A 112,132-nucleotide genomic window follows, 5' to 3' on the forward strand; every position below is an offset into this window, starting at 1 on the left:
CTCGAGGCGATGGCACGCGGCTGCGTCGTCGTCGTCGACCCCGCCCTGCGTCCACTGCTCGGCGAGGCCGCGCTCTACCTCGACGATCCCGACGTGGCCGCGACGATCGAGCGGCTGACGGCCGACCCCGCCCTCTACGCCGCGCAGCAGGGCCGCTCGCTGGGCTTCTGCGAGACTGAGCTGGCACCCGCGACCTTCGCCGCGTCCGTCGCGGCCCTCACCACCCCGACCGACACAGGAGTCCGATGAGCACCTGGCAGCGCACGGCACGATCGCTCGTGCGACGACTGATCGCCGAACGCACCCTCGTCCTGGTCGGGGCGACCGCCGTGCTCGTCGTGATCGGCGTGATCGGCACGGTCTTCGACGGGTACGACCTCACGCTGCTGTGCGTCCTGGCGCTGCAGGCCGTCATCGTCGGCTACCTGCTGACCTCGCCCGGCGAGGAGGCCGGCGGCGCAGGCGCAGCCGGTGGACCGGACGACCTGCGCGAGGCCGTCGACCGCTCGTCGGCCCGCACCCTGACCGATCTCGCGCACGCGCGGCAGTCCATCCTCGACGCGATCGCCGAGATCGAGGCCAAGGGCAGGTGAGCGTCGAGCCCGTCCGCCTGATCGCGGCCAGCCTGCACGGGCTCGACGTCGTCGACGGCGGACGCACCCTGCGCCTGACCGGCACGTGCCGGCGTCCCGGCACGGACGGCGACGCGCCGGCCGACCAGACCCTGCTGCTGCACTGGCTGCGTCCCGACGGCACCCGCGAGCTCACCGTCGTGACCGAGCCGCGCCTGCGCCACGAGGACGGCGCCGACCGCTGGACGGGGTTCGTCGCCGACGTGCCGATCGACGAGGTACCGCTCGGCACGACGGGCCTGGAGGTCTCGCTCGACTCGTCCGTCGTGCCCGTCGGCGCCGCACCCGGGTCGCTCGCGTCGTCGCGTCCGCTCGTGACCCACGAGCGTCGCCTGCAGCTGTTCCCGTCGCCCACGGAGCACGCCGAGTTCGTCGCGCAGCCCGGTGCGACGCCGCTCGCGGGGCTGCGCTGGCGGGCCGGCCTCGTGCTCCGCACGCTCAAGGACGTCGTCAGGCGCCGTCCGTTCGCCTTCGTCCAGCCCCTGCGGGTGCTGACGTGGCCGCTGTTCCGCGGGCGCGAGATCTGGCTCGTCGGCGAACGGGCCGACACCGCACGCGACAACGGCTACCACCTGTTCACGCACCTGCGCCGCGAGCGCCCCGACGTCCGCGCGTACTACGTCCTCGACCCCTCGAGCGACCGGTTCGACGAGCTCAGCCGGCTCGGGAACGTCGTGGCGCACTCGTCGCTGCGGCACCGGCTGCTGATGGTGCACGCGACGGTGCTCGCCAACGCCTACTCGATCAAGCACATGGTGCCGTCGCAGTGGCCCAAGCAGCACTACATGCGCCAGCTCGGCTGGCGCACGGGCGCGTACCGCGTCTACCTCAAGCACGGCATCAACGACAAGACCACCGACGTCCGGCGACGCACGGGCGGGTACGACCTCTACCTGACCGCCAGCGCTGCCGAGACCGCCGCCATCCGTCACACGTCGGGCTACGACCGACAGGTCGTCGAGACGGGCCTGCCGCGCTACGACGCCCTCGTGCCGACGCCACCCAGCCGCACGATCCTGTTCATGCCGACGTGGCGGCGCTACCTGGCACCCGAGCTCTACACGACCGAGCTGCTGACCAAGGGCGCCACGGGCGAGGTGCCGTTCGAGGGCTCGAACTACCAGCGGTTCGTCGACGACCTGCTGCGCAGCCCCCGCCTGCACGACCTGCTCGAGCAGCACGACCACCGCTTCGAGCTCATGCCGCACTACAACCTGATGGCGCAGTACGCGGGCGCCGCACCCGTCGGCGACCGGGTCGAGATCCTCGACGGCGGGGCGTCCGACATCCAGGACGTCATGCGCCGGTGCGACCTGTTCCTGACCGACTACTCGTCGGTGCACTTCGACCTGGCCTACCTCGGCACCCCGCTGGTCTACACGCACTTCGACCGCGAGGAGTTCGGCGCGGGCCACGCCGAGCCGTCGTGGTTCGACCACGAGCGCGACGGCTTCGGGCCCGTGACGCACGACGTCGAGTCGACGATCGACGCGATCGAGGCCTACCTGCTGGGCGACCGTCGACGTCCCGACGTCTACGAGCAGCGTGCCCGGGAGGCCTTCACGTTCCACGACCGCGACAACTCGCGGCGGGCCGTCGCGGCGATCGAGGCGCTGGTCGGGAGCCGCGGCATCTCGTAGCAGCGGCCGACGGCTACGGCGTCTCGATCGTCCGGCCGAAGGCCCCCTCGGACGCGTCGTACAGCGCCGCGGCCAGCTGGGGCTCGGCCGAGTCGATGAACGTCTTCGTCAGGTGCGTGCCCTGGCGGTACACCAGGACGTTGCCGATGACCGCCGCGCACCGGTCGTCGTCGGGGCAGATCGTCGACGTCATGTCGATGATGCCGACGCCCGGCACCTCGGCCGCGGCCATCCGCTGCGCCTCGGCGCCCGACGCCTGCACGGCTCCCGCGAGCTCGAACGAGCAGCTCGAGAGGTCCTTCGGCGCCGCCGCGACGCACTCGTACACCGGCGCGTTGGGCGGCGCGGGGTTGTCGAGCAGCGTCACCAGCGGGATGCCGGCGTCGGTGATCCGGCGCCAGTAGCTCGTCAGCCCGTCGACCAGGGCCTCCTGCGTCGAGTCGGCGTCGTCGGTGCGCCCCGGCGGCAGCGCGTCGGTGAAGCGGTGCGACTCGATCACGAGATCGGGCTTGAGGTCGAGGACGTCCTGCAGCACCGCGCGCCCCCAGGCACGGCAGTCGTCGCGGTTGTCGCGGGCGAACTCGACGTCGGCGAACGTGCACGCCGACTTGGTCAGCTGCACGAGCCGCCAGCCCTCGCGCTCGGCCATCGCGGCGAACGTGGGCTGCCACTGCGCCATCTTGGAGTCGCCCACGATCACGACGGTGCGCCGGGCCGAGGCGTCGCCGTAGATGCAGGGCTTGGGGGTCGCGTCGCCGTCCGAGACCTGGCAGCCCGAGCCGTCGTCGTAGAACGCGGGACGGTCGTCGACCGCCTCGGTCGCGAGCGGGCGCATGCGCTCGACCTCGCGGATCGCCGACCAGTCGACGTCCTTGTTCGCGGGGTCGAGCAGCGCCGCGGCACCCGGGCTCGCGGCGCGGTCGGCCTCCGTCACGCCGCCGGCGGTCGCCGAGACACCCAGCCCCCAGCCGACGCCCACGCCGACGGCCGTCAGCGCCAGGCCCATGCCGATGGCCCGGCCGTTCGGGCGGAAGAACGTGCCGAACCGGATCGGGTTCTCGATGAACCGGAAGCTCAGGTAGGCCGGGACGATCGACAGCACCGCGAGCAGGACCGTCCAGCGCAGCTGCAGATCGGGGAACCGCGCCTCGGCGGCGACCAGGATCGGCCAGTGCCACAGGTAGATCGAGTACGAGAGCCCGCCGATGAACACCATGGGGCGCAGGCTCAGCAGGCGCTGCGGCGACCCGGGGGTCTCGCGCAGGCCGCTCGCGATCATGAGCGCGGCACCGATCGTCGGCACCAGCGCGACGGCCCCCGGGAACGCGGGGGTCGTCTTCTCGAAGACCAGCACGCCGTAGGCGATCAGCCCGATGCCGACCCACCCGCCGGCGGCGCGCACGGTGCCCGGGACCCGGGCGACCCGCTCGGCCGACAGCGCGAGCAGGGCCCCGATGCCGAGCTCCCAGATGCGCGTCGTCGAGATGAAGTACGCCGTCTGGGGGCTGCTGGCGGTGTGCGCGACCGACCACGCGAACGAGACCGTCGTGACGAGCCCGAGGACGACGAACGAGACGTTCTTCCAACGCCGTGCCGCGAGCACCGCGACGATCAGCATCAGGATCGGCCAGATGACGTAGAACTGCTCCTCGACCGCCAGCGACCAGTAGTGCTGCACGGGCGACTCGCCGATGTCCTCGGCCTGGTAGTCGACGCCGCGGGCCGCCAGTCGCCAGTTCACGACGTACAGGGCCGCCGAGACGATGTCGCCACCGAAGTCCTTGCGCTGCGTGATCGGCAGGTACAGGTACGTGACGAGGGCCGAGAAGACCAGCACCGTCGCGCTGGCCGGCAGCAGCCGCTTGACCCGCCGGGCCCAGAACGTGCTGAGGCTGACCCGTCCCGACCGGGTGATCTCGCGGGCCAGCAGGCCCGTGATCAGGAAGCCCGACAGCACGAAGAAGATGTCGACGCCGATGAAGCCGCCGGCCAGGAACGGCACGCCCGCGTGGGCCAGCAGCACCGAGCCGACCGCGATCGTGCGCATGCCCTCGATGTCGAGGCGGATCGTGCGACCGTGGTCGGGCCGGGTCAGGGTCGTCCCGCCGGTACCGGCGGACGAGCCGCGGTGCTGTGCGGTCGACATGACGTTCCTCCCATCGGCGCTCACGGTGGCGGCGGGGCCCGACAGGCCCACGACAGGCTATCCGATGGGTCGAAGGCCGCCGACGACGTCCGCGAACGCCGCGGGGTCGAGTGCGTCACGCACGAAGGCGTCACCGCGGTCGCGCTGCGCGGCGTACGCGGCAGGGTCGGCGACGAGCGCGTCGAGCACCGCCCGCGCCTCGTCCGGACGCGCGTAGAGAGCGGCGTCGCCGAGCGCCGGCCGGTGGCGCGGGTCGACCAGCAGCACGGCTCCCGCGCCGAGCGCGCCGACCATGGGCCACGTGACGCCGTCGCCCCACGCGTCGGGCGCGAAGGCCACCATCACGTCGACGTCCGCGGCGAAGGAACCGATCGACCGGCCCTCGACGATCGTCCACGTCGACGGCACCGGGTTCTTGCGGAACAGCTTGGGGACGACCTCGTCGTCGTCCAGCACGCGCACCGACCACGCCCCGTCGGTCGGCAGGTACTGCACGAGCTGGGCGCCCGGCAGGCGGTTCTTGCCGATCTTCTCGAGCCGCGCGGCACCGACGACGGGGGGACGCGACACGACGGCGGGGCGGTCGGTCGCGGCGTCGACGACGGCGATCGGGCGGGACGGCAGGATCGTCGCGGTCGCGCCGGCGGCCCTCAGGTCGGCGGCGACCCCGTCGTGGGCGGGCAGCCACTCGACGTCGACGCCGAACAGCTCGCGGCCGTTGCGCTCGACGGTCGCCGGGTCGTACAGCGTCCAGCCGCGCTCGCGCTGGTGCGGCGAGCTGCCGGCCGCCACCACGAGGCGGTCGGTCGTGACCCGCACGTCGGCGGCGCTGCGGGGGAACATCAGCAGCTCGGCGGAGTCGACGAGCGTCACGCGGGCGTGCACCGGCTCGCTCCAGACGAGCCAACCCAGCCCGCGATCGGCCCGCAGGTCGCGGATCTCGGGCACCGACTCGCGCCGCGTGCGGTAGGCGTGCCGCAGGTGGACGGCCTGCCCCGCGTGCACCGTCAGGCCGACGTCGAGCAGCGCGCGGACGCGGCGGGGGGCCGCGTCGTAGCGGTTGATGCCGACACGCCAGTCGGAGACGTACGCGACGTCGCACGTCACCGGCGCAGGCACGCGGTCGACGAAGCTCGCGGGGGCCGGGAAGGTCCGCGGTGCCGATGCGTCGATCATCGGCGGGGCCTCGCCCCGGCGGATGCGGTCGTGCCAGTGCGAGGCGGCGGCGCCGTAGGCCTCGCGGGTCGGGGCCCACCAGCCGAAGGCGAAGTCGTCGCGCGACAGCGAGTCGGCGGTCAGCTGGGCGACGGCCAGCACGTCGGGCAGGACGACGAGGGCGTCCTCGCCGTACGTCGCGGCGAGGCGGTCGCGGAACTCCGAGTCGGCGTCCTTGCGCACGGTGTCGAAGCCGCCGAGCCGCTCGACCACGGGCTCGCGACGGAACATCATCGACGAGGCGTTGACGCGGGTCGCGGCGTAGCCCACGCGGTTGAGCACCAGGTCGGGGGTCATGCGCACCCACGAGCTCAGCGAGGCGATCGCGTCGGGCTGCCGCTGCAGGGCCTCGACCTGGCGGGCCAGACGCTCGGGGTGCGACCAGTCGTCGGAGTCCTGGAACGTCACGAGCTCGCCGCGGGCGTGCGCCAGCGCGTGGTTGCGGACCCGGTAGGTGCCGCCGTTCTCGGGCATCCGCAGCACCGTGACCCGCTCGTCCCAGTCGGCGACGGCGGCGATCTCGGCGGTGTGCTCGGCCGGCGAGCAGTCGTCGACCACGAGCAGCTCGAGGTGCGTCCACGTCTGCGCCAGCACCGAGCGCACGGCGGTGCGGAAGCTCTCGTCGGCCCCGAACACCGACATCACCACGGTGACGAGGAGGGGGTCGTCGCCCTGCGAGGAGGGGGTTGCGGCCCCCGGCGCGGCCTCGAGCCGGTCGAACGGACGGGCGTCGCCGTCGCCGAGGCGCACCGGAGCCTGCCCCTCGGCGAAGATCTCGCCGAACGACGCGCTCCACTTCTCGGGGTCGTGCCGCAGGCGGTCGGTGCGCACGATCCAGGCGAGGTGCTCGTCGACCAGGTCGGGCTCGGCGGCCAGCAGCGCGTCGAGGGCCGCGAGGTCGCCCGGACCGCCGGCGGCGAGCTGCGTCTGCACCAGCAGCTTGGCGAACCCCGTCGGCTGGTCGTCGGCCGTGCCGATCGCGTGGGCCAGCCGGTGCATCCGCGCCGAGGCGGCGTACGAGCCGTCGGGGCGCTGGTGCCGGCCGATCAGCGCCTGGGCCAGGGCGCCGACGGCCCGCGGCGCGAGACCCGTCGGCAGGGAGCCGTCGGCGTCGAAGCGGTCGGCCGCCGCCTGCACGACGTCGTACCCGTCACGGCCGTCCGACGCCATGAGCGCCAGCAGGTCGAGCAGGCCGGGCGTCCCGTAGCGCAGGGCGTGCGCCGCGACGGCGTACGGGTCGACGTCGATGTAGTCGATCTGGTCGCGCAGGACGTCGAGATGGTCGGTCACGCATGCTCCCCGGTCGGACTCGGCGGACGTCCCGAGCGTATCCGCGCCGGGTGCGGCCGCGGCCCCGCGGGTGACCGCGGGGCCGGACGGCGAGGGCTCAGCTGCCCCAGGTGGGGCGCAGCGGCCAGCTCGCGTCGCCACGCGCGTCGGCCTTGACCGCCAGCACGTGGTGGAGCTCGATCTCGTTGCGCTCGAACGCCAGGCGCGATCCGGCCATGTAGATGCCCCACACCTTGGCGCGGCCGATCGTGACCTCCCCGAGGGCCTCGTCCCAGTGCTCGACGAGGTTGTCGCACCAGCCCGTGAGCGTCATGGCGTAGTGCTCGCGCAGGTTCTCGACGTGCCGGACCTCGAGGCCCGCGTCCTGCGCGGCGACCTGGATGCGGCCGACGCCCGTCAGCTCGCCGTCGGGGAAGACGTAGCGGTCGATGAACGCACCGGTCGTCGTGGTCTTGTTGTTCGGCCGGGTGATGCAGTGGTTGAGCAGGCGTCCGCCGTCGCGCAGCTTGGAGTGCAGGAAGCCGAAGTAGTCGCAGTACTGCTTGACGCCGATGTGCTCGGTCAGGCCGATCGAGCTGATCGCGTCGAACTCGCCCTCGGGGACGTCGCGGTAGTCGGAGAAGCGCACCTCGGCGAGGTGGTCGAGGCCCTCGCGCTTGATCGCGTCCTGGGCCCACGAGGCCTGCTCGCGCGACAGGGTCACGCCGAGGACCTTCACGCCGTAGTGCCGCGCGGCGTGGCGCACCATGCCGCCCCATCCGCAGCCGATGTCGAGCAGACGGTCACCGGGCTTGAGGTCGAGCTTGCGGCAGATGAGGTCGTACTTCTCGTGCTGCGCCTCCTCGAGCGTCGAGTCGAGCGTCGGGTAGACGGCACACGTGTACGTCATCGACGGGCCGAGCACGAGCTCGTAGAAGCGGTTCGAGACGTCGTAGTGGTGGTGGATCGCCTCGGCGTCGCGCTTCTTGTTGTGGCGCATGCCCTCGAGGGCGCGGCGCCACTTGGGCAGGTGCTCCTCGGCCGGCGGCGGCGGGGGCTTGAGGTTGCCGAAGCCGAGGCTGCGGACGATCTGCACCATCTCGGCGGCCGACGGCACCTTGAAGCGCAGCTGGCTCATGATGAGCACCATCGCGTCGTAGGGGTTGCCGGGGTGGATGCCGTCGAGCTCGAGGTCGCCCGCGACGTACGCCCGCGCGAAGCCGAGGTCGCCCGGTGCCGTCATGAGGTACGACAGGCCGCGCTCGTTGAGCAGGCGCAGCGTGAAGGGAGCGTCGGCGGGACCCGCCGAGCTGCCGTCGAACGCCTCGAAGCGGAACGGCAGACCCTCCTTCATGAGCTTGCCGAGAGCGTCGGCGATCGTGAGCCGGACGGCGGCTTCTGTGGTCATGAGTTCCTCACTGCCTTGTCGTAGAGCGTGCTCAGCCTGTTGTCGGGGTCGTACCGGGCTCGGACGGAGGCGAGCACCTCTCCGCCGTACATCCGGTCGAACGTCGTCTGGTCGTAGAACGCTTCCGAGTACAGCGACTTGTGGCCGCCCATCGCGTGCACGGCGTCCTCGATGCGCCGGTTGACCAGGCCGGGCGGCGAGTCGGCGGGCACCTCGACGGTGCCCCAGAAGCCGGCGTTGACGTAGATCTCGCCGGGCTCGAGCGGGTAGACGGGCCACGGCCGCGTGGTCTGCAGCGGGCACAGCCACACGGGGCGCATGCCGACCTCGGCGTCGAACCACTCGAGGAACTCGGGCACCTTCGCGAGCGGCACCTCGACGTCCTGGATGACGCGCTCGCGACCGGGGATCTTCTTGATGCGGTCGAGCGTGCGGATGATGCCGAAGCGCTCGTCGAGGCCCACGATCTTGTGGAAGACGTCGCTGCGGCGGTACCGCGCGGGCCACAGGCGGCGGATCCACGGCGTCTGCGCACCGAAGGCGCCCGAGCACCAGAACCAGTCGGTGTCCCAGCGCCAGATGTAGTCGTTCATCGTCAGGACGTCGGTCTCGCGCTGCTGGATCGAGCGGTAGTAGACGCCCATGCCGGTGTAGTCGCTGATCGCGGCGGTGCCGCCCGAGGGCAGCGTGTCGGTGAACGTCGCGAGCGTCAGGTAGATCTCGTCGGGCGTGAAGGCCGTCCCGTCGAGCCCGTCGACGCGCTCGCCGTGCCAGGCGCCCGTGCGGGTGATCGACTCGATGGCCTCGACGGCCTGGGCCGCGTCGGCCATCAGGACGTGCCGCAGGGCGACGTAGCGCGGGACCCGCTCGAGCTTGATCCTCAACCGGGTCGCGTAGCCGAGGCTGCCGTACGAGTTGGGGAACGCGTCGAACAGGTCGGCGTGCTCGTTGTCGGGCGTCGCGGTCACGAGCTCGCCGGAGCCGGTCAGGATGTCCATCTCGAGCACCGACTCGTGCGGCAGCCCGTTGCGGAACGACGTCGACTCGATGCCGAGGCCCGTCACCGCGCCACCGAGCGTGATGGTGCGCAGCTGGGGGATGACGTACGGGATCAGGCCGAGTGACAGGGTCGCCTCGACGAGGTGCTCGTAGGTGCAGACGCCCTGCACGTCGGCCGTGCCGGCGATCGCGTCGACCGCGATGACGCCGTCGAGCCCGCTGACGTCGAGCCCCGGCGCGTCGCTGGACGATCGCGGACGGAACAGGTTGGACGTCTTCTTCGCGAGCCGCACCCGTGACCCTCGGGGGATCTGCGCGTAGGACGTCAGGAGCTGTTCGACTGCCTCGGTGTGCGCATTCCAACCCTTCACCTGCCCAGCCTATGACCCGACGATGACGGGACGGTGTCCGGGGCTCGTTGCATAACGCAACGAACTGTGACGGGGGTCTCAGCCGTCGAGCCGCCAGACCAGGGCCGCGGCCCCGTGGGGGGCGACGAGCTCGATCTCCCGACCGTCCGCGGACCGCAGCTCGTCCCCCTGCGCGGCCTCCAGCTCCCCGCAGACGACGAGCCCCGACGTCACGACGACGAGGACCCGTGCGGCCGCCGGCACCACGACCTGCTGGCCCGGGTCGAGCCGCAGCGAGAACAGCTCGGCAGGGGCGTGGACGTCGACGGTCGGCACCAGGACGCCCGTGTCGCCCGGCACCTCGACCTGCGCGTACTCCGGCACGTCGTCGCGGCTCGACCGCAGCATCGTCTGCACGAACACGAGCGGCTCGGTGTCCGAGCCGTTGCGCTCGGAGTGCCGCACCCCCGTGCCGGCACTCAACCGCTGGGCCGTGCCGGGTCGGACGTCGCCGGCCTGCCCCGTGGAGTCCTCGTGCCGCAGGACGCCCTCGAGCACCCACGTGACGATCTCGACGTCGGCGTGCTCGTGCACGTCGTACCCGCGGCCCGGGGCGACGTGCTCGGTGTTGATCGCCATGATCGGGCCGAAGCCGATCTGCTCGGGGTCGTAGTGCACCCCGTAAGAGAAGCTGTGCCACGTCTCGACGCCGTCGCCCACGGTGCGGAAGCGTCGGCCGGCGCGCCGCAGCTCAGGCATAGCCGAGCTCGTGCAGCCGGTCGTCCTCGATGCCGAAGTGGTGGGCGATCTCGTGCACGACCGTGATGCCGACCTCCTCGACGACGTCCTCCTCGGTGTCGCAGATCTCGAGCGTCGGGTTGCGGTAGACGAAGATCCGGTCGGGCATCGCACCGGCGTACGTGCTGTCGCGCTCGGTCAGCGGGATGCCGTCGTAGAGGCCCAGCAGCGTGGGGTCGTCGGGCGGCGCGTCGTCCTCGATGAACAGCACGACGTTGTCGAGCAGCGCCGCGAGCTCGGCGGGCACCGCGGCGAAGGCGGCCTCGACCAGCTCGGCGAACCGGTCCTCGCTCACCTCGATCATGAGCCCATCCTGCCCGATGCGGTGCAGCGCCGATCCGTCTCACCCTCTATGCTGAACGGGTTTCTGGCCCCCATCGTCTAGCGGCCTAGGACGCCGCCCTTTCACGGCGGTAGCACGGGTTCGAATCCCGTTGGGGGTGCCACGCACGTCACAGCCGCCACGATCGGAGGAGCCGTGCTCGAGCTGGGCGCGATCTTCGCCGCCGGCATCTGGGCGGGGATGATCAACACGGTCGTCGGATCGGGCACCCTCGTGACGTTCCCGGTGCTCCTGCTGTTCGGCTACGCCCCGCTGACGGCCAACGTCTCGAACAACATCGGCCTGCTGGCCGGCAGCGCCTCCGGCATCTACGGCTACCGGGCCGAGGCCCGTCAGCACCTGGGCCTGCTGCTGAGGCTGCTGCCCGCGTCCGTCGCCGGCGGCCTCGTCGGCGCGCTGCTGCTGTTCGCCCTGCCCGCCGAGGCGTTCGGGGCGATCGTGCCGGTGCTGATCGCGGTCGGGCTGCTGATGGTCGTCGTCGGGCCGGCGCTGCAGCGTCGGACGGCCGCGCGACGCGAGGCTGCCGGCGTCACCGACCCGGACGACCGTCCGCGGGTCCTACTCGTCGTGCTGGTCTTCCTGCTGGGCGTCTACGGCGGCTACTTCGGCGCCGCGCAGGGCATCCTGCTCGTCGGGGTCATGGGCGTGATGCTGACGATCGGCATGCAGGGCATCAACGGCCTCAAGAACGTGCTGGCAGGGGCCGTCAACGGCGTCGCCGCCATCGCGTTCGTGGTGGTGGCGCGCGACCACATCGACTGGAAGGTCGTCGGCCTGATCGCGGGCGGCAGCCTGATCGGCGGCTACCTCGGCGCCCGCATCGGTCGGCGCCTGCCCCCGAACGTCCTGCGCGCCGTGATCCTCGTGGTCGGCGTCGCCGCCCTCGCCCGCCTCGTGCTCTTCGACTGAGGGGCGCCCGGGCGTCATAGGGTGACGACGTGGCCAGCATCTTCGACTCCATCGACGACTCCCTCCGCGCGTGGATCGACGAGCAGCCCCTGTGGTTCGTCGCGACGGCGCCCCTCGGCGCCGACGGGCACGTCAACGTCTCGCCCCGCGGGCACGACTCGTTCTCGGTGCTGGGCCCCCACCGCGTGGCGTGGGTCGACTACACCGGCAGCGGGGTCGAGACGATCGCGCACATCCGCGAGAACCGTCGCGTGTGCCTGATGTTCAGCTCGTTCGGCGCCCGTCCCCGCATCGTCCGGCTGCACGGCCGCGGGTCGGTGCACCTGCCCGGCGAGCCCGAGTTCGACGAGGTCGTCGCCCTGCACCCCGAGCACCCCAGCACGCGGGCCGTCATCGCGGTCGACGTGACACGGGTCAGCGACGCCTGCGGCTGGGGCGTCCCCGTCATGGAGATGACCGACGAGCGCGACCTGCTGCGCCTGCGGGCCGAGCAGCGCGGCCCCGACGGCATGGCGGCATACCGCGCCGACGAGAACGCCACCAGCATCGACGGGCTGCCGGGCTTCCCCTGACGCGCCCCGGCCGGGAAGCGCGGCGAAGCGACCGTGCCCACACCCTCGTTCGCCAGGGAGCGAAGCGACCGTGAGGGCGGAGCCCGAGGCGAACCCCAGCGATCAGGCTTGCGTCACGTCGCCTCGCTCCGCTCACGGTCGGCCGCAAGCGGCCTCCCTGGCGACCGGTGCCCTCGTTCGCCAGGGAGCGGAGCGACCGTGAGGGCGAAGCCGGAGGCGAATCCGAGCGATCAGGCTTGCGTTCCGTCGCCGCCCCCACTCGCTAGCGCTCGCGGGAGGTACCCCCAGCTCCGCTCACGGTCGGCCGCGGGCGGCCTCTCTGGCGACCGTGAGGGCGGGGGCGCCCGGACGACGTACGATGTGCCGACCCTCCCTCCGAACCAGAGGCACCTCATGCTCCGCGCCCTCGCCCTGTCCGTCGCCGCCCTCCTGACGTCGACCCTCGCGCTCGCCGCACCCGCCTCGGCGGACGACACCGTCCCGGCCCCCGCCCCCGCCGCCGCGCCGACCATCACGGTGGTCGGCGACTCGATCACGTCGTGGTTCCGCGACGAGCCCGGCAGCGTCTCGCAGGGCTGGTGGTCGATGCTGGCCCGCGAGATGGGCGCCAGCGTCACGACCCTCGCCGAGGGCGGATCCGGCATGAACGTGCGCGGCAACAACTGCCACGGGACGACGTTCGGGCAACGCCTGGGCGCCCTGCAGAAGGTCGACTACCTGATCATCCAGGGCGGCCGCAACGACATGTACACGTGCACCAGCAAGGGCGTGAAGAAGTCGCTGCCGCAGCTGCAGCGCAAGAAGGGCATCGCGAGCTACCTGTCCCGCCTCGGCCGCCGCGTCGACGCGCTGGGCATCCCTCGCGAGCGGGTGCTGGTCATGTCGCCGTGGGGCAAGGCCGACCGCCGTCGCGGCTACCAGATCCAGTCGTACCTGCGCCTGTACTCCAACCGCAAGCACGAGGGCTTCACCTACGTCGAGACCAAGACGCTCCCGAACAGCCTGACGCTCGACGGCAAGCACCCCAACCGTGCCGGGAGCACCTACCTCTCGGACACGGTGCGTCGCGTCATCGCCTCGCTGCCCTGACGACCGTGGCAGTTCGTGGGAGGCTGGCGGGGTGACCGTCATCCGCGCAGAGCTCGCCGACGTCCTCGAGGCGGGCCAGCTGTTCGCCCTGTACCGGGAGTTCTACGGCGCCCCCTACGACGCGTCGGCCGCCGCGAGCTTCCTCGCCTCGCGCATCGTGCGCGACGAGTCGATCGTGCTGCTGGGCCTGGACGACGACGAGGTCGTGGGGTTCGCCCAGATCTACCCCTCGTTCTCGTCGACGCGCCTGTCGCGCATCTGGGTGCTCAACGACCTGTTCGTCGTCGAGCACGCCCGCGGCACGGGTGTCGTGGACGAGCTGCTCAACACCGTCGCGAGCATGGCCGCGGCCGCCGGTGCCGACGCGGTCGAGCTCAGCACCGCCCACACCAACACGCGGGCCCAGGCCGTCTACGAGCGCCACGGGTACCAGCTCGACGAGACCTACCGGTCGTACGAGAAGTCGACCCAGACCCTGCGGTTCGTGTGGGAGGGCCAGGTCGACGAGAGCTCCCGCCGCAGCCTCGGGTGACGCGGTGAGCGCGGGCCGGTTCGCGCCCTCGCCGTCCGGCGACCTGCACGTCGGCAACCTGCGGACGGCCCTGCTCGCGTGGCTGTGCGCCCGCTCGTCGGAGCGCGATCTTCTGATGAGGATCGACGACCTCGACCGCGTCCGGCCCGGCGCCGAGCAGCGCCAGCTCGACGACCTCGCCGCGCTGGGCCTCGACTGGGACGGTCCGGTCGTCCGCCAGTCGCAGCGCGCCCGCTACTACGATGCCGCGCTGGCCTCGCTGGGCGGCCGAGGGCTGCTGTACGAGTGCTTCTGCACCCGCCGCGAGATCCAGGAGGCCCCCTCGGCCCCGCACGCGCCGCCCGGGGCGTACCCCGGCACGTGCCGGGACCTCACGGCGGCCGAGCGCGACGAACGACGGCGCGAGCGTCCGGCCGCGCTGCGGCTGCGGGCCGACGTCGCCGAGTTCACGGTCGAGGACGTCCTCCACGGCACCGTGACGGGCGTCGTCGACGACGTCGTCCTGCGCCGCGGCGACGGTGTCGTCGCCTACAACCTGGCCACGGTCGTGGACGACGCGCAGCAGGGCGTCGACCAGGTCGTCCGCGGCGACGACCTGCTCAGCTCGGCCCCCCGCCAGGCCCACCTGGCCACGGTGCTGGGGGTTGCTCCCCCGACCTACGTGCACGTGCCGCTGGCCCTCAACCCCGCCGGCGCCCGGCTCGCCAAGCGCGACGGACCCGTCACGCGTGCCGAGCTGGCCGAGCGGGGCGTCGACGTGCTGGCGATGATCGCCGACTCGCTGGGCCTGTCCGGCGCGACCCCGGCCGAGATGCTGCGCGGCTTCGACGTCACCCGCATCCCCCGTGAGCCGTGGGTCGTCAGGCCTGCAGGTACGTGATCACGGCCATGACGCGCCGGTTGCTGCCGTCGTCGTCGGGGTCGAGGTCGAGCTTCATGAAGATGTTGCTGGTGTGCTTGCTGATGGCCTTCTCGGTCACGAAGAGGGCCGCCGCGATGGCGGCGTTCGACCGGCCCTCCGCCATCAGGCCGAGCACCTCGCGCTCGCGGGGCGTCAGCCGGGCGACGGGCCCGTCGCCGGGCGCCCTGGCGATCAGCGCCGACACGACCTCGGGGTCGAGCACCGTCCCGCCGGCCGCGACCGACCGCACCGCCTCGACGAACGTCACGACGTCGGCGACCCGGTCCTTCAGCAGGTACCCGACCGCACCGTCGCCGCTGCCTAGCAGCTCGCGGGCGTAGAGCTGCTCGACGTACTGCGAGAGCACCAGCACCGGCAGGCCCGGCCGCTCCTCCCTCGCCGTGATCGCGGCCCGCAGCCCCTCGTCGGTGAACGTCGGCGGCATGCGGACGTCGACGACCGCGACGTCGGGCTCGTGCGCGCGAAGCGACGAGGCGAGCGCGTCGGCGTCGGCGACCGCCGCGACGACGTCGAAGCCGTACGCCTCGAGCAGGCGGGTCAGTCCGTCGCGGAGGAGGGCGAGGTCCTCGGCGATGACAACGCGCACGGCACCTCCAGGCTGACGGTCGTCGGCCCCCCGGCGGGGCTGACGACGTCCATCGTGCCGTCGAAGGCGCCCAGCCGGCGCGCCACCCCCGTCAGGCCCGACCCGGCCCCCACGGCCGCACCACCCACGCCGTCGTCCGTGACGACGACGCGGAGCGCCCGGCCGTCGTGCCCGACGTCGATCGCGACCCGGCGGGCCGAGGCGTGCCTGACCGCGTTGGCCAGCAGCTCGCTGGTCGCGAAGTAGACCGCCGACTCGACCGGCGCGGGCGGGCGGCCGGGCAGCACGATCGTGACCGAGACCGGCAGCGACATGTCGAGCGCGAGCGCCTGGATCGCACCGGCCAGGCCCCGGTCGGCCAGCACCGGCGGGTGGATGCCGCGCACGACCGACCTGAGGTCGCCCAGGGCGGACGTCGTGACGGTGCGCGCCTCGGCGAGCAGTCGCGCCGCGGCGTCGGGGTCGTTCTCGAGCAGCTCGGCCGCCAGGCCCAAATTCATGCCCAGCGCCACCAACCGGGCCTGTGCCCCGTCGTGCAGGTCGCGCTCGATGCGCCGCAGCTCGGCGGCCGAGTGGTCGATCGACTCGGCACGCGACTGCGACACCTCGGCGACGCGACGCTCCAACGAGGCCCGCGACGGGGCGAGCACGGCCCGGTCGAGCTGCGCGATCCACCGGACGAGCAGGGGCTCGAGCCACCACCAGGCGGCGAGGGCGACGGGGACCAGGACCCACTGGAGGAACGACTCGGACTGCGTGTCGAGGGTGGCGAACCCGTAGTCGTTGGCGAGCGTGCCATCGGGCGTGAGCGCGAAGACGGCCGGGAAGGCCGCGTACCAGACGACCGCCAGGCCGAGCCCCAGCCCCAGCCACGCGAGCGTCCAGCCGAGCGTCACCGACACGTACGTCCAGGCCAGGTCGCGCCACCGGGCCGGGTCGGCCGCCCACCCGCGCAGCCGCGACCACCGCGAGCCCCGGCGGGCCGGGGCGTACGGCGTCGGCACCGTGACGCCGAGCAGCCGGCCCGCGATCCGCCGGTGCAGACCGGCCAGCTGCGCCGTCAGCGGCACGAGCGCCAGCAGGAGCACGAGACCCACGCCGACGGGCACCAGGCTCACGGACGTCGTGACCAGGCACAGCACGACCAGCGCGAGGGGGGCCAGGAGCACGTACCCCAGCGAGACGCCGGTCAGCGCGACGCGACGACGGAGGCCGGCGGTCAGACGCTCCTTCCGCGGCACGGCGAGGGCGGGGGTGGCGGTCATGGGAGGAGCCTTCCAGACGGGGACGGTGACCTCGATCCTCGCCGCCCGACCGGGTCCGGCGCAGTGGGGCTGGACCCACCCCGTGGACGGGTCGTGGCCCCCTCGCCCCGGGGGTCGCTGATCACGAGGCTGGAGCCACCTCCTCCCGAAAGGCCACATCATGTCCCGCACCTCCCTCACCGTCGGGGTCGCCCGCTGGAGCGCGACCCACCCCTGGCGGGCGATCGGCCTGTGGGCCGCGCTCGTCACCACCGCGGTCGTCCTGATGGGCACCGTGCCGACGCAGCAGACGACCGACGCCGACTTCCGCGTCGGCGAGTCGGGCGCGGCCGCGGCGATGCTGGACGACGCGGGGCTCGCCCCGACGCCCGCCGAGTCGGTGCTGGTCACGGCACGCTCGGGAGCCCTCGACGTGCCCGCAGCGACCGCCGTCGCGACGCAGATCGGCGACCGCGCGGCCGACGTCGCGGGCGTCGCCGACGTCGGCGCGCCCGTCGTGTCGGGCTCGCGCGACGTCGTCCTCGTGCCGATCTCGATGACGGGCGGCCTCGACGACGCGCTCGCCCACGTCGCGGACCTCGAGGCCGTGACCGCTGCGGCGCAGGCCGACCACCCCGGGCTCCGCGTGCAGCAGGCCGGTGACGCGTCGCTGCAGTCGGCGCTCGACGAGAAGGTCGCGGGCGACCTCGCGGCGGCCGAGGCGCTGAGCCTGCCCATCACGTTCCTGATCCTGCTCGTCGCGTTCGGCGCCTTCGTCGCGGCCGGCATCCCGGTGCTGCTGGCCGTCACGTCGGTCGTCACGGCCCTGGGCCTGTACGCCCCGCTCTCGCACCTCGTGCCCGACTCCGGGTCGGTCGCCAACGTCGTGCTGCTGATCGGCATGGCCGTGGGCGTCGACTACTCGCTGTTCTACCTGCGCCGCGAGCGCGAGGAGCGAGCGCGCGGACGGTCGACGATCGACGCGATCGAGATCGCCGCCGCCACGGCCGGCCGGGCCGTCGTGGTGTCGGGGCTCGCCGTGACGGTCGCGATGTCGGGCCTGTTCCTGTCGGGCGAGCCGGTGTTCGACGCGCTGGCCGTCGGCTCGATCCTCGTCGTGCTGGTCGCCGTGATCGGCTCGCTCACGGTGCTGCCCGCGATGCTCGCGACGCTCGGCCGCTGGGTCGACCGTCCCCGCATCCCCCTGCTGTGGCGGCTCAACCGCCGCATCGGGACCGGCGGCATCAGCGGACGTCTGGTGCGGCCGGTCGTCCGCCGCCCCGTCGTGTCGGCCCTCCTCGCCGGTGGCGCACTCGTCGCCCTGGCCGTCCCGGCACTGGGCATGTCGACGCACCAGTCGACGATCGCCTCGCTGCCGCAGGACATCCCCGCGGTGCAGACGTACCTGCGGGCGCAGGAGAGCTTCCCGTCGCAGCGACCGGTCGTCGGCGTCGTGCTCCACACCTCGGTCGACGGATCGGACGCAGCGCGGGGCGCCGCGACCGCGATCGGTCGCGACGCCGCTCGGGCCGGCCTCGTCGAGGCGGACGGGCAGGACGTCCGGGTGTCCCCGGACGGTCGCACGGTGGCCGTCTCGCTGGCCGCGCTGCACCCCGAGGGCGACAGCCGCAACGGCGCCGCGGTCGACGCGCTGCGCGACTCGATCGTGCCGTCCGCGACCCGTGACCTCGCGGGCACGACGTCCGCGGTCGGCGGCCCCGTCGCCGAGGCGCTCGACGTCGACCGGCAGACGTCCCGCCTGCCCCTCGTGATCGCGTTCGTCCTGCTGCTGACGATGCTGATGATCGTGTGGACGTTCCGCAGCGTGACGCTGGCGCTGCTGACGACGGTGCTCAACCTGCTGTCCGTCGGCGCGGCGTTCGGCGTGCTCACGATGGTCTTCCAGGGCGGCTCGGGCTTCGTCATCGACTGGATCCCGCTGTTCTGCTTCGTGGTGCTCGTCGGGCTGTCGATGGACTACCACGTGTTCGTGCTGAGCCGCGTGCGCGAGGGGCTCCGTCGCGGGCTGCCGTACCCCCTCGCGGTCGAGGCGGGCATCCGCGAGACTGCCGGTGTCGTCACGAGTGCCGCGGCCGTCATGGTGTCGGTGTTCGCGGTCTTCGGGACGCTCGACCTGATGGAGATGCGGCAGATGGGCCTGGGCCTGTCGGTCGCGATCCTGGTCGACGCGACGCTCGTGCGACTCGTGCTGCTGCCCGCGCTGCTGCTGGTCCTCGAGCGCCCCCTGCGCCACCTGGGCCGCGTGCGCACCTCGGCGGAGGCTCCCGAGGCCGAGCTCGTCCCCGCCTAGGGCCTGGGTCGAGCAAGAATCGGGGTCTGTCCGCGCCGGCGCGGACAGACCCCGATTCTCTCGTTCACGGGAGGGACGTGGAGCCTAGATCAGGCCCTTGTCCATCAGCCACTGCTTGGCCAGGACGTCCGGGGCGGTCTTGTCGTCGCCCTGGTTCTTGCCGTTGAGGTCGAGCAGGTCCTGCGTCGTCAGCTGTGCCGAGATCGCGTCGAGCGCCTCCTCGACCTTGTCGGACGACTTCTTGTCGCTGATGAGCGGCAGGACGTTCTGCGCCGCGATCATGCTCTCGGGGTCCTCGAGCGTCACGAGGTCGTTCTCGACGATCGACGGCGTCGTCGAGTAGATGTCGGCGACGTCGACCTTGCCGTCGAGCAGCGCCTTCAGCGTCGCGGGTCCGCCGCCGTCGCTGAGCGACGTGAACTCGACGCCCGTGATGCCGTAGACCTTCTCGAGACCGGGGATGCCGTACGAGCGGGTCTTGAACTCGGGGTTGGCGCCCAGCTTGAGGTTGTCGACGTTCTTCAGGTCGGCGATCGTCTTCAGGTTGTTGGCCTGCGCGAACTCGGACGTCACGTTGAGCGAGTCCTTGTCCTCGGCGGCGGACGCGTCGAGCACCTCGAGGCCCTCGGGCAGCGCGTCGTCGAGGGCGTCGTCGACGTCCTCGGACGACGTGGCGGTCGCCTCGGGGTCGAAGTACGTCAGCAGGTTGCCGGAGTACTCGGGGACGAGGTCGATCTCGCCGTTCTGCAGGGCCTTGATGTAGACCTCGCGGGCGCCGATGTTGAGCTTCTTCTCGACCTTGACGCCCTTGGCCTCGAGACCCTGGGCGTAGATCTCGGCGAGGATCTCGTTCTCGGGGAACGCCGCCGAGCCGATCGTGATGGTGTCGGACGCCGAGCTGCTGTCGGAGCCGCCCGACGACGACGAGGAGTCGGTGGGGTCGCCGCTGCCGCACGCGGCGAGCGAGAGCCCCAGGGTCGTGGCCGCGGCGAGGGCGGCGATCTTGCGGATGGTCATGATTCGTCCTTCGGTGGGTGGGGCTGTGTCGTGCGGGGTGGGAAGTCTGGGGCCCTGGCCGGGGTGGTCAGGCGGTCGAGGGCTGCTTCTTCGGACGTCGTCCGGTCGCGGCGCCCTGCAGGCCGGCGAACAGGCCGTCGAGCACGAGCGCCAGCAGGATCACGAGCACCGACCCGCCGGCCATCTGGGCGTAGTCGCTGATGGCCTGGCCGTCGATCAGGTAGCGGCCGAGGCCGCCGAGGCCGACGTAGGCGGCGACCGTGGCGGTCGCGACGACCTGCAGGACCGCCGAGCGGAACCCTCCGACGATGATCGGCAGCGCGAGGGGCACCTCGACCTTGCGCAGGATCTGCATCTCGGTCATGCCCATGGCGCGGGCGGCGTCGATCGTCTGGCGGTCGACCGACTCGAGGCCCGAGTAGGCCCCGGCCAGCAGCGGCGGGATCGCGAGCACGGTCAGGGCGATCAGGGTCGGGGTCAGGCCGATGCCGAGGAACAGGACGATCAGGATCAGCAGGCCGAGCGTCGGAAGGGCGCGGAACGCGCCCGTGATCGCGACGGCCGCGCTGCGGAACCGGCCGGTGTGGCCGATCCACAACCCGATCGGGATCGCGATGACGGCGGCGATCGCGATCGTCTCGGCTGTGTAGCCCAGGTGCTCGACCGTGCGGTTCACGAAGCCGTCGGGGCCCGTGCGGTTGATCGGGTCGGTCAGCCAGTCGATCGTGTCGGAGACGACGCTCATGCGCGCGCACCCCCCGGGAACCTGGCGAAGAATTCCTGCCACCCGGTCGTCCTGCGCGCCGGCGTCTGCTGGGCCGAGGCCCACGGCATCAGCAGGCGTCCGACCAGGTTGATCAGCAGGTCGAGGGCGACCGCGAGCACCACGATCGCGACGATGCCGACGACGATCTCGGTCAGGAAGTCACGCCGGAAGCCGTCGGTGAACAGCGACCCCAGGTTGCTGACGCCGATCAGGCTGGCGACGCTCAGCATGCTGACGGTGCTGACCGACACGACCCGCAACCCGGCGAGCAGCACGGGCCCGGCGAGCGGCAGCTCGACGCGGAAGACGCGCTGCGCCCTCGAGAACCCGGCGGCCGATGCTGCGTCGAGCACCGCCGGCGAGACCGAGCCGAACGCGTCGGTCACCGAGCGCACCATGACCGCGGCGGCGTAGATCGCGAGGGCGACGACGACGTTCGAGACGCTCAGGATGGGCGTGCCCAGCAGGCCCGGCAGCAGGATGAACATCGCGATCGACGGGATCGTGTAGAGGATCGCGACGATGAACACCGAGGCGCCGCGCAGCCGCGGGTGCTCGTTGGCGAACCACCCCACGGGCAGCGCGAACGCGAAGCCGATCAGCGTCGAGAGCACGCTGATCCACGCGTGCCGCACGAACAGCTCGCGCACGTAGTCGAAGTTGTCGAGGAACCAGCTCATCGCGCCTCGAGCACCCCGGTGGCCTTTCCCGTGCCGTCGACGACGACGTCGACGCCGTCGCGCTGCTCGACGTGCAGCGTGCGGCTGCCCTTGTCGATGCCGACGAAGCTGCGGACGAAGTCGTCGGCGGGCGCGGCCAGGATGTCGGCGGGCGAGCCCACCTGCGCGACCTCGCCGCCCTTCTTGAGGATCACGACCTGGTCGCCGAGCAGGAAGGCCTCGTCGATGTCGTGCGTCACGAAGACGATGGTCTTGTCGAGGTCGCGCTGCAGGCGCAGCAGCTCGGCCTGCAGCTCCTCGCGGACGATCGGGTCGACGGCACCGAACGGCTCGTCCATCAGCAGGATGTTGGGGTCGGAGACGAGCCCGCGCGCCACGCCGACGCGCTGCTGCTGCCCGCCCGACAGCTGGCTGGGGTACTTGGTCGCCAGCGAGCTGTCGAGGCCGACGGTCTCGAGGACGGCGTACGACCGGTCGCGCGCCTCCTTCTTGTCGACGCCGTTGAGGCGCAGCACGGTCGCGACGTTGTCGATGACCTTGCGGTGGGGCAGCAGGCCCGCGTGCTGCATGACGTAGCCGATGCTGCGCCGCAGCTCGACCTTGTTGCGCGTCGCGATGTCGACGTCGTCGATCAGCACCTGGCCCTTGGACGGGTCGACCATCCGGTTGACCATGCGCAGCAGCGTCGTCTTGCCGCAGCCGGAGGAGCCGACGAAGACCGTCGTGGTGCGGGACGGCAGGACGAGGCTGAAGTCGCCCACGGCCTCCGTCCCGTCGGCGAAGGTCTTGCCGATGGAGCGGTACTCGATCATGCGGTCCTCCGCGCTCGACGCCATCGCGTCGGGACAGTAGGTAGGCAAGGAAGGGTCGTGCCGTGACGGCAGTCGGACCAGTCTTGCGTGCTCACCGGCTTGCGGCAATCGGAACGGTGCGGCCTGTCACGTGCGTCACGACGGCTCGGGCACCCGGTGCTCGACCGGCGTGGGCCCCGCGACGACCGGCAGCCCCTCGGCGCGCCACGCGTGGATGCCCCCGACGATGTCGCGCGCGGGCAGTCCCAGCGAGACCAGCGCGGCGGCCGCCAGCGACGAGGTGTAGCCCTCGGTGCAGACGACGATCCACTCCTGGCCCTCGGTCGCGACGGCGAGGTTCGCCCCCGAGCGCGGGTGCAGGCGCCACTCGAGGTGGTTGCGCTCGACGACGACCGAGCCGGGGATCTCGCCGTCCAGCTCGCGCTGCCAGGCCGGGCGGATGTCGACGATGATCGCCCCGGCCGCGACGCGCGCGTGGGCGGCGCGTGGCGAGATGCGGTCGAGGCCACCGCGCGCCGACTGCAGCAGCTCGTCGACCGAGGCGTAGGTGACGGTCATGACGCGGCCTCCAGGTCGGGAGCGGGCGCCTCGGGGTCGTCGGTCCACACCGACGCGAGGCGGGTGAGCTGGTGGCCGTCGACGTCGTAGTAGTTCATCTGCGACAGCGGGGGCGAGTAGGCGTGGACGCTGACGGCGGTCTCGGCGTGCACGTTGCGGACGTCGTGGACGTAGTGCTCGCCGAACAGCACCGAGTCGCCCTCGACCCGCTCGGTCTCGGTCAGCACCTCGGCACCCGGCGTCCACACGGCCTCGCTCAACGCGCCGCTGACGACCGTGAAGGCACCCGACGAGCCGCCGTGGTCGTGCAGCTGCGTCCCCTGCTCCTGCGTCCAGCTGATGAGCCAGACGTCGACCTCGTCGTCACACCGCAGTCGCACGTGCCAGCGGCTCTCCGAGTCGGCGTGAACCTCGTGGAGGCCCGCGCGGACGTCGTCGGCGACCGAGCTCGTCAAGGATCCGAGCTCGGCCAGCGACAGGGGCGCGACGGTGGTGGGACGGGCGGTCATGGCTCCATGCAAGCCGAGATCGCAGCACTTCCCCACGGTGCTCACCAGTCGGACGCCGTCCACCAGCGTGTCGGGATGCGGTAGGGGGCGGTCGAACTATCGTGACGAGGACACTCCCGGAAGGTCTGTCGCATGAAGTGGATCCTGCTCGTCGTCGTCATCGTCGTGGTGGTCGCCGTCGTCGTCGCCCGTTCCTCCCGCACCGGGTCCGGTGCCGCGGCGGGTCGGTCGCACCGGCTCGACGACTCCTCGTCGCCGTCCGCACGGCCTGCCGGGAACCGGTCCGAGCCCCGTGATCCCGGGGACGACGACCCCCTCACGCCCGGCGGGACGACGTAGGGCCCGACCCGTTTTGGAGACCACGCGGACCATGCGATAGAGTCACGTTCGCGGTTCGCCGCACAGCATGGCCCCGTGGCGCAGTTGGTTAGCGCGCCGCCCTGTCACGGCGGAGGTCGCCGGTTCGAGTCCGGTCGGGGTCGCCATGTGAGAGAGCCCACGTCCCTCCTCGGAGGGACGTGGGATTTTTCTTGTCCGCCAAGTGGTTGAATGTTCTATGACTTCTTCGACGGAAACCAGCCCCTTCGTCCTCGGCGACGACACCCTCGACGTCCTGTTCCGCGAGGCCCGCTCGGTCAACGCGTTCAGCGACGAGCCGGTCTCGGCCGCGCAGGTCCGCGAGGTGTTCGAGCTCGTCAAGCTCGGCCCCACGATGATGAACATCCAGCCGATGCGCCTGCTGCTGGTCGAGCAGGGCGAGGGCCGCGACCGCCTCGTGCCGCACATGGCCGAGGGCAACCGCACGAAGGCGCAGACGGCGCCGCTCGTCGCGGTCGTCGCCGCCGACACCGACTTCCACACCTCGATGGACGTGCACTTTCCGCACAAGCCCGGCATCGGCGACATGTTCGCGGGCGACGACGCCAACCGCTACGAGGTCGCCCGGTACAACACGGCCCTGCAGACGGGCTACTTCATCATCGGCATCCGCGCCGCCGGCCTGCACGCCGGTCCCGTCGGCGGCTTCGACGCCGCGGGCATCGACGGCGAGTTCTTCGGCGGCACGACGTGGCGCACGCAGCTCGTGATCAACATCGGCCACCCCGGTGAGAACCCGTGGTTCGACCGCCTGCCCCGCATCTCGGCCGACGACGCGGTGCGCACGGTCTGACGGACGGGGTTCTGACAGGCTGAGGTCATGGCCGACCTCACCGCGCGCGTCCACGACGTGCTCCCCTCCGTCCTCGACGACCTCGAGACGCTCGTCCGCATCCCGTCGATCTGGGCCCAGCCCGAGCACCACGACGACGTCCACCGCAGCGCGGCAGAGGTGCAGCGCCTGCTGACCGAGGCGGGCTTCGCGGATGCGCGCGTCGTCGAGGCCGGAGGGGCGCCGGCGGTCATCGCGCACCACCCCGCCCCGCCGGGCGCCCCCACCGTCCTGCTGTACGCCCACCACGACGTGCAGCCGACCGGCGACCCCGACCGGTGGACGTCACCGCCGTTCGAGCCCACGCGCCGTGGCGACCGGCTCTACGCCCGCGGCGCGGCCGACGACAAGGCCGGCCTCGCGGCGCACCTCGCGGCCTTCCGCGCGCACGGCGGCAACCCGCCGGTCGGCGTCACGGTCTTCGTCGAGGGCGAGGAGGAGTCGGGGTCGCCGAGCCTCGTCGCCCTGCTCGAGCAGCACCGGGACGAGCTGACCGCCGATGCCATCGTGATCGCCGACTCGGCCAACTGGGCCATCGGCGTGCCGGCCCTGACGGTCTCGCTGCGCGGGATGGTCGACTGCGTCGTGACGGTCGAGACGCTCGGCCACGCGGTGCACTCCGGCATCTGGGGCGGCGTCGTGCCCGATGCGCTGACGACGCTCAGCCGCCTGCTCGCGACGCTGCACGACGACGAGGGCTCCGTCGCGATCGAGGGGCTGCACCACGGGGTCGCCGCCGAGCTGGAGTACCCCGAGGACCGCTTCCGCGAGGAGTCGTCGGTGCTGCCCGGCGTCGGGCAGATCGGTCGCGGGTCGATCGTGCAGCGGCTGTGGGCCGAGCCCGCCGTCAGCGTCCTCGGCATCGACGCGACCCCCGTCGCGACGGCGTCGAACACGCTCTCGCCGAGCGCCCGCGCCAAGATCGGCATGCGCGTCGCTCCGGGCGGCGACGCCGCGGCACACCTCGACGCCCTGGTGGCCCACCTCGAGCAGCACGCGCCGTTCGGGGCCCGCGTGACGGTCGAGCGGGGCGATCTCGGCGAGCCGTTCACGGTCGATGCGAACGGTCCCGCGTACGACGCCGCGCGATCGGCGTTCCGCGACGCGTGGGACGGCACCGAGCCCGTCGACATGGGCATGGGCGGGTCGATCCCGTTCATCGCCGAGTTCGCGCGGCTCTTCCCCGACGCCGCCGTGCTGGTCACGGGCGTCGAGGACCCCGACACGCGGGCCCACGGCATCGACGAGGGCCTGCACCTGGGCGAGTTCGCGCGCGTGTGCGTCGCCGAGGCGCTGCTCCTGCAGCGGCTGGCCGACCCCGCTGAGTGAGTGCATTCGCGGACGTCCGACGCCGTGCGATATGGTGATCGTCGCTCGTTCGCGAGCGGTGGCCAGGTAGCTCAGTTGGTACGAGCATCCGCCTGAAAAGCGGAGGGTCGCCGGTTCGACCCCGGCCCTGGCCACAGATGACGATGGAGCCCCGCACGATTTTCGCGGGGCTCCATCGTCATTCTCGGCCAGGGTGACGCGGGCTCGTACGACGTGGCGAGGTCGCGTGGGCCGACGTCGCTGTAGGTTCTGCCCATGGACCTGACGGGCGTGACCGACGCCGTGTTCGTCGTCGGCGTGCTGGTCGCCCCCCTGGTGGTCGTGCTGGTGTTCACGGGGGTCGTCGCGACGCGCCGGTCCGCTCGAGCCGTCGCCCTGACCTCGGTCCTGTCGGCCGCCGTCGTCGGTTCCCTCTTCGTGTACTGGTGGCTGTGGGGCGCGGCGTTCGACGCGGTCGACGCGGGGCGCGAGGTCTCGTCGGCGGTCGACCGGACCATGAGCATCGCCGTCGGGGTCAGCGCGGTGTCGACGGTCCTGCTGGCCACGCCGGGCGTCGCCGTGGCGACGACGTCGCGGAGACGTCGCCGGTCGTCCCCGCCGTGGGGGTCAGCGCTCTGAACCGGGTCGCTCGTCGCGGATCGACCGTTCGCTGGCTCGGGCCGCGACGAGGTCGGCGATCCGCCGCCGCACGACGAGCCGACGCCGATTCGCCGCCTTGCGCCGTGCCGCGCTCCTCTGGACGAACTGCAAGGGACTCACGCTCCTCGTGAACTCGCGGGCACCCCTGGCACGACGCGCCCCGTACCTGTTCATCGCACGAGGGGCCCCGATGTCACCGGTCGGAGCGGGGAATCTTCTACGCGGGTCGCGGGGCGTACATGATGAGGCCGACGCCGACCAGGCAGACCAGCGCACCGCTGACGTCCCAGCGGTCGGGCTCGAACCCGTCGACGACCATGCCCCACAGCAGCGAACCCGCCACGAAGACGCCGCCGTAGGCCGCCAGGATGCGGCCGAAGCTCGCATCGGGCTGCAGCGTGGCGACGAAGCCGTAGGCGCCGAGCGCGACCACCCCGCCACCGATCCACAGCAGGCCCCGGTGCTCACGCACGCCCTGCCAGATCAGCCACGCGCCGCCGATCTCGGCGAACGCCGCGGCGACGAACAGGGCGATCGAGCGGAGCGTGTCCATCGCTGCATCCTCGCAGGCCCGCTGCCGCTCGGGTGTCTTCGAGGTCGCGGACGGCGTACGTGGAGCCGGTGCGCGACCGAGCACGGTCGGCACCGTTCACCCCGTCCGCCTAGCATGGCTCGGATGGGGACACTGCTGAACGGACGCTACGAGCTCGGCGACACCATCGGTTCCGGGGGCATGGGCCGCGTGCACCGCGCCACCGACACGCGCCTGGGCCGATCCGTCGCGATCAAGATCCTGCGCGTGGGCGGCGGCGAGGACGACGCCACGGCGCGGGCCCGCTTCAAGGCCGAGGCGACCCTGGCCGGCTCGCTGCACCACCCGGGCATCGCCCAGGTCTACGACGTCGGCGAGGACGAGGCGTCGCCCGAGCGCGAGCCCTTCATCGTCATGCAGCTCATCGAGGGCACCCCGCTGAGCACCCTGCTCGCCGAGCGCGGTGCGATCCGCCCCGACGGTGTCGCCAAGATCGTCGCGCAGGTCGCCGACGCCCTCGACACCGCGCACGGCGCCGGCATCGTGCACCGCGACCTCAAGCCGTCCAACATCGTCGTCACCCCGCAGGGCCGGGCCGTGCTGGTCGACTTCGGCATCGCCTGGTCGGCCGGCAGCGAGCCGCTGACCCAGACCGGCTCGATCATCGGCACCGCCGAGTACTTCAGCCCCGAGCAGGCCGCCGGACGGCCCGCGACCGCGCGCTCCGACCTGTACTCGCTGGGCATCGTGGCCTACCACTGCGTGACCGGCACGTCGCCGTTCCGGCGCGAGACGCCCGTCGCGACCGCGATGGCGCAGCTGACGGGCGATCTGCCGCCGATGGACGACTCCGTGCCGCCGGCGCTGCGCACGCTCATCACGTCGCTGACGCAGAAGGACCCCGAGGACCGTCCGTCGAGTGCCGCCGCCGTCGCCGCGCTCGCGAACAGCGAGACGTCGCCGGCCACCGAGATCATCGCCCCGGCCACGTCGGGGATGCCGGCGACGGCGCCGGTCTCGCAGCCCACCTCGGTGCAGCCGGCCGCCGCTGCAGCACCGCCCCCGCCGCCGGTGCTCCCACCGCCGACGTTGCCGCCGCCGTCGCGGTCGGACGAGCGCGAGCGTCGCTCGTCACGCTGGCTGGTCGTCGCGGTCGTCGCGATCCTCCTGCTGCTGGCCGGCGTGCTGGGCGTGCAGGCCCTCGGCGGCGGCGGCGACGACGGCTCCCCCGCCGCCGACGCGACGACGCAGACCAGCGACGCGCCGACCGAGGACGAGCCGACCTCCGAGACCCCGTCGGAGCCCGCCGAGACGGAGCCCGAGTCGAATGACGTCACGGTCGACCGCGACGCCCTGATCGGGCTGGACTACGACGACGCGGCCGACGAGCTCGACGACCTCGGCCTCTCGGCGCGTCGCGTCGACGAGACGTCGTCGGCCCCCGAGGGGACCGTCACGGGCGTCTCGCCGTCGGGCACCGTGGGACGCGGCAGCACGATCACGCTGACCGTCGCCAAGGAGGCGCCGGAGCAGACCGAGCCGACCGCCGAGACCCCGTCCGCGCCGACCGGCCCGGCGGGCGACGCCACCGACAAGGGCCCCGCCGGCGGCGGGGGCCCCGGCGGCGGCAAGAAGCCCTAGCCGGCAGACGCGGCGGTCAGCGCGGCGGCAGGTCGTCCTGCCGCTTGATCGCGGCGTTGCGCTGGCCCTGCGCGACGAACGACAGCACGATGCCGACGAGGCCGGCCGCCATCAGGATGTAGCCGACCGTCACGAGGTCGACCTCGTTGATGTTGTCACGGACGGCGAACGACAGGATCGCGCCGATCGCGATGAGGGCGATGGATCCACCGAAGTACATGACAGAACCCCTTTCGAAGGTGTGCCCCGAAGGTAGTGGGCCGAGGGGTCGACCGCACGTCCGCCGCGCCCGGTGGCCTGCACCTAGGCTGGAGCCATGGACCTCGGCCTGACAGACCGCACCTACCTCCTCACCGGCGCCTCGGGCGGGCTCGGCCTCGCGACGGCTCAGCAGCTCGTCGCCGACGGCGCCAACGTCGTGATCTCCTCGCGCAGCCAGGAGTCGGTCGACCGGGCCGTCGCCGGGCTCGGCCCCCGCGCGATCGGCGTCGCGGTCGACAACGCCGACGCCACGGCACCGGCGCAGCTCGTCGCGGCCGCGCAGGAGGCGTTCGGCCGGGTCGACGGCGTCCTGATCAGCGTCGGCGGCCCTCCCGCGGGCTCGATCCTCGACCGCACCGAGGACGAGTGGCGGACGTCGTTCGAGTCGGTGTTCCTCGGTGCGCTGCGGCTCGCGACCGAGGTCGCCGAGGTGCTCGGCGACGGCGGCTCGATCGCATTCGTCCTCTCGACGTCGGTCAAGGCGCCGATCCCGGGCCTCGGCATCTCCAACGCCCTGCGTCCCGGCCTCGCGATGGCCGCCAAGAACCTCGCGGACGAGCTCGGTCCCCGCGGCATCCGGGTCAACGCGCTGATGCCGGGTCGCATCTCGACCGACCGCGTCCACTCCCTCGACGCCGCGACGGGCGACGCCGACGCGGCCCGGGCGGCCAACGAGCGCTCGATCCCGCTCGGACGCTACGGCGACCCCGCGGAGTTCGGACGCGCGGCAGCGTTCCTGCTGTCGCCCGCCGCGAGCTTCCTGACGGGCGTCATGCTGCCGGTCGACGGAGGGCTCACCCGCGCGCTGTGACCTCGCGCGGCTGCTCGGCGTCCGCGCGCGACTCCCCCGGGTGCCAGCCGGGGGGCATCACGACGTAGCCGATCTTGTCGCGCCACCGCTCGGCCGCGCGCACGTCGCGGGCCAGCGCCACGAACGGCCCGTACTGCAGCGTCAGGACGTTGAACGTGCCGACGGGCACCGTCAGGCCGTACGTCGGACGGTGCAGCTCCTCCTGGAACGTGCCGAACATGCGGTCCCAGACGATGAAGATGCCGGCGTAGTTCTTGTCGAGGTACTCCGGGTCGCTGCCGTGGTGCACCCGGTGGTGCGACGGCGTGTTGAACACCAGCTCGATCGGCCACCACATCGTCCCGACGCGCTCGGTGTGCTGGAAGAACTGGAACACGAGGTTGAAGCCGAACGCGACGTAGAGCATCCACGGCTCGAAGCCCAGCAGCGGGAACGGCGCCCAGAAGATCGCCTCGGCCCACGGGTTCCACTTCTGCCGCAGGGCCGTCGAGAAGTTGAAGTACTCGCTCGAGTGGTGGGCCTGGTGGGCCGCCCAGCCGATGCGGACGCGGTGGACGAAGCGGTGCTGCAGGTAGAACGCGAGGTCGAGCCCGACGATCAGCAGGGCCCACGACCACCACGTGTCGTCCGGCAGGTGCCAGGGCGCGAGGTAGACGCTCATCGCGACGAACACCACGAGCGTCCCGGCCTTGAACACGGCGCTCGACACGATCGAGCCGACGCCCATGACCAGGCTGGTGCGCGCGTCCTTCTTCTCGTACCCGCGCATCTCGTGCGTGTCGCTCTCGAGCCACTTGAACGCCGCGATCTCGAGCAGCAGCGTCAGGACGAAGAACGGTGCCGCCGCCAGCGTGGGGTTCTTCAGCGGGTCGAGCAGCTCCATGGCGCCTCCTGCGGCGGGTTCAGTGATATGACTCTCGGGTAAGTTACCACCGGATCACATGCCCTGACTAGACTTCGGGCATGGCTCGACCCAACGCCGGCACCAAGGGCGTCCCCCGCCTCGACCGCGAGACCCAGATCCTCGACGTCGCGTCCGAGCACTTCGGCACCGGCGGGTTCGCGACCACCTCCGTCGCGACCATCGCCGCACGCGCCGGCATCTCCAAGCCCCTGATCTACAGCTACTTCGGCTCCAAGGAGGGCCTCTACGAGGCGTGCCTCGACCGGGGCGGCGCCCTGCTCGCCGACGAGATGGAGCGCATCGCGCGGGGCGACGCGGTCGGCATCGAGCGCGGCATGCAGACGCTGGCCGGCCTCTTCGCCCTGCTGGAGGACCGCCGCCACCTGTGGCGGCTGTTCTTCGACACCACGGCCCCCACGAGCGGCCCCATCCGCGACGCGATCACGGGCTACGCCGACCGCATCGGCAGGCTGGCCGACGAGGGCGTCACCGAGCTGATGGCCCTGTCGGGCAACGACGACGCCCTCGACGTCTCGGCGATGACCTCGGTGTGGCTCGGCATCGTCGACTCGCTCATGAACTGGTGGGTCGAGCACCCCGACCAGACCGCCGACCAGATGATGCAGCGCTGCCTGCGCCTGCTCGCCGCCCTGTTCGGGCAGGACGACGCGTGAGCCGGCGGCTCGACGGCCACACCGTCGTGGTGACGGGTGCCTCCGGCGGCATCGGCGCCGCGGCGGCCCGCCGGCTCGCCGGACTCGGCGCCACCGTCTGCCTGCTGGCGCGGCGCGACGACGAGCTCGAGTCGGTCGCCGACGACATCCGTCGCGCGGGGGGCGTCGCGCACGCGTACGTCGTCGACCTCAGCGACCCGGACGACACCGATGCCGTCGCGGCACGCCTGCTGGCCGACCACCCGCGCATCGACACCCTGGTCAACAACGCGGCGCGATCGATCCGGCGCCCCATCACCGCCTCGCTCGACCGCATGCACGACTACGAGCGCACCATGGCGATCAACTACTTCGGTGCGGTGCGCCTGACCCTCGCGCTCGTGCCGCGCTTCCTCGAGCAGGGCCGTGGTCACGTCGTGATCTCGTCGAGCATGTCGACACAGCTGCCGATCCCCCTGTTCTCGGCCTACCTCGCGAGCAAGAGCGCCCTCGAGTCGTTCACGCGATCGCTCGTCGCCGAGCTCGGCTCGGACGGCGTCTCGGCCACGACGGTCTACTTCCCCATGGTGCGCACCGAGATGTCGGGCCGCACCGACATCTACCAGGCGATGCCGATGCTGAGCGCCGAGAAGGCGGCCGGCTGGCTCGTGCGGGCCGTGGTCGCCCGACCCTCGCGGGTCACGAGCCTGCAGGGTGCCGCCGCCGAGATCGGCATGGCGACGCTGCCCGGCACGGTCACGGCGGGGCTGCGACCGGTCTTCCGCCACATGGACCGGGTGCTGGCCCGTCGCTCGGGCGTCCGGCCGGACGCCCCGTGAGGGCCTTCGTGCTGACCGGGCCCGGCCGGTGGACCGTCGACGACGTCGAGCCACCGCGCGCCGCACCCGGCCACGTCGTGGTCGACATCGCGCGGGTCGGCGTGTGCGGCACCGACACCGAGCTGTTCTCGGGCGAGATGGAGTACCTGCGCGACGGGCTGGCCGCCTACCCGCTGCGTCCCGGGCACGAGTGGTGCGGCACGGTCAGCGCCGTCGGCGAGGGCGTCGACGCCTCGTGGCTCGGGCGCCGCACGACGGGCGACACCCAGATCGGCTGCGGCGCCTGCCACCGCTGCCTGGCCGGCCGGCAGCACGTGTGCGAGCACCGGCACGAGATCGGGCTGAGACGCGGCTTCGACGGCGCCCTGGCCGAGCAGATGGCGGTGCCCGTCTCGGCGCTGCTGCGCCTGCCCGACTCCGTCGACGACACCGCGGGCGCGATGGTCGAGCCGGGTGGCAACGCCCTGCGCGCCGTCCTGGCGGCCGACCTGGCCCCCCGCGAGCGGCTGCTCGTGATCGGCCCCGGCACGATCGGCCTGCTGGCGACGATGTTCGCCCTCGCCCGCGGGTGCGAGGTGCACGTGCTGGGGGCGACCCGGGCGTCGCTCGACGTCGCCCGCACCCACGGTGCGCACGGGGCGTGGACGTCGGACGACCTCCCCGACCTGCGGTGGGACGCCGTCATCGACGCGTCGAACGGCCCCGGCTCGCCCGCCCTCGCCGCCGGGCTGGTCGACGCCGGACGTCGCATCGTCCTGATCGGGCTGTCCGACGCAGCGAGCCTGCTCGACACCCGCGTGCTCGTCATGAAGGACGCCCACGCCGTCGGCATCCTCAGCGCGTCACCCGGTTTCGCCGGCGCGATCGAGCTGTACGCCTCGGGCGCCGTCGACCCCCGCGGGCTCGTGGGCGCGACCCTGACGCTCGACGACGTCGGCGAGGTGCTGGGCGGCGTCCGCCCGGTCGACGCGGGCCCCGGGCCCAAGATCCACGTCGACCCGGCGGCTCACTCGAAGTGACGGCGCGGGTTGCCCACCAGGATCGTGTCGATGTCGCCCTCCGACAGGCCACCCTTCAGCAACGCCGGGATGACGTCCTCGCTGATGTGGCGGAAGTGCCAGTTCGGCGCGGCCTGGTGCTTGGCCTCGGGGCTGAAGTAGTCGATGTAGCAGTTGGCGTCGTGGGCCAGCGTGATGTTCTCGACGTACCCGCGGCGCACGAGCTCGATGATCGTGCCGATGCGCTCCTCGAGCGGGTTGAACAGGTCGAGCCCGAAGCGGTCCATGCCGAGCATCGAGCCCGCGTCGGCGACCTTGCACAGGTAGTCGATGTCGTTGGTGTCGCCGGAGTGGCCGATGATCACCTTCGACAGGTCGACGCCCTCCTCCTTCAGCACCTTCTGCGCGACGAGTCCCGACCCGGTCGCGGGGTTGGTGTGCACCGTGATGGGCGTCCCGGTCTGCACGTGGGCCTGTCCGACGGCCCGCATGACCCGCTCGACACCGGGCGTCAGCCCCTGGTGCTCGATCGCGCACTTGAGCAGACCGGCCTTGACGCCGGTGTCGGCGATGCCCTCGGTGATGTCCTTGACGAACATCGCGGTGAGCGGCTCGGGGATGTCGACCAGCAGGCCGGGGCCCTGGTGCTCGAACTGGTGGGGCACCTCGTCGTACGTGTAGAGCCCCGTGCCGACGACGATGTTGACGTCGACGCGGGCCGCGATCTTCTGGATGCGCGGGATGTAGCGGCCGAGGCCGAGCACCGTCGGGTCCATGATCGAGTCGATGCCGACCTCCTTGAGGTCGGTCAGCTTCTGCACGGCGTCGTCGATGCGCTCCTGCTCGTCCCACTCCGTCAGGTAGTTCTCCTTGTACTCGGTGTTGAGCACGAACACGTGCTCGTGCACCAGGGTGCGGCCGAGCTCGCTGGAGTCGATCGCGCCGGTGACGGTCTGGACGGAGGCCATCAGGACCACCCTTCTCTCACGGTGATGAATGTTGAGGTCGGATTCAGATTCGGGTTTAGTGTGTCCGAGGTCACAGGGCCGGTCAAGAGCCTTCCCGCCCCTCGGACAGGAACGCGACGACACGGTCGACGACCTCGTCGGGACGCTCGAGGATCACGCTGTGCCCCGTCGTCGGCAGGCTCCACAGCTCGGCACCGGGGATCCCCCGCACGAGCTCGTCCGACCACTCCGGCGGACGGGCGTGGTCCTCGCCACCGCTGACCACGAGCGTCGTCGCGGTGATGCGCGGCAGCAGCGCCACGGCGCTCGGCCTCTCGACGACGCCGCGGACCGCGTGCGAGAGCCCCGGCGACAGCGCCGCGATGTGATCTCGCCAGGGCGCCAGCAGCGCGGCGCGGGACGGGTCGGACCGGACGGTCTCGCCGAACATGATCTGCATCGTCGTCTCGAGCAGCTCGCCCGCGAAGCCGTGGCGGGCCACCTCGTCGACGATCGGCCGGAACGCCTCCAGGTGCTCGGCGGGCTCCTCGCGCGCGGACGACCCCAGCAGCACCATGCGGTCGACGGCCTCGGGCCGTCGCGCGGCGACACGCACCGCGACGTCGCCGCCCATCGACTGGGCCACGACGTGCACCCGGTCGAGTCCCAGGCGGTCGAGCAGCGCCAGCACGTCGTCGGCGCAGTCGTCCATCGTCACGGTCGCCGACGCGTCACCGCTCGCACCCTGCCCCCTGAAGTCGGGGCGGACGACGCGGAACCGGCCGGCGAGGGCGCTGACCAGGCCGTCGAACATCGTGTGGTCGAGGAACAGCGAGTGCAGGCACAGCACCGCCGGCAGGTCCGCCTCGCCGGTGTCGGCGACGAACAGGCTCATGCCGGGGCCCCGAGGTCGAGACCGGCGAGGTGGCGCTCGAGGACGTCGATCACGGCGTCGGGGTTCTCCATGGCGTGCACGTGGCCGGTGCGCTCCATGACCTCGAGCACCGCGCCCGGTGTCGCGTCGACGATCTGCTGCGACTTCGGCGGCGGATAGGTGTGGTCCTCGGTGCCGGCCACCACGAGGACCGGCACCGAGATCGAGGCCAGCTCGTCGAGCACGGGCAGGCGGTGGGCGATGTTCCAGGCGGCGTCGGCGTACTCCGGCGTGCGGCTGCGCAGCAGGGCCGTGACCTCGGCGAGCACCTCGGCGCGCGACGGGTCCGTCAGCGTCGTGTCGCCCATCATGAAGTGCAGCACCCCGTCGAGCACCGGCTCGATGCCCTGCTCGGCCAGCACCTCGACGAGCCCGTCCATCGCCTCGGCCTGCTCCTCGACGTCGGCCGACGTCCCCATCAGCACCGCCGACGCCAGCAGGTCCGGACGTCGGGCCGCGAGGCGCAGACCGACGAAGCCGCCCATCGAGTTGCCGACGAACGTGCACGGTGCGAGGTCGAGCGCCTCGATGAGCGCCGCGGCGTCCTCGGCCAGCGTGTCCATGTCGAGCCGCTCACGGACGTCACGGGCGCTCTCGCCCTGCCCCCTGTGGTCGTAGCGGACGACCCGGAACCGGTCGGACAGCGCCGCTGCCTGCGCCTCGAACATGCGGACGTCGAAGAACATCGACGGGCTCATGACGACGGCATGGCCGTCGCGCGGCCCCTCGTCCTCGTACCTCAGGGTCGTGCCGTTGACGTCGATGACTGCCATGCGGGGGCCTCCTCGGGCGGACAGGTGTGAGGCAGGTCACGCTACTTGAACTCGGGTTCAGGTTCAAGTAGCGTCCGATCACGCTCTCGAACCGGAGGAACCATGCCCGACACCCACGCCCCGATCCGCCCGACCTCGATCCAGGACCTCAAGGACCTCGTCGGGACGACGCTGGGACCGACCGAGTGGCACGACATCACGCAGGAGCGCATCGACGCCTTCGCCGAGCTGACCGGCGACCACCAGTGGATCCACGTCGACCCCGAGCGCGCCGCCGCCAGCGACTTCGGGTCGACGATCGCCCACGGCCTCTACAGCCTCTCGATCGGTCCGCGCTTCATGGAGGACCTCATGGCCTTCGACGGCTTCGCCCACAGCCTCAACTACGGCTACGAGAAGGTGCGGTTCCCGTCGCCCAACCCCGTCGGCTCGCGCATCCGCATGCACGCCGAGATCGTCTCGGTCGACGACGTCGGGGGCGGCGCGGCCCGCATCGTCACGAAGCAGGTCTTCGAGCGCGAGGGCGCCGACAAGCCGATCTGCGTCGCGGAGTCCGTCGGCCAGTTCACCGAGTACCCCGCGCAGGCCTGACGGTGGTGACGACCGCCCGCCGCGTGCACCTGGCCGCACGCCCCGTCGGCCTGCCGGACGCCTCGACGTGGGACGTCCGCGAGACCCGGCTGCCGGAGCCCGCCGAGGGCGAGGTGCTCGTCCGCACGACGCACCTGTCGCTCGACCCGGCCATGCGGGGCTGGCTGAACGACGTCCGCTCGTACGTGCCGCCCGTGCAGATCGGCGAGGTGATGCGGGCATTCGGCGTCGCCACGGTGCTCTCGTCGCGCCACCCCGACCTCGCCGAGGGCGACACCGTCACCGGCACGATCGGCGCGGCGACGCACGCCGTCGTCGACGGCTCGGAGCTGACCCGCATCGACCTGTCGGTCGCCCCGGCCACGACGTGGCTCGGCGCGCTCGGCATGCCGGGCATGACGGCCTGGTTCGGCCTGTTCGACGTGGCCCGTGCGCGTCCCGGCGACACCGTCGTCGTCTCCGGTGCCGCCGGCGCGGTCGGCAGCGTCGTCGGCCAGCTCGCCAGGGCCCACGGGTGCCGGGTCGTCGGCATCGCGGGCGGCCCCGAGAAGTGCGCCTGGCTGACCGACGAGCTCGGGTTCGACGCCGCGATCGACCACCGCGAGGGGCCCGTCCACCGCGCCCTGCGCGCCGTGGCCCCCGACGGCGTCGACGTCTACTTCGACAACGTCGGCGGCGAGGTGCTCGACTCGGTCCTGCGCACGCTGCGCCTCGGCGCCCGCGTCGCGATCTGCGGCGCGATCTCGACGTACAACGCGACCGAGCCGCCCCCCGGACCGGCGCACTACATGTCGCTGCTGGTCAACCGGGCGTCGATGGCCGGCTTCCTGGTGTTCGACTTCGAGGACCGCTACCCCGAGGCCGTCGCGGACATCTCGGCACGCATCGCGGACGGGTCGTTGATCGCCCGGGAGCACGAGGTCGCCGGTGGCATCGACGCCTTCCCCGACGCGCTGCTGATGCTGTTCTCCGGCGCCAACACCGGCAAGCTCGTGCTGACCCTCTAGCGCCGTCGGTGCGTCAGGCGACGCGGTTGCCGAGGCCGAGGGCGTTGGCCCAGAGCAGGGTCGTGGTCTCGACGAGGTCGTCGACGGGCCAGTTCTCGCCCAGCGCGAAGCTGGAGTAGGCCAGGCGCGAGACCATGCCCGAGAGGGCGCGCGACGTCATGATCGGGTCGAGGTCGGCGTCGACCAGGCCGGCGTCCTGCATCTTCTGGATGCTCTTGGCGTTGCGGTGGGCGAACGCCTCGCCGCGCTGCAGCCGCTGGGCGCGGAAGTCGGCGTCGATCGTGGCGACCTGCTCCTGCAGCATCATGAGACGGCCGTTGCGCTTGTAGGTCTCGAAGTAGGCACGGTTGCTGGCCTCGATGACGGCCATGGGGTCCTCGGCCTCGGCGACGTGCGGCATGCCGGGGTGCATCATCTCGTCCTTGGCGGCCTCCATGACCGCCATGAAGATCTCTTCCTTGCTCACGAAGTACGTGTAGAACGTGCCGGTCGAGCACTGCGCCTCGGCAGTGATGTCGGTCAGCCGCGAGGCGAGGAACCCGTCACGCTCGAAGACCGTGCGGGCGGCCGAGACCAGCGCCGCACGGGTGCGCACGCCGCGCGCGGTCGTCGGCGGGCCCTTGGGCAGGGGGACGTCGCTCAGTGCCACATCGGCCTCCTCGCGCCCGCTGGTCATCCATTCTTTCTACTGAACTAGGTTTCAGGTTGCAAACCGAGAGGCCGGCTCGAGCACCCGCACGACCGGCGCGGCCGCCAGCTCGGGGGCGAGCTCGGCCGACATCTCCCGGAAGTGCGGCGCCTCGCCGTGGGCCCTCAGCGCGTCCTTCGACGCCCACTGCTCGACCATCACCAGGGTGTCGTCGTCGCGCCGGACGCGGTACAGGTCGTAGCGCAGGCACCCGTCCTCGGCCCGGATCGTGTCGAGGTGCGCGGTCACGATCTCGACGACGGCATCGGCCCGCCCGGGTCGCACCGCGATCGTCGCGACGACGTCCAGCGGCGCGCTCATCGCACGACCACCGGGTTGACCGGCGCACCCGTCCCGCCGACGACCTTGAGCGGCGCGGCGGTGTAGAGGAACGTCCACCGCCGGTCGGCGGCGCAGGCCTCCGCGAGCTCCTCGAGCCAGGCGATCTCGGTGAACGTCACCCCCAGGTTGCGCATCAGGGCGCTGTGCAGCGGCAGCGTCACGCCGGTGCCGGGCTCGAACGTCACCTCGTTGGCGATCGTGTCGGTCACGAGGTTCGGGATCTCCATGTCCCGGAACCAGCGCACGAGCTCGGGGCTGTACGTCAGGCCGGGCTCGAGGAAGCCGTCGTAGAACTCCTCCGGGGTCGTGTCGTAGTACGAGCCGATGAAGCCCGTGCGGACGATCAGCACGTCGTGCTTCTCGATCGTCAGCCCCTGCGCCTCGGCGACCTCCAGCAGGTCCTCGTGGGTGAACGTCTCGCCCTTGTCGAGCACCTTCTTGCCGCGGTGGCGGGCGACGTCGAGCAGGACGCCCCGGCCCACGACGCCGCGCTCGGCGATCGGCAGCACCGACGCCCTCGCCATGCCGCCGGCGGTCGTCGACGCGTCGTAGCCGTTCCAGATCTGCCCGTCGAACCAGACGTGGCCCAGCGAGTCGTACTGCGTCGAGGCCTGCAGGAACAGGGTCGCGACGTCGTCGGAGTAGTGCGCGCCGCCCGGGGTCTCGTCCCCCTCGCCGCGCTCGAAGAACGACTCGTCCATGACGTTGCGGCGCTGGATGCTCTCGCGGCCCGGCCAGACCGGGTCGCCGCCCGGGTTGCCCATCGGCACCTGCAGCGTGAAGACCTCTCCCGACCTGACGCTCGCGACGCCGCGGAGCACCTCGGCGGACGTCAGGTAGTTGAGCGAGCCGACCTCGTCGTCCGGGCCCCACTTGCCCCAGTTCTTCGGCGAGTCCTTCAGGAAGTCGCCCACGTAGGGGGTGTCGGTCATGGTGTTCTCCTCGGTCGGGATCGGTCGGACGGGTCGGTGGGGGCGGGTCAGGTGTCGAGGCCGGCGGCGCGCGCCGTGGCCCAGGCACGGTCGACGAGGCTGTCGACGAAGCCCGGCTCGGGCGGGCCGCCGTCGGCCGCGTTGCGCGGGTCGTCGAGGGCGCGCCGCAGGACGCCCTCGGAAATCACGGCGATCTTCCACAGGCCCAGCACGTGCCAGTAGTCGAGGTCCGCGGCGTCGCGCCCGGACGCCGCGAGGTACGTGTCGGCCATCGCGCGGCGGTCCGCGAACCCCGGCAGGGTCGACGCGGCGAACAGGCCCGTGGGCGGGTCGCCGGCCTCCGGCCAGTACGCCAGCAGGCTGCCGATGTCGGCCAGCGGGTCGCCCAAGGTGCTGAGCTCCCAGTCGAGGACGGCCCGCAGGTCGCCCGTCGCAGGATCCGCGATGACGTTGCGGATGTGGAAGTCGCCGTGCACGAGGGTCAGCTCGTGCTGCTCGGGCATCCTGCGGCGCAGCAGCTCGGTCAGCCGCTCCAGCGCCGGCAGCTCGCGCGTGCGACTCGCGTCCCACTGCCGCGACCAGCGCTTGAGCTGGCGGGCGGCGTACGGCGCGTGGCTGGCGAGGTCGGCCAGGCCGACGGCCTCGACGTCGACCTCGTGCACCGCCGCCAGCGTGCGGGCCAGCGACGGGCCCAGCGCCGCGCGCAGGGCCGTGTCGGTGGCCGCCGCCACCTCGGGACGGTCGACGACCAGGCCGTCGACGTGCTCCATCACGACGACGGGCGTCTCGGCGAGGCCGTCATCGACGTACCGTCCGACGACGGCCGGCACCGGCACCCCGGTGCCCTGGAGCGCCGAGAGGATGCGGTGCTCGCGCAGCACGTCGTGCGCCGAGTCGAGCAGGTGCCCCCGGGGCGGACGACGGACGATCCACCGGGACCCCGCGGCGTCCTCGACGAGGTACGTCAGGTTCGACTGCCCCCGCCCGACGCGGACGGCGGAGAAGGGTGCGACCGCCCCGACGCCGTCGGCGCGCAGCAGCGCGCCGAGGACGTCGAGGTCGACCGCCACGTCGGAGGCGGTTCCGGCGACGGCCACGGGTCAGCCGACCCCGACGGCGATCGTCGCGGCATCGGCCGCGGCGGTCGCGCCGATCATCTGCCCGCCGTCGATCACGATGGTCTCCCCCGTGATCCACGACGAGTCGTCCGAGGCCAGGAAGGCGATCGCCGAGCCGACGTCGGCGGGCTCGCCGATGCGTCCCAGCGGCGTCCGCCGGGCGACGGCGTCCTCGTGCTCCTTCCACAGCGCCTCGGCGAGCCGGGTGCGGACGACGCCCGGGGCCACGGCGTTGACGCGGATGCCCGGCCCCACCTCGACCGCGAGCTGCTTGGTCAGGTGGATCAGCGCCGCCTTCGAGACGTGGTAGATCCCGAGGTCGGGCGCCACGACGATGCCGCCCAGCGACGCGGTGTTGACGATCGAGCCCCCGTGCTCGCCCATCCAGGCGTCGTGCACGAGCTGCGACCACAGGATCGGCGCCCACAGGTTGACGTCCATCGTCTTGGCGAACCGCCCGTGGTCCTGCGACAGCAGCGGCCCGTACGCCGGGTTGGTGCCGGCGTTGTTGACCAGGACGTCGATGCTGCCGAAGACCTCCATCGTGCGCTCGACGCAGGCACGGGCCGCGGCCTCGTCGGTCGCGTGCGCCTGCACCCCGAGGGCGCGGTCGCCCACCGAGGCGGCGGCCGCCACGGCCGCCTCCTCGGTGCGGGACGTCAGCACGACGTTGGCGCCGGCCTCGTGCAGCGCCACCGCGGCCGCGAGCCCGATGCCGCGGGACGCGCCCGTGACGATCGCGGTGCGGCCCGCGAGCCGTCCCTCGCGACTCACTTCTTCTTGTTCCACTCGGGCGAGATGCGCCGCAGCTCGACCTGGGCGATCGTGCGCTTGTGCACCTCGTCGGGGCCGTCGGCCAGCCGCAGGGTGCGCTGGTGGGCGTAGAAGCTCGCGAGCGGGAAGTCGTCCGTGATGCCGCCGCCGCCGTGCACCTGGATCGCGCGGTCGATGATCTTCAGGGCGACGGCGGGGGCCGCGACCTTGATCGCCGCGATCTCGATGCGGGCCTTCTGGTTGCCGACGGTGTCCATCAGCCAGGCGGTCTTGAACGTCAGCAGGCGGATCATCTCGATCTCGATGCGCGCCTCGGCGATCCAGTCCTGGATGTTCGAGCGGTTGGCGACGGGCTCGCCGAACGTCACGCGGTTCTGCGCGCGACCGATCATGAGGTCGAGCGCGCGCTCGGCCATGCCGATCGAGCGCATGCAGTGGTGGATGCGACCGGGGCCCAGGCGGGCCTGGCTGATCATGAAGCCGTCACCCTCCTCGGCGAGCAGCGCCGTCTTGGGCACGCGGACGTCCTCGAACAGGATCTCGGCGTGACCCTCGCGGTCCATGTATCCGAAGACCGGCAGGCCGCGGACGATCGTGACGCCCGGGGTGTCGATCGGCACGACCATCATCGACTGCTGGCGGTGCTTCGCGGCGTCGACGTTGGTCTTGCCCATCACGATGAGCACCTTGCAGTTGGCGTGCAGCGCGTTCGAGGCGAACCACTTGCGGCCGTTCAGCACGTACTCGTCGCCGTCGGCGTCCATGCGGAGCTGGACGTTGGTCGCGTCGGAGCTGGCGACCTCGGGCTCGGTCATGCAGAACGCCGAGTTGATCTCGCCGGCGAGCAGCGGCTTGAGCCACTTCTCCTTGTGCTCGTCGGTGCCGAACAGCTGCAGCACCTCCATGTTGCCGGTGTCGGGGGCGTTGCAGTTCATGGCCTCGGGGGCGATGTAGGGGCTGCGGCCCATGATCTCGGCGAGCGGGGCGTAGTCGAGGTTGCTCAGGCCCGGCGACCCCCAGGCCTCGTCCTCGTGCGGGTGGAAGAGGTTCCAGAGGCCGCGCTTGCGGGCCTCGGTCTTGAGCTCCTCGAGGATCGGCGGGTGGAAGTTCGCGTCGCCGGACTCGGCCATCTGGGCGGCGTAGATCGGCTCGGCGGGGTAGATGTAGCTGTCCATGAAGTCCAGGAGCTTCTCCTGGTACTCGAGGGCGCGGGGGCTGGGTGCGAACTCCATCAGATCTCCTTGTGGGACGTGCTTGACGTGGTCAGAGGGGCAAAAACGGGAGGGCGTCGCTCGGTGAAGCTCGCGACGCCCTCCGCGATGTCGGCCCCGCGGAACGAGGCGCGCATGAGGGTGTCGGCGTCCTCGACGGACGCCTCGAAGCCGCGGTCGCCGTCGAGGTCGACCTGGCGCTTGATCGTGGCGATCGACCACGGCGAGCAGGCCGTGGCGAGGTCGGCGGCGTAGGCCACAGCGGCGTCGACGAGCTCGTCGGCCGGGACCAGGTGGTCGACCAGACCGATCCGGTACGCCTCCTCGCCGCCGACCCGGCGTCCCGACAGCAGCAGGTCGAGGGCGCGGCTCCGCCCGATGATCCGCGGCAGGAGCCACGAGACGCCGTACTCGGCGGCCAGCCCGCGACGGACGAAGGCCGTCAGGAACACCGCGTCGGGCGAGGCGAACCGGACGTCGCAGTACAGCGCCTCGACGAGTCCGAGGCCGGCCGCGGCGCCGTTGACCGCCGCGACGAGCGGGGTGCGGAGCGTCATCGGCAGGTGCCGGGGACGCGGTCGGTCGATGTCGGCGTCCGACGCGCTGGACGCACCAGCGAGGTCGTCCATGTCGGCACCGGCGCAGAAGCCACGGCCGGCGCCGGTCACGACGATCGCCCGGATGTCCGGATCGGCGTCGGCGGCCTCGAGGACGTCGAAGTACCGGTCCTCCAGCGCGTCGGTCCAGGCGTTGAGCCGCTCGGGGCGGTCGAGCGTCACGAGCAGCACGGCGCCGCGACGCTCGGTGCGCACGAGCTGCTGGGTCAGGTTCGCCATGACTCGACCCTACATGAATCTGAGTTCAGTTTCATGTCATTCACGCCGCCGCTGCCCGGCGACGCGCCAGCGAGCCGACACCGACACCGAGGATCAGCAGGAGCCCCTGGAACAGGTACTGCCAGTACGTCTCGAGCCCGATCAGCGCGATGGCGTTGAACCCCACCGAGACCGTGATGACGCCCACCAGGGTGCCGATGACGTGGAACTCGCCGTCGCGCAGCACGGCCGATCCGAAGAAGGCGGCCGCGAAGGCCGCGAGCAGGTACGAGTCGCCGCCGGACACCGCCGCGCTGCCGGTCCGCGACGCGAGCAGGATGCCCGTGAGGCCCGCGCACACGCCGCAGATCACGAAGGCGAACACCCGCACCCGCTCGACGCGGATGCCCGACAGCTGCGCGGCGACGGGGTTGCCGCCGACGGCCTGCATCGACTGCCCGAGGACCGTGCGGTTCAGCACGAACCACAGGACCGCGGCCAGGCCCAGCATCATGTAGACGGGGTACGGGATGCCGAGGAAGCGCCCGAGCGTCAGCTGGATGAAGCTGCCGGGATCGGGCAGGCCCACGGGCGTGCCGCCCGCCACGGCGTAGTTGACGCCGACCGCGACGGTGCCGATGCCGAGCGTCGCGACGAGGGCGTTGACGTTCATCAGCGTCACGACCAGGCCGTTGAGCAGGCCCACCACCGCGCCGATCACGACGGCCAGCACGAGCGCCGCCACGATGCTGATGTCCTGGTCGACCATCGCGCTCAGGCACACGACCCCCGAGAGGCTCGCGACGTTGCCGATGCTGAGGTCGAACTCACCCGTCACCAGCGCGAACGTCAGGCCCATCGCGATGATCGCCGACAGCGCGCTCTGGTTCAGGATGTTGATGAAGTTGTCGTACGTCGCGAACGTCGTCGGCTCGAGGATGCTCGTGCCCACGACGAGGATCGCCAGCACCAGCAGGGCCCCGTACCGTCCGAACCACCTCCAGACCCGGGCGCTCGCGGGACGGGCCGCGACGACGGCGGTCGGATCGATGGTGGCTGTGGTCATGACGGGTCCCGTTCTGCGGTGAGGGTGGCGGTGTCGAGGGCTGAGGGGTCGGACGGTGCGGTGTCGGCGGTGCCGAAGCACAGCGACGTGAGGTGGTCCTTGGTGGCGCGGGCGGCCGGGACGGAGGCGGTGATCGTCCCCTCGCGCATCACGACGACGCGGTCGCAGATCGCGAGCTCCTCGAAGTCGCTGGAGATCATGAGGATCGAGGTCCCCTGCGCCGCCAGGTCGCGGATGATGTCGTAGATCTCGCTGCGCGCGCCGACGTCGACGCCCACGGTCGGCTCGTCGAGGATCAGCAGCTGCGGCCCGGCGAGCACGTACTTGCCGACGACGATCTTCTGCTGGTTGCCGCCGCTGAGCTCGCCGACGGTCTCGTGCACCGAGGTGGCCTTGATGCCGAACCGCGCGACCGCCTCGCGGGCGATCGCGGCGGCCCGCCGCGGGCTGTAGGTGCGGGACCGGCGCGACGGGTCCTTCAGCGAGGCCATCCCGAGGTTCGAGCTGACCGAGTTGCGCAGGATCAGGCCCTGCGAGCGACGCTCCTCGGGGACGAGCGCGACACCGGCCCTGATCGCGTCGAACGGCGACCGGGGACGGTAGGGCGTGCCGTCGAGCGTCATGGTGCCCGAGCCGACCGGATCGGCACCGATCAGCAGGCGGGCCAGCTCGGTGCGTCCCGCGCCCACCAGTCCGGCCATGCCGAGGATCTCGCCGCGGTGCAGCGTCAGGTTCGCGTCGCGCACCCGCGGCTCGCGGGTCAGGCCCGCGACCTCGAGCAGCACCGGCGCGGTCGTCGGGTCGACGTCGGTGACGCGGTGGGCGACCTCGGCGACGTCGCGGCCCACGATGTGCCGGGTCAGGGACCCCAGGTCGAGGTCCGCGGCGGCGAAGCTGCCCACCAGACGTCCGTTGCGCAGCACCGTCACGTCGTCGGCGACCTGCAGCACCTCCTCGAGGCGGTGGGAGATGTAGATGATGCCGACGCCGTCGGCCGTCAGCTCGTCGATGATCGCGTAGAGACGCTCGGCCTCCTCCTTGGTGAACGACGCCGTGGGCTCGTCCATCGCGACGATCGTCGCGTCGCGCATCAGCGAGCGCCCGAGCGACACCATCCAGCGGTCGGAGACCGTGAGGTCCTCGACGCGGGCGTCGAGCGGCACGCGGTAGCCGATGCGGTCCTGCACCTGCAGCGCCTTGCGTCGTAGGCCCCGCAGGTCGAGCACGCCCGACCGGCGGGTGCGGTCGGCGCCCATCGCCATGTTCTGCAGGGCCGTGAACTTGGGCACCAGGTTGAGCTCCTGGTGGATGAAGCTCAGGCCGAGCCTCGTGGCGTCCTGCGGTGCACCGATCGAGACCTCCGACCCGTGCACCCGGATCGTGCCGGCATCGGCCGACTCGGCCCCGGCCAGGATGCGGACCAGGGTCGACTTGCCGGCCCCGTTGGCGCCGCACAGGGCCAGCACCCGTCCGGGGCTGAGCGAGATGGACACGTCCTCCAGGGCCTGGTGCCCACCGAACTGCTTGGAGACGCCGGTCATCTCCAGGCAGGTCGGCGCGGGCACGGAGGCGACCGTCGGGTCGTCGAGGGCTGTTGCTTCGGTCATGACACTCCTCCTCGGTCTCCGGGGCCGGTCGGCCCCGGAGGACGTGCTCGGGACAGGACTACTTCGTCGAGTTCGGGTACTTCGTGAGGAAGTCGTCGATCGTGTCGGTCGTGACCAGCACGTTCGTCAGGGCGACCTCCTGGGGCTCCGCGTCGACGCCGCCCTCGACGAACTCGGGCACGAGCTTGGCGAAGTTCTCGCCCGCCTCGGTCGCCAGCAGGTAGACCGTGGCGCGCATGTCGCCGTCCTTGATCGCGCTGATCGCGCCGGGCTGGCCGTTGATGCCGTAGACCTTGACGTCGTCGCGACCGGCCGACTTGAGCGCGGCGATCGCACCGAGCGCGGGATCGTCGAAGCAGCCCCAGACCGCGAGCGGCTCGCTGCCCGCGGGGTGCTTGGCGAGCCAGGCCTGGGCGAACTGCGTGCTGGCCTCGACCTGGCCGGGGATCGGGACCTCGTTGCGGGTCGTCGTGATGTCGGTGCTCTTCAGCGCGTCGTCGAGCGCCTGCTCGCGACCGATGCACGGGAGACCGCTCTTGTAGCCCAGGACGAGCACCTCGCCCTTGCCGCCGAGGTCCTCCACGAGCTGCTTCGCGACGGGCTCGCCGTTGGACACACCGGCGTCGAGGTTGGCCGTGATGCCGTCGGTGGTGCCGCCCGAGATCGAGACGACGGGGATCCCGGCGGCCTTGGCCGCCTGGGCGCCGGCCGTCAGGGTGGTGCTGTCGAACACCGCCGTCACGATGAGGTCGACGCCCTTCTGCACGTAGTCCTGCATCGAGCCGTTGGCCTTGTCGACGGCTCCCTGCGGGTCGACCGCGCTGGTCTCCCAGCCCTGCTTCTCGGCGTAGTCGCGGAAGCCCTTGATCGCCTGCTCGGACGTCTGGTCGCTCGAGGCGAACTTGACGATGCCGATCGTGTACTTGCCGTCGCCGCCACCGTCCCCGCCGCCGGATCCGGCCGAGTCGCTGCTGCCGCACGCGGCGGTGACCGTCAGGGCCAGCGCAGCTGCGAGCACGCCGCCGATTCGTCGAACATTCATGAGTCCTCCTGAGACTGTCGTCGTCCCGCGATGGGGCGACGGGTGGTGCGGCGCGGCCGGGTGGCGTTGCCGTGGGTGGTGCTCATCTCCCCCGATGCCTCACTCACCGCAGGGCGGCATCCCGGACCGACGACCTGCCGAGGAGCCGGTCGAGCTCCTCCGCGGTGTCGGATGCCCTGCGGTGCACGACGCCACCCATCCCGAGACGTTCGGCAGCGACGATGTTCTGGGCGAGGTCGTCGACCATGACGACCTCGGAGGGGGCGGCGCCGAGGCGCTCGCACCCGATCTCGTAGAGGCGGCGCGACGGCTTGCGCACACCCTCCTGGCCGGAGATCGTGACGGCGTCGAACATGGCCGGCAGGTCGAAGCCGGCGTAGCAGTCACGTCCCAGCGAGTTCGACAGGAGCCCGACCGGGACGCCGTCCGCCCGCAGCGACGCCACGAGCTCGACGGTCCGGTCGTCGCGCACGAGCCGCGACTGCATCCGCGCGATCAGGCCGTCGGCCGACACGTCGGCGCCGTGCGCGCGCAGCCGCTGCGCGAACCCCGCCTCGAACCCGTCGTCGTCGAGCCGGCCCTCCTCGTGCTCGGTCAGCAGGCGCTTCGACTCGGGGTCCGACCCCAGGAGGCGCAGCGGCAGTCCCGCATCGCCGCAGTCGGCAGCGCCGAAGCCGGCGAAGGCGTCGAGCACGCTGGACGTCAGGACGCCGCCGAAGTCGAACAGCACGGCCCGGTGCGTCATGACAGCGAGTCCTGGTAGCGGCGCATGCCGGCGAGCCAGCGGTCGTAGTCGGACGCCTTGCGCCGGTAGAACTCGAGCACCTCGGCGTGCGGCAGGATCAGGAACTGCTCGGTGCCGATGGCCTCGATCACGACGTCGGCCACCTCGAGCGGCTCCATGACCCCGCCCGCGTCCGTGACGGCCCTGGCGCCCATGCGGGCGGTCTCGTCATCGGACTCGGCGCCGCCGTTCAGCATCGCCGTGTTGACGCCCATGGGGCACAGGCAGCTCACGGCCACGCCCCGCGACCCGTAGGTGACCGACATCCACTCGGCGAACGCGACCGCCGCGTGCTTGGTCACGGAGTACGTCGGCGACCCGATCTGCGTCAGCAGCCCGGCCGCGGACGCGGTGCTCAGGAAGTAGCCGCGACCGCGCTCGAGCCAGCCGGGTGTCAGCAGCCGGGCGGCCCGCACGTGCGCCAGGACGTTGACGTCGATCGACGTCTCCCAGTCGCCCTCGGACGACTCGAGCCCCTGCCCCAGCCCGACGCCGGCGTTGGCGGCGTAGAGGTCGACGGGCCCGAACCGCTCCTCGGCGAGGTCGATCAGGCCCTTGACGTCCTGCTCGACCGAGCAGTCGGCCGCGAGACCCACGACGTGCCCCCGTCCCACGAGCTCGAGCTCGGCGACCGTGCGGGCCACGCGGTCGGCGTCGAGGTCGGTCACGACGACGCGGGCCCCGTGCTCGAGGAGGCGTTGCGCGAGGGCCGAGCCGATCCCGCCCGATGCGCCGGTGACGATGGCGACGGTTCCGTCGATGATCATGCGCCGGCCCCCGCCCCCGCCGCCGCGGCGCGGATGGCGTCACGGTCGATCTCGCGCTTCAGGATCTTGCCGGTCGCGCCCTTCGGGAGCACCTCGACGAACTGGTAGAGCCTCGGCACCTTGTACGCCGAGAGCTGCACCTTGGCCCACGTCCGCAGCTCGGCTCCCGTGAGCGTCGAGCCCTCGCGCAGCGCGACGACTGCCGCGACCTCCTCGCCGAAGTGCTCGTCGGGGACGCCGACGACCGCGACCTCGACGATGTCGGGGTGCTCGTACAGCACCTCCTCGACCTCGCGCGGGTAGACGTTGTAGCCGCCGCGGATGATGAGGTCCTTCGCCCGGTCGACGATGCTCAGGTAGCCGTCCTCGTCGAGCAGACCCAGGTCGCCGGTCTTGAGCCAGCCGTCCTGCAGGTCCTGCGCCGTGACGTCGGGCCGGTTGCGGTAGCCCTTCATGATCGTGGGGCCCTTGATGAAGACCTCCCCGACGACGCCCGCCTCGACAGGCGCACCCGTGACGTCGCGCACCTCGATCAGGCTGCCGGGCAGGGCGGGACCGACCGTGCCGGCCTTCTGCTCGCGGTTGATGTCGTTGAACGTCGCCGCACCGGTCGACTCGGTCAGGCCGTAGCCCTCGAGGATCGCGCAGTCGAACCGCTCGTTGAAGGCGCGCATGACCTCGACCGGCAGCGAGGCGCCACCCGACGTGGCGAGCCGCAGGTGCTCGAAGTCGCTGGGACCGTAGTCGGCCGCGGCGTGGAGCAGCGCGTTCCACATCGTCGGCACGCCCGCCATCGCCGTGAGGCGGTCGCGGCGCAGCATCTCGAGCATCGCGGTCGGCTCGAACGGCGACAGCACCGAGAGCGACGCGCCGGTGACGAGGACCGTGTTCATGACGACGGCCTGGCCGTAGACGTGGAACAGCGGGAGCGCCGTGCCGAAGCGGTCGTCGGGGGTCAGCGCCAGCACCGGCAGGAACGACGCCGTCGTGTCGAGCAGGTTGGCGGCGGTCAGCTCGACGCCCTTCGGCCGGCCCGTCGTGCCCGACGTGTACAGGATGATCGCGGTGTCGTCGGGTGCGTGCTCGTGGGCCTCGTCGACCGGCTCGGCGTCGAACGCGGCGCCGTCGTCGACGACCCACACGTCCAGGCCGCGCTCCCCCGCCGCGGCGCGGGCGGCGTCGGCGCACTCGTGCCAGACGACGACCAGCGACGCCTCGGAGTCGTCGAGCACGTAGCCGATCTCGGGGGAGGTCGCCATGGTGTTCATCGTGATGACGCTGGCGCCCACCGCGTGCAGCCCCAGGTAGACGACGGGGAACTCGATGACGCTCGGAGCGATGAACACGACCCGGTCCAGCGGGCGCACGCCGGCGGCCCGGACGGCTCCGGCCACACGGCTGCTGAGCTCGCGGAGCTGCCCGTACGTCAGGTCGCCCCGCGGCGAGCGCAGCGCGATCCTCTCCGGATCGTCCTGCGCGTTGGACCACACGTTCGCCGCCACGTTCACCATCTGGAGTCGCTCTCGTCGTCGGGATGCTGTGACCTGTCTCACGTGACCGGCCTCACGTTCAGGACCGTAGTTGAATCCGGGTTCAGGTTCAAGTAGGTTTCCCGAAAATCTTCCAGCCCCACCCCAGAGGAGCCGTCCGTGCCCAGAGCAGCGATCGTCGCCACCGCCCGCACCCCCATCGGCAAGGCGTACCGAGGCGCCTTCAACACCACGACGAGCCCCCAGCTGGCAGGTCACGCCATCGCCTCGGCGCTCGCCAAGGTCGGCCTCGACGGTGCCGCCGTCGAGGACGTCGTGCTGGGCGCGGCCGCACCCCAGGGGACGTCGGGCTTCAACGTCGCGCGCCAGGCCGCACTGCGCGCCGGGCTCCCCGTGACCGTCCCGGGCCAGACCGTCGACCGGCAGTGCTCGTCGGGTCTCATGGCGGTGTCGATCGCGGCCAAGCAGATCCTCCACGACGGCATGAAGATCGCGATCGGGGGCGGCGTCGAGTCGATCTCGCTGGTGCAGAACGAACACATGAACACCCACCGCGCCATCGATCCCTGGCTCGAGCAGCACCACCCGGGCCTCTACGCGCCGATGCTGCACACCGCCGAGAACGTCGCGGCGCGGTACGGCGTCAGCCGTGAGCGCCAGGACGAGATGGGGCTGCAGTCGGTGCAGCGTGCCGCGGCGGCGCAGGCCGCGGGGATCTTCGACGACGAGATCGTCCCGATCACCGTCACGACGCTGGTGCACGACAAGGCGACGGGCGAGACCTCCGAGGTCGAGCAGACCGTCTCGGCCGACGAGGGCGTTCGCGCCGGCACGACCGCCGAGGGACTCGCGGCGCTGCGCACCGTCCTGCAGCCCGGCGAGGTCACCGACCGGCCGACCGTGACGGCCGGCAACGCCTCGCAGCTCAGCGACGGCGCGTCCGCCAACGTCCTGATGGACTCCGACCACGCCGCCTCGCTCGGCATCGAGCCGCTCGGCTACTACGTCGGCATGACCGTCACGGGCTGCGAGCCCGACGAGATGGGCATCGGGCCCGTCGCGGCGATCCCGCGGCTCCTGGCCCTGCACGGGCTGACCGTCGACGACATCGGGGTGTGGGAGCTCAACGAGGCCTTCGCGGCGCAGGCCGTCCACTGCCGCGACGTCCTCGGCATCGATCCCGAGCGGATGAACGTCAACGGGGGCGCCATCGCGATCGGCCACCCCTACGGCATGACCGGCTCCCGGGCCGTCGGCCACGCGCTGCTCGAGGCGCGTCGCCGCGGAGCCCAGTTCGCCGTCGTGTCGATGTGCGTCGGCGGCGGCATGGGCGCGGCCGGCCTGCTCGAGGTCGCCCGATGAGGGCGTGGCAGGTCGAGCGGCTCGGCGAGCCCGCCGACGTCCTGACGCTCGCCGAGGTGCCCGACCCGCGGCCGGGGCCCGGCCAGGTCAGCGTCCGCGTGCTCGCCGCCGCGGCCAACTTCCCCGACGTGCTGATGTGCCGCGGGCTCTACCAGGTCCGGCCCGACCTGCCGTTCACCCCCGGCGTCGAGCTGTGCGGCGAGGTGCTCGAGCTCGGCCCCGACGTCACGGGCGTCGCCGTGGGTGACCGCGTGCTCGGCGCGCCGGCCGGCCCCGGTGGCGCCTTCGCCGAGATCGCGCTGATGGACGTCGCGACGACCTTCCCGGCTCCCGGGTCGCTCGACGACGCGCAGGCGGCGTCGTTGTTCGTGGGCTATCAGACGAGCTGGTTCGCCCTGCACCGCCGCACGCGGATCGCCGCCGGCGACGTCCTGCTCGTCCACGCCGCCGCAGGGGGTGTCGGCAGCTCGGCGGTCCAGCTCGGCAAGGCCGCCGGCGCGACCGTCATCGGGGTCGTCGGCAACGCCGGCAAGGCCGAGGTCGCCCGCGCCCTGGGGGCCGACGTCGTCGTCGACCGACACGAGCAGGACTTCGTCCAGGTCGTCAAGGACGTGACGGACGGCCGGGGCGCCGACATCGTCTACGACCCGGTCGGGGGCGAGACCTACCAGCGCTCGACCAAGTGCATCGCGTTCGAGGGACGCATCCTGGTGATCGGCTTCGCCGGTGGCGAGATCCAGTCGGCGCCGCTGAACCACGCCCTGATCAAGAACTACTCCGTCGTCGGGCTCCACTGGGGCCTGTACAACCAGCGCGACCCCGCGCTCGTGCGGCACTGCCACGACGAGCTGACGGCCCTCGCGGCCACGGGCGCCGTCTCGCCGATCGTGAGCGAGCGCATCGGGCTCGCCGACGTGCCGGCCGGGCTCCAGCGCCTGGCCGACGGCGTCACGACCGGAAGGGTCGTGATGGTCTCCCCGGGGTGACAGCATGAGGGCGAGCGGCCACGACACGCCGCCGCACCCCCCACCGCGAGGAGCACGCCATGAGCGACCGGACCCTGCTGGACGAGCTGGAGGAGCAGGAGCGCACCCTCGTGCTCGACTCGTTCGACGAGACCGACGCGTGGGAGCTCGGCTCGGCGCTGCGCGAGGCCGCCGTCGCCCAGGGGCTGCCGGTCGCGATCTCGGTGCGCCGCAACGGCCAGCGGCTGTTCCACACCGCCCTGCCGGGCGCCTCGGCCGACAACGACGACTGGCTCGAGCGCAAGTGCGCCGTCGTCGACCGCTACGGACGGTCTTCGCTGCGCGTGGGCGAGCAGTTCCGCGTGGCCGGCAGGAGCTTCGACGCGGACTCCCGGCTCGACACGTCACGGTTCGCGGCCCACGGCGGGGCGTTCCCGATCATCGTGCGCGGCACGGGGTGCGTCGGCACCGTGGCAGTCTCGGGGCTGCCGCAGCGGGACGACCACCGGCTCGTCGTCGAGACGTTGCGCGCATTCGTCGTCACCCCCTCGCAGTGATGATTGGTGCACCAATCATTGGTACACTCGATGCATGACCGACCGTGATCCCCTCGCCCTCGAGGAGCAGGTGTGCTTCGCGCTCGCCGTGGCCTCCCGCGAGGTCGTGGCGTCCTACCGCTCCGTGCTCGAGCCGCTCGGGCTGACGCACCCGCAGTACCTCGTGATGCTGGCGCTCTGGCAGCACGACGCGACCGCGTCGGCCGGCCTCTCGGTGTCCGAGCTCAGCGCCCTGCTGCACCTCGACCCGGGCACGTCGTCGCCGCTCGTCAAGCGACTCGAGGCGGCCGGGCTCGTGTCGCGTCGCCGCTCGCCCCGCGACGAGCGCGTCCTGGTCGTCGAGGTGACGCCCGAGGGCCGGGCCCTGCGCCGCCGCGCCCTCGCCGTGCCGACGACGATGCTGGCCCGCCTCGGCATGTCCGAGGACGACCTCGCCGCGACGAACGACGTCCTGCACCGCATCATCGACGCCGCCCACGAGAGCGTGACCGCATGAACGCGCCGGCCCCCTCCGCCGAGCTCGCGGCCCTGCGCCGCGTCCAGCGCCGCGTCGGCGCGATCGCCTTCTTCGCCGTGGCGATCCACGGCGTGCTCGGACTCATCGTCGTGGCGCACGTCGTCAAGGGCGAGGGCCGTGACGCCGACGCCGTCCTGCTGCTCGTCATGTCGGCGGTGTTCGCCGTCGTCACCTACGTCGTCGTGCGGCTGATCCTCGCGGCCCGGCTGTGGGCGCCCGGATGGATCGCCCTGTCAGTCGTCCCGACCGTGATCGGCTTCGTCTGGGTGCTGTGACCCCTTGTCGGCCAGCACGGCGGCGTCGCGCACGGCGGCGGCGACCTTCTGGTGGACGTCGTGGTGGAAGACGCTGGGGATGATGTAGTTCGCGTTGAGCTCGTCGGACGACACCGAGCCCGCGACGGCGTCGGCGGCGGCCAGCAGCACCTCCATGCCGATGCCGTGGCTCTGCGCGTCGAGCAGACCGCGGAAGATGCCGGGGAACGCCAGGACGTTGTTGATCTGGTTGGGGTAGTCCGAGCGACCCGTCGCGACGACCGCGGCGTGCTGGCGGGCGATCGCCGGCTCGATCTCGGGGTCGGGGTTGGCCAGCGCGAACACGATCGAGCCCGGCGCCATCTTCTCGACGTCCTCGGCGGTGATCAGGTTGGGGGCGCTGACGCCGATGAACACGTCGGCGCCCGGCAGCGCGTCGCGCAGCGTGCCGGTGTGCCCGGCGGGGTTGGTGTGCTCGGCCGTCCAGACCAGCGACGGGTCGAGGCCCTCGCGGCCGGAGTGGACGACGCCCTGCACGTCGCACACCGTGACGTCGACGGCGCCCGCGTGCAGCAGCACCTTGAGCACCGCGGTGCCGGCGGCGCCCGCACCGACCAGCACGATGCGCGCGGCCGGCAGGTCCTTGCCGACGACCTTCAGCGCGTTGCGCAGCGCCGCGAGCACGACGACCGCGGTGCCGTGCTGGTCGTCGTGGAACACGGGGATGTCGAGCCGCTCGCGCAGCCGGGCCTCGACCTCGAAGCAGCGGGGCGCCGAGATGTCCTCGAGGTTGATGCCCGCGAAGCCGGGCGAGATCGCCGCGACGGTCTCGACGATCTGGTCGACGTCCTGCGTGTCGAGCACGATCGGCCAGGCATCGATGTCGGCGAAGCTCTTGAACAGGGCCGCCTTGCCCTCCATGACCGGCAGCGCCGCGTGCGGGCCGATGTTGCCGAGGCCCAGCACGGCCGAGCCGTCGCTGACGACCGCGACGCTGTTGCGCTTGACCGTCAGACGGCGCGCGTCCTCCTTGTCGGCCACGATCGCCTGGCAGATGCGCGCGACGCCGGGCGTGTAGATCATCGAGAGGTCGTCGCGGTTGCGCAGCGGGTGCTTCGTGGCGGTCTCGATGACGCCGCCGAGGTGCATCAGGAACGTGCGGTCGGAGACCTTGAGGACGTCGACGTCGCCGACGGCCTTCAGGGCGTCGACGATGATCGCCGCGTGATCGGTGTCGGACGCCGCGCACGTGAGGTCGATGCGCAGGTGGTCGGCGCCGGACGCCGCGACGTCGAGGGCCGTGACGATGCCGCCGGCCCTCTCGACCGTCGTGGTCAGGTCGCTGACGGCCGAGCCGCCGGACGGCACCTCGAGCCGGATCGTGATGGAGTACGAGATGCTGGGCGCGGTCGAAGGTTTCACCTCACCATCTTAAAGACGAGGCTTCCCTCATGTTTGTTCGGGACCCCCTGCTCGACCGTTCTCGCGAGTAGAGTCGGCCGCGAGCCGCCACACCCCGCGGCTCACCCGTTGGAGGAGCCCACCACCGCCCCTCCGCCACATCGAGAGAGAGCACCACCGTGACCGATCCCAGCACCCCGCCCAGCACTCCCGCACCGTCCGCGTTCGGCAGCCACCACGAGCAGGTCGTCTTCTGCCACGACGAGGCCACGGGCCTCAAGGCGATCATCGCCATCTACTCCACGGCGCTCGGCCCGGCGCTCGGCGGCACGCGCTTCTACCCGTACGCGTCGGAGGCCGACGCCCTGACCGACGTGCTCAACCTGTCGCAGGGCATGGCCTACAAGAACGCGCTGGCCGGTCTCGACCTCGGCGGCGGCAAGGCCGTCATCATCGGCGATCCGCACACGCTGAAGACCGAGGCCCTGCTGCGGGCCTACGGACGCTTCGTGCAGACGCTCAACGGTCGCTACTTCACGGCGTGCGACGTCGGCACCTTCTCGGCCGACATGGACCTCATCGCTCGCGAGAGCGGGTTCGTCACGGGTCGCACGGTCGAGCACGGCGGAGCCGGCGACTCGTCCGTCCTGACGGCGTTCGGCGTCTACCAGGGCATGCGCGCGTCGGCCCAGCACCTGTGGGGCGACACGTCGCTGGCCGGCAAGCGGGTCGGCGTCGCCGGCGTCGGCAAGGTCGGCCGGCACCTCGTGGGTCACCTCGTCGCCGAGGGCGCCGACGTCGTCGTCACCGACCCCTACGCCCCGGCCGTCACGGCCCTGCTCGAGACGCACCCGGGCGTCCGCAGCGTCGACGACACCGACGCCCTGATCCGCGAGCCCCTCGACGTCTACGCCCCGTGCGCGCTCGGCGGCGCCCTCGACGACGCGTCGATCGAGGTGCTGACGGCGCAGGTCGTGTGCGGTGCGGCGAACAACCAGCTGGCGCACCCCGGCATCGAGAAGCGCCTGCAGGAGCGCGGCATCACGTACGCGCCCGACTACTGCGTCAACGCCGGTGGCGTCATCCAGGTCGCCGACGAGCTCGAGGGCTTCGACTTCGACCGCGCCAAGCTGCGCGCCACCTCGATCTACGACACGGCGCTGGGCGTTCTCGAGCACGCGAGGGCCGAGGGCATCTCGCCGTCGCTGGCCGCCGACCGCATGGCCGAGCAGCGCATGCGCGACGTCGGCCGCCTGCGCTCGGTCTACCTGCCGTAGCCCCCGACCCGGGGGCGGTGGCTCAGCCACGTGTCGGCGTCTGGACACGTGGCTGAGTCACCGCGACTCGCTCGGAGCGTGAACCGGGGCATCGGCCCGGACCCGGGCGAGATGGTCGGCGTCGACCGGCTCACGCCAGTCGTGCGACGTGACCAGCCTCAGGACGCGGCTGGGTCTTCTCGCGCGAGGTCGCGGTACTGCTCCGGAATCGGTTCGCCCGATTCGCCATGGAGCTCTCGCTGCAGGGTGTTGAAGTCTGTGTCCGGAGTCCGGTACTTCAAGTCGCGCGCAACTTTGGTCTGTTTGGCTTTCGCACGGCCGCGGCCCATAAGGCTCGACCCCCTCGCAGAGAAATAGTCAGTTTGTCGTGCTGGCCAGCCTACCGGGAGTACGCAACAGATGCGTCACCGACCCCCGCGCGGCACGAGAAATAAACCAGCGCGACGCGCAGCCGTCAGGCGTGGGCACCCGTGAGCGTGACGGTGCCGCCGTCGCCGTGCACCCCGGCGTCCTGCACGTCGCCCGCGATCCACGCGTCGACGCCGTGCTCGGCCAGGAGGCGCAGGGCCGCGTCGGCGGCGTCGGCGGCCACGAGGGCGACCATGCCGACCCCCATGTTGAGCGCGAGGTCGAGGTCGGCCTGCGCGACCGAGCCGAGCTCGCCGACCAGGCCGAAGACCGGCTGGGGCGCCCACGTGGACCGGTCGACCCGCACCGAGACGGTCGGGGGCACGACGCGCTCGAGGTTGGCGGCGAGCCCACCACCCGTGATGTGCGACATCGCGTGCACCTCGACCTGCTTGACCAGGGCGAGGCACGGGAGCGTGTAGAGCCTGGTCGGCGTGAGCAGCTGCTCGCCCAGCGTCGTGCCGAACTCGGGCACGTCGCGGTCGAGCTCCCACCCCGCCTGGGTGAAGAAGACGTGGCGCACCAGCGAGAAGCCGTTGGAGTGCAGTCCGCTCGAGCGCATCGCGATCACGACGTCGCCCGGCCGCACCAGCTCGGCACCGATCAGCTCGTCGGCCTCGACGACGCCCGTCGTGGACCCGGCGATGTCGTACTCGTCCACGCCCAGCAGCCCGGGGTGCTCGGCGGTCTCGCCGCCCAGCAGCGCCGTGCCCGACTCGGCGCACGCCTGGGCGATGCCCTTGACGATGTCGGCGATCCGCTCGGGCACGACCTTGCCGCACGCGATGTAGTCGGTCATGAACAGCGGCTCGGCGCCGCACACGACCAGGTCGTCGACCAGCATGCCGACCAGGTCGAACCCGATCGTGTCGTGACGGTCCATGCGCTGCGCGATCTGCACCTTGGTGCCGACGCCGTCGGCCGACGTGGCCAGGTAGGGCTTGCGGTACGTCTTCAGCGCCGAGGCGTCGAACAGGCCCGCGAAGCCGCCGATGCCGCCGACGACCTCGGGGCGGCGGGCCTTGTCGACCCACTCCTTCATGAGCTCGACGGCGCGGTCGCCCTCCTCGATCGAGACGCCCGCGGAGGCGTAGGACGTGCCGCTCACTGGATGACCTCGAGCGGGAGCTGGTCCTGGACCTCGAGGAGGTGCTTGCCGATCACGTCGTCCTCCGGGAGCGCCACGGGGTAGATGCCGTCGAAGCACGCCCGGCACAGGTTGTCCTTGGGGATGTTGGTCGCCTCGACGAGCTGGTCGAGCGTCACGTACGCCAGTGAGTCGGCGCCGATCGAGCGGCAGATCTCGTCGACCGAGATGCCGTTGGCGATCAGCTCGGCACGCGAGGCGAAGTCGATGCCGTAGAAGCACGGCCACTTGACCGGCGGCGACGAGATGCGCACGTGCACCTCGGCCGCGCCGAACTCGCGCAGCATCCGCACGAGGGCGCGCTGCGTGTTGCCGCGCACGATCGAGTCGTCGACGACCACCAGGCGCTTGCCCGCGATGACGTCGCGCAGGGGGTTGAGCTTGAGCCGGATGCCGAGCTGGCGCAGGGTCTGCGACGGCTGGATGAACGTGCGTCCGACGTACGAGTTCTTGACCAGGCCGTGGCCGAACGGGATGCCCGACTCCTCGGCGTAGCCGATCGCGGCCGGCGTGCCCGACTCGGGGACGGGGATCACGAGGTCGGCCTCGACCGGGAACTCGCGGGCCAGACGGCGTCCGATCTCGGAGCGCACCGAGAAGACGCGCTGGTCGGCGATCGTCGTGTCGGGACGGGCGAGGTAGACGTACTCGAAGACGCAGCCCTTGGGCTCGGGCTTGGCGAAGTGCTCGGTGCGCAGGCCGTCCTCGTCGATCGCGATGAACTCGCCGGGCTGGATCTCGCGGATGAACGAGGCGCCGACGATGTCGAGCGCCGCGGTCTCGCTCGCGACGACCCACCCGCGCTCGAGACGCCCGAGCACCAGGGGGCGGATGCCCTGCGGGTCGCGGGCGGCGTAGAGCGTGCCCTCGTCCATGAAGACCAGCGAGAACGCCCCGCGCAGCTGCGGCAGCACCTCGAGCGCGGCCTCCTCGACCGAGCGGTCGGGGTACGACGCGAGCAGCGACGCCATGACCGCGGTGTCGGACGTCGCGGTCTCGCCCCGGCCGGACCCCTGCCCCGCCTCGGCCTCGCGGGCCGCGAGCAGATCGGTCAGCTCGGCGGTGTTGGTGAGGTTGCCGTTGTGCCCGAGGGCGACCGAGCCGGCCGCCGTGGGGCGGAACGTCGGCTGGGCGTTGTGCCACACGCTCGACCCGGTCGTGGAGTAGCGGGCGTGGCCGATCGCGATCTCGCCCTTGAGCGACTCGAGCGTGGCCTCGTCGAACACCTGCGACACCAGGCCCATGTCCTTGTAGACGAGGATCTGGCGGCCATTGCTGACCGCGATGCCGGCCGACTCCTGGCCGCGGTGCTGCAGCGCGTAGAGACCGAAGTAGGTCAGCTTGGCGACCTCCTCACCGGGGGCCCAGACACCGAAGACACCGCAGGCGTCCTGGGGTCCGGCGTCCTGGGGATCGAGGTCGTGGGTGAGGCGTCCATCTCCGCGGGGCACGGCACCAGTGTAGGGGCGGCGACCGTGGCCGCCCAATCTTTCGGCTGTGACCCGATCGGCCGGACGGGCCCGCACCCCCGAACGAACCTAGGGTGGCGGCATGGACTCAGACATCATGACCGTGGAGCGCACGATCTCCGCACCGCCCGAGCAGATCTTCGCCCTCCTGTCCGACGCCGGCAGGCACCAGAGCTTCGACGGCTCCGGGACCGTGCGCGGCACGCGCGCGGAGTCGCGTCCACTGACCCTCGGCACGACGTTCGGCATGGCGATGCACATGGGCGTCGGCTACCGGACGTCCAACACCGTCGTCGAGTTCGAGCAGGACCGGCGCATCGCCTGGAAGACCACGGGCCTCAAGGGCCTCGTGGGCGGACGCATCTGGCGCTACGAGCTCGTGCCCGTCGAGGGCGGCACGCTCGTCAAGGAGTCGTGGGACGTCTCGCAGGACAAGCAGAAGTTCTTCCTCAAGCGCTCGAAGATGCCGGCCGCGACCAAGAACGGCATGCGCAAGACCCTCGAGCGGATCGCCGGGGCCGTCGAGCGCTGACGTCGACGGCTCCCGGGGCCGCGGTCGGTGCGGCTAGGGTGACGTGACCCACGCCACACCCGAGGAGTGCCGCATGACCACCGCGATCCCCGACGCCACGTACCTGCCCGACTTCCTCGCGGCCCGTGCCGCCGAGCGACCCGGCGGCACGTGCTGGGTGTTCGGCGACCGCACCTGGACGTGGTCGCAGGCCGACGAGTCGGTCCGTCGCGCCGGCGGTGCGCTGCAGGCGGAGGGCGTCGCCCGGGGCGACCGCGTCGCGGTGCTCGACAGGAACAACCCCGCGGTGCTGCAGGTGCTGCTCGGCGGATGCCTCGTCGGCGCCGCGACGACGGTCGTCAACTGGCGGCTCGCCGGCGACGAGCTCGACTACGTCATCAACGACTGCCGCGCCAAGGTGCTGTTCGTCGGCCACCAGCTCGTCGAGCAGCTGGCGTCGGTGCGCGACCGGCTCGAGCACGTCGAGAAGATCGTCGTGGTCGGGGGCGACGCCGACGAGCTCGAGGCGTGGCTGGCGGCCGCGGCGCCGATCGACCGCCAGGACGACGTGACGCCCGACGACGTCTGCGTCGTGATGTACAGCTCGGGCACCACCGGGCGCCCCAAGGGCGTGCAGCTGACCCAGGCCGCGATGGTCGAGCACAGCCTCAACGGCGGTGGCAGCACGACGTACGCCGACGGCGACATGATGCTCGTCGCGATGCCGATGTTCCACGTCGGTGGCACGTCGTACGCGCTGCTCGGGCCCGTCAACGGCGTCCCCGGGTACATCATCAGCGAGGTCGACGCGACGCTGATGGCCGGCGGGATCATGGCCGGCTGCACGCACGCGTTCCTCGTCCCCGCGGTCGTCGCGGCGCTCGTCGCGGCCGGGCCCGACGCGATGGCGCTGTTCGGCCGCCTCAAGGCCGTCGGCTACGGCGCCGCCCCGATGCCCCTGCCGGTGCTGCGCGCCGCGATGGTGGCCTGGCCCGACACCTCGTTCCAGCAGGTGTACGGCATGACGGAGTTCGGCGGCGTCATCACGATCCTCGAGGACGACGCCCACCGCGACACCGACCACCCCGAGCGCCTGGTGTCGGCGGGGCGCCCCGTCGCGCACGCCGAGATGCGCATCGTCGACCCCGCGACACTCCGCGACGTCCCCGCCGGCGCGTCGGGCGAGATCTGGTTCCGCACCCCGCAGGCCACGATCGGCTACATCGGGCGCCCCGACGACACCGCGGCACTGATCACGGACGACGGCTGGGTGCGCACGGGCGACCTCGGCCGCGTCGACGACGGCGGCTTCCTGTTCATCGAGGACCGCCTCAAGGACATGATCATCACGGGGGGCGAGAACGTGTACTCCCCCGAGGTCGAGCGGGTGCTGGCCGAGCACCCGGCCGTCGCCGAGATCGCGATCATCGGCGTCCCCGACGACCGGTGGGGCGAGACGGTCAAGGCGGTCGTGGCCTTCCGCCCCGGCCAGGCCGCGACCCCCGACGAGCTCATCGCGTTCGCGCGGGAACGGCTGGCGGGCTACAAGGCCCCGTCGTCGATCGACGTCGTCGACGCGCTGCCCCGCAACCCGTCGGGCAAGATCCTGAAGCGCGACCTGCGCAAGCCCTACTGGGGCGACGGCAGCCGCCAGGTCTGACCCGGACATGACGCGGCCCCGGTCATCCAGGGGAGGGGACCGGGGCCGCGCTGGCACCAGCCTAACCTCTCGAGCCCCACGAGTCCCACACGTCACACGCGTTCCGCGGACACCGGGCCGTCCCACGACATACCCTCGGTCCCATGCGTCTCGCCGTCACCGGTCTCGTCACCGGCCTCGTCGCCTCCCTGTTCCTCGCGTCCCCCGCCCGGGCCGACGGGCCGGAGGCGCCCGGCGACTTCACGGGCCACGGCTTCGACACGTGCATCGCGCCCAGCCAGTCGGTCATGGACACGTGGAACCTGACCTCGCCGTTCAGCGCCGTCGGCATCTACGTCTCCGGCAACTCCCGCTACTGCGGTGACCGGTACCAGAAGAACCTGACGGCGTCGTGGGTCACCCGCAACGCCGCGAACGGCTGGAAGTTCATCCCGATCCACGTCGGCCGCCAGGTGCCGTGCTTCAAGAACAACCCGAAGAGCCGCGTGCAGAAGAAGAAGATGTCGACGAACGTCGCGACGGCCCGGTCGCAGGCCGTCGCCGAGGCCAACGAGACCGTCGCCGCCCTGATCAAGTACGGCTTCGGCCCCGGCAGCGTCTCGTACCTCGACATCGAGTGGTACGCCCGCACGGCCGCCTGCGACAACGTCCTGCTCGAGTTCGCCGACGCCTGGACCGAGCAGCTGCACGCCCAGGGCTACCAGTCGGGGCTGTACTCGAGCGGCTCGGCCGGCATCAAGGTGATCGACGAGGCGCGGCTCGCAGGTCGTCCGGGCCTGACGCTGCCCGACCACCTGTGGAACGCCTGGGTCAACAAGAAGGCCGACACCAAGGGCGGCCCGTACCTGTCCGACAGCGGCTGGACGAACCACCAGCGCATCCACCAGTACCACAACGGCGTCGACGTCACGTACGGCGGCAGGACGCTCAACATCGACAAGAACTTCCTCGACGTCGGACGGGGCTCGGTGCCGTCCCGCCGGGTCGACCCGTGCGGGGTCAACGTCACGCTGAAGGCCTATCCGACCCTCCGGGCCGGGGCCAACCGCGCCGAGGTCGCCGCCCTGGAGTGCCTGCTGAAGAAGCAGAAGCTCATCTCGACGGTCGACACGACGTACGGCGCGGCCACCGTCAAGGCCGTCAACCGGTTCCGCGCGAAGCAGGGCTGGTCCAGGACCGGCGTCGCGACGCGCGCGACCTGGACGGCGCTCCTCGCGGCCGGTTCACGCCCCCGCGTGCTCAAGCAGGGATCGGTCGGCGAGCCCGTCTGGCGCCTGCAGCGGTCGCTGACCGCCGCGGGCCTCAAGCCCGGGCTCACGGGGGTCTACGACGCCAGGACGGTCCGCGCGGTGCAGGCCTACCGCAAGGCCCGCAGGCTGCCCGGCTACACGACGACCGAGTCGAAGGTCTGGTCGCAGCTGCGCAGCGGCAGGACCGCCTGACGGCACGTGCCGTCCTGACGGGCGCAGGGTGACAGACAGGCTGGCACGACGTAGCCTCGAGCCCATGCGTCTGACGACTCCCGCCCTGATCCGGCACGCGATCCTCGGTCTGGCGGCCGCCGTCACGGCGTCCCTCGTGGTGGCCGCGCCCGCCGGTGCGGCGACTCCGCCGGCCCCCGGCGGCTTCACGGGGCACGGCTTCGACACGTGCGTCGCCCCCGACCAGGCCACGATGGACACCTGGAACCTGACCTCGCCGTTCACGGCCGTCGGCATCTACGTCTCCGGCTCGTCGCGCTACTGCGGCGACGACAAGCAGCCCAACCTGTCGCCGCAGTGGGTCGCGCAGAACGCCCGCAACGGCTGGCGCTTCCTGCCGATCCACGTCGGCCGTCAGGCGCCGTGCTTCGCCAACAACCCGAAGAGCGCGGTCCAGAAGCAGCTGATGTCGCGCAGCGCGGCGACGGCCCGCAAGCAGGCGCGCAGCGAGGCCAAGGAGACCGTCGCGGCCCTCAAGCGGTACGGGTTCGGCAAGCACAGCACCTCGTACCTCGACATCGAGTACTACACCCGCACCGCCTCGTGCGACCGGGTCGTGCTCGAGTTCGTCGACGCCTGGACCGAGTACCTGCACGCCAAGGGGTACAAGTCCGGCGTCTACGGGAGCGGCTCGGCCGCGATCTCGGCGATCGACGAGGCCCGGCGGTCGAAGCGTCGTGGCTTCACCGAGCCCGACCAGCTGTGGGTCGCGTGGGGCAACGGCCGGGCCAACACCGACGGCGGGCCGTACCTGGCCGACTCGGGCTGGAAGCGCCAGCGCCTGCACCAGTACCAGCTCGACGTCCGGGCGACGTACGGCGGCACGTCGATCGTGATCGACAGGAACTTCCTCGACGTCGGCAAGGGCTCGCGGGCCGGCAAGCAGTCGAAGCCCTGCGGTGTCACGCAGTCGTTCACGCGCTACTCCACGCTCAAGGTCGGCTCGAAGGGCACGCAGGTCAAGGCCCTCGAGTGCCTGCTGAAGAAGCAGGGCTTCCTGCGCTCGGCCGACACCCGTTACGGCATCGGCACGGCCCGGGCGGTCGAGGCCTTCCAGACGTCGAAGGGCTGGACCGCGACCGGCAACGCGTCGCGCACGACCTGGACGGCGCTGCTGTCGGCCGGCCGCAGCCCGCGCGTGCTGAAGCAGGGCTCGGTCGGACCGTCGGTCTACCGCCTGCAGCGCTCGCTCGTCGCCGCCGGCGCGCGCCTGACCATCTCGGGCGTCTACGACTCGCGCACCGTCGCGGCGGTCAAGGCCTACCGGAAGGCCCGCGGCCTGCCGGGGTACGTCACGGCCGAGGCGTCGGTCTGGGCCGAGCTGCAGCGCGGCCAGCTCGTCTAGACCGGCCACGGCTTCCCCCTCCCCCACCCACGTCACGATGGTCCTCGTCTCGGCGCACCGCGGTGGTGCGGGCGACGTCCACAGCGCGGAGAACACCCTCGAGGCGTTCGAGGCGGCGATCGCCCTGGGGTGCGACTACGTCGAGTTCGACGTGCGGTTCACGGCCGACGGCACGGCGGTCGTCTTCCACGACGCCGCCCTGACCGGCGACGACGGTGCCCGGTGGTCGATCGCGGGGCACCGTCTCGACGAGATGACCGGTGTCGTGCTCGTGACGCTCGACGAGGTGCTCGACCTGATCCGCGGTCGCGTCAAGGCGCACGTCGACCTCAAGGTGCGCGGGCGAGAGGCCGAGCTCGTCCACCGCATCGTCGACGCGCTCGGCGCCGGCTCGGTCGTCGTCACGACCGCCGAGGACGCCTCGGTGCGCCGGCTCGTCGACTGGGCGACCGACCACGCACCCGGGCTGCTGGTGGGGCTCTCGTCGAGCCCGCGCTCCGCCCGCGGACGGTGGCCGCGTCTGCTCGCGAGGGTCGAGTCGGCCTTCCCGCGCACCCGCATCCGCCGGAGCCGCGCCAACGTCGTCGTCGCGCACCGGAGCCTCGCCCGGTGGAGCCTGCGGGCGTACGCGAGGCGCCGCGGCCTGCCGCTGCTGGTCTGGACCGTCGACCGCGCCGACGAGCTCGAGCGCTGGATGAACGACCCCGTGACGTGGATGGTGACCACCAACCACCCCGCCCGGGCCATCGCCGCCCGCCGCTGACCCCATCCCCCACGTCGGGGTGACGTGGGTGGTCCCTCAGACCTCGTCGAGCGGCAGGAGCGGCGAGAGGTCGGAGCGCTCGCCGGACGCCCGCACGGTCGCGTCGGCCCATGCCAGACGTCCACGCCCCAGGGCGATCCAGGTCGGGGGGTCCATCTCGACGACCGCCGGCGGCGTGCCCCGCGTGTGCCGGGACCCCTCGACGACCTGCACGGCGGCGAACGGCGGGATGCGCACCTCGACGCTCGATCCCGGGGCCTTGGCCACCAGCAGGGCGGCCAGGTGCTTCGTCGCGGCCTTCAGGTCGGCCCGCGACGGCTCCCCGGCGTCGAGCCGCTCGCAGATCTGCGCGAACTCCTCGTGGGTCAGGGCGGCGTAGCGCGCCATCGTGCCGGCCATGTCAGACGAGGTGCGCGCCGAGCACCGCCGGCAGCGTCGCCTGCCACGCGGCCCGCAGCTCGGCGACGGGGACGCTGAACCGGTCGACGACCTCGATCGCGTCGCCCCCGGTGCGGCCGACCGACGCCAGCTCGACACCGTGCTTCTCGGCGAGGTCGACGAACGCGTCGTGCCGGTCCTCGGCGACGACGACCATCGCGCGGGCGGACGACTCGCTGAACAGCTCGACGAACGGGTCGTCGAGGTCGACCGTCACGCCGACCCCGTGGCGGAACGCGGCCTCGGCCAGCGCCATCGCCAGGCCACCGTCGGACAGGTCGTGCGCCGACTCGACGACACCGGCCCGCGCGGCCTCGACCATCAGGTCGGCCAGGGCCCGCTCGGCGGCCAGGTCGACGACGGGCGGCTGCCCGCCGAGGTGCCCGTGCACGACGTCGGCCCACGTGGAGCCCGACAGCTCGTCGCGGGTCTCGCCGAGCACCAGCACGTGGCTGCCCTCGCCCGTGAACCCCTGCGTGATGCGCTGGCGGACGTCGTCGATGACGCCGAGGACGCCGACGACGGGCGTCGGCAGGATCGGCGTCTCGCCGGTCTGGTTGTAGAACGACACGTTGCCGCCCGTGACGGGGATGCCGAGAACCGCGCAGGCGTCCTTCAGGCCGTGGGTCGCCTGCTCGAACTGCCACATGACGTCGGGGTTCTCGGGCGAGCCGAAGTTGAGGCAGTCGGTGACCGCCAGCGGCAGGGCCCCCGTGACGGCGACGTTGCGGTACGACTCCGCGAGCGCGAGCTGGGCTCCCGCGTAGGGGTCGAGCTTGGCGAACCTGCCGTTGCAGTCGGTCGAGACCGCCACGCCGAGGTGGGTCTCGGCGTCGATGCGCACGACGCCGGCGTCCTCGGGCTGGGCCAGCACCGTGTTGCCCTGCACGTAGCGGTCGTACTGGTCGGTGACCCACGACTTGTCGGCCATGTTGGGCGAGCTGACGACCCGGACGAGCTGGTCCTCGAGCTCGTCGCCGGTGGTCGGTCGCGGCAGCTGCTCGGCCGCGTCGGCCTGGAGCGCGTCCTGCCACGTGGGACGGGCGTAGGGACGGTCGTACGTCGGACCGTCGTGCGCGACCGAGCGCGGGGGGACGTCGACGACGGTCTCGCCGTGCCAGTCGATGACGAGGTGATCGCCGTCGGTGACCTCGCCGACCACGACGGCCTCGACGTCCCACTTCTCGCAGATCGCCATGAACGCGTCGAGGTGGTGCGGCTCGACGACCGCCATCATGCGCTCCTGCGACTCGCTCATGAGGATCTCCTCGGGCGACAGCGTCGAGTCGCGCAGCGGCACGGTGTCGAGCTCGACGTGCATGCCGCCACTCCCGGCCGACGCCAGCTCGCTCGTGGCGCACGAGAGCCCCGCGCCGCCGAGGTCCTGGATGCCGTTGACGACCTGCGCGCGGAACAGCTCGAGCGTGCACTCGATCAGGAGCTTCTCCATGAACGGGTCGCCGACCTGCACGGCGGGACGCTTGGAGGGGCCGGTCGACTCGAACGTCTCGGACGCCAGCACCGACACGCCGCCGATGCCGTCGCCACCCGTGCGGGCGCCGTACAGGACGACCTTGTTGCCGACGCCCGACGCGAACGCCAGGTGCAGGTCCTCGTGGCGCAGCACGCCGACGCACAGCGCGTTGACGAGCGGGTTGCCGACGTAGGTCTCGTCGAACACGACCTCGCCGCCGATGTTGGGCAGGCCGAGGCAGTTGCCGTAGCCACCGACGCCGGCGACGATGCCGGGCAGGACGCGCGCGGTGTCGGGCGCGTCGAGCGGGCCGAAGCGCAGCGGGTCCATGACGGCGACGGGACGGGCGCCCATCGCGAGGATGTCGCGGACGATGCCGCCGACGCCCGTCGCGGCGCCCTGGTAGGGCTCGACGTACGACGGGTGGTTGTGCGACTCGACCTTGAACGTCACGGCGTAGCCCTGGCCGATGTCGATCACGCCGGCGTTCTCGCCGATGCCCGCGAGGGTGCGGCCGAGCGGCGTCTCCTGCGGCAGGTCGCCGAACTTCTTGAGGTGCACCTTGGACGACTTGTAGGAGCAGTGCTCGCTCCACATGACGGAGTACATCGCCAGCTCGGCGCCGGTGGGGCGCCGACCGAGGATCTCGCGGATCGTGTCGTACTCGTCGGGCTTGAGACCCAGCTCGGCCCAGGGCTGCGCCTGGTCGGGGGTGTCGGTGGCGTGGGCCACCGTGTCGAGGCTCGGCCGGACGGGGCTGGAGGCGTCAGTCACGCCCCCGATCCTATCGGTCGTCCCGCCCCACCCTCGCCGCGCTGCGCGCCGTCACCGCGGGAGCGACGGACGACGTGCGCCCGGCAGGCGTCCCGCGAGCGAGCTGAGCGGCTCGACCGCCCCGCTCAGGTCGCCGACCGCCGCGTTCAGGCCGGGGATCGCGGCTCCCAGCTCCTCGAGCCGGGGCGCCAGGCGGTCGAACGTCGCGCCGAGCGCCACGAGCCGGTCGAGGGTGCCGCCGGGGGCGAGGAGCCGCTCGAGCATCCCGCCGTCGGCCAGCAGCTGCTCGACCAGGCCGCCGTCGGCCAGGACGCGCTCGAGCACCCCTCCGTCGGCCAGCAGCTGGTCGAGCACTCCCCCGTCGGCGAGCACGCGATCCAGCGCGCCCTCCTCGGCGAGGAGGGTGTCGAGCGCTCCCCCGGGCGCGAGGAAGCGGTACAGCGGGCCGTCCTCCGACAGCGCCCGGTCGAGCGGCCCGCCGGCCTCGAGCAGCCGCACGAACGGCCCGTCCTCGTCGGCCATCCGGTCGAGCAGGCCGTCACGGGCCAGCGCCCTGCCGATGGGCCGGTCGTCGGCCGTCAGGTCCGCCAGGGTGTTGGCCAGCCCGATGGGTCCGCGCTCGTCGGCGAGGATGCGTCCGACCTGGTCGAGCAGACCGCCCTCGCTCAGCAGCTGGCCCAGGCGCGCCCCGTAGCCCCCCTCGCGCAGGATCGGACCCGTGGGCGAGGCCAGCTGCCCCAGCCCCAGGGTGGCGCGCGTCGCCGCGACCGAGACGCGCACGGGGAGCAGGACGAGTCCGCGGAGATCCATGACGGCATCGTAGGACCTTGACATCGGCGGTGTCAGTGTCTGCGCGTCACCTACCGCCCGACGCACCGTTCCGACTATCGTTGAGCCAGCCAGGGGGCTACCGAAGGAGAGCCGAGCCGTGCCGGAGGACGCCGAGACCGAGGTCGCGCACCGTCCGTGGCCGCCCGCGTTCCCGCAGGCGTTCGTCGCCGCGACCCGTGCCCGGCTGGACGACCGTGGCGTCCTGGTGGTCGCGGGCACCGACGGCGGGACGCGCGACCTGCTGGCCGCCGAGGTCGCGGGGCTCGTCGACCGTCCGTCGCTGCACCGTCACGTCTCCCGCCAGGGCGATGCGCACCGTGCCCTGTTCGTCCTCGAGCAGCTGTGGCGCGACGAGCTGCCGCGGGGCGCAGACCTCGACACCGTCGAGACCCGCATCCGCGAGCAGCTCGCGGGTCACGCCGGCCCGCCCTGCATCGTGCTGTCCGACGCCGAGCTGTCCGACGCCGAGAGCGTCGACGTGCTGGTGCGGCTCGCCGCGGCCGGCGACCTGCGCCTCGTGGCGACCGTCGGCGCGACGTCGTCGGCCGTCGCCGACCGCCTGCGATCGGCCGGCGACCTGGTCGAGATCGCACCGCTCGACGCGGCGGACGTCGCCGCGCGCCTCGAGTCGCGGTTCGGCGTGCTGCCCGACCCCGCGGTCGTCGCGTTCGTCCTCGACCGCGCGGGTGGCTCGTACGAGCTCGTCCGGCACGTCGTCGACACGTCGGTCGACGCGGGGCTGATCGACGTGCGCGACGGGATCCTGATGCCGACCGACGCGTCGGTCGACGCCGCCGCGGATCGGGCCTCGGCCGACCCGACCCTCGTCGACCTGCTCGACGTCACGTCGCTGGTGGGCCTGCTCGACGTCGACGAGTGCCGCGACGTCTTCGACGAGTGCGCGCTCGAGCTGGCCGTCCGACGTGGCATCCTCGCGGTGCACGACGGCGCGGTCGGCTTCGTGTTCGCGGTCGAGGCGACCTCGGTGCGGCGCACCCTGACCCAGGAGCGCCAGCGCGCGCTGCACGACCGGTACGCCGCGGCGCTCGTGCGCAGCACCGCACGCCCAGGCGTCGCGCCCAAGGTCGCCGACTGGTGGACGGCGTCCGGGCGCCTGCTGCCCGTCGACCTCGCCGCCCGGGCGACGCGCGAGGCCAACCTGCAGGCGCGGTTCCGCCGGGCGCTGGTGCACTCCGACCCCGCCGCCAACGACCAGGGTGCCGTCGTCGCCCAGGTCGAGCGGGTCTACGCCCAGGTGCAGCTCGGCCGGCGCCGTGACGTCGGCGAGATGTTCGACGGCATCGATCCCGCGGCCCTCGACGAGGACGGCCTCTACGTCTACCTGCACGCCGTCCACCTGGTCGACGACGACGACGAGCGCGAGCGCCTCGTGCGCCGCGCCGTCATGGTCGACGACCCGACCGCCCGGCGGCGGCGCGAGGCCGTCCGGGTGCTGGCCGAGCTGTCGCACCAGACGTTCTCCGGCAGCGGTGACCGGGTCGCCACCCGCCTGCGCGCCCTGACGTTCTCGGGCCAGCTGTCGCCCGGCAACCGGGCCCTGACGTTCATGGCGCTGTCGGCCGCGCTGCGCGGCTCGGCGCGGCCCACCCAGGCCGTCGAGGCCGCCGAGTTCGCCCGCGAGACCCTGCGCGCCGAGGAGGCGACGCTGCACGCGTTCCACCTCGACCCGGCGGGCGAGGTGCTGATCTCGGCCCGGGTGTCGGCACTCGACCTCGACGGCGCCCAGCAGGCCGTCGACGCGTACGCGTCCGGGCCCTACGGGACGGGCGGCGGGCGCCTGGCGCTGTCGATGCAGGCGTTCGTCAACCGCCAGCGGGGCGCGGTCCACGACGCGCTCGCCGACGCGCACCGGTTCCTCAACGACCTCGGACCGCACGATCCCCACGAGCTGCGGGGGTGGGTCGAGGCCATGGCGGCCGACTGCCTCGTGCACCTCGACCGGCCCGACGAGGCCGTCGCCGCCCTCGAGTCCGCGGCGCGGCACCCGTCGCGCATGCCCGAGACCGACCTCGCGCGTCGCACCACGATGGCGGCGACGCGCGACGCCCTCGCCGAGCCCGAGGAGGCTCTCGAGATCCTCGACGACGTCATCGACGAGGCGGTCGCGCGGGGGCTGCTGAACGCCCGCATCGAGGCGGCCGCCGCCGGGGTCCTGGTCGGCGGGCCCCCTCAGCTGGACCGTCTGCTCGACGCCGTCGACGACCTGGTCGACCCCACCGGCACCCCCGCGGCCTGGCAGCGGTTCGCCCGCGGCGTGCAGGCCTACGACATCCCGGCCATCGTCGAGCTGGCGATCGAGCTCGAGGCGGGGCACGCGCGGCTCATAGCGTCCGGCATCGCCCAGTTCGTGCTCGACATGGCGCGCCGTGCGACCGACCTGGACGACGCGACCCGCGCGCACCTGGCGACCCTCGCCGACCTGTCGGACCCGCGCCGCGGCTGACCCGGCGGCGGACGACGACCGCGAGGCTCAGAAGGCGCCGGCGATCGTGCCGACCAGCGAGAACAGGGCCACGACGATCGAGACCGGCACGAGCCACAGCGTCGCGACCGAGATCGTGATCGTCGTGCCGATCTTCGGCGGCCCGAAGTAGCGGGCCCGGGGCAGGTCACCGATCTCGTCGATCCAGCGCCCCGTCATCTGGGTGCCGCTCCAGATGCCGCGCAGACGCCCCATGACGCGCCAGCCGCCCGAGGCGCCGGCGACCTGCGTCAGCATGCCGCGGGCCTCCTCGACCTTGCCGGTCATCGAGAGCATGACGGCCAGCTCGGTCGCGAGACGGTCGGGGTCGTCGACGGCCCTCAGGATGCGGTGGCGGCGTCCCCAGAACAGCCCGTTCACGACGGCCAGCACGACGCCCGCGACGAGCACGACCATGCCGACCCCACCGCCGGCCAGCAGGCCCAGCACCAGGGTCGCGACGATGAACGGCACCGACAGCGCCCCCATGATCGCGGTCGGGATGCGCAGCACGCGTACCGCCAGCACGATGACCTGGGTCGCGCGCGCGGCGACCTCCGTCGCGCGGCCGTCGGCGCGTGACGCGAAGTCGTTGACGGCGGCATTGGCCTGGGCGCCGAGCGCACCCGATCTGCGGAATCTCACGGAGCCAGCCTATCGACGTCCGCACGCCCCGGTGCCCGTACGCTCGGCGCGTGGCCATCGTCCTGTCGCTCGTCTCGGCCCTCGCGTACGGGGTCTCCGACTTCCTCGGCGGCATCTTCTCGAAGCGGGCGCCGGCCTGGCAGATCGCGGTCGTCGGCCAGACGTCGTCGGGCGTCGTCAGCCTCGTCGCCGCGCTCGTCGTGGGCGGCTCGCCGACGGGGCACGACCTGGCGTTCGGGGCGCTCGCCGGGCTGGGCGCGGGCTTCGGCGTGGCCTTCCTGTACCGCGGGCTGTCGACCGCCCGGATGGGCGTCGTGGCGCCCATCTCCGCGATCGGGACGGCCCTGATCCCCGTCGTGGTGGGCGTCGCGACGGGCGACCGCCCCTCGACGACCGTCGTGATCGGCATCGTGCTGGCGTTCCCGGCGATCGCCCTGATCTCGCGGGTCGTCGACGACGACCCCGCGCACCGCGGCGGCGTCCTCGACGGGGTGCTGGCGGGGCTCGGCTTCGGGCTGCTGTTCGTGAGCCTCGGTCAGGTCGGCGACGACGCCGGGCTGATGCCGCTGGCGCTGTCGCAGGTGGCCTCGGTCGTCAGCGTCGTCGTGACGGCGACGGTGCTGCGGCACGCCTGGGTGCCCCGCACCCGGGCGGCGTGGTCGGCCGTCGTGATGGGCCCGCTGGGCGCGGTGGCGCAGGGTGCGTTCCTGTACGCCTCGCACCACGGCCTGCTGTCGGTCGTCTCGGTGATCTCGTCGCTCTACCCGGCCAGCACCGTCGTGCTCGCCGCGGTCGTGCTGCGCGAGAAGATCCTGCGCTGGCAGGCCGTCGGCCTGCTCGCGGCGGCCCTGGCAGTAGCCCTCGTAGCCGCGGGCTGACTTATTTCAGGAACTTGCTGGTCGTGCGGTCCTTGAGCGGCTTGCCGCCGGTCTGGCACGTCGGGCAGTACTGCAGGGCCGACTGCGCGTACGTCACCTCGAGCACCGTGTCGCCGCAGACCGGGCACGTCTCGCCCGCGCGGCCGTGCACCCGCATGCGGGTGCGCTTGTCGTCCTTGAGCTCGTCGGCTGGCTTGCCACGGGCCTCCTCGACCGCCTCGCGGAGCACCTCCTGCAGCGCGGTCCCGAGGCGGCCGACCTCGTCGTCGTCGAGGTTCTCGGCGATCGCGAACGGCGACAGCCTCGCAGCGTGCAGGATCTCGTCGCTGTAGGCGTTGCCGACCCCCGCGATGATCTTCTGGTCGCGCAGCAGGCGCTTGACCTGCATCCGGCGGGCCAGCAGCGGGCGCAGCTCGAAACCGTCCGCGAGGGGGTCAGGGCCGAGGGCCGCGATGCCGGCGACGTCGGTCGGCGAGGTGACGATGTACATCGCCAGGCCCTTGCGCGTGCCGGCCTCCGTGACGTCGAAGCCGATCGTCGGCCCGTCGCCGCGGTCGAGGCGGACCCGGGCGGCGATGTTGCTGGCGCCGAGCTTCAGGCGGGTGTCGGGCAGCTGGTCGGACCAGCGCAGCCAACCCGCCTTGGCCAGGTGCACGACGACGTGGATGCCGCTGACGTCGATGTCGATGAACTTGCCGTGCCGGGTCACGCCGGAGACCTCGAGGCCGCTCAGGGCCGAGGCGGGCGGGTCGAACGTCTTCAGGACGGCGAACGACGCGAGCTCGACCGACGCCACGACGGCGCCGGACATCCGCTCGTCGAGCAGCTCGACCAGCGCGTTGACCTCGGGGAGCTCGGGCATGCCTCCATCATCTCGCGTCGGCGGTCGATGTCGAGTCGTCGTACTGCCGGAAGAAGACCTCCATCGCGGGCCACGTCGTGCGGCGGGCCGCGCGGCCGGTCAGCACGCCGAGGTGTCCCCCGGGTGCCCGGACGAGCCGTCCGTCGGGCGAGCCCGTGACCAGGTCGAGCAGGTGGTGCACCGCCGCCTCCGGGGCGAGGGTGTCGCCGGTGCCCGCCACGACCAGGACGGGGACGTCGATCTTGGCCAGCTCGACGGGGCGTCCCGCGAGCTCCATCGTGCCGGTCGCGAACTCGTTGGTGCGCATCACGACGTGGTACAGCTGCCCGAACGTGCGGCCCGGGTAGGCGTACATCGACGCCATGAAGCGGTCGACGCCCTCGAGCTGCGCGAGGAAGTCGCGGTCGTCGGCGTGCACCACCATCGCGAGCGGCTTCGTGAGGTACTTGTCGAGGCTCGAGATCTGGAAGCCCAGGCGGGTCAGCGGCGCCGGGACGCCGCCCATGGCCCGGTACGCGGGGCCGACCAGGGGGCCGGCCACGCGGTCGATCGGACGCGCGACGGCGAGCAGCGGCACGCGCCGCAGGTCGAACGGGCTGGCGACGGCGGTCGCGGACGCCAACGGCAGCTCGGGGTGGGCGGCCGCGGTGAACATCGTGAAGATGCCGCCGAGGCTCCACCCGGCCAGGTGCACCGCGTCGGCGCCGGAGTGTGCGGCGACGATGTCGACGGCGGCCGGCACCACGGTGTCGACCCAGTGCTCGATGCCGAGCCCGCGGTGGGCGAAGTTGACCGGGCCGTAGTCGGCCAGGTAGACCGGGCGTCCCTGGTGCACGAAGTACTCGACGAGGCTGCACCCGCGGCGCAGGTCGAACGCCAGCGCGGGCGCGGCCAGCGGCGGCACGAGCAGCACCGGGCGGCCACGCGGCTCGATGCCGCGCACCGCGCTGTAGCGGTAGAGCGTGAACGACGCGCGGTGCTCGACGATGTCGCGCGGCATGCCGCGCAGGTCGGCGATGGGCTTGCGCCGCAGCTTGTCGGTCAGGTTGGTGCGGGCTGCCCCGAGCCGGTCGGGGATCGTGATCGTCGGGAGTGCCACCCGGTGATTCTGGCAGAAGGGCGGCCCCGGCGTCCGTCAGTGGCGAGCCGCGGCGGTGCGGTGGTCGTCCAGCCAGCGCATCACGGGGGTCGCCGTGACACCGTGCAGCACGACCGAGACCGCGATGACGAAGGCGACCGTCGACCACAGTGTGTCGGCGCCCTCGAACTCCTCGTGGCCCGTCGCATAGGCCAGGTAGTACAGCGAGCCGATGCCGCGGATGCCGAAGAAGGCGGTCGCCAGGCGCTCGCGCGGTCCGAGGCCCTCGCCGTCGACCCCCTGCTTCGGACGCGAGCCGATGCGCAGGGCGAGCCAGGCCGTGACGGGCCGCACCACGAGCAGCAGGACGACGCCGACCGCGGCGCCGCGCCAGCTCAGCGCGTCGAGCAGCCCGTTGGAGAGCGCGACGCCGAGCAGCAGCAGGACGACCAGCGTCAGCAGCCGCTCGAGGCGCTCGATGACCTGGTGCATCAGGGCGTGGTAGTCGGCGCTGCGCTCCATCGACCGCAACGTCATGGCGCACGCGAAGACCGCGAGGAAGCCGTACCCGTGCGCGACCTGCGCGACGCCGTACGACAGCAGCACGGCGGCGATCGCGAGCAGCGGCTCGCCGGTCTCGGCGGTGCGGATCGACGGACGCTTCGAGCGGAACGCGGCCTTCGCGAGCCCCCACCCCGTCAGCATGCCGATGACCACGCCGACCAGGGTCTTGCCCACGACGTCCCAGGCCGCCCACTCGACGCCCCAGTCGGCGAGCGATCCGGCACCGACGACGAAGATCGCGAGGTGGACGAACGGGAACGCCAGACCGTCGTTCATGCCCGCCTCGGACGTCAGCGCGAACCGCACCTCGTCCCGCTCGTCGATCTCGGCCTCGTCGAGGCCGTCCTCGGCGGAGTCGTCGGTCGTGGGCCCCGCCACCTGGACGTCGGAGGCGAGGACGGGGTCGGTCGGGGCCAGCGCGGCACCCAGCAGGATCGCCGAGGCCGGGGCCAGGCCCATGACCCACCAACCGAGCCAGGCCGTCGCCGCGATCGACAGCGGCATCGCGACGGCCAGCAGCCGCCACGTCGTCCCCCAGCGACGCCACGAGCCCCAGGCCCGGATGTTCAACGGACGGTCGAGGGCCAGCCCGACGCCCATCAGCGAGATGATGACGGTGAACTCGGTCAGGTGCTCGATCAGCGCGCGGTCGTCGCCGGGCGTCAGGCGCACCGCGTCGGGCAGGGGCAGCAGGCCCATCAGGACGCCGAGGCCCAGGAGCACGACGGGCGCGGAGAGCGCGACGGTCCGCAGGGCGGTCGGCAGGATCACGGCCAGGAGCAGGGCGACCCCGGCGAGCAGGTAGACGGCGTCGGCGTCGATCAGGTGGTCCACCAGTACTCCTTACCCGGTGGTTGAACTCTCAACCCGAGATCGTGAGCCAGATCAGCGAGACGTTCAGGGCGATCACGACGGCGGCGACGACGCAGGCCGCGGCGGTCGTGGCGCGGGCGTTGACGTGCTCGCCCATGACGTCGCGCCGCGCCGTCAGCACCATGAGCGGCACGAGCGCGAACGGGATGCCGATCGACAGCACGACCTGCGACACCACGAGCGCCCGGCTGGGCTCGGCGCCGAGCCCCAGCACCACCAGCGCGGGGACGAGCGTCACGACCCGGCGCAGCAGCACCGGCAGGCGGACGCCGAGCAGCCCCTGCATGACCTCGGCGCCCGCGGCGCTGCCGACCGACGTCGACGCCAGCCCCGAGCCCAGCAGCGCGACGGCGAACAGCAGGGCGACCCCCGCGCCCAGCTCGGACGTGACGACCGCGTGGACGCCCTCGAGTGTGTCGGTCCCGGGCAGCCCCTCCAGGCTCGTCGCCGCCACGACGAGCAGCGACAGGTTCAGGACGCCCGCCAGCACGAGCGCCAGGACGACGTCGGTGCGCGTCGCCGAGAGCAGCTCGCGCACGCTGCGCCCCTCGCCACGGGAGCCGAGCCGCGACGTCGTGAGGCTCGAGTGCAGGTAGATGACGTGCGGCATGACCGTGGCGCCGATGATGCCCGAGGCGAGCAGCACGCTCTCGGACCCCTCGAACGTCGGGATCAGGCCCTCGGCCAGCGGCGACACCGCCGGCGGGTCGATGAAGAGCCCCGCCATGAAGCCGACCGCGATCAGCGCCAGGAAGCCCATGATGACGCGCTCGAGCGCACCGGGTCCCCGCACGTCCCCGATCCGCAGGATCAGCATCGCGACACCGGCCGTGACGACCGCACCGGCGACCAGCGGCAGGTCGAACAGCAGGTTCAGCGCGATCGCACCGCCCACGACCTCGGCCAGGTCCGTCGCGACCGCGATCGACTCGGCCTGCAGCCAGAAGGCGATGCGCGGGCCCCGCGGCAGCCGCTCGCCGACGTGCGTCGCGAGCGAGCGTCCCGTCACGAGGCCGAGCTTGGCCGACAGGTACTGCACCAGCACCGCCATGACGTTGGCCGTCACGACGACCCACACGAGGGTGTAGCCGAACGTCGAGCCGGCCGTCACGTTGGTCGCGACATTGCCGGGGTCGACGTAGGCCACCGCCGCGACGAAGGCCGGCCCGAGCAGGCCGATCCGCGGCAGTCGGTCCCGTACGAGCATGCAGACAGCATCCACCACCCCGGGCCGCACCAGGGGTCGGGTCCGCTCCCCCGGCGTCGCGTCCGCCACGACGAACGGCACCACCCCCGGGCGTACCGGGAATGGTGCCGTCGTGCTGACGATGCCCCGAGGGGCCGGAGCCTACGAGGAGGAGTAGACGGTGCGCGATCCGCCGCTGCCGCCGTTGCCGCTTCCGCTGCCGCCGCCGCTGCGACGACGTCCGCCGCCACCGCCACGGTTGCCGCCGCCACCCTGCGGGCGTCCGCCACCGTTGCCGCGGAACCCGCCCTGCGGGCGACCTCCGCCGCGGTTGCCGCCACCGCCGCCGCTGCCGCTGCCGCGAGCACCCTGGCGCACGGCCGAGGCGTGGGGCGCCTCGGTGCCGGCACCCGAGAGCGCGTCGACCGTCATGGGCGACGGCGCGGTGCGCGCGTCGTGGTGGCGGGCGGTCACGCCGGCCTTGTTCTGCAGCTGGATGACGTCGCGCAGCGCCTCGGGCGTCGTCATCGTGACGACGGCTCCGGACTCGCCGGCGCGGGCCGTGCGGCCCGACCGGTGCTGGTACGCCTTGTGCTCGGCGGGCGCGTCGTAGTGCACGACCAGGCCGATGCCGTCGACGTGGATGCCGCGCGCCGCGACGTCCGTCGCGACGATGACGCTGGCGCGACCGCTGCTGAAGGCCTCGAGGTTGCGCTCACGGTGACGCTGCGAGAGGTCACCGTGCATGTCGACGGCCTCGATGCCGTTCTGCGTCAGCTGCTTGGCCAGACGCATCGCACCGCGACGCGTCCGCGTGAAGACGATGCTGCGGGGGTTGGCGCGCAGCAGGTCGAACGCGGCCTTCGACTTCTCGGTCGCGGCGCTGACGAGCACGTGGTGCTCCATCGTCTCGACCGAGCTCTCGCCCGAGTCGACCTCGTGCAGCACGTGCTGCGGCAGGTGGCGCTTGACGAGCTTGTTGACGTCGCCGTCGAGCGTCGCCGACAGCAGCAGGCGCTGGCTGCGCTCGGGCGTCTTGGTGAGGATCGCGTCGATCGGCTTGTAGAAGCCGAGGTCGCACAGGTGGTCGGCCTCGTCGAGGACCGTGATCTCGATGTCGTCGAGCGTCATGCAGCGACGGTCGAGCAGGTCGGTCAGGCGACCCGGGGTCGCGATGACGATGTCGACGCCGTTCTTCAGCGTGTTGATCTGCTTGTTGATCGGCACGCCGCCGTAGATCGTCGTCAGGCGCAGGCCCATCTTCTGGGCGAGCGGCTCCATCGCGGTGCGGACCTGGGTGGCCAGCTCGCGGGTGGGCAGCAGGATCAGGCCACGGGGGGCCTTGGAGCGGCTCGTGCGACCCGCGAGGCGCGCCAGCACGGGCAGGCCGAAGGCCAGCGTCTTGCCGGAGCCGGTGCGGGCGCGGCCCAGCACGTTCTTGCCGGCGAGGGCGTCGGGGATGACGGCCATCTGCACGGGGCTGGGGGTGACGATCTCCTGACGCGCAAGCGTCGTGACGATCGACTGGGGAAGGGACAGGGTGGAGAAAGTGGGCAGCACAGGGCTGCCAGCAGGCTGGTTCAAGAAACTCTCAGACGTCTTTGGGGGGCGATGCCCGCACACCGTTCACGCGGATTCGCGCTACTTCGTCGGGCCGGAACAGCGCAGGAATTGCGCGTTCACGTGTTCACATACTAGCAGTGAGGCCACCGCGGCGACGATTCGTCGCGCTGTGACCCGGGACTCAGGCCAACAGGTCGGCGTACTCGGGGTGCTTGACGACGAAGTTCGCGACGTACGGGCACTCGGCGACGATCTTGAGCCCGCGGGCCCGGATGTCGTCGAGCGCGCCCGTCACGAGAGCGCTCGCCAGACCCTTGCCCTCGAACTCGTCGAACACCTTCGTGTGCGGCATCGTGACGATCTCGCCGTCCTCGACGGCCTGCGTGATGCCGGCGAGCGTGCCGTCGACGAAGATCTCGTAGCGCTGCTGGTCGGCGTTCAGGGAGACGGTGTTGGTCATGCCTGGTGCAACGCTCAGACCAGCGCGGCGATTCCCACGACGCCGGTCGCCAGGCCCAGCGTCAGCGAGACCGCCACCAGCACGACGTGCACCGTCAGGAACGTCGTGGCCCGGCCGGCCTCGTCGCGGGCACGGGGGTCCTTCAGCACGCGGCGCAGGAACGGGGGCCACACGACGAAGCTCCACACCCCGGCGACGATCAGCAGGACGGAGACGGCGACGGGAAGATCCATGCCGCCATTCTGACGGACGCCCGCGTCGGTCCCTGAGCCACCCGTCAGGAATCCGATGCGTGGCTCAGGCACCGCTCCGGGCGGGTCAGACGGAGGTGAGGGCCTTGACGGCCGAGGTGAAGAAGCCGAGCCCGTCGGTGCCGGGGCCCGTGAGGTCCTCGACGGCGTGCTCGGGGTGCGGCATCAGGCCGACGACGTTGCCGCGCTCGTTCGTGATGCCCGCGATGTCGCGCAGCGAGCCGTTGGGGTTGACGTCGACGTAGCGGACGACGACCTGGCCCTCGCCCTCGATGCGATCGAGGGTCGCCGCGTCGGCGACGAAGCCGCCCTCGCCGTTCTTGAGCGGGACGGTGATCTGCTGGCCGACCGAGTAGTCGGACGTCCACGAGGTCGACGCGTTCTCGACCTGCAGGACCTGGTCGCGGCAGATGAACGTGCGGTGGTCGTTGCGGATCAGCGCACCCGGCAGCAGGTGCGACTCGCACAGGATCTGGAAGCCGTTGCAGATGCCCAGGACGGGCATGCCGCCGTTCGCGGCCGCGACGACCTCGGTCATGACGGGCGCGAAGCGGGCGATGGCGCCGCAGCGCAGGTAGTCGCCGTACGAGAAGCCGCCCGGCAGGATGACGGCGTCGACGCCCTTGAGGTCGTGGTCGCCGTGCCACAGCGCGACGGGCTCACCACCGGCGAGGCGGACGGCGCGCTGCGCGTCGGTGTCGTCGAGCGACCCCGGAAACGTGACGACGCCGATCTTCACGCGATGACCTCAGCGCCCTCGACGCGCACCTCGTAGTCCTCGATGACGGGGTTCGACAGCAGCGTCTCGGCCAGCTGGTGCACCTCGGCGAGCGTCGCCTCGTCGGCGACGTCGACCTGGAGCTCGAACCGCTTGCCCTGACGGACGTCGGTGACGGCGTCGAAGCCCAGACGCGGCAGGGCGCCGTGGACGGCCTTGCCCTGGGGGTCGAGGATCTCCGGCTTGGGCATGACATCGACGATGACGCGGGGCATGCCCGAATCCTACTGGACCCCGATGCCGCCCCATCACCCCCGAACGCTGACGAGGGGGTTACCGCCCCTCGACGAGGGGGTTGTCGCCCCGATCGGCGTCGTTCGCGCCACTCGTCGAGGGGCCGCAACCCCCTCCTCAGCAGCTCTCGTGGCCTTCGGCCTACGAGAGCTCGCGCTTCAGGATCTTGCCGGTGGACGTCATGGGCAGCTCGTCGAGGAACTGGACGGCCCGCGGGTACTTGTAGGCCGCGAACTGCTCCTTGCCCCAGGCCACGAGATCGGCCTCGGTGACGTCGTCGTGGTCCTTGTTCTTGACCACGACGGCCTTGATCTCCTCGCCGTGCTGCTCGTTCGGCACGCCGATGACCGCGACGAGCGAGACCGCCGGGTGGCTCATCATGACCTCCTCGATCTCGCGCGGGTACACGTTGTAGCCGCCGCGGATGATCATGTCCTTGGAGCGGTCGACGATGAAGTAGAAGCCGTCGTCGTCCTTCTTGGCCAGGTCGCCCGAGCGGAACCAGCCGTCGCGGATCGCCTCGGCCGTCGCCTCGGGGCGGTCGTAGTAGCCCTTCATGACGTTGTGCCCCTTGATCGCGATCTCGCCGACCGCGTCGGGACCGGGCTCGACGTCCGACCAGTCGTCGTTGATGAGCTTCATCTCGACACCCGGGATCGGCTTGCCGATCGAGCCGACCCGCGGCTCCTCGCCGTACACCGAGAATGAGGCGACCGGCGACGTCTCGGACAGTCCGTAGCCCTCGAGGATCGTGACGCCGAAGCGCTCCTTGAAGTTCTTGTGGATCTCGCCGGGCAGCGCCGAGCCGCCGGCCGCCGCGACCCTCAGCTTCGCCGCGATCGCCGAGACGTCGATCGAGTCGTCGAGGGCGCCCAGCAGGCCCCAGTACATCGTCGGGACTCCCGCGAAGTACGTCACCTCGTTGCTGATCATGAGGTCGAGTGCGGCCTTGGCCTCGAAGCGCGGCAGCATCACGATCGTGCCGCCGAACGCGAAGGCACCGTTCTGGATGCAGGTCTGGCCGAACGAGTGGAACAGCGGCAGCACGCACAGGTACGTGTCGGGGTTGCTCTCGTCGGCGCCGAACAGGTCGGTGCCGGCCAGCGCGTTGTCGCGCATGTTGCGGTGGCGCAGCTCGGCGCCCTTGGGCTGTCCCGTGGTGCCGGACGTGTAGAGGATGACGGCGGTGTCGTCGTCGTCGCGCTCGACGGTCTCGAACGTCGTGGGCTGCTGGGCGACCAGCGGCGCGTAGTACTCGGGCGGCGAGATCGGCTCGGGCCACTTGGCGTCCATGCGGATCAGGAAGAACTCCGTGCACGTGTCGGTGGCCTCGAAGCCCTCCCACGCGTTCTCGCCGATCGGCAGGTCGGGGGTGCCCTCGAACGCGAAGTAGGCCTTGGCGTCGGAGTCGGCCAGGTGGTACGCCACCTCGCGCGGACGGAGCAGGACGTTGAGGGGCACGACGGTGCCGCCGGCCTTGAGGATGCCGTAGTAGACGATCGTGAAGTACGGCAGGTTCGGGCACGACAGGGCGACCTTGTCGCCCGGCTCGATGCCGCGCTCGACCAGCAGGTTGGCCACCTGGTTCGCGGCGGCGTCGACCTGCGCGTAGGTCAGGCGCGTGTCGCCGAAGACGATCGCGGTGCGGTCGGCGTACTTCTCGACCGAGTTCTCCAGCAGGGCGGCAAGATTGGCCACTTCGACTCCTCAGGTGTGACGACGGTCTCTGCAGCCTACCTACCGGCGAGTACGTCAGCCCGGCGGTCGGTCAGAACGTCTCACCGGACAGCGTCTCGAAGGCCTGCACGTACCGGTCGCGGGTGCGCTCGACGATCTCGGCGGGCAGCGTCGGGGGCGCGGCGTCGCCCGCACGGTCCCACCCGCTCTCGGGCGACAGCAGCCAGTTGCGGACGATCTGCTTGTCGAACGAGGCCTGCGCGCGTCCCGGCTGCCAGTCGTCGGCGGGCCAGAAGCGGGACGAGTCGGGGGTCAGCACCTCGTCGCCCAGCACGATCGTGCCGTCGGCGCGCGTGCCGAACTCGAGCTTGGTGTCGGCCAGGATGATGCCGCGCTCGCGCGCGACCTGCTCGGCACGGGCGTAGACCTGCAGCGTCAGGTCGCGCAGGGCCGTCGCCGACTCCGCCCCGATCGTGTCGACGACCTGCTCGAACGAGACGTTCTCGTCGTGCTCGCCGAGGTCGGCCTTCGTGGCGGGCGTGAAGATCGGCTCGGGGAGGCGGTCGCCGTCGACCAGCCCGGCGGGCAGCGGCACGCCGCAGACCTCTCCGGTCGCCTGGTAGTCGAGCAGGCCGGAGCCGGTCAGGTACCCGCGCACGACGCACTCGACCGGGAACATGTCGAGCTTCTCGACGACCAGCGCACGTCCGCGCACGGCGTCGGGGACGTCGGTCGAGACGACGTGGTTCGGGACGAGGTCGGCCAGCTGGTCGAACCACCACAGCGACATGCGGGTCAGGATCTCGCCCTTGTCGGGGATGCCGGGCTCGAGCGCGTGGTCGAAGGCCGAGATGCGGTCGGACGCGACCATCAGCAGACGGCCGTCGGCGACCTCGTAGAGGTCGCGGACCTTGCCCGAGTGCAGGTGGGTGGCTCCAGGGATGTCGAGTGGCACGCCGACAGCCTAGAGCAGGACGATCCCGATGACGGCGCCCGCGACGACCAGCACCCCGCCCGTCGCGAGCAGGATCCGCACGAGCCGGACGGCCTCCTGCTCGGTGACGTCGAGCCGTGCCCGGCGGGGGTCGGCCGGGTCGAGCAGCACCGACACCTCGTCGCCCACCGCGAACGGCGTGGCGAGCGGCCCCGGCACCCTCAGGCGGCGCCCGTCGGGGATGCGGTACTCGATGCGCGGCGGGACCTTGACGCCGTCGCCGACGTCGATCACGGTGCCCGGAACCCGCCGCCAGTCGGTCGGCACCCGGCCCAGCGACCGCCGTCGCCGCAGCCCCCACCAGACGAGCCAGCCGCCCACGAGCAGCAGGCCGAACGGGAACAGGGAGACCGACACGTCACGAGCGTAGGCGCGCCCGGGCGTGGCCGCAGCACGGCGGGCGACCGGGCGGGACGGGACTAGAGGATCGAGCCCGGCGTGTAGGCGGCGGCCTCGGGGCGCTCGGCGACGAGCTGCTCGACGCGGGCCACGACGGAGCGCACCTGGCTGACCGCGGCCCCCGTGAACTCGATCGGCGAGGCCACGAGGCTCGCGAGGTCGGCCTCCGACAGCCCGAGCCGCTCGTCGGCGGCGAGCCGCGCGAACAGGTCGTTCTCGGCGGCCCCCTGCTCGCGCATCTCGAGCGCGACGGCGACGGCGTGCTGCTTGACGGCGTCGTACGCCGACTCGCGGCCGCGGCCCTGCCGGACGGCGGCCATCAGCACCTTGGTCGTCGACAGGAACGGCAGGTAGCGGTCGAGCTCGCGCTGGATGACGGCCGGGAACGTGCCGAACTCGTCGAGGACCGTCAGGAAGGTCTCGAACAGGCCGTCGGCGGCGTAGAACGCGTCGGGCAGCGCGACGCGACGCACGACCGAGCACGACACGTCGCCCTCGTTCCACTGGTCGCCGGCCAGCTCGCCGACCATCGACACGTAGCCGCGCAGGATCACGGCCAGGCCGTTGACGCGCTCGCACGAGCGGGTGTTCATCTTGTGCGGCATCGCGCTCGAGCCGACCTGGCCGGCCTTGAAGCCCTCGGTGACGATCTCGTTGCCGGCCATCAGGCGGATCGTCGTGGCGAGGTTCGACGGCGCGGCCGACAGCTGTGCCAGCGCCGTCACGACGTCGTAGTCGAGCGAGCGCGGGTAGACCTGGCCGACGCTCGTCAGCACCGTGTCGAAGCCGAGGTGGCGCGCGACGCGCTGCTCGAGGTCGACGAGCCTGGCCTCGTCGCCGCCGAGCAGGTCGAGCTGGTCCTGCGCCGTGCCGACGGGGCCCTTGATGCCGCGCAGCGGGTAGCGCGCGAGCAGGTCGTCGAGCCGCGAGACGGCGTAGAGCAGCTCGTCGGCCACCGTCGCGAAGCGCTTGCCGAGCGTGGTCGCCTGCGCCGCGACGTTGTGGCTGCGGCCCGCCATGACGAGCTCGGCGTGCTCGGTCGCGAGGCGGCCGAGCCGCGCGAGCGTCGCGACGGCGCGGTCGCGCATGACCTCGAGGGAGGCCTTGATCTGCAGCTGCTCGACGTTCTCGGTCAGGTCGCGTGACGTCATGCCCTTGTGGATGTGCTCGGTGCCCGCCAGCGCCGCGAACTCCTCGATGCGCGCCTTCACGTCATGGCGCGTGACCTTCTCGCGCTCGGCGATCGAGGCGAGGTCGACCTGGTCGACGACGGCCTCGTACGCCTCGATGACGCCGTCGGGCGTCTCGACGCCGAGGTCCTTCTGCGCCCGCAGGACCGCGATCCACAGGCGGCGCTCGAGCACGATCTTGTGCTCGGGCGACCAGATGCGGGCGATCTCGGGCGAGGCGTAGCGACTGGCGAGGACGTTGGGTGTGGTCACGGCACCATTGTCCCTGCGGCCGCAGTGGGTTCGTCGCTCACCCTCCGGCGACGCGGCTATCGTCTCGACCACGACCACCGACGAAAGGGCGTCCCGTGCTGCTGACCTCCCTCGACGGCCCCGACGACCTCGAGGCCGCCGTGACCGTCGGCGACGCGTCGCTCTCGCGGGCCGACCTGCTGGCCGCCGCGACCCGCTTCGGCGCCTCGCTGCCCGACGACGGCCCGGTCGCGGTCGACGCGACGGCGTCCCTCGACACCGTGGTGGCCGTCGTCGGGTGCCTGCTGGCCGGCGTCCCGGTGGTTCCGGTGCCGCCCGACTCCGGTCCGGCCGAGCTGGCGCACGTGCTGCGCGACTCGGCCGCCACGACCTGGGTCGGCGAGGCCAGGCCGTCCGTCGACCTGCCGCGGCTCGACGTGTGGGACGGGACCGCCCGACGGACGCTCCCGACCTCACCACCCGAGGGCGCCGCGATGATCGTCTACACCTCCGGCACGACGGGATCGCCCAAGGGCGTCGAGATGGGCCACGGCGCGCTCGCCGCGGGGCTCGACGCGCTCGCCGACGCGTGGGCGTGGACGCCCGACGACGTCGTGGTGCACGGTCTGCCCCTGTTCCACACGCACGGGCTGATCCTCGGGGTGCTGGGCAGCCTGCGCGTCGGCTCGCGGGTCGTGCACACCGTGACACCCCGGCCCGAGCGCTACGCCGCTGCGAAGGGGTCGATGTACTTCGCGGTGCCGACGGTGTGGTCGCGCGTCGTCAAGGACGAGGCGTCGGCTCGCGCCCTCGCCGGCGCCCGCCTGCTCGTCTCGGGCAGCGCACCCCTGCCCGTCTCGGTGTTCGACGGTCTCGCCGCGCTCACGGGGCACGCGCCGATCGAGCGCTACGGCATGACCGAGACCATGATCACCCTCAGCACCCGCGTCGACGGCGAGCGACGTCCCGGCTGGGTCGGCACGCCGGTGCTGGGCGCCGAGACCCGCGTCCTGGCCGAGCACACGGGCGAGCAGGTCGCCCCCGACGGCGAGAGCATCGGCCGGCTCGAGGTGCGCGGTCCGATGCTCTTCGACGGCTACCTGGGACGGCCGGAGGCGACCGCCGAGACGTGGACCGACGACGGCTGGTTCGTCACCGGCGACCTCGCGACGCGCGACGCGCACGGCTTCCACCGCCTGGTCGGGCGCGCGTCGACCGACCTGGTGAAGTCGGGCGGTTACCGCATCGGCACCGGCGAGATCGAGGCGGCGCTTCTCGACCACCCCGCGGTCGAGGAGGTCGCCGTCGTGGGCCTGCCGGACGACGACCTCGGGCAGCGCGTCGCGGCCTTCGTCGTCACCGACGGACCGGCCCGCGACGGTCTGGCCGACGAGCTGGTCGAGCTCGTCGCCTCGCAGCTGTCGTGGCACAAGCGGCCCCGGCAGGTCGTCTTCGTCGACAGCCTGCCCCGCAATGCCATGGGCAAGGTGCAGAAGACCCAGCTCGGCTAGGCCCGCGCGGCGTCCTCCGCCGCGGTGCGGGCGATGTCGGTGCGGTGGCGCCCGCCGCGGATCGCGATGCGGTCGACCCCGGCGTACGCGCGCTCGCGGGCCTCGGCGAGGTCGGCGCCGACCGCCGTCACCGACAGCACGCGTCCGCCCGCCGTCACGAGCCGTCCGTCGACGACCGCGGTCCCGGCGTGGATGACGTCGACCCCGTCGAGCGCGTTCGCGGCGTCGACCCCGGTGATCTCGTCTCCCGTGACGGGCGACTCGGGGTAGCCCTCCGACGCGACGACGACCGTCACGGACGACGCCCGGTCCCACTGCGGCAGGCCGACCTCGCCCAGGGTGCCCGTCGCGGCGCCGTGCAGCAGCGCCGACAGCGGCGTGCGCAGCATCGACAGGATCGACTGCGTCTCGGGGTCGCCGAAGCGGGCGTTGAACTCGATGACCCGCACGCCCCGGCTCGTCAGCGCCAGCCCCGCGTAGAGCAGTCCCTGGAAGGGCGTGCCACGGCGGGCCATCTCCTCGACCGTCGGCACCAGCACGCGGCGGGACACCTCGGCCACGAGGTCGTCCGGCGCCCACGGCAGCGGCGTGTAGGCGCCCATGCCGCCGGTGTTGGGTCCGTCGTCGCCGTCGAGGGCGCGCTTGAAGTCCTGGGCGGGCTGCAGCGGCAGCACGGTCTCGCCGTCGGTGATCGCGAACAGCGACACCTCGGGACCGTCGAGGAACTCCTCGATCACGACGCGGTCACAGCCCGCCGCGTGGTCGATCGCGGCCTGGCGGTCGTCGGTCACGACGACGCCCTTGCCGGCTGCCAGCGCATCGTCCTTGACGACGTAGGGCGGGCCGAAGGCGTCGAGAGCGTCGACGACCTGCTGGGGCGTCTCGCACACGTGGGCCAGCGCGGTGGGCACCTCGGCGGCGGCCATGACCTGCTTGGCGAACGCCTTCGACCCCTCGATCTGCGCGGCCTCCCTGGACGGGCCGAAGCACGCGATGCCGGCGGCCCGGACGGCGTCGGCGACGCCCGCGACGAGCGGCCCCTCGGGCCCGACCACGACGAGGTCGACCTGCAACGAGGTCGCGAGGGCCGCGACGGCGTCCCCGTCGAGGGGGTCGACGGGGTGCAGCGTGGCCACGTCGGCGATGCCGGGGTTGCCGGGCGCGGCGTGCACCTCGGTGACCTGCGGGTCGCGGGACAGGGCGAGGGCCAGGGCGTGCTCGCGGCCGCCGGTGCCGATGACGAGGGTCTTCACGGGACGCCACTCTAGTGGGACGGGCGGGGCCCCCGGACGCGACGAGGGGCCCCGACCTCGTGGTCGGGGCCCCTCAGCGGGTGGTGGGTGCTACTTCTTGACCGTCACCGCGCGCGAGATGCTGACGGGCTTGATCGTGTCGGTGCCGACGACCGTGACCTTCAGCGTCGACTTGCCCTTGGGCAGCTTGCCGAGGCTCAGCTTGATCTTGCCGATGCTGTTGACGGTGCCGGAGGCGACCTTCTTGCCCTTGGCGTAGCCGTCGACCTTGAGGCCGCGCGGGGCCTGCTTGCCGTCGACCGTGACCTGCACGTAGACGTTGACCGTGTTCTTGGTCGTGATCTTGCCCGACTTGGGCGAGAACTTGTAGAACTTCGCGGCCGAGACCTGCTGGACGACGGGCTCCTTGAACGTGTACGTCGTGCCGTCCCACGTGATGTCGGTGACGGTGGCGGGCTTGTCGGACTGGACGCCGAAGCCGATGACCTTGTAGTCCGGTCCGAGCGCGGCGATGATGTCACGCAGCGGGGTCGGCTGGTTGGCGGGGATGCTGCCGATCGCCTTGCTGGACGCCCACTCGTCGGTCAGCTTGATGCGGCTGCCGTCGTCGTCGAGGCTGCGGATCGTGGCGAACTGGTTGCCCGCGATCGCGGTGCTGCGCAGCGGCACCTGCAGGTTGGCCGTGCCGACGGTCGTCGTGAAGTCGGCGGCGGTGATCTTCGACGCCAGGTCGAAGTTGCGGTTCGCCGCGTTCGGCGCGATCGTCGCGTCGTTGTCGGCGTACCCCTTGATGACCTGCGAGGGGCCGTTCGAGAGCTCCAGACCCTTCACGGTGACCTTGGCTCCGGTCGGGTTGTTGTCGTATCCCTGGTGCCAGGCGGTGTAGACGGCCGCGGTGGGCTTGACCTCGGCGTTGGTGACGTTGACGGTCGTGGCGGCCTGCGCGGCGGGCGCGAGGACGAGGGCCGAGGCGACGAGCGCGCCGATGCCGGCGACGGCGCCGGAGCGGCGGGTGGCGGTACGGGTCATGGGAGTTCCTTGCTGTAGGTGCGACGGACGGCTTCGTCCGCTGTCGGCCAGTGACCTGGCTCTCCCATGTGACCACACATCCGAGACATTGTGACTCGAATGGACGGTCTGTCTCCAAAAAGTTGGACACTCGTCCCGATGCGTGACGCGCGAAGGGCCCCACCCGCACCCGGTGGGGCCCTCGTGTCGCGCGGCGTCGACTACTTGCGAACGCGGACCGCGACGGAGGAGCTGCCGCCGTTGATCTTCGACGAGCCGGACTGGACGACCTTCAGCGTCGCCTTGCCGGCCGGCAGCTTGTTCGGCAGGCGCAGCTTGACCTTGCCCGTGCTGTTGACCTTGCCCGTCACGACCTTCTTGCCCTTGGCGTAGCCGTGGACCGTCGTGCCCTGGGCCGCGGGCCGGCCGTCGACCTGGATGACCGCGTAGACCGAGACCGTGCTGCGCACGGACGGACGGCTCGGGTGGATCCGGTAGATCGTCGCCTTGCCCTTGAACTTCTCGACCTTGACCGTCACGGTGCCCGTCGACGAGCCGCCGCGGCCGTCCGTCACGGTGTAGGTGAAGGCAGCGTTGCCCTTGAACCCGCGGGCGGGCGTGAACGTCGCGGTCGTGCCGGTCGCCGACACGGTTCCGCCCACCGGGCCGCCGACGGAGTACGTCAGCTCGTTGCCGTCGACGTCGGAGGCGGCCAGCGTGACCGTCAGCGGCGTCTCGATGCGCGTCGAGACCGTCGGGCTCGGGGTGCTGGGCGCGGTGTTCTTGAACAGGTAGGTCGTGCCGTCGAAGGCGATGCTCTTGACGGTGCTCGTGCCACCCGACGCGTCGACGCCGAAGGCGTTCACGGTGTAGTCGTCCTTGACCTGCGCGCCGATCTCGTCGATCGTCGCCGAGTCGCCGGCGGGGATGTCGCCGATCGCCGTGTCGGTGGTGAACTCGCCGGCGGTCGACGAGGGGCGCAGCGTCGCGGGGCCGCCGGCGATCGCGTCGTCCGACAGCAGCAGCACGAACGACGCCGCGGTGCCGGACGCGCGCTCGACCTGGGCGGTCGAGAGGGCGGCCAGCTTGACCGTCGACCCGGCCGGGTAGCCGTTCAGGACGCGCGACGTGCCCGCGAGCTCGAGGCCGTCGTTGGTGATCTGGTTGGTCCCGGCGGCGTCGGCCTGGTACCAGCCGAACGTCGTGGTGCCGTTCTTGGCGATCTGCGACTCGCGGACGTCGGCGATCGCGTCGGCCGCCTGGGCGGACGGGGTGAACAGCAGTGCCGAGGTGACGAGGGCGCCGATGGCGACACCCGCCCCTGCGCGGCGCGTGGTGATGAGTTGAGTCATGTGAATCCCTTGCAATCGATCCCCCCGGACCCCCCGGAGGATTGCCGGTGATCGGCGCACCCACCTCGGCTCGATCGCGAGACAGGCTGACCCCAGTGGATCACACCCGCCCCCGCAGGCCCAATCGCGTCCGGCGACCGGACCGTCAGAGCAGGTCGTGACGGACGATCGACTGCTCGCGGTCGGGGCCGACGCCGATCGTCGAGATGCGCGCGCCGGAGATCTTCTCGAGCGCCAGCACGTAGTCCTGCGCCGCCTGCGGCAGGTCGTCGAACACGCGCGCACCGGAGATGTCCTCGTGCCAGCCGGGGAACATCTCGTAGATCGGCTTGGCGTGGTGGAAGCCCGTCTGCGTCATCGGCATCTCGTCGACCCGCTCACCGTCGACGTCGTACGCGACGCACACGGGGATCTCGTCCCATCCGGTCAGGACGTCGAGCTTGGTCAGGACGAAGTCGGTGACACCGTTGATGCGGGCGGCGTAGCGCGCGATCGGCGCGTCGTACCAGCCGCAGCGGCGCGGCCGTCCGGTCGTCGTGCCGAACTCGGCACCGTTGGCGCGCAGGCGCTCGCCGTCGTCGTCGAACAGCTCGGTCGGGAAGGGGCCCTCGCCGACGCGGGTCGCGTACGCCTTGACGATGCCGATGACCCGGGTGATCTCGGTGGGAGCGATGCCCGAGCCGGTGCACGCGCCACCCGTGGTCGCCGAGGACGACGTGACGAACGGGTAGGTGCCGTGGTCGACGTCGAGCAGCGTGGCCTGGCCGGCCTCGAGCAGCACGGTCTTGCCGTCGCGCAGCGCGTCGTGCAGCAGCAGCGGCGTGTCGGCGACCATCGGACGGAGGCGGTCGACGTACGTCAGCAGCTCCTCGACGACCTCGTCGACCTCGACCGAGCGGCGGTTGTAGATCTTGCTCAGGATCTGGTTCTTGAGCTCGAGCGCGCCCTCGACCTTCTGGCGCAGGATCTTCTCGTCGAACAGGTCCTGCACGCGGATGCCGAGGCGGTTCATCTTGTCGGCGTAGGTCGGGCCGATGCCGCGTCCGGTCGTGCCGATCTTGCGGCTGCCCAGGAAGCGCTCGGCGACCTTGTCCATCGTCCGGTTGTAGTCGGCGATGACGTGCGCGTTGGCGCTGATGACGAGCTTGGACGTGTCGATGCCGCGCTCCTCGAGGCCGTCGATCTCCTCGAACAGCACCTTCAGGTCGACCACGACGCCGTTGCCGATGACCGGGACGCACCCGGGGCTCAGGATGCCGCTGGGCAGCAGGTGGAGGGCGTACTTCTGGTCGCCGATCACCACCGTGTGGCCCGCGTTGTTGCCACCGTTGAACTTCACCACGTAGTCGACGCGACTACCCAGGATGTCCGTGGCCTTGCCCTTGCCTTCGTCGCCCCACTGGGCTCCGACGATGACGACTGCGGGCATGGGATGCACCACCCTCACACATGCGACAAGCCCCGTTCTCGCGGGGCTCTTACCGGTTCACCCTAGCGGAGATCGGCGGCGCGCGGGGCTAGCCGGACTGCCGCGCCCGGTACGCGGCGACGGCGGCGCGGTTGCCGCACGCGGTGCTGCAGAAGCGTCGGGACCGGTTGCGCGACAGGTCGAGCACCAGCCCGCCGCAGTCGTCGTCGGCGCAGACGCCCAGCCGCGACATCTCGTCGGCGCGGATGACGTCGATCATCGCCATCGCGGTCTCGACGACGATGCGGGTCGCGAAGGGGCGCTCGTCCTCGACGGCGTGCAGGTGCCAGTCCATGGCGCCGTGGCGCACGAGCTGCGGCAGCGCGCCGGCCTCGCGCAGCAGCTCGTTGACGAGACCGACGGCCTCGTCGCGATCGCTCGTGAGCAGGCGCCGCAGCACGGGTCGCAGCTCGCGCAGCTCGTCGAGCTCGGCCCGGTCGCCGTCGAACCGTCCGGTGTAGCCCTGCTCGGCGATGAACTCCCCGACCTGCTCGGTCGAGACGAGGGTGTCGGGTTCCTCGGCCGAGTTCGCGAGCGCCACGGCCGCCACGAGGGCTGCTTCGGTGTCATGAGCGAAGACCATGTTGACACCTTACAGGCCACGCCCTAGTGTCACATGCCATGACCGCTGTGACCCATGACATCGAGCTCGCCGGCCCGTCCCGCACCTCGTCCGGGATCGCCTTCGCGGTCGCCGGCGCGGCGTCGTTCGCGATGTCGGGCCCGATGGCCAAGGGCCTCATCGCGGCCGGATGGTCGCCCGGGTCCGCCGTCACGGTCCGGGTGCTGCTCGCCGCTGCGATCCTCGCGGCACCGGCCGCCGTCGCCCTGCGGGGCCGATGGCACCTGCTGCGCGCCAACCTCTGGCTCGTCGCCGCGTACGGCCTGGTCGCCGTGGCGGGCGTGCAGCTGGCCTACTTCAACGCCGTCGACCACCTGCAGGTCGGCGTCGCGCTGCTGATCGAGTTCACGTGCCCCGTCGCGGTGCTGGCGTGGATGTGGTGGCGCCACCACCAGCGTCCGTCGCGTCTGACCGCGATCGGCGCGGTGCTCGCGATCGCGGGGCTCTTCCTGGTGCTCGACCTGACGTCGGGCGCCGCGATCGACCTCGTCGGGCTGGCGTGGGCCTTCGCGGCCATGATCTGCGCCGCGGTCTACTGGGTCATGTCGGCCGACGAGGACAACGGCCTGCCCGGCATCGCCCTGGCCGCCGGCGGCCTGACGTTCGGCGGGCTCGCGCTGCTGCTCGGCGGGATCGTCGGCATCATCCCGCTGGCCGCCTCGACCGCCGACGTCGAGCTCGCCGGCTCGATGTGGCCGTGGTGGGGGCCCATGCTCGTCCTCGGCGCCGTGACGGCCGGGCTCGCCTACGTCCTCAGCATCGAGGGCAGCCGCCGGCTGGGGTCGCGCCTCGGCTCGTTCGTCGGGCTGGCCGAGGCCGTGTTCGGCGTGGCGTTCGCGTGGCTGCTGCTCGCCGAGACGCCCCGGGCCGTCCAGCTGTTGGGCGGGGCGCTGATCCTGCTCGGCGTCGTCGGGGTCAAGCTGGGCGAGCCCCGGCTCGACGCCCCTGCGGCGCCTGGCACGGCCCCGTAGGGTGCGGGGGTGCCCTCTCTCCTCGCCATCGCCAACGCCGACGCCGGCAGCTCCGACGACGCCGCGGTCGACGAGGTGGTCGCGGCCCTCACGGGCGAGGCCGACGTCGAGCTCGTGCGGACGTCCAGCCCCGACGACCTCGCCGAGGCGCTCGCGAGCCGGCCGGCGCTCGACGGCGTCGTCGTGCTCGGCGGCGACGGCAGCCTGCACGCCGTCGTCCAGGCGATCCGCGACGCCGGCCGCCTCGGCGACCTGACGGTCGGGCTGGTGCCGCTCGGCACCGGCAACGACTTCGCCGCGACGCTCGGCCTGCCCGAGGAGCCCGCCGCCGCGGCGCGGGTGGTCGTCAGGGGCACCACCAAGGCCATCGACCTGGTGATCGACGGTGACGACGACGTCGTCGTCAACGCGGCGCACATCGGCATCGGTGCGGAGGCGGCCGCGGCGGCCAAGCCCTACAAGAAGGCGCTCGGCCCCGTCGGCTACGCCGTCGGTGCGGCCATCACGGGGCTGAAGGGCCTCACGACGCCGGGGGCGCGCCTGCGCGTCACGGTCGACGGCCAGACCCTGACCCGCAAGGAGCCCGTCATCCAGGTCGCGATCGGCAACGGCCGCTACGTCGGGGGCGGCGCTCCCCTGCTGCCGCGCGCCGACCCGTCCGACGGGCTGATCGACGTGTCGGTGTCGTACACCGAGTCGCCGCGACGCCGCATCGCGTACGCATTCAGCGTCCGCCGCGGCGAGCACCACCGCCGCGACGACGTCGTCTACCTGCGCGGCAGCACGATCGAGGTGCAGGGCGACGCGCTGCGGTGCACCAGCGACGGCGAGCTCACCGAGGCCTCGACGCGCCACGCGTGGCGCATCGAGCCGGGCGTCCTGATGATGTACGTCCCCTGACGCCCCACCCTCCGCGGTTCACCACGGTCCCGTGGTGAACCGCGTCCGCCCGGGGGAAGGTTCCCCCGGGCGGACGCGGTCTGCCGCGGGCAGACGGTCTCAGGCGGTGCGGGTGACGAGCTCGGCGTAGCCCTCGGGGCTCGACTCGTGCAGGAACTCGCGGCAGCGGTGTGCCTCGCCCTCGTCGCCGAGACGCTCGGACGCGTCGGCGAGCGCGGCGAGCGAGCGCAGGAACGCGCGGTTGGGCTCGTGCTCCCACGGCAGCGGACCGTGGCCCTTCCAGCCGTTGCGGCGCAGCAGGTCGAGCGAGCGGTGGTAGCCCGTGCGCACGAAGGCGTAGCCCTCGAGGTCGCGGCCCTCGGCGAGCGCGAGCTCGGCCAGCGTGACCCAGGCGAGCGCCGAGTCGGGGTGCAGCGACGCGACGGTCTGCGGGCTGTCGCCGGCGGCGAGCTCGGCGGCGCCGGGATCTTCGGGCAGGAGCGTGGCGGGCGGTTCGCCGAACAGGTTCGTCATGCCCTCATCCTGTCAGGCCCGCCCAGATTCCCAGGTTCACCCCGAGAGCTTCCGGGGTGAACCTGGGAATCTGGCGCTGGACCCAGCGAGCACCAGGGGTGAGGTGCGGGACGTGTGGGTGACGTCCGACGTCCACAGCGACGAGCACCGGGCACGGGTCTCCACAGGAGGCGCCGACGCACTTCCGGGGCCGCCGACCGAACTCGACGATCGAGGCATGGACGACCACCTCATGCGCCGGGCCCACGACCGCGGTTTCATCACCCGCCCCGAGATCCTCGACAGCGGGTACGGCGACCGCGACATCAGGGACGCCATCAGGGCCGGCGTCCTGACCCGCGTCGGGGCCGGGCTCTACGCCCCCGCGCCGGCCTACCGGGCCCTCGACGACGAGGCCAAGCTGGCCGCGCGGAGCCGCGCGGTGTTCCACCGCCACCGCGGTGCGGTGGTGCTGACCCATCAGTCGGCGGCCGCCGTCCACGGCATCGCGATGTGGGGCGCGCCGCTCGACGAGGTGCACGTGACCCGGCTCGACCGGGGGCGCGGACGTCACGAGGCGCACGTCCAGCACCACGTCGGCCACCTCGACGAGTCAGATGTCGTCGAGGTCGACGGCGTCCTCGTGTCCCGTCCCGAGCGGTGCGTCTGGGAGCTGGCGTGCGAGCAGAACCCGGAGTCCGCGCTGGTGTCGACCGATGCCGCGCTGCACCGCGGGCTCGTCACGGCCGAGTCGCTCGGCGAGACGGCCGCGCAGTTCCGGACGTGGCGCGGTTCGCGCTCGGGTCGACTCGCCCTCAGCCTGGCCGACGGACGGTCGGAGTCGCCGGGCGAGTCACGCAGCCGGTACCTCTTCTGGAAGCACGGCATCCCGCGCCCCGACCTGCAGTTCCGCGTCCGCGACGCCCATGGTCTGGTCGTGGCACGCACCGACTTCGCGTGGGAGCTCTACCGCCACCTCGCGGAGTTCGACGGCCGCATCAAGTTCGACGGCACCTTCAGCCCCGAGGGCTTCGAGACCGTCTTCGACGAGAAGCGGCGCGAGGACCTCGTGCGCGCCGAGCTGTGGGGCCTGACGCGTCTCGTCTGGGTCGACCTCGGCGAGCGCGCGGTGGAGGCCACGATGGGACGGCTGCGGGGCGACCTCGAACGGTCGCGGTCCCTCTACGCGCGGCACATCGCCTGACGTCGACGCCGGTCGTCCCACCGAGATCCGGCACGTCACCACCGTTGCACCAGGGGTGACGTGACAGATTCCCAGGTTCACCCCGATAGCTTCCGGGGTGAACCTGGGAATCCGCGACCCAGGGGTCAGAGCGAGGTGCCGGCGCTCCGCAGGGCCGTGCACGCCTCGGCCACGCGGGCGGACATGCCGGCCTCGGCGGCCTTGCCCCACGCGCGGGGGTCGTACTGCTTCTTGTTGCCGACCTCGCCGTCGACCTTCAGGACGCCGTCGTAGTTGCTGAGCATCCAGCCCGCGATCGGACGCGTGAACGCGTACTGCGTGTCGGTGTCGACGTTCATCTTGACGACGCCGTAGTCGACGGCCGCCGAGATCTCCTCGGGCAGCGAGCCCGACCCGCCGTGGAACACCAGGTCGAAGGGCGACTCCTTGCCGTACTTGCCGGCGACGGCCTCCTGCGCGGCCTTCAGGATCTCGGGCTTCAGCGTCACGTTGCCGGGCTTGTAGACGCCGTGGACGTTGCCGAAGGTCAGCGCCGTCAGGTAGCGGCCCTTCTCGCCGAGGCCCAGCGCCTCGGCCGTGGCCAGCGCGTCCTCGGGCGTCGTGTAGAGGTGCTCGCCCATGCCGCCCTCGACGCCGTCCTCCTCGCCGCCGACGATGCCGATCTCGACCTCGAGGATGATGCGGGCGGCCGCGGCGGCAGCCAGCAGCTCCTGCGCGATCTTCAGGTTCTCGTCGAGCGGCACGGCCGAGCCGTCCCACATGTGCGACTGGAAGTACGGCAGTCCGCCGGCGTCGACCCGCTCCTTCGAGGCGGCGATCAGCGGACGCACGAAGTCGTCCAGCTTGTCCTTGGGGCAGTGGTCGGTGTGCAGCGCGACGTTGACCGGGTACTTCTTGGCGACCTCCTGGGCGAAGGCGGCGAACGCGAGCGAGCCGGAGACCATGTTCTTGACGGTCGGGCCCGAGAAGTAGTCGGCGCCACCCGTCGAGACCTGGATGATGCCGTCGCTCTCGGCCTCGGCGAACCCGGCGAGGGCGGCGTTGAGGGTCTGCGACGACGAGACGTTGATCGCCGGGTAGGCGTACGACTCGCGCTTGGCCTTGTCGAGCATCTCGGCGTAGACCTCGGGTGTGGCGACGGGCATGCGAACTCCAGTGGGTAGAGGGGGCGGCCCCGCCAGTATTCCAGTTGATCCGCGTCGGGGACGGACTACCCTGCGAGCGCCTTGACGGCGGCCCGCGCCGCGACCTGGATCGGGCTCCACACCGACGAGAACGGCGGCGCGTACGCCAGGTCGAGCATCACGACGTCGTCGACGGTCATCCCCGCGACGACGGCCGTGGCCGCGACGTCGATGCGCAGCGCGGCGTCCTCGGCGCCCACGATCTGGGCGCCGAGCAGCCGCCGGGTCGACCGGTCGGCGACCATCAGCACCGTCATGCTGCCGGCCCCCGGCATGTAGCCGGCCCAGTTCGACGTCTCCTTCGACACCACGACGGGGTCGAAGCCCGCGTCGCGCGCCTGCTTCTCGCCCAGACCGGTGCGGGAGATCTCGAGCGAGCAGAACTTGGTGATCGCGGTCTGCACGACGCCCGGGAACGTCAGCCGCGGCTCCTCGCCCAGGAGGTCGGCGGCGATGTTGTCGGCCGCGACCATGCCCTGCTTGTTGGCGTGCGTGCCCAACGGCAGGTGGATCAGCTCTCCGGTGGTGCGGTCGCGCGTGACGACGCAGTCGCCGGCGGCCCAGATGTCGTCGAAGCCCTCGACCCGCTGCCGGTCGTCCACGACGATGCCGCCCTTCGCGCCGAGCGGGAGCCCTGCGGCGTCCGCGAGCGTCGAGCGCGCCGACACGCCCAGGCCGAGGATCACCAGGTCGGCCGGCAGCGTGCCGTCGTCGGTCTCGACACCCGTGACGCGACCGGCGTCGTCGAGCGCGAAGCCCTCGACGCCGACGCCGGTGCGCAGGTGGATGCCGCGCTTCTTCATGGCCTCGGCGACCTGGTCGCCCAGCTCGGCCTCGATGATCGGCATGACGGTCGGTGCCCGTTCGACGACGGTCGTGTCGAAGCCGCGCGCGACGCACGCCTCGGCCATCTCGAGCCCGATGTAGCCGCTGCCCACCACGACGACGTGCCGCGGCCGCTTCGCGAGCCCGTCGAGGATCACCTGGCCGTCGTCGAGCGACTGGACGCCGTGGATGCCGCCGCCGTCGATGCCCGGCAGGTCGGGGCGCAGGGGCTCGGCGCCCGTCGCGATCACCAGGCGGTCGTACGGCACGGGCTCGCCGTCGCGGACCGACACCGTCCGCGCCGCGGGATCGATCGCGGTCGCCTCGACGCCGAGGCGGACGTCGATGCCGTTCTCGCGGTGCTTCTCCGGCGATCGCGCGACGAGGTCGTCGGCCGAGTCGACGTCGCCGGCGACCCAGTAGGGGATGCCGCAGGCCGAGTACGACGTCCAGGTGCCGCGCTCGAGGACGATGACCTCGTCGTCGTCCCCCAGACGCTTCCGGACGCCCGACGCGACGGACATGCCGGCCGCGTCCCCACCGATGACGACCACGCGAGAGCTCATGCGTCGAGCCTAGGGGCACCCCACGAGTGGCGCAGGATGGTCGGCTGCCGCACCGCGGCCCGCCAGCCCTGCGCCGCTCGCGGGTCAGGGGGTGGCGTGCTGACGGATCCAGGCGTGCATCGCGATCGCGGCGGCGGCGCCGGCGTTGATCGACCGCGTCGACCCGAACTGCGCGATCGACAGGGTCTGCTCGCTGGCCTCCCGCGCCTCGGCCGACAGCCCCGGGCCCTCCTGGCCGAACAGCAGGACGCACGCCGCGGGCAGCGTCGCCGACTCGATCGGCACCGACCCCTCGACGTTGTCGATGCCCAGCACCGGCAGAGCCTCGCCCGCGGCCCACCGCGCGAAGACGTCGACCGACTCGTGGTGCCGCACGTGCTGGTACCGGTCGGTCACCATGGCGCCGCGACGGTTCCAGCGCCGGCGGCCCACGATGTGCACCTCGGCCACCGCGAAGGCGTTGGCCGTGCGCACGATCGAGCCGATGTTGAAGTCGTGCTGCCAGTTCTCGATCGCGACGTGCAGGGGGTGCCGGCGGCGGTCGAGGTCGGCGACGATCGCCTCGAGCGTCCAGTAGCGGTAGCCGTCGACGACGTTGCGCCGGTCGCCGTCGGCCAGCAGCTCGGGGTCGTAGTGGTCGCCGACGGGCCACTCCCCCGGCCACGGCCCGACGCCCACCGGCTCCGTGGGCCCGGTCGGCTCGCTCATGCGGAGACGCCGAACTCCTCGCGGTAGGCCCGCACGGATCCGAGGTGCTCGGCGTGCCGTCCGGTCTGCTCGACGAACTCGATGATCTGGTCGAACGTGATGATCGAGACGACCGGCACGTCGAAGTCGCGCGCGACCTCCTGGATCGCCGACAGCTCGCTGCCCGCCCCCCGCTCCTGCCGGTCGACCGCGACGACGATGCCCGCCAGGGTGGCGCCCGCGGCAGACACGATCTGCTCGACCTCGCGGATCGCGGTGCCGGCCGTGATGACGTCGTCGACGACCAGCGTGCGGCCCTGCAGCGGGGAGCCGACGATCGACCCGCCCTCGCCGTGGTCCTTGGCCTCCTTGCGGTTGAAGCACCACGGCACGTCGAGGTCGTGGTGCGCCGACAGCTGCACCGCCGCCGCGGACGCGATCGGGATGCCCTTGTAGGCCGGGCCCATCAGGACGTCGAACGCCAGACCGCTCTCGACGATGGCGTCGGCGTAGAACCGACCGAGGTCCGCGAGCCGGGCGCCCGTGTTGAACAGGCCCGCGTTGAAGAAGTACGGCGACGTGCGCCCCGACTTGAGGGTGAACTCGCCGAAGCGGAGCACCTCGAGATCGAGGGCGAGCTCGATGAAGTCGCGCTGGTAGTCGTGCATGGGCACCACCCTAGGCCCCGGTGCGGACGGTCAGAGGGCCGTCACGATCTTGCCGGTGCGCTTGTCCTCGGTGGAGACCAGGTCGCCGATCACGACGCTGCGGTTGCGGGTGTGGAACAGCTCGGAGCACGTCAGCATCGTGATGACCGCCTCGGTCGGACGCTCGCCGGCCGCGTCGGGGTCGGGCACGCGCTGCAGCGGCCAGCCGACCGAGAAGTCGACCGTGATGGACGTGCCGGAGTTGCGCAGCTTGTACGTGAAGATCCTGCGGCGCGTCTCGACGACGACCTCGTCGCCCTTCTTGAGCTGGGGGAACTTGGCGAACGGCTCGCCGTGCGTGACGCGATGGGCCGCGATCGCGAAGTTGCCGATCTCGCCCGGGTCGGCGCTCTTGGGGTCCCAGCCGACGCCCGAGGCCAGGGCCTTGTCGCCGAAGCCCTTGACGATCGGCTGCTCGTAGTCGCGGCCGAACCGCTCGACGCGCAGCAGTCCGACGTCGTCGCCGTCCACGCCGTTGTCCCAGCTGCTCGAGATCGCCTGCTTGACCTCGGCCTGCTTCTGCTTGGCGATGACGTTGGTGCCGTAGTACTGCCACGCGCAGAACAGCAGGAAGCCGATGCCGGCCAGGATCATCGCGATGCCCAGCAGCAGGACGATCCGTCGCACGGGCCCCGGACGGGACGGTCGCGGTGGCCCGGTGGGCGCGATCGTGGCGGTCATGGGTTGGATTCTCCCATCCGGGGCGCCGCCGTGCCCGGCCGTCGAGAATTTCTCGGAGATTTTCCGGATTCGCCTGCGCGGCTTGCGCGGGCCCTCTATCGTTGGAGGTGCAGGGTCGGTGTGCTTCACGCCGTCGGCGCCTGTTGTCGGCCCACCGTTTCACCCCCCGAGAACGGTGGGCCGACTTATGTCCTCACACCGGTCGTCCCGAACGAGTCGTCCGGAACGAGCGGGCCGTGAGCAGGACGACCGGGACGGTCACGAGCGGGATCACGAACGCCCACCTCAGGTGGTCCGCCGTCGCCGCGGCCCCGATCAGCCCTCCCCCCAGGATCGCGCCCAGGTAGTTGGCGATGTTCATGCGCGCGATCGCGACGTCGCGGGCCGCGGGCGGAACCGCCGCAGCGAGCGCCGCGAACGCCAGGGGCGCGAGGATCGCCAGGCCCAGGCCCGTCACGAAGAAGCCCACGATCGCGACGACCGGCAGGGGCGAGACGACGACGGTCAGCAGTCCCGCGAGGCCGATGCTCGTCCCGATCGTCACGACCGCGGCGGCACCCAGCCGGCGGACGGCCAGGTCGCCGCCGAACCGCGAGACCAGCGCGCCGGCCTGGTAGGCGCCGTAGGCCAGCGGTGCGACGGACGTCGAGGCGTCGAGGGCGTCCTCGAGGTACACCGTGCTCCACGTCAGCGTGCCGGTGTCGGCGGCGTAGAACACCAGCACGACCAGGCCGAAGACCAGCACGGGTCGCCACGGCAGGTCGAGTCCGGCCGACGAGAGGCCAGGGTCGCGCTCGCTTGCGTCGACGAAGTGGGGTGCCGCGGCGGTCGAGACGAGCCACGTGACGGCGGCCACGGCGGCGAGGGACGCCGCGAACGGCACGTCGACCTCGGCGACGCCCGCGGCGTACAGCGCCCCGACGATGCCGCCGACCGACCACAGGCCGTGGAAGCTCGCCATGATGCTGCGGCCGTAGGCCTCCTGCACGCGGACGCCCTGCATGTTCATGCCGGCGTCGACCGCGCCGACGCCGAGGCCGTAGACGACGAACGCCACCGCCAGCAGGGGGGTCGACGGCGCGAGCCCGACCAGCAGGGCCCCGGCCCCGATCGTCAGCAGGGCGACGCGGAAGGCCACCGCGCTGGAGCGGCGCTCGGCGACGATCCCCGCGAGGACACTGCCGACGCCCGACACGACGGCGACCAGCACGAGGATCGCCGTCAGGCCGCCGTCGTCGATGCCGAAGTGGTCCTTGATGCGCGGGGCCTGCGTGACGATCGCGGCGAACACCAGCCCCTGCAGGAAGAATCCCGACGCCACGGCACCGCGGGTCCTGCGAAGGTCGCTCATCCGCGTCATCGTAGGCCGCGGGAGGGGCAGCGTCAGCGCATGAAGCCGAGGGGCGCCCGCGCGACCCCCGGGAAGACCTTCGAGAGGTCGAGCGACGAGAAGCGCGAGCCCAGCACCTCCATCAGGACGGCCCGGTAGTCGGTCGTCATGGCGAGGTCGCCGTCGACCTGCTGGGCGGTCCCGAGACCGGGCCAGCGCGCGTAGTAGCCGCCGACGACCCCGGCGCCCAGCGCCAGGACGGCGTTGCCGTAGCCGTGGTCGACGCCCCGCGAGCCGTTCTCGGTGAGCCGGCGGCCGAACTCGCTGAGCGTCACGACCGTGACGCGGGAGGCGTCCGGACCGAGGTCGGTGAAGAACGCCGCCAGGCACGCCGCGAGGTCGGCGATGCTGTCCTTGACCCGCCACTGCAGGTCGACGTGGTGGTCCCAGCCGCCGGCGTCGACCGCGACGGCCTTGACGCCGACCTTGGCCCGGATGAGCCCGGCGGTCGAGCCGAGGGCCTCACCGAGCGCCGAGTACTTCGGGTACGTGACGCCCGACGGCGCGCCGGCGCCGACGGCGCTCGCGATGTCGGACGCGCGACGGCCGAGCGTCAGCGCGTCGACGCCGGCGGGCCCGAGGGGGCCCTGGTGGCCGGCGTATTGCGCCTGCAGCGACGACGACACCCGCTGCATCATCGTGGTGTCGGAGTGGAACGGCAGCTGGAGGTCGTCGAAGCCGCCGGTCGCGAGGCTCGGGGCGGGCCCGACGAGCGACGTCGGGGTGACGGTCGACCCGATCTGCATGCCGTCGAACAGGTCGGGCGCGGACGACAGGCCCGAGATCATCCGGTTGATCCAGCCGATGCGCGCCGAGCTGCCGGCGTCGGCGTCCTCGAGCAGCTCCATCGCCTCGAAGTGGCTGCGGTTGGGCGACGGCAGACCGATCGCGTGCAGCCCCGCGACCTGTCCCGCGGCCCACATGCCCTGCAGCGGCGCGAACGACGGGTGCAGGCCGAACGTCGCGTTCGGCCGCAGGAGCCGGTCGTACGCGATCGACGTCGTGGGCCGGGCCGTGTAGTAGGCGGGCTCGGCGTGCGGCACGATCATCGACAGCCCGTCGGCGCCGCCGCGCAACGACACGACGACCAGGATGTTGCCCTCCGTGGCGCCGTAGACCGTCGACGTCAGGACGTCGCCGAACATCGAGGTCGTGACGCCCGCCATCGCGGCGAGGCCCGCGGCCTTCAGGATCGATCGCCGGCTCACGCCGTAGTCGTCGCAGCCGCAGACGTCGTCGTTCGGCACCGTGCTCATCGGAGCATCCCCTCGGGAGCGTTGAGGACGGAGCCGCGCACGACGGTCCACGTCCAGTCGGAGACCGCGGTCGCGTCCTTGAAGCTGCGGCCCTCCGTCGTGTTCAGGGCGTCGGCGACGCCCTTGCGCAGCGCGGCCGTCGCGGGGCGACCGAGCAGCATGCGCGACTGGTGGTCGGTCAGCTGGCCCAGCGTCTGGGGCCACGCGGCCGGCATCAGCTCGGCGCGCGCCGGGATCGAGACGTCCTTGGCACCCCACCAGTTGCCGGCCAGGGCGTAGTGGATGTTCCAGCTGCGGACGATGCGGGCCGGCGACGTCCACGTCGTCGACGTCTCGGGGAAGCCGTCGGGGCGGGGCCAGTCGAACTGCTTCTGGCCCACGGTGCCGCTCATCCAGACGACGTGCCGCGCGAACGCCGCGTCGTCGTCGGCGGCGACTGGCCTCGTGCCCAGCACACGGGCGCAGTTGACGACGTCCTCGGTCGGGGTGCGGACCTTGAGGCCCGCCGAGGCCGCGAACTCGGGGTGGCGCACCAGGGCGCGCAGCGTCGCGCGGATGTCGGTGTCGGACGCCCGGTAGGCGTCGGCGACGGCCGTCACGATCTCGTCGGACGGGGTGTCGGAGACGAACCGCAGGCACAGGCGTCGCGCGAGGCGCCGGGCCGTCGCGGGGTGCCGGGCCAGGTGGTCGAGGTAGGCCGCGACCACGGGACGTCCGTCGGCCTGGGCGTTCGGGTGCGTGAAGTCCATGACCGAGACGGCACCGACGTAGTGGTCACGCGGGTCGTACGAGGCCGCGTACCCGTCGAACACCTTGACCTTGAAGCCCGTCAGGATGCGCGCCGAGCTCTTGACGTCGGCCTCGTCGTAGCCCGCTGGGCGTCCGACGGTGTACAGCTCGAGCAGCTCGCGCCCGAGGTTCTCGTTGATGCCGTTCCTGGTGTTGGACGAGTTGTTGAGCCAGCCCGACATCGCGGGGTGGACGATCGCCTCGCGCAGCATGAGCCGGAAGCGGCCCAGGGCGTGGCGGCGGATCACGTCGTCGAAGGCGGGGCGCCACGGGAACGAGCGGTCCTCGCCGGCGGGGATGTAGAGCAGGTTCGACCAGAAGTCGGCCATGACCTCCTGCACCTGGCGGCGGGCGACGATCTTGCGGGCGAGGGTGTAGCTCGACAGGTCGTAGCCGAAGTCCCACGCGCTCTTCTCCTCGCGCGTCACCCGGGCCCAGGCCGCGTCCGGCGTGTCGGCCAGCAGCGGGAACCACGACCGGACGCGGGTGCCCGCCGTGTCGACGAGCCGGGTCGGCGCGAGCTGACGCTCGAACCACTGCTGCCAGCCGCCGGCCGCCCGCAGGTCGGTCACGACCTGCTCGTCGACGCCGAACGTGAAGCGGCTCGCGACCAGCTGCTGCCGCGCGTCGAGGGTCCTCGGCACGGAGGCGGACGACAGTCGTGTCGCGCTCACGGCGATCCCCTTCGGACGGTCCTCCCACGGTCGCGCTGACCCACCACGACGTCGGGGCTCCCGTGCCCGACGTCCGGTGCCACGAGGGACTCCCGACCCCCGGCACCGGTCCTGCATGACCTGACCTGGGCCCAGCGTAGGACCGGGGAGGGTCGCCCGCACACGAATCGGCCGAGGACGTCCGCGGATACAGTCGGGGGGTGAAGACCTCCAGCACGCGGATCGCCGGGCTCGGGACGACGATCTTCGCCGAGATGAGCGCCTTGGCCGCCCGGACGGGTGCCGTCAACCTGGGGCAGGGCTTCCCCGACACCGACGGCCCGGACGACGTCGTCGACCGAGCCGTCGACGCCCTGCGGTCGGGCCGCAACCAGTACGCGCCCGGGGCGGGGGTGCCCGAGCTGCGCGCCGCGATCGCCGCCCACCAGAGCCGCTTCTACGGCCTGGCCGTCGACCCCGACGACGAGGTGGCCGTCACGACCGGTGCGACCGAGGCGGTCGCCGCGGCGCTGCTGGGCCTGGTCGACCCGGGCGACGAGGTCGTCGTGCTGGAGCCGTACTACGACTCGTACGTCGCGATGATCCAGATGGCGGGGGCCGTCCGGCGCCCCGTGACGCTGCGCGCGCCGGACTTCCGCCTGCCGGTCGACGAGCTGCGGGCCGCCGTCACCCCCCGCACGACCGCGATCCTGCTCAACTCGCCGCACAACCCGACCGGCACGGTGCTCGACCGCGCCGAGCTCGAGGCCGTCGCGGACCTCGCGATCGAGCACGACCTGGTCGTGATCAGCGACGAGGTCTACGAGCACCTGACGTTCGACGGCGTGCCGCACGTCCCGATCGCGACGCTGCCCGGCATGGCCGAGCGCACCCTGACGATCTCGAGCGGCGGCAAGAGCTTCTCGTTCACGGGCTGGAAGATCGGCTGGGCCACGGGTCCCGCACCGCTCGTGCGGGCGATGCTCGGCGCCAAGCAGTTCCTGACGTTCACGTCGGGCTCGCCGTTGCAGCCCGCGATCGCGCACGCGCTCGGCGCCGACGACGACTACTTCGCGGCGTTCACGCAGCGGCTGCAGTCGCAGCGCGACCTGCTGTGCGCCGGGCTGGCCGACATCGGCTTCGACGTGTTCGTGCCGCAGGGCACGTACTTCGCCACGACCGACATCCGTCCGCTCGGATTCGACGACGGCATCGACTTCTGCCGGTCGCTGCCCGAGCGGGCGGGCGTCGTCGCCGTCCCCCAGCAGGTCTTCCACGACGACGTCGAGGCCGGCCGCCCCCTCGTGCGGTGGGCGTTCTGCAAGCGTCCCGAGGTGATCGCCGACGCCGTCGAGCGGCTCGGCGCCCTGCGCCGCTGAGCCCGCGGCACAGGGCAGGGCTCAGTGGCCGGACAGCCCGCCCGTCAGGCGTCCGTGACGCTCGGCGCTGGCGGGGTTCAGCCCGACGATCTCGACGGTCTTGCCCTTGCGCTCGTACTTGGTCGTGATGGCGTCGAGCGACGCCACGGTCGAGGCGTCCCAGATGTGCGACTGCGACAGGTCGATCACGACGCGCTCGGGGTCGTCGACGTACTGGAACTGCGTGTAGAGGTCGTTGCTGGAGGCGAAGAACAGCTCGCCCGTGACGGTGTAGACCGCCTGGGGCGCACCGTCGGCGCCGGTGCCGACGCTGCGGTGGGTCTCGGTGAGGTGTGCGACCCGGCGGGCGAACAGCGTCATCGCGACCAGCACGCCGACGCCGACGCCGATCGCCAGGTTGTGCGTCAGGACCGTCACGACGACCGTCGCCACCATGACGGCGGTCTCGCTCTTGGGCATCCTGCGCAACGTCGACGGCTGGATCGAGTGCCAGTCGAAGGTGCCGACCGACACCATGATCATGACGGCGACGAGGGCCGCCATCGGGATGAGCGCGACGACGTCGCCGAAGCCGACGACGAGGATGAGCAGGAAGACGCCCGCGAGGAACGTCGAGATGCGCGTGCGGGCACCGGACGCCTTCACGTTGATCATGGTCTGGCCGATCATGGCGCAGCCGCCCATGCCGCCGAAGAAGCCCGTGATGACGTTGGCGGCGCCCTGCCCCCAGGCCTCGCGGGTCTTGTCGGAGTGCGTGTCGGTGATGTCGTCGACGAGCTTGGCGGTCAGCAGCGACTCGAGGATCCCGACCAGCGCCATCGCGACGGCGTAGGGCGCGATGATCTGCAGCGTCTCGAGGGTGAACGGCACGTCGGGCACGAACCAGGCCGGGAGGCTGTCGGGCAGCTTGCCCTCGTCGCCGACGTCGGGCACGTTGATCGCACCGACGACCGTGAACGCGGTCAGCGCGACGATCGCGACCAGCGGCGCGGGGATCACGGCGTTGATGCGCGGGAAGCCGACCATCACCGCGATGCCGACGGCGATCATGGGGTAGACGGCCCACGGGACGTCGATCATGTGGTCGATCTGTGCCTCGAAGATCAGGATCGCCAGGGCGTTGACGAAGCCGACCATCACCGAGCGCGGGATGAACCGCATGAGCTTGGCGACGCCCAGCACCGCCAGGACGACCTGGATCACTCCGCCGAGCAGCACCGTCGCGATGAGGAAGTCGAAGCCGTGGTCCTTCATGACCGGCGCGATGACCAGGGCGATCGCTCCGGTCGCGGCCGAGATCATGGCCGGCCGGCCGCCGAGGAACGAGATCGCGACGGCCATCGTGAACGAGGCGAACAGGCCGACCCGCGGGTCGACGCCCGCGATGATCGAGAACGAGATCGCCTCGGGGATCAGCGCGAGCGCGACGACGAGGCCGGCGAGCACCTCGGTGCGCAGCAGCTTGGGCGACCGAAGTGCGTGCAGGACGCTGCCCTCGGCGTGGGGGGATCGGGGGGACGTGCGAGGTGACACAGGCTTCTCCTGGGACGCGCCCGTGGGCGCGAGGTCGTGTGCGGGGGCGGCCGCGCGATGGGCCACCATGGTGGTGCCGGCGATGCGCCGGCGAAGTCTGGACACAACCCTACCGCAACGTAAGGGTTGGTCCACAACCGATGGTGGAGGACGTCCATGGCGATGCACATCGGCGAGGTCGCGGCCCGCACCGATCTGTCGCTGCGCAGCCTCCGGCACTGGGAGGACGTCGGGCTGGTCGTTCCGTCCGGGCGGTCCGAGGGCGGCTTCCGGCTCTACGCCGAGGAGGACGTCGAGCGGATCCTGTTCGTCCGTCGCATGAAGCCGCTGGGCTTCACGCTCGACGAGATGAAGGCCGTCATGGCCGATCTCGCCGCGCTGCGCGACCCGGGCGCCGGCACCGACGACCGCGCGCGGGCCGGCGAGCACCTGGCGGACGTGCAGCGCGACGCCGCCGAGCGGCGTGCCCGGCTCGAGCGTCAGCTCGCGATGGCCGACGAGTTCCTGGGTCTGCTCGCGACCGAGCTCGACGCGCCCTAGCCCCTGGCCCGTCCGCTCGCCCACGCCGCGTCGAGCAGCGCGACGGCGACCGAGCGGGCGACGGACGTGTCGAGGTCGTCCCGCCGCAGCCGCATCGCCAGGTGGCCGCTCACGACGAGCAGCAGCTGCTCGGCCACGGCGGACGCCGCACCGTCGCCGACGACCGGCGCCGCGCGGTCCCGCAGCCCGTCGCGCAGGGTGTCGGTGTCGCGTGCGACGGCCAGCACGATCTCGTCGGGCGGGTCGAGGTACTCGGCCGCCGCCCCGAGGAAGGCGCACCACCGGGCGCCGAGCGGGCGCGCGCTGAACCGGTCGAGGGCGTCGAACACGGCCAGCAGCGCGTCGCGAGGCGTCGCCGCCTCCTCGGCCGCGTCGCGCCACACGTCCATCCAGGCGTGGTGGCGGCGCTCGAGCGCCGCCGCCACGAGGGCCTCCTTGCTGGCGTAGCCGCGGTACATCGTCGCGGCCGAGACCCCGGCCCGCGCGAGCACGGCGTCCACCGGCGTGAGGTTGATGCCCTGCGAGAAGAACAGCTCGTCGGCCGCGTCGAGCAGCTTGGTCTCGGTGGAGGTGCGCAGGGGCATGTCCTCAGCCTAGACTCGACAAAGTGAAACGTACGTTTTTGTTTGAGAAGGCCCGCCCCGCAGCCCTCGTCACGTCAGGCCTGGGACTCGTCGCGGCGACCTACGGTCTCGTGCGGCTGGCGTACGGCCTGTTCCTGCCGGACGTCCAGGCCTCGCTCGGGCTCGGTTCCGCGGCGTCGGGACTGATCTCGGCGGGCGCGTCCGTCGCCTACTGCGCCGGCGCCGCCGCGGGATTCGTCTGGGCGTCGTCCCGCCCGAGGCGGTTGGTCGTCGCCTCGATCGCCGGTGCGGCGGTGGGTTCTGCCGGCATGGCCGCCGCATCAGGCCCGCCAATGTTCGGGATCGCCGCCGTCCTCGCCTCGACGGGGGCCGGGCTGGCCTCCCCCGCCCTGGTCAGCATCGTGCGGCGGACCGTCGCGGCGACGGACGACGCGCGGCACCAGGCCGTCGTCAACGCCGGGACCGGACCGGGCCTGGTGGGCGCAGGCCTCCTGGCCCTCGTCCTGCTGCCCGACTGGCGACTCGCCTGGTACCTCGTCGCAGGGGCCACCGTCGCCGTCGGTGCCGCCGTGCTGCTCCTCGACCGGGGTCGGGACGCCCCGACCGACGGCGGACGACGCCCGCTGCCGTCGCCCGCCTGGCTGGCGTCGCACCGTGCACCGATCGCGTCCGCCCTGCTGATGGGCGCGGGATCGGCGGCCGTCTGGAGCTTCGGTCGCACCCACCTGGTCGCGGCGGGCGTCGGCGAGCAGGCCTCGGTGCTGGCATGGATCGCGATCGGCGTCGGCGGCACCGCGGTGGTCGCCTCGGCCGGGCCCATGGGATCGCTCCCGCCCCGCGCCGCCTGGTGCCTCACGACCCTGGTGACGGGCGCGGCCACCGCGACCATCGGCGTGTCCACCGGCGCACCGGCGCTCGTGGCGTGCGTCGCGTTCGGCTGGGGCTACACCGCGGGCAGCGGCGCCCTCATCGCGTGGACGACCGCGATCGACCCGCGCCACGCACCGGCCGGCACGTCGATGCTGTTCGTCGTGCTGGTGCTGGGCCAGGCGCTCGGCGCTGCGGCGATCGGTGGAGCGATCCCCGCGACGGGATCGTCGGCAGCCTTCGTGGCGGCCGGCACGGTGGCACTGCTCGCCGCCGTCGCGCCCTTCGCACCGTCGGCACGGGCGGGCTCACCGCAACGGCGGGTGGCGGCGGGCACCCGCGTCTAGGAGCCGGCGGACGCGGCCTCAGGTGCCGTACACGTCGGGCACGCCGTCACCGTCGGCGTCGATCGCCTCGCGCTCGGCGATGCGCGCATAGACCTTGTCGCGGCGCCGCAGCACGACCGCCGCGAGGACCGCCGCGAGGAGCGATCCGGTGAGGACCCCGACCTTGACGTGGTCGTCACGATCTGACCCGAGCCCGTAGGCGAGGTCGCCGATCAGCAACGACACCGTGAAGCCGATCCCCGCGAGGACCGCGACGCCGAACACGTCGGTCCACGCCAGCTCGTCGTCGAGACGGGCGCGGGTGAAGCGGGCGAACAGCGCCGTGGTGCCGAAGATGCCGACGGTCTTGCCGACGACCAGGCCCGCGATGATGCCGAGGGCGATGGGATCGCGCAGGGCCTCCGACAGACCGGACAGGCCGCCGACGGCCACGCCCGCGGCGAAGAAGGCGAACACCGGCACCGCCACGACCGTCGACAACGGACGGACGAGGTGCTCGAAGTGCTCGGCCAGGCCGATGCCGTCGCCGCCGTCGCGACGCAGCACCGGCACCGCGAAGCCGAGCAGCACGCCCGCGACCGTCGCGTGCACGCCCGACTCGTGCATCAGCGCCCAGGTCGCGACCGCCAGCGGCAGCAGGAGCCACCACGAGCGGATGCGCCGCTGCACCGCGACGGCGAACAGGGCCAGCGGCACCAGCGCCGCCGCGAGGTACCCGACCTGCAGGTCGGACGTGTAGAAGATCGCGATGATCGTGACCGCCAGCAGGTCGTCGACCACGGCGAGGGTCAGCAGGAACGTCCGCAGCGCCACGGGCAGGTGCGAGCTGACGACGGCCAGCACGGCGAGCGCGAACGCGATGTCGGTCGCGGTCGGGATGGCCCAACCGCGCAGGTCGGACCCTCCGCCGGCGTTGACCGCGACGAACACGAGGGCCGGGACGGCCATGCCGCCGACCGCGGCGACGACCGGCAGCGCAGCCCGGCTGGGATCGCGCAGGTCGCCCGCGACGAACTCGCGCTTGAGCTCGAGACCCACGACGAAGAAGAAGATCGCGAGCAGGCCGTCGGCGGCCCAGGTCGCGAGCGTCAGGTCGAGGTGCAGCGCCGACGGACCGATGCGCGTCTCGGACAGACGTTCGTACGACCCACCGGCGGGCGAGTTGGCCCACACCAGTGCGACGACGGTCGCGACCAGCAGCAGGGCGCCCCCGACAGTCTCCTTGCGCATCAGCTCGGCGATGCGCTGCGCCTCGGGCCAGCTGCCGCGGGACAGCAGGGAACGGGACGAGCGGTGGTCATTCACGAGAACGGGCTCCAATGGGGGTCGACGACGTCATGCCGACCAGACTTCCCGGCGCACCTCACACCAGCCTACCGGAACGCCCCCTCACGCCAGGCTCAGGAAGAGCTTCTCCATCTTCTGGGCGTCCACCCCACCGGGACCGTCGCCCTGGGCGATGCAGTGCTGCATCCCGGTCGAGACGATCGCGTAGCCCGCGCGCGAGAGCGCCTTGTTGACGGCCGCGAGCTGCGTCAGGACGGACTCGCAGTCGGACCCCTCCTCCATCATCCGGATGACGCTGCCCAGATGTCCGTGCGCGCGCTTCATGCGGGTGATGATGGCCTTGATCTCGGCGGGGTCCAGGCCCATCGCCTCCGCGTCGGCCATCAGGCGTTCCCGACCAGGCGGAGCAGCTCGGTGAGGCGGCGGCGCGCGTCCTCGGCGACGTCCTGCAGCGCGGCGCCCCCCGGCGCCATCGTCGTCATGACCCGCGGATCGAGCGTCTCGACGATCGTCTCGTCACCGTGCGCGCGGACGACGACGTTGCACGGCAGCAGGGCCGCGACCGACGGGTCGGCCTGGGTCGCGGCGTGCGCGAGCTCGGGCCGGCAGGCGCCGAGGATGATCTGCGGCTCGACGTCGACGCCGAGCTTGGCCTTGAGGGTCGCCTGCATGTCGATCTCGGTCAGGACGCCGAAGCCCACGTCGGGGAGGTGTCGACGCACCAGGGCGACGGTCTCGTCGTACGTCCTGGTCGTCGCGGTGGTCATGGTCATCGATGTCATGGTCGCTCCTCGTGCTCGGGGGTGTTCACACCGATCCTACATCCCCCCTGGGGGATGTGTTACGGTCACGTCGTAACCCCCCGGGGGGTTACCCCATCCACCACACTACATCCGAATCTCGCAGGACGGACCCCATGACGACGACCTCGACTCCCCCACGGCTCGACACCTCCGCGACCCGGCCCGGCCCCCTCGGACGACTCGGCCTGTGGCTCGTCGCGCACGCCCGTCTCGTCACCGCGGGGTGGATCCTGGTCGTGGTCGCCCTGGGTGTCTTCGCCCCACGGGTCGAGAGCGAGCTGT

114 protein-coding genes and 3 tRNA genes (2 of these 117 only partly in view) are annotated in these 112,132 nt (G+C 72.1%); 44 read left to right on the forward strand and 73 right to left on the reverse strand.

Translation table 11 applies throughout. The features are described 5' to 3' along the window. The 3 genes in view from IFT73_RS08260 to IFT73_RS08270 are tightly spaced (each overlapping or abutting the next) and all read left to right on the forward strand, a layout consistent with a single transcriptional unit that may run on beyond the window. A protein-coding gene (locus IFT73_RS08260; RefSeq protein ID WP_192167216.1) for a glycosyltransferase family A protein crosses the window boundary here: on the forward strand, positions 1-249 show its 3' portion. It extends 2,226 nt beyond the left edge of the window; the window shows 249 of its 2,475 coding nt (coding positions 2,227-2,475); its start codon lies off the left edge, out of view; it ends in the stop codon at positions 247-249. After that, positions 246-593: a hypothetical protein gene (locus tag IFT73_RS08265; protein WP_192167217.1), complete on the forward strand. Its 348-nt coding sequence runs from the start codon at positions 246-248 to the stop codon at positions 591-593. The genes IFT73_RS08260 and IFT73_RS08265 overlap by 4 nt, the downstream gene beginning before the upstream one ends. Next, a complete protein-coding gene (locus tag IFT73_RS08270; RefSeq protein ID WP_192167218.1) occupies positions 590-2,272 on the forward strand; it encodes a CDP-glycerol glycerophosphotransferase family protein in 1,683 nt (560 codons plus the stop codon). The genes IFT73_RS08265 and IFT73_RS08270 overlap by 4 nt, the downstream gene beginning before the upstream one ends. Positions 2,273-2,285: 13 nt before the next feature. Here IFT73_RS08270 and IFT73_RS08275 read toward each other — a convergent pair whose 3' ends face one another. The 6 genes from IFT73_RS08275 to IFT73_RS08300 form a co-directional block, all read right to left on the reverse strand. Continuing rightward, complete coding sequence (locus IFT73_RS08275; RefSeq protein ID WP_192167219.1) at positions 2,286-4,418, reverse strand: acyltransferase family protein; 2,133 nt, start codon at positions 4,416-4,418, stop codon at positions 2,286-2,288. Between the two features lie 57 nt (positions 4,419-4,475). Continuing rightward, entirely contained in the window at positions 4,476-6,923 is a 2,448-nt protein-coding gene (locus IFT73_RS08280) for a glycosyltransferase family A protein (RefSeq protein WP_192167220.1), read from the reverse strand. A 97-nt stretch (positions 6,924-7,020) separates the two neighbouring features. Beyond that, on the reverse strand, positions 7,021-8,310 hold the full coding sequence (locus tag IFT73_RS08285; RefSeq protein WP_192167221.1) for a class I SAM-dependent methyltransferase: 1,290 nt from the start codon (positions 8,308-8,310) through the stop codon (positions 7,021-7,023). Continuing rightward, positions 8,307-9,680, reverse strand: coding sequence for an FAD-binding protein (locus tag IFT73_RS08290; protein ID WP_192167222.1), 1,374 nt, complete (start codon positions 9,678-9,680; stop codon positions 8,307-8,309). The genes IFT73_RS08285 and IFT73_RS08290 overlap by 4 nt, the downstream gene beginning before the upstream one ends. A 78-nt stretch (positions 9,681-9,758) precedes the next feature. Next, a complete protein-coding gene (locus tag IFT73_RS08295) occupies positions 9,759-10,418 on the reverse strand; it encodes a pirin family protein (protein WP_192167223.1) in 660 nt (219 codons plus the stop codon). Continuing rightward, complete coding sequence (locus IFT73_RS08300) at positions 10,411-10,761, reverse strand: metallopeptidase family protein (RefSeq protein ID WP_056603024.1); 351 nt, start codon at positions 10,759-10,761, stop codon at positions 10,411-10,413. Before IFT73_RS08300 ends, IFT73_RS08295 begins: the two co-directional genes overlap by 8 nt. Before the next feature lie 66 nt (positions 10,762-10,827). Between IFT73_RS08300 and IFT73_RS08305 the strand changes: the two genes are divergently transcribed. From IFT73_RS08305 to gluQRS, 6 genes are all read left to right on the forward strand, one after another. After that, positions 10,828-10,903: transfer RNA gene (locus IFT73_RS08305), tRNA-Glu, on the forward strand. A 32-nt stretch (positions 10,904-10,935) separates the two neighbouring features. Next, positions 10,936-11,709 carry a sulfite exporter TauE/SafE family protein gene (locus tag IFT73_RS08310; protein ID WP_371811204.1) on the forward strand — a complete coding sequence of 258 codons (774 nt, stop codon included), beginning with the start codon at positions 10,936-10,938 and terminating at the stop codon, positions 11,707-11,709. Between the two features lie 29 nt (positions 11,710-11,738). Continuing rightward, positions 11,739-12,281: a pyridoxamine 5'-phosphate oxidase family protein gene (locus IFT73_RS08315; protein WP_192167224.1), complete on the forward strand. Its 543-nt coding sequence runs from the start codon at positions 11,739-11,741 to the stop codon at positions 12,279-12,281. A 393-nt stretch (positions 12,282-12,674) separates the two neighbouring features. Further along, positions 12,675-13,370 (forward strand): SGNH/GDSL hydrolase family protein, encoded by a 696-nt coding sequence (locus IFT73_RS08320; RefSeq protein WP_192167225.1) that lies wholly within the window; start codon positions 12,675-12,677, stop codon positions 13,368-13,370. Between the two features lie 31 nt (positions 13,371-13,401). Next, positions 13,402-13,902 carry a GNAT family N-acetyltransferase gene (locus tag IFT73_RS08325; protein WP_056603041.1) on the forward strand — a complete coding sequence of 167 codons (501 nt, stop codon included), beginning with the start codon at positions 13,402-13,404 and terminating at the stop codon, positions 13,900-13,902. 4 nt (positions 13,903-13,906) lie between these two features. Further along, positions 13,907-14,782, forward strand: a complete 876-nt coding sequence (gene gluQRS / locus IFT73_RS08330) for a tRNA glutamyl-Q(34) synthetase GluQRS (protein ID WP_192167226.1) — start codon at positions 13,907-13,909, stop codon at positions 14,780-14,782. On the opposite strand, the gene IFT73_RS08335 is transcribed toward gluQRS, so the two are convergent. Then, on the reverse strand, positions 14,763-15,410 hold the full coding sequence (locus IFT73_RS08335; RefSeq protein ID WP_192167227.1) for a response regulator: 648 nt from the start codon (positions 15,408-15,410) through the stop codon (positions 14,763-14,765). The genes gluQRS and IFT73_RS08335 overlap by 20 nt on opposite strands. Then, entirely contained in the window at positions 15,362-16,675 is a 1,314-nt protein-coding gene (locus tag IFT73_RS08340; protein WP_192167228.1) for a sensor domain-containing protein, read from the reverse strand. Before IFT73_RS08340 ends, IFT73_RS08335 begins: the two co-directional genes overlap by 49 nt. A 160-nt stretch (positions 16,676-16,835) precedes the next feature. Between IFT73_RS08340 and IFT73_RS08345 the strand changes: the two genes are divergently transcribed. Continuing rightward, positions 16,836-18,965 carry an MMPL family transporter gene (locus IFT73_RS08345; protein ID WP_192167229.1) on the forward strand — a complete coding sequence of 710 codons (2,130 nt, stop codon included), beginning with the start codon at positions 16,836-16,838 and terminating at the stop codon, positions 18,963-18,965. A gap of 84 nt (positions 18,966-19,049) precedes the next feature. Here IFT73_RS08345 and IFT73_RS08350 read toward each other — a convergent pair whose 3' ends face one another. The 6 genes from IFT73_RS08350 to IFT73_RS08375 all read right to left on the reverse strand — a co-directional run bounded on the left by IFT73_RS08350 (position 19,050) and on the right by IFT73_RS08375 (position 23,307). After that, positions 19,050-19,982: an ABC transporter substrate-binding protein gene (locus tag IFT73_RS08350; RefSeq protein ID WP_192167230.1), complete on the reverse strand. Its 933-nt coding sequence runs from the start codon at positions 19,980-19,982 to the stop codon at positions 19,050-19,052. Positions 19,983-20,049: 67 nt separating this feature from the next. Next, positions 20,050-20,727 carry an ABC transporter permease gene (locus tag IFT73_RS08355; RefSeq protein WP_192167231.1) on the reverse strand — a complete coding sequence of 226 codons (678 nt, stop codon included), beginning with the start codon at positions 20,725-20,727 and terminating at the stop codon, positions 20,050-20,052. Beyond that, the gene (locus IFT73_RS08360; RefSeq protein WP_192167232.1) at positions 20,724-21,428 is read right to left on the reverse strand and encodes an ABC transporter permease; all 705 of its coding nucleotides are present in this window, start codon (positions 21,426-21,428) and stop codon (positions 20,724-20,726) included. Before IFT73_RS08360 ends, IFT73_RS08355 begins: the two co-directional genes overlap by 4 nt. Beyond that, a complete protein-coding gene (locus tag IFT73_RS08365) occupies positions 21,425-22,240 on the reverse strand; it encodes an ABC transporter ATP-binding protein (protein WP_192167233.1) in 816 nt (271 codons plus the stop codon). Before IFT73_RS08365 ends, IFT73_RS08360 begins: the two co-directional genes overlap by 4 nt. Positions 22,241-22,375: 135 nt before the next feature. Continuing rightward, on the reverse strand, positions 22,376-22,798 hold the full coding sequence (locus IFT73_RS08370) for a rhodanese-like domain-containing protein (RefSeq protein WP_192167234.1): 423 nt from the start codon (positions 22,796-22,798) through the stop codon (positions 22,376-22,378). After that, the gene (locus IFT73_RS08375) at positions 22,795-23,307 is read right to left on the reverse strand and encodes a cysteine dioxygenase family protein (protein WP_192167235.1); all 513 of its coding nucleotides are present in this window, start codon (positions 23,305-23,307) and stop codon (positions 22,795-22,797) included. The genes IFT73_RS08370 and IFT73_RS08375 overlap by 4 nt, the downstream gene beginning before the upstream one ends. 132 nt (positions 23,308-23,439) lie before the next feature. On the opposite strand from IFT73_RS08375, the gene IFT73_RS08380 reads away from it, so the two are divergent. The 6 genes from IFT73_RS08380 to IFT73_RS08405 all read left to right on the forward strand — a co-directional run bounded on the left by IFT73_RS08380 (position 23,440) and on the right by IFT73_RS08405 (position 26,464). Further along, on the forward strand, positions 23,440-23,646 hold the full coding sequence (locus tag IFT73_RS08380; RefSeq protein WP_192167236.1) for a hypothetical protein: 207 nt from the start codon (positions 23,440-23,442) through the stop codon (positions 23,644-23,646). A gap of 69 nt (positions 23,647-23,715) precedes the next feature. After that, positions 23,716-23,792 (forward strand) — tRNA-Asp (locus IFT73_RS08385). Positions 23,793-23,863: 71 nt separating this feature from the next. Further along, positions 23,864-24,478: a malonic semialdehyde reductase gene (locus tag IFT73_RS08390; RefSeq protein ID WP_192167237.1), complete on the forward strand. Its 615-nt coding sequence runs from the start codon at positions 23,864-23,866 to the stop codon at positions 24,476-24,478. 27 nt (positions 24,479-24,505) lie between these two features. After that, the gene (locus IFT73_RS08395; RefSeq protein ID WP_192167238.1) at positions 24,506-25,846 is read left to right on the forward strand and encodes a dipeptidase; all 1,341 of its coding nucleotides are present in this window, start codon (positions 24,506-24,508) and stop codon (positions 25,844-25,846) included. A gap of 60 nt (positions 25,847-25,906) precedes the next feature. After that, positions 25,907-25,980, forward strand: a tRNA-Phe gene (locus IFT73_RS08400). A 121-nt stretch (positions 25,981-26,101) separates the two neighbouring features. Then, positions 26,102-26,464, forward strand: a complete 363-nt coding sequence (locus IFT73_RS08405; RefSeq protein WP_192167239.1) for a hypothetical protein — start codon at positions 26,102-26,104, stop codon at positions 26,462-26,464. Between the two features lie 238 nt (positions 26,465-26,702). Here the strand turns inward: IFT73_RS08405 and IFT73_RS08410 are convergent, their stop codons facing one another. Then, positions 26,703-27,038, reverse strand: a complete 336-nt coding sequence (locus IFT73_RS08410; RefSeq protein WP_192167240.1) for a YnfA family protein — start codon at positions 27,036-27,038, stop codon at positions 26,703-26,705. Positions 27,039-27,161: 123 nt separating this feature from the next. On the opposite strand from IFT73_RS08410, the gene IFT73_RS08415 reads away from it, so the two are divergent. Then, positions 27,162-28,658, forward strand: coding sequence for a serine/threonine-protein kinase (locus IFT73_RS08415; RefSeq protein ID WP_192167241.1), 1,497 nt, complete (start codon positions 27,162-27,164; stop codon positions 28,656-28,658). Between the two features lie 16 nt (positions 28,659-28,674). On the opposite strand, the gene IFT73_RS08420 is transcribed toward IFT73_RS08415, so the two are convergent. Beyond that, positions 28,675-28,878, reverse strand: a complete 204-nt coding sequence (locus IFT73_RS08420; RefSeq protein ID WP_192167242.1) for a DUF6458 family protein — start codon at positions 28,876-28,878, stop codon at positions 28,675-28,677. 96 nt (positions 28,879-28,974) lie between these two features. On the opposite strand from IFT73_RS08420, the gene IFT73_RS08425 reads away from it, so the two are divergent. Then, on the forward strand, positions 28,975-29,730 hold the full coding sequence (locus IFT73_RS08425) for an SDR family oxidoreductase (protein ID WP_192167243.1): 756 nt from the start codon (positions 28,975-28,977) through the stop codon (positions 29,728-29,730). On the opposite strand, the gene IFT73_RS08430 is transcribed toward IFT73_RS08425, so the two are convergent. Continuing rightward, positions 29,714-30,613 carry a sterol desaturase family protein gene (locus IFT73_RS08430; RefSeq protein ID WP_192167244.1) on the reverse strand — a complete coding sequence of 300 codons (900 nt, stop codon included), beginning with the start codon at positions 30,611-30,613 and terminating at the stop codon, positions 29,714-29,716. The genes IFT73_RS08425 and IFT73_RS08430 overlap by 17 nt on opposite strands. Before the next feature lie 80 nt (positions 30,614-30,693). Between IFT73_RS08430 and IFT73_RS08435 the strand changes: the two genes are divergently transcribed. Genes IFT73_RS08435 through IFT73_RS08445 form a run of 3 tightly spaced genes read left to right on the forward strand, consistent with a single transcriptional unit; the run spans position 30,694 to position 33,145 of the window. Further along, positions 30,694-31,308, forward strand: a complete 615-nt coding sequence (locus IFT73_RS08435) for a TetR/AcrR family transcriptional regulator (protein ID WP_192167245.1) — start codon at positions 30,694-30,696, stop codon at positions 31,306-31,308. Further along, complete coding sequence (locus tag IFT73_RS08440) at positions 31,305-32,126, forward strand: SDR family NAD(P)-dependent oxidoreductase (RefSeq protein WP_192167246.1); 822 nt, start codon at positions 31,305-31,307, stop codon at positions 32,124-32,126. The genes IFT73_RS08435 and IFT73_RS08440 overlap by 4 nt, the downstream gene beginning before the upstream one ends. After that, positions 32,123-33,145, forward strand: a complete 1,023-nt coding sequence (locus IFT73_RS08445) for an alcohol dehydrogenase catalytic domain-containing protein (RefSeq protein ID WP_192167247.1) — start codon at positions 32,123-32,125, stop codon at positions 33,143-33,145. The genes IFT73_RS08440 and IFT73_RS08445 overlap by 4 nt, the downstream gene beginning before the upstream one ends. Here IFT73_RS08445 and IFT73_RS08450 read toward each other — a convergent pair. The 3 genes from IFT73_RS08450 to IFT73_RS08460 all read right to left on the reverse strand — a co-directional run bounded on the left by IFT73_RS08450 (position 33,133) and on the right by IFT73_RS08460 (position 35,778). Beyond that, the gene (locus tag IFT73_RS08450; RefSeq protein ID WP_192167248.1) at positions 33,133-34,092 is read right to left on the reverse strand and encodes a phosphotriesterase; all 960 of its coding nucleotides are present in this window, start codon (positions 34,090-34,092) and stop codon (positions 33,133-33,135) included. The genes IFT73_RS08445 and IFT73_RS08450 overlap by 13 nt on opposite strands. Positions 34,093-34,174: 82 nt before the next feature. Beyond that, positions 34,175-34,966, reverse strand: coding sequence for an alpha/beta fold hydrolase (locus IFT73_RS08455; RefSeq protein WP_192167249.1), 792 nt, complete (start codon positions 34,964-34,966; stop codon positions 34,175-34,177). Next, entirely contained in the window at positions 34,963-35,778 is an 816-nt protein-coding gene (locus IFT73_RS08460) for an alpha/beta fold hydrolase (protein ID WP_192167250.1), read from the reverse strand. The genes IFT73_RS08455 and IFT73_RS08460 overlap by 4 nt, the downstream gene beginning before the upstream one ends. A 102-nt stretch (positions 35,779-35,880) precedes the next feature. On the opposite strand from IFT73_RS08460, the gene IFT73_RS08465 reads away from it, so the two are divergent. Both IFT73_RS08465 and IFT73_RS08470 read left to right on the forward strand, forming a co-directional pair. Continuing rightward, complete coding sequence (locus IFT73_RS08465; protein ID WP_192167251.1) at positions 35,881-36,369, forward strand: MaoC family dehydratase; 489 nt, start codon at positions 35,881-35,883, stop codon at positions 36,367-36,369. Positions 36,370-36,374: 5 nt separating this feature from the next. After that, a complete protein-coding gene (locus IFT73_RS08470; protein ID WP_206759096.1) occupies positions 36,375-37,376 on the forward strand; it encodes an NADP-dependent oxidoreductase in 1,002 nt (333 codons plus the stop codon). Positions 37,377-37,389: 13 nt separating this feature from the next. On the opposite strand, the gene IFT73_RS08475 is transcribed toward IFT73_RS08470, so the two are convergent. From IFT73_RS08475 to IFT73_RS08535, 13 genes are all read right to left on the reverse strand, one after another. Further along, the gene (locus tag IFT73_RS08475) at positions 37,390-38,052 is read right to left on the reverse strand and encodes a TetR/AcrR family transcriptional regulator (RefSeq protein ID WP_192167253.1); all 663 of its coding nucleotides are present in this window, start codon (positions 38,050-38,052) and stop codon (positions 37,390-37,392) included. 24 nt (positions 38,053-38,076) lie between these two features. Continuing rightward, entirely contained in the window at positions 38,077-38,385 is a 309-nt protein-coding gene (locus IFT73_RS08480; protein ID WP_192167254.1) for a putative quinol monooxygenase, read from the reverse strand. Continuing rightward, positions 38,382-39,338, reverse strand: coding sequence for a cyclase family protein (locus IFT73_RS08485; RefSeq protein WP_192167255.1), 957 nt, complete (start codon positions 39,336-39,338; stop codon positions 38,382-38,384). Before IFT73_RS08485 ends, IFT73_RS08480 begins: the two co-directional genes overlap by 4 nt. 47 nt (positions 39,339-39,385) lie before the next feature. Next, positions 39,386-40,435, reverse strand: a complete 1,050-nt coding sequence (locus IFT73_RS08490) for a phosphotransferase family protein (RefSeq protein WP_197983851.1) — start codon at positions 40,433-40,435, stop codon at positions 39,386-39,388. Between the two features lie 3 nt (positions 40,436-40,438). Continuing rightward, the gene (locus IFT73_RS08495) at positions 40,439-41,230 is read right to left on the reverse strand and encodes a glucose 1-dehydrogenase (RefSeq protein WP_192167256.1); all 792 of its coding nucleotides are present in this window, start codon (positions 41,228-41,230) and stop codon (positions 40,439-40,441) included. Next, entirely contained in the window at positions 41,227-42,462 is a 1,236-nt protein-coding gene (locus IFT73_RS08500; protein WP_056603122.1) for an acyl-CoA dehydrogenase family protein, read from the reverse strand. Before IFT73_RS08500 ends, IFT73_RS08495 begins: the two co-directional genes overlap by 4 nt. Continuing rightward, complete coding sequence (locus IFT73_RS08505) at positions 42,462-43,277, reverse strand: enoyl-CoA hydratase-related protein (protein ID WP_192167257.1); 816 nt, start codon at positions 43,275-43,277, stop codon at positions 42,462-42,464. Before IFT73_RS08505 ends, IFT73_RS08500 begins: the two co-directional genes overlap by 1 nt. A 40-nt stretch (positions 43,278-43,317) precedes the next feature. Then, complete coding sequence (locus tag IFT73_RS08510; RefSeq protein ID WP_192167258.1) at positions 43,318-44,322, reverse strand: ABC transporter permease; 1,005 nt, start codon at positions 44,320-44,322, stop codon at positions 43,318-43,320. Then, positions 44,319-45,929, reverse strand: coding sequence for a sugar ABC transporter ATP-binding protein (locus tag IFT73_RS08515; RefSeq protein WP_192167259.1), 1,611 nt, complete (start codon positions 45,927-45,929; stop codon positions 44,319-44,321). Before IFT73_RS08515 ends, IFT73_RS08510 begins: the two co-directional genes overlap by 4 nt. A 58-nt stretch (positions 45,930-45,987) precedes the next feature. Continuing rightward, positions 45,988-46,971: a sugar ABC transporter substrate-binding protein gene (locus IFT73_RS08520; RefSeq protein WP_192167260.1), complete on the reverse strand. Its 984-nt coding sequence runs from the start codon at positions 46,969-46,971 to the stop codon at positions 45,988-45,990. Positions 46,972-47,074: 103 nt separating this feature from the next. After that, complete coding sequence (locus IFT73_RS08525; protein ID WP_192167261.1) at positions 47,075-47,716, reverse strand: HAD family phosphatase; 642 nt, start codon at positions 47,714-47,716, stop codon at positions 47,075-47,077. Next, entirely contained in the window at positions 47,713-48,522 is an 810-nt protein-coding gene (locus IFT73_RS08530) for an SDR family oxidoreductase (RefSeq protein WP_192167262.1), read from the reverse strand. The genes IFT73_RS08525 and IFT73_RS08530 overlap by 4 nt, the downstream gene beginning before the upstream one ends. Continuing rightward, the gene (locus IFT73_RS08535) at positions 48,519-50,024 is read right to left on the reverse strand and encodes an AMP-binding protein (protein WP_197983853.1); all 1,506 of its coding nucleotides are present in this window, start codon (positions 50,022-50,024) and stop codon (positions 48,519-48,521) included. The genes IFT73_RS08530 and IFT73_RS08535 overlap by 4 nt, the downstream gene beginning before the upstream one ends. Positions 50,025-50,171: 147 nt before the next feature. Here IFT73_RS08535 and IFT73_RS08540 point away from each other — a divergent pair, with 147 nt between their 5' ends. Genes IFT73_RS08540 through IFT73_RS08560 form a run of 5 tightly spaced genes read left to right on the forward strand, consistent with a single transcriptional unit; the run spans position 50,172 to position 53,688 of the window. Further along, entirely contained in the window at positions 50,172-51,374 is a 1,203-nt protein-coding gene (locus IFT73_RS08540; protein ID WP_192167264.1) for an acetyl-CoA C-acyltransferase, read from the forward strand. Next, the gene (locus tag IFT73_RS08545) at positions 51,371-52,360 is read left to right on the forward strand and encodes an NADPH:quinone oxidoreductase family protein (RefSeq protein WP_192167265.1); all 990 of its coding nucleotides are present in this window, start codon (positions 51,371-51,373) and stop codon (positions 52,358-52,360) included. Before IFT73_RS08540 ends, IFT73_RS08545 begins: the two co-directional genes overlap by 4 nt. 59 nt (positions 52,361-52,419) lie before the next feature. Then, positions 52,420-52,896, forward strand: coding sequence for a heme-degrading domain-containing protein (locus tag IFT73_RS08550; RefSeq protein WP_192167266.1), 477 nt, complete (start codon positions 52,420-52,422; stop codon positions 52,894-52,896). A 34-nt stretch (positions 52,897-52,930) separates the two neighbouring features. Next, positions 52,931-53,392, forward strand: coding sequence for a MarR family winged helix-turn-helix transcriptional regulator (locus IFT73_RS08555; protein WP_056603158.1), 462 nt, complete (start codon positions 52,931-52,933; stop codon positions 53,390-53,392). Then, a complete protein-coding gene (locus IFT73_RS08560; RefSeq protein WP_192167267.1) occupies positions 53,389-53,688 on the forward strand; it encodes a hypothetical protein in 300 nt (99 codons plus the stop codon). The genes IFT73_RS08555 and IFT73_RS08560 overlap by 4 nt, the downstream gene beginning before the upstream one ends. Here IFT73_RS08560 and IFT73_RS08565 read toward each other — a convergent pair. Continuing rightward, positions 53,647-55,089 (reverse strand): NAD-dependent malic enzyme, encoded by a 1,443-nt coding sequence (locus IFT73_RS08565; protein WP_192167268.1) that lies wholly within the window; start codon positions 55,087-55,089, stop codon positions 53,647-53,649. The two genes, IFT73_RS08560 and IFT73_RS08565, sit on opposite strands and share 42 nt — an antisense overlap. Before the next feature lie 158 nt (positions 55,090-55,247). Between IFT73_RS08565 and IFT73_RS19570 the strand changes: the two genes are divergently transcribed. Continuing rightward, the gene (locus IFT73_RS19570; protein ID WP_192167269.1) at positions 55,248-56,345 is read left to right on the forward strand and encodes a Glu/Leu/Phe/Val dehydrogenase; all 1,098 of its coding nucleotides are present in this window, start codon (positions 55,248-55,250) and stop codon (positions 56,343-56,345) included. Between the two features lie 158 nt (positions 56,346-56,503). On the opposite strand, the gene IFT73_RS08575 is transcribed toward IFT73_RS19570, so the two are convergent. From IFT73_RS08575 to purF, 3 genes are all read right to left on the reverse strand, one after another. Continuing rightward, positions 56,504-56,674, reverse strand: a complete 171-nt coding sequence (locus IFT73_RS08575; protein ID WP_082555933.1) for a DUF3073 domain-containing protein — start codon at positions 56,672-56,674, stop codon at positions 56,504-56,506. 125 nt (positions 56,675-56,799) lie between these two features. Continuing rightward, positions 56,800-57,861: a phosphoribosylformylglycinamidine cyclo-ligase gene (purM, locus tag IFT73_RS08580; RefSeq protein ID WP_192167270.1), complete on the reverse strand. Its 1,062-nt coding sequence runs from the start codon at positions 57,859-57,861 to the stop codon at positions 56,800-56,802. Continuing rightward, positions 57,858-59,351: an amidophosphoribosyltransferase gene (gene purF / locus IFT73_RS08585; protein ID WP_056603176.1), complete on the reverse strand. Its 1,494-nt coding sequence runs from the start codon at positions 59,349-59,351 to the stop codon at positions 57,858-57,860. The genes purM and purF overlap by 4 nt, the downstream gene beginning before the upstream one ends. A 100-nt stretch (positions 59,352-59,451) precedes the next feature. On the opposite strand from purF, the gene IFT73_RS08590 reads away from it, so the two are divergent. The 5 genes from IFT73_RS08590 (at position 59,452) to IFT73_RS08610 (ending at position 65,129) form a co-directional block, all read left to right on the forward strand. Next, positions 59,452-59,901 (forward strand): SRPBCC family protein, encoded by a 450-nt coding sequence (locus tag IFT73_RS08590; protein WP_192167271.1) that lies wholly within the window; start codon positions 59,452-59,454, stop codon positions 59,899-59,901. Between the two features lie 73 nt (positions 59,902-59,974). Continuing rightward, positions 59,975-61,540, forward strand: coding sequence for a long-chain-fatty-acid--CoA ligase (locus IFT73_RS08595; RefSeq protein WP_192167272.1), 1,566 nt, complete (start codon positions 59,975-59,977; stop codon positions 61,538-61,540). 143 nt (positions 61,541-61,683) lie between these two features. Next, positions 61,684-62,982, forward strand: a complete 1,299-nt coding sequence (locus tag IFT73_RS08600) for a glycoside hydrolase domain-containing protein (RefSeq protein WP_192167273.1) — start codon at positions 61,684-61,686, stop codon at positions 62,980-62,982. Between the two features lie 64 nt (positions 62,983-63,046). Next, entirely contained in the window at positions 63,047-64,366 is a 1,320-nt protein-coding gene (locus tag IFT73_RS08605; protein WP_192167274.1) for a glycoside hydrolase domain-containing protein, read from the forward strand. Positions 64,367-64,403: 37 nt separating this feature from the next. Then, a complete protein-coding gene (locus tag IFT73_RS08610) occupies positions 64,404-65,129 on the forward strand; it encodes a glycerophosphodiester phosphodiesterase (RefSeq protein ID WP_192167275.1) in 726 nt (241 codons plus the stop codon). A gap of 36 nt (positions 65,130-65,165) precedes the next feature. Here the strand turns inward: IFT73_RS08610 and IFT73_RS08615 are convergent, their stop codons facing one another. The 3 genes from IFT73_RS08615 to IFT73_RS08625 are packed head-to-tail and all read right to left on the reverse strand — an operon-like array spanning position 65,166 to position 68,625. Continuing rightward, on the reverse strand, positions 65,166-65,528 hold the full coding sequence (locus IFT73_RS08615; RefSeq protein ID WP_244633152.1) for a sterol carrier family protein: 363 nt from the start codon (positions 65,526-65,528) through the stop codon (positions 65,166-65,168). A 1-nt stretch (position 65,529) separates the two neighbouring features. After that, the gene (gene purL / locus IFT73_RS08620) at positions 65,530-67,815 is read right to left on the reverse strand and encodes a phosphoribosylformylglycinamidine synthase subunit PurL (RefSeq protein ID WP_192167276.1); all 2,286 of its coding nucleotides are present in this window, start codon (positions 67,813-67,815) and stop codon (positions 65,530-65,532) included. Between the two features lie 51 nt (positions 67,816-67,866). Next, a complete protein-coding gene (locus tag IFT73_RS08625; protein ID WP_192167277.1) occupies positions 67,867-68,625 on the reverse strand; it encodes an ABC transporter in 759 nt (252 codons plus the stop codon). A 118-nt stretch (positions 68,626-68,743) separates the two neighbouring features. On the opposite strand from IFT73_RS08625, the gene IFT73_RS08630 reads away from it, so the two are divergent. Next, a complete protein-coding gene (locus IFT73_RS08630) occupies positions 68,744-71,110 on the forward strand; it encodes a hypothetical protein (RefSeq protein ID WP_192167278.1) in 2,367 nt (788 codons plus the stop codon). Between the two features lie 27 nt (positions 71,111-71,137). Here the strand turns inward: IFT73_RS08630 and IFT73_RS08635 are convergent, their stop codons facing one another. Then, a complete protein-coding gene (locus IFT73_RS08635) occupies positions 71,138-71,773 on the reverse strand; it encodes a hypothetical protein (protein ID WP_192167279.1) in 636 nt (211 codons plus the stop codon). 50 nt (positions 71,774-71,823) lie between these two features. Between IFT73_RS08635 and IFT73_RS08640 the strand changes: the two genes are divergently transcribed. Further along, entirely contained in the window at positions 71,824-72,651 is an 828-nt protein-coding gene (locus IFT73_RS08640; RefSeq protein ID WP_192167280.1) for an EamA family transporter, read from the forward strand. A 1-nt stretch (position 72,652) separates the two neighbouring features. On the opposite strand, the gene IFT73_RS08645 is transcribed toward IFT73_RS08640, so the two are convergent. From IFT73_RS08645 to purB, 13 genes are all read right to left on the reverse strand, one after another. After that, a complete protein-coding gene (locus IFT73_RS08645) occupies positions 72,653-73,513 on the reverse strand; it encodes an Fpg/Nei family DNA glycosylase (RefSeq protein ID WP_192167281.1) in 861 nt (286 codons plus the stop codon). Between the two features lie 7 nt (positions 73,514-73,520). After that, positions 73,521-74,612 carry an alpha/beta hydrolase gene (locus IFT73_RS08650; protein WP_371811207.1) on the reverse strand — a complete coding sequence of 364 codons (1,092 nt, stop codon included), beginning with the start codon at positions 74,610-74,612 and terminating at the stop codon, positions 73,521-73,523. Positions 74,613-74,648: 36 nt separating this feature from the next. Continuing rightward, positions 74,649-75,989 carry a cation:proton antiporter gene (locus tag IFT73_RS08655; RefSeq protein ID WP_371811208.1) on the reverse strand — a complete coding sequence of 447 codons (1,341 nt, stop codon included), beginning with the start codon at positions 75,987-75,989 and terminating at the stop codon, positions 74,649-74,651. Positions 75,990-76,017: 28 nt separating this feature from the next. Continuing rightward, positions 76,018-77,235, reverse strand: coding sequence for an Nramp family divalent metal transporter (locus IFT73_RS08660; protein ID WP_192167282.1), 1,218 nt, complete (start codon positions 77,233-77,235; stop codon positions 76,018-76,020). 141 nt (positions 77,236-77,376) lie between these two features. Beyond that, entirely contained in the window at positions 77,377-78,774 is a 1,398-nt protein-coding gene (locus tag IFT73_RS08665; protein WP_197983857.1) for a DEAD/DEAH box helicase, read from the reverse strand. Between the two features lie 184 nt (positions 78,775-78,958). Further along, positions 78,959-79,237: a GNAT family N-acetyltransferase gene (locus tag IFT73_RS08670; RefSeq protein WP_056603216.1), complete on the reverse strand. Its 279-nt coding sequence runs from the start codon at positions 79,235-79,237 to the stop codon at positions 78,959-78,961. 14 nt (positions 79,238-79,251) lie between these two features. After that, complete coding sequence (locus tag IFT73_RS08675; protein ID WP_192167283.1) at positions 79,252-79,470, reverse strand: SCO4848 family membrane protein; 219 nt, start codon at positions 79,468-79,470, stop codon at positions 79,252-79,254. Between the two features lie 85 nt (positions 79,471-79,555). Next, positions 79,556-80,227 carry a phosphoribosylformylglycinamidine synthase subunit PurQ gene (gene purQ / locus IFT73_RS08680; protein WP_192167284.1) on the reverse strand — a complete coding sequence of 224 codons (672 nt, stop codon included), beginning with the start codon at positions 80,225-80,227 and terminating at the stop codon, positions 79,556-79,558. Beyond that, positions 80,224-80,481: a phosphoribosylformylglycinamidine synthase subunit PurS gene (gene purS / locus IFT73_RS08685; protein WP_056603225.1), complete on the reverse strand. Its 258-nt coding sequence runs from the start codon at positions 80,479-80,481 to the stop codon at positions 80,224-80,226. Before purS ends, purQ begins: the two co-directional genes overlap by 4 nt. A 160-nt stretch (positions 80,482-80,641) precedes the next feature. After that, positions 80,642-82,198 carry an AMP-binding protein gene (locus IFT73_RS08690; RefSeq protein ID WP_192167285.1) on the reverse strand — a complete coding sequence of 519 codons (1,557 nt, stop codon included), beginning with the start codon at positions 82,196-82,198 and terminating at the stop codon, positions 80,642-80,644. Between the two features lie 70 nt (positions 82,199-82,268). After that, a complete protein-coding gene (locus IFT73_RS08695; protein ID WP_192167286.1) occupies positions 82,269-83,132 on the reverse strand; it encodes a phosphoribosylaminoimidazolesuccinocarboxamide synthase in 864 nt (287 codons plus the stop codon). A 9-nt stretch (positions 83,133-83,141) separates the two neighbouring features. Further along, positions 83,142-83,528, reverse strand: a complete 387-nt coding sequence (locus IFT73_RS08700; protein WP_192167287.1) for a DUF3592 domain-containing protein — start codon at positions 83,526-83,528, stop codon at positions 83,142-83,144. 62 nt (positions 83,529-83,590) lie between these two features. Next, positions 83,591-85,012, reverse strand: a complete 1,422-nt coding sequence (gene purB, locus IFT73_RS08705) for an adenylosuccinate lyase (protein WP_192167288.1) — start codon at positions 85,010-85,012, stop codon at positions 83,591-83,593. Between the two features lie 95 nt (positions 85,013-85,107). Between purB and IFT73_RS08710 the strand changes: the two genes are divergently transcribed. Further along, positions 85,108-86,502, forward strand: a complete 1,395-nt coding sequence (locus IFT73_RS08710; protein WP_192167289.1) for an acyl-CoA synthetase — start codon at positions 85,108-85,110, stop codon at positions 86,500-86,502. On the opposite strand, the gene purD is transcribed toward IFT73_RS08710, so the two are convergent. From purD to IFT73_RS08735, 5 genes are all read right to left on the reverse strand, one after another. Continuing rightward, a complete protein-coding gene (gene purD / locus IFT73_RS08715; RefSeq protein WP_192167290.1) occupies positions 86,499-87,755 on the reverse strand; it encodes a phosphoribosylamine--glycine ligase in 1,257 nt (418 codons plus the stop codon). The two genes, IFT73_RS08710 and purD, sit on opposite strands and share 4 nt — an antisense overlap. Before the next feature lie 90 nt (positions 87,756-87,845). Further along, positions 87,846-88,784 carry a hypothetical protein gene (locus IFT73_RS08720; RefSeq protein ID WP_192167291.1) on the reverse strand — a complete coding sequence of 313 codons (939 nt, stop codon included), beginning with the start codon at positions 88,782-88,784 and terminating at the stop codon, positions 87,846-87,848. A gap of 200 nt (positions 88,785-88,984) precedes the next feature. Continuing rightward, positions 88,985-90,115: an Ig-like domain-containing protein gene (locus IFT73_RS08725; protein WP_192167292.1), complete on the reverse strand. Its 1,131-nt coding sequence runs from the start codon at positions 90,113-90,115 to the stop codon at positions 88,985-88,987. Between the two features lie 145 nt (positions 90,116-90,260). Then, on the reverse strand, positions 90,261-91,544 hold the full coding sequence (locus IFT73_RS08730) for an adenylosuccinate synthase (RefSeq protein WP_192167293.1): 1,284 nt from the start codon (positions 91,542-91,544) through the stop codon (positions 90,261-90,263). A gap of 88 nt (positions 91,545-91,632) precedes the next feature. Further along, complete coding sequence (locus IFT73_RS08735) at positions 91,633-92,166, reverse strand: CGNR zinc finger domain-containing protein (protein WP_192167294.1); 534 nt, start codon at positions 92,164-92,166, stop codon at positions 91,633-91,635. A gap of 38 nt (positions 92,167-92,204) precedes the next feature. On the opposite strand from IFT73_RS08735, the gene IFT73_RS08740 reads away from it, so the two are divergent. Together IFT73_RS08740 and IFT73_RS19575 are read left to right on the forward strand one after the other, a co-directional pair. Further along, complete coding sequence (locus IFT73_RS08740) at positions 92,205-93,176, forward strand: DMT family transporter (protein ID WP_192167295.1); 972 nt, start codon at positions 92,205-92,207, stop codon at positions 93,174-93,176. A gap of 9 nt (positions 93,177-93,185) precedes the next feature. After that, positions 93,186-94,076: a YegS/Rv2252/BmrU family lipid kinase gene (locus tag IFT73_RS19575; protein WP_192167296.1), complete on the forward strand. Its 891-nt coding sequence runs from the start codon at positions 93,186-93,188 to the stop codon at positions 94,074-94,076. A 99-nt stretch (positions 94,077-94,175) separates the two neighbouring features. Here the strand turns inward: IFT73_RS19575 and IFT73_RS08750 are convergent, their stop codons facing one another. After that, positions 94,176-94,589, reverse strand: coding sequence for a DUF3151 domain-containing protein (locus tag IFT73_RS08750; protein WP_192167297.1), 414 nt, complete (start codon positions 94,587-94,589; stop codon positions 94,176-94,178). 217 nt (positions 94,590-94,806) lie between these two features. Here IFT73_RS08750 and IFT73_RS08755 point away from each other — a divergent pair, with 217 nt between their 5' ends. After that, positions 94,807-95,772 (forward strand): type IV toxin-antitoxin system AbiEi family antitoxin domain-containing protein, encoded by a 966-nt coding sequence (locus IFT73_RS08755; RefSeq protein WP_192167298.1) that lies wholly within the window; start codon positions 94,807-94,809, stop codon positions 95,770-95,772. Between the two features lie 125 nt (positions 95,773-95,897). Here IFT73_RS08755 and fbaA read toward each other — a convergent pair whose 3' ends face one another. The 8 genes from fbaA to IFT73_RS08795 all read right to left on the reverse strand — a co-directional run bounded on the left by fbaA (position 95,898) and on the right by IFT73_RS08795 (position 104,531). Next, positions 95,898-96,917 carry a class II fructose-bisphosphate aldolase gene (gene fbaA / locus IFT73_RS08760; RefSeq protein WP_192167299.1) on the reverse strand — a complete coding sequence of 340 codons (1,020 nt, stop codon included), beginning with the start codon at positions 96,915-96,917 and terminating at the stop codon, positions 95,898-95,900. Between the two features lie 65 nt (positions 96,918-96,982). Further along, positions 96,983-98,347: an FAD-dependent oxidoreductase gene (locus IFT73_RS08765; protein ID WP_192167300.1), complete on the reverse strand. Its 1,365-nt coding sequence runs from the start codon at positions 98,345-98,347 to the stop codon at positions 96,983-96,985. Positions 98,348-98,431: 84 nt separating this feature from the next. Beyond that, the gene (locus IFT73_RS08770) at positions 98,432-99,055 is read right to left on the reverse strand and encodes a TrmH family RNA methyltransferase (protein ID WP_192167301.1); all 624 of its coding nucleotides are present in this window, start codon (positions 99,053-99,055) and stop codon (positions 98,432-98,434) included. After that, positions 99,052-99,702: an orotate phosphoribosyltransferase gene (gene pyrE / locus IFT73_RS08775; RefSeq protein ID WP_192167302.1), complete on the reverse strand. Its 651-nt coding sequence runs from the start codon at positions 99,700-99,702 to the stop codon at positions 99,052-99,054. Before pyrE ends, IFT73_RS08770 begins: the two co-directional genes overlap by 4 nt. A 30-nt stretch (positions 99,703-99,732) precedes the next feature. After that, a complete protein-coding gene (locus IFT73_RS08780; protein ID WP_192167303.1) occupies positions 99,733-100,422 on the reverse strand; it encodes a sortase domain-bontaining protein in 690 nt (229 codons plus the stop codon). Positions 100,423-100,615: 193 nt separating this feature from the next. Further along, the gene (locus IFT73_RS08785; RefSeq protein ID WP_371811219.1) at positions 100,616-101,809 is read right to left on the reverse strand and encodes an MFS transporter; all 1,194 of its coding nucleotides are present in this window, start codon (positions 101,807-101,809) and stop codon (positions 100,616-100,618) included. Further along, positions 101,806-103,068 carry a DUF1501 domain-containing protein gene (locus IFT73_RS08790; RefSeq protein ID WP_192167305.1) on the reverse strand — a complete coding sequence of 421 codons (1,263 nt, stop codon included), beginning with the start codon at positions 103,066-103,068 and terminating at the stop codon, positions 101,806-101,808. The genes IFT73_RS08785 and IFT73_RS08790 overlap by 4 nt, the downstream gene beginning before the upstream one ends. Continuing rightward, entirely contained in the window at positions 103,065-104,531 is a 1,467-nt protein-coding gene (locus IFT73_RS08795; RefSeq protein ID WP_192167306.1) for a DUF1800 domain-containing protein, read from the reverse strand. The genes IFT73_RS08790 and IFT73_RS08795 overlap by 4 nt, the downstream gene beginning before the upstream one ends. A 200-nt stretch (positions 104,532-104,731) precedes the next feature. Here IFT73_RS08795 and IFT73_RS08800 point away from each other — a divergent pair, with 200 nt between their 5' ends. Further along, positions 104,732-105,889: a pyridoxal phosphate-dependent aminotransferase gene (locus tag IFT73_RS08800; RefSeq protein ID WP_192167307.1), complete on the forward strand. Its 1,158-nt coding sequence runs from the start codon at positions 104,732-104,734 to the stop codon at positions 105,887-105,889. Positions 105,890-105,910: 21 nt separating this feature from the next. Here IFT73_RS08800 and IFT73_RS08805 read toward each other — a convergent pair whose 3' ends face one another. Continuing rightward, complete coding sequence (locus IFT73_RS08805) at positions 105,911-107,422, reverse strand: SulP family inorganic anion transporter (RefSeq protein WP_371811209.1); 1,512 nt, start codon at positions 107,420-107,422, stop codon at positions 105,911-105,913. 156 nt (positions 107,423-107,578) lie between these two features. Between IFT73_RS08805 and IFT73_RS08810 the strand changes: the two genes are divergently transcribed. Then, on the forward strand, positions 107,579-107,962 hold the full coding sequence (locus IFT73_RS08810; RefSeq protein ID WP_192167308.1) for a MerR family transcriptional regulator: 384 nt from the start codon (positions 107,579-107,581) through the stop codon (positions 107,960-107,962). Here the strand turns inward: IFT73_RS08810 and IFT73_RS08815 are convergent. Continuing rightward, positions 107,959-108,546, reverse strand: coding sequence for a TetR/AcrR family transcriptional regulator (locus IFT73_RS08815; protein WP_192167309.1), 588 nt, complete (start codon positions 108,544-108,546; stop codon positions 107,959-107,961). The two genes, IFT73_RS08810 and IFT73_RS08815, sit on opposite strands and share 4 nt — an antisense overlap. 23 nt (positions 108,547-108,569) lie before the next feature. Here IFT73_RS08815 and IFT73_RS08820 point away from each other — a divergent pair, with 23 nt between their 5' ends. After that, positions 108,570-109,760 carry an MFS transporter gene (locus IFT73_RS08820; protein ID WP_192167310.1) on the forward strand — a complete coding sequence of 397 codons (1,191 nt, stop codon included), beginning with the start codon at positions 108,570-108,572 and terminating at the stop codon, positions 109,758-109,760. A gap of 18 nt (positions 109,761-109,778) precedes the next feature. On the opposite strand, the gene nhaA is transcribed toward IFT73_RS08820, so the two are convergent. The 3 genes from nhaA to IFT73_RS08835 all read right to left on the reverse strand — a co-directional run bounded on the left by nhaA (position 109,779) and on the right by IFT73_RS08835 (position 111,829). Then, positions 109,779-111,065 carry a Na+/H+ antiporter NhaA gene (nhaA, locus tag IFT73_RS08825; protein ID WP_082555940.1) on the reverse strand — a complete coding sequence of 429 codons (1,287 nt, stop codon included), beginning with the start codon at positions 111,063-111,065 and terminating at the stop codon, positions 109,779-109,781. 84 nt (positions 111,066-111,149) lie between these two features. Beyond that, positions 111,150-111,413, reverse strand: coding sequence for a metal-sensitive transcriptional regulator (locus tag IFT73_RS08830; protein ID WP_192167445.1), 264 nt, complete (start codon positions 111,411-111,413; stop codon positions 111,150-111,152). Positions 111,414-111,430: 17 nt separating this feature from the next. Next, complete coding sequence (locus tag IFT73_RS08835; protein WP_192167311.1) at positions 111,431-111,829, reverse strand: DUF302 domain-containing protein; 399 nt, start codon at positions 111,827-111,829, stop codon at positions 111,431-111,433. 134 nt (positions 111,830-111,963) lie between these two features. Here IFT73_RS08835 and IFT73_RS08840 point away from each other — a divergent pair, with 134 nt between their 5' ends. Next, on the forward strand, positions 111,964-112,132 hold the start of the coding sequence (locus IFT73_RS08840) for an MMPL family transporter (RefSeq protein ID WP_192167312.1). It continues 1,985 nt past the right edge of the window; only the first 169 of its 2,154 coding nucleotides appear in the window; the start codon lies at positions 111,964-111,966; its stop codon lies off the right edge, out of view.

Source organism: Aeromicrobium sp. CFBP 8757, assembly GCF_014841755.1.
Classification (GTDB): Bacteria; Actinomycetota; Actinomycetes; order Propionibacteriales; family Nocardioidaceae; genus Aeromicrobium.

Bases quoted from the DNA above. Each gene is read 5' to 3' on its own strand.
- IFT73_RS08265 (WP_192167217.1), top strand. From the start codon at position 246: ATGAGCACCTGGCAGCGCACGGCACGATCGCTCGTGCGACGACTGATC.
- IFT73_RS08275 (WP_192167219.1), bottom strand. From the start codon at position 4,418: ATGTCGACCGCACAGCACCGCGGCTCGTCCGCCGGTACCGGCGGGACG.
- IFT73_RS08285 (WP_192167221.1), bottom strand. From the start codon at position 8,310: ATGACCACAGAAGCCGCCGTCCGGCTCACGATCGCCGACGCTCTCGGC.
- IFT73_RS08295 (WP_192167223.1), bottom strand. From the start codon at position 10,418: ATGCCTGAGCTGCGGCGCGCCGGCCGACGCTTCCGCACCGTGGGCGAC.
- IFT73_RS08300 (WP_056603024.1), bottom strand. From the start codon at position 10,761: ATGATCGAGGTGAGCGAGGACCGGTTCGCCGAGCTGGTCGAGGCCGCC.
- IFT73_RS08320 (WP_192167225.1), top strand. From the start codon at position 12,675: ATGCTCCGCGCCCTCGCCCTGTCCGTCGCCGCCCTCCTGACGTCGACC.
- IFT73_RS08340 (WP_192167228.1), bottom strand. From the start codon at position 16,675: ATGACCGCCACCCCCGCCCTCGCCGTGCCGCGGAAGGAGCGTCTGACC.
- IFT73_RS08345 (WP_192167229.1), top strand. From the start codon at position 16,836: ATGTCCCGCACCTCCCTCACCGTCGGGGTCGCCCGCTGGAGCGCGACC.
- IFT73_RS08350 (WP_192167230.1), bottom strand. From the start codon at position 19,982: ATGACCATCCGCAAGATCGCCGCCCTCGCCGCGGCCACGACCCTGGGG.
- IFT73_RS08355 (WP_192167231.1), bottom strand. From the start codon at position 20,727: ATGAGCGTCGTCTCCGACACGATCGACTGGCTGACCGACCCGATCAAC.
- IFT73_RS08360 (WP_192167232.1), bottom strand. From the start codon at position 21,428: ATGAGCTGGTTCCTCGACAACTTCGACTACGTGCGCGAGCTGTTCGTG.
- IFT73_RS08365 (WP_192167233.1), bottom strand. From the start codon at position 22,240: ATGATCGAGTACCGCTCCATCGGCAAGACCTTCGCCGACGGGACGGAG.
- IFT73_RS08370 (WP_192167234.1), bottom strand. From the start codon at position 22,798: ATGACCGTCACCTACGCCTCGGTCGACGAGCTGCTGCAGTCGGCGCGC.
- IFT73_RS08375 (WP_192167235.1), bottom strand. From the start codon at position 23,307: ATGACCGCCCGTCCCACCACCGTCGCGCCCCTGTCGCTGGCCGAGCTC.
- IFT73_RS08380 (WP_192167236.1), top strand. From the start codon at position 23,440: ATGAAGTGGATCCTGCTCGTCGTCGTCATCGTCGTGGTGGTCGCCGTC.
- IFT73_RS08390 (WP_192167237.1), top strand. From the start codon at position 23,864: ATGACTTCTTCGACGGAAACCAGCCCCTTCGTCCTCGGCGACGACACC.
- IFT73_RS08395 (WP_192167238.1), top strand. From the start codon at position 24,506: ATGGCCGACCTCACCGCGCGCGTCCACGACGTGCTCCCCTCCGTCCTC.
- IFT73_RS08405 (WP_192167239.1), top strand. From the start codon at position 26,102: ATGGACCTGACGGGCGTGACCGACGCCGTGTTCGTCGTCGGCGTGCTG.
- IFT73_RS08410 (WP_192167240.1), bottom strand. From the start codon at position 27,038: ATGGACACGCTCCGCTCGATCGCCCTGTTCGTCGCCGCGGCGTTCGCC.
- IFT73_RS08415 (WP_192167241.1), top strand. From the start codon at position 27,162: ATGGGGACACTGCTGAACGGACGCTACGAGCTCGGCGACACCATCGGT.
- IFT73_RS08420 (WP_192167242.1), bottom strand. From the start codon at position 28,878: ATGTACTTCGGTGGATCCATCGCCCTCATCGCGATCGGCGCGATCCTG.
- IFT73_RS08425 (WP_192167243.1), top strand. From the start codon at position 28,975: ATGGACCTCGGCCTGACAGACCGCACCTACCTCCTCACCGGCGCCTCG.
- IFT73_RS08430 (WP_192167244.1), bottom strand. From the start codon at position 30,613: ATGGAGCTGCTCGACCCGCTGAAGAACCCCACGCTGGCGGCGGCACCG.
- IFT73_RS08435 (WP_192167245.1), top strand. From the start codon at position 30,694: ATGGCTCGACCCAACGCCGGCACCAAGGGCGTCCCCCGCCTCGACCGC.
- IFT73_RS08450 (WP_192167248.1), bottom strand. From the start codon at position 34,092: ATGGCCTCCGTCCAGACCGTCACCGGCGCGATCGACTCCAGCGAGCTC.
- IFT73_RS08455 (WP_192167249.1), bottom strand. From the start codon at position 34,966: ATGAGCCTGTTCGTCGCCGACACCGGCGAGGCGGACCTGCCGGCGGTG.
- IFT73_RS08460 (WP_192167250.1), bottom strand. From the start codon at position 35,778: ATGGCAGTCATCGACGTCAACGGCACGACCCTGAGGTACGAGGACGAG.
- IFT73_RS08465 (WP_192167251.1), top strand. From the start codon at position 35,881: ATGCCCGACACCCACGCCCCGATCCGCCCGACCTCGATCCAGGACCTC.
- IFT73_RS08475 (WP_192167253.1), bottom strand. From the start codon at position 38,052: ATGACCAGCGGGCGCGAGGAGGCCGATGTGGCACTGAGCGACGTCCCC.
- IFT73_RS08480 (WP_192167254.1), bottom strand. From the start codon at position 38,385: ATGAGCGCGCCGCTGGACGTCGTCGCGACGATCGCGGTGCGACCCGGG.
- IFT73_RS08485 (WP_192167255.1), bottom strand. From the start codon at position 39,338: ATGACCGACACCCCCTACGTGGGCGACTTCCTGAAGGACTCGCCGAAG.
- IFT73_RS08500 (WP_056603122.1), bottom strand. From the start codon at position 42,462: ATGGAGTTCGCACCCAGCCCCCGCGCCCTCGAGTACCAGGAGAAGCTC.
- IFT73_RS08505 (WP_192167257.1), bottom strand. From the start codon at position 43,277: ATGGCGAACCTGACCCAGCAGCTCGTGCGCACCGAGCGTCGCGGCGCC.
- IFT73_RS08510 (WP_192167258.1), bottom strand. From the start codon at position 44,322: ATGACCACAGCCACCATCGATCCGACCGCCGTCGTCGCGGCCCGTCCC.
- IFT73_RS08515 (WP_192167259.1), bottom strand. From the start codon at position 45,929: ATGACCGAAGCAACAGCCCTCGACGACCCGACGGTCGCCTCCGTGCCC.
- IFT73_RS08520 (WP_192167260.1), bottom strand. From the start codon at position 46,971: ATGAATGTTCGACGAATCGGCGGCGTGCTCGCAGCTGCGCTGGCCCTG.
- IFT73_RS08525 (WP_192167261.1), bottom strand. From the start codon at position 47,716: ATGACGCACCGGGCCGTGCTGTTCGACTTCGGCGGCGTCCTGACGTCC.
- IFT73_RS08530 (WP_192167262.1), bottom strand. From the start codon at position 48,522: ATGATCATCGACGGAACCGTCGCCATCGTCACCGGCGCATCGGGCGGG.
- IFT73_RS08545 (WP_192167265.1), top strand. From the start codon at position 51,371: ATGAGGGCGTGGCAGGTCGAGCGGCTCGGCGAGCCCGCCGACGTCCTG.
- IFT73_RS08550 (WP_192167266.1), top strand. From the start codon at position 52,420: ATGAGCGACCGGACCCTGCTGGACGAGCTGGAGGAGCAGGAGCGCACC.
- IFT73_RS08555 (WP_056603158.1), top strand. From the start codon at position 52,931: ATGACCGACCGTGATCCCCTCGCCCTCGAGGAGCAGGTGTGCTTCGCG.
- IFT73_RS08560 (WP_192167267.1), top strand. From the start codon at position 53,389: ATGAACGCGCCGGCCCCCTCCGCCGAGCTCGCGGCCCTGCGCCGCGTC.
- IFT73_RS08575 (WP_082555933.1), bottom strand. From the start codon at position 56,674: ATGGGCCGCGGCCGTGCGAAAGCCAAACAGACCAAAGTTGCGCGCGAC.
- IFT73_RS08590 (WP_192167271.1), top strand. From the start codon at position 59,452: ATGGACTCAGACATCATGACCGTGGAGCGCACGATCTCCGCACCGCCC.
- IFT73_RS08595 (WP_192167272.1), top strand. From the start codon at position 59,975: ATGACCACCGCGATCCCCGACGCCACGTACCTGCCCGACTTCCTCGCG.
- IFT73_RS08600 (WP_192167273.1), top strand. From the start codon at position 61,684: ATGCGTCTCGCCGTCACCGGTCTCGTCACCGGCCTCGTCGCCTCCCTG.
- IFT73_RS08605 (WP_192167274.1), top strand. From the start codon at position 63,047: ATGCGTCTGACGACTCCCGCCCTGATCCGGCACGCGATCCTCGGTCTG.
- IFT73_RS08610 (WP_192167275.1), top strand. From the start codon at position 64,404: ATGGTCCTCGTCTCGGCGCACCGCGGTGGTGCGGGCGACGTCCACAGC.
- IFT73_RS08615 (WP_244633152.1), bottom strand. From the start codon at position 65,528: ATGGCCGGCACGATGGCGCGCTACGCCGCCCTGACCCACGAGGAGTTC.
- IFT73_RS08625 (WP_192167277.1), bottom strand. From the start codon at position 68,625: ATGGATCTCCGCGGACTCGTCCTGCTCCCCGTGCGCGTCTCGGTCGCG.
- IFT73_RS08645 (WP_192167281.1), bottom strand. From the start codon at position 73,513: ATGCCCGAGCTCCCCGAGGTCAACGCGCTGGTCGAGCTGCTCGACGAG.
- IFT73_RS08660 (WP_192167282.1), bottom strand. From the start codon at position 77,235: ATGCTCGTACGGGACCGACTGCCGCGGATCGGCCTGCTCGGGCCGGCC.
- IFT73_RS08670 (WP_056603216.1), bottom strand. From the start codon at position 79,237: ATGACCAACACCGTCTCCCTGAACGCCGACCAGCAGCGCTACGAGATC.
- IFT73_RS08675 (WP_192167283.1), bottom strand. From the start codon at position 79,470: ATGGATCTTCCCGTCGCCGTCTCCGTCCTGCTGATCGTCGCCGGGGTG.
- purS (WP_056603225.1), bottom strand. From the start codon at position 80,481: ATGCCCCGCGTCATCGTCGATGTCATGCCCAAGCCGGAGATCCTCGAC.
- IFT73_RS08720 (WP_192167291.1), bottom strand. From the start codon at position 88,784: ATGACCCGTACCGCCACCCGCCGCTCCGGCGCCGTCGCCGGCATCGGC.
- IFT73_RS08725 (WP_192167292.1), bottom strand. From the start codon at position 90,115: ATGACTCAACTCATCACCACGCGCCGCGCAGGGGCGGGTGTCGCCATC.
- IFT73_RS08730 (WP_192167293.1), bottom strand. From the start codon at position 91,544: ATGCCCGCAGTCGTCATCGTCGGAGCCCAGTGGGGCGACGAAGGCAAG.
- IFT73_RS08735 (WP_192167294.1), bottom strand. From the start codon at position 92,166: ATGGTCTTCGCTCATGACACCGAAGCAGCCCTCGTGGCGGCCGTGGCG.
- IFT73_RS08740 (WP_192167295.1), top strand. From the start codon at position 92,205: ATGACCGCTGTGACCCATGACATCGAGCTCGCCGGCCCGTCCCGCACC.
- IFT73_RS08750 (WP_192167297.1), bottom strand. From the start codon at position 94,589: ATGACGAACCTGTTCGGCGAACCGCCCGCCACGCTCCTGCCCGAAGAT.
- IFT73_RS08755 (WP_192167298.1), top strand. From the start codon at position 94,807: ATGGACGACCACCTCATGCGCCGGGCCCACGACCGCGGTTTCATCACC.
- fbaA (WP_192167299.1), bottom strand. From the start codon at position 96,917: ATGCCCGTCGCCACACCCGAGGTCTACGCCGAGATGCTCGACAAGGCC.
- IFT73_RS08765 (WP_192167300.1), bottom strand. From the start codon at position 98,347: ATGAGCTCTCGCGTGGTCGTCATCGGTGGGGACGCGGCCGGCATGTCC.
- IFT73_RS08770 (WP_192167301.1), bottom strand. From the start codon at position 99,055: ATGAGCGAGCCGACCGGGCCCACGGAGCCGGTGGGCGTCGGGCCGTGG.
- pyrE (WP_192167302.1), bottom strand. From the start codon at position 99,702: ATGCACGACTACCAGCGCGACTTCATCGAGCTCGCCCTCGATCTCGAG.
- IFT73_RS08780 (WP_192167303.1), bottom strand. From the start codon at position 100,422: ATGACCGCCACGATCGCGCCCACCGGGCCACCGCGACCGTCCCGTCCG.
- IFT73_RS08790 (WP_192167305.1), bottom strand. From the start codon at position 103,068: ATGAGCACGGTGCCGAACGACGACGTCTGCGGCTGCGACGACTACGGC.
- IFT73_RS08810 (WP_192167308.1), top strand. From the start codon at position 107,579: ATGGCGATGCACATCGGCGAGGTCGCGGCCCGCACCGATCTGTCGCTG.
- IFT73_RS08815 (WP_192167309.1), bottom strand. From the start codon at position 108,546: ATGCCCCTGCGCACCTCCACCGAGACCAAGCTGCTCGACGCGGCCGAC.
- IFT73_RS08830 (WP_192167445.1), bottom strand. From the start codon at position 111,413: ATGGGCCTGGACCCCGCCGAGATCAAGGCCATCATCACCCGCATGAAG.
- IFT73_RS08835 (WP_192167311.1), bottom strand. From the start codon at position 111,829: ATGACATCGATGACCATGACCACCGCGACGACCAGGACGTACGACGAG.